General features: G+C 70.9%; 109 protein-coding genes and 3 tRNA genes. 56 read left to right on the top strand and 56 right to left on the bottom strand.

The window, feature by feature from the left end; all coding sequences use genetic code 11:
* Nucleotides 1-183 precede the first annotated feature (183 nt).
* From SALPAC2_RS0100575 to SALPAC2_RS0100560, 4 genes are all read right to left on the bottom strand, one after another.
* Nucleotides 184-906, bottom strand: coding sequence for an SAVMC3_10250 family protein (locus SALPAC2_RS0100575; RefSeq protein WP_018214690.1), 723 nt, complete (start codon nt 904-906; stop codon nt 184-186).
* 159 nt (nt 907-1,065) lie between these two features.
* Nucleotides 1,066-1,140: transfer RNA gene (locus SALPAC2_RS0100570), tRNA-Val, on the bottom strand.
* A gap of 12 nt (nt 1,141-1,152) precedes the next feature.
* A tRNA-Cys gene (locus SALPAC2_RS0100565) sits at nt 1,153-1,223 on the bottom strand.
* A 34-nt stretch (nt 1,224-1,257) separates the two neighbouring features.
* Nucleotides 1,258-1,330: transfer RNA gene (locus tag SALPAC2_RS0100560), tRNA-Gly, on the bottom strand.
* A gap of 274 nt (nt 1,331-1,604) precedes the next feature.
* On the opposite strand from SALPAC2_RS0100560, the gene SALPAC2_RS0100555 reads away from it, so the two are divergent.
* The 3 genes from SALPAC2_RS0100555 (at nt 1,605) to SALPAC2_RS0100545 (ending at nt 4,153) form a co-directional block, all read left to right on the top strand.
* The gene (locus tag SALPAC2_RS0100555) at nt 1,605-2,207 is read left to right on the top strand and encodes a TetR/AcrR family transcriptional regulator (RefSeq protein ID WP_025618881.1); all 603 of its coding nucleotides are present in this window, start codon (nt 1,605-1,607) and stop codon (nt 2,205-2,207) included.
* Nucleotides 2,208-2,313: 106 nt separating this feature from the next.
* Entirely contained in the window at nt 2,314-2,982 is a 669-nt protein-coding gene (locus SALPAC2_RS0100550) for a class I SAM-dependent methyltransferase (protein ID WP_018214688.1), read from the top strand.
* A 1-nt stretch (nt 2,983) separates the two neighbouring features.
* On the top strand, nt 2,984-4,153 hold the full coding sequence (locus SALPAC2_RS0100545) for a cytochrome P450 (RefSeq protein WP_018214687.1): 1,170 nt from the start codon (nt 2,984-2,986) through the stop codon (nt 4,151-4,153).
* Between the two features lie 9 nt (nt 4,154-4,162).
* Here SALPAC2_RS0100545 and bioD read toward each other — a convergent pair whose 3' ends face one another.
* On the bottom strand, nt 4,163-4,903 hold the full coding sequence (gene bioD, locus SALPAC2_RS0100540; protein WP_018214686.1) for a dethiobiotin synthase: 741 nt from the start codon (nt 4,901-4,903) through the stop codon (nt 4,163-4,165).
* Nucleotides 4,891-6,030, bottom strand: a complete 1,140-nt coding sequence (locus SALPAC2_RS0100535) for an 8-amino-7-oxononanoate synthase (RefSeq protein WP_018214685.1) — start codon at nt 6,028-6,030, stop codon at nt 4,891-4,893. Before SALPAC2_RS0100535 ends, bioD begins: the two co-directional genes overlap by 13 nt.
* A 183-nt stretch (nt 6,031-6,213) precedes the next feature.
* On the opposite strand from SALPAC2_RS0100535, the gene bioB reads away from it, so the two are divergent.
* From bioB to SALPAC2_RS0100520, 3 genes are all read left to right on the top strand, one after another.
* Complete coding sequence (gene bioB / locus SALPAC2_RS0100530; RefSeq protein WP_018214684.1) at nt 6,214-7,209, top strand: biotin synthase BioB; 996 nt, start codon at nt 6,214-6,216, stop codon at nt 7,207-7,209.
* An 11-nt stretch (nt 7,210-7,220) separates the two neighbouring features.
* Nucleotides 7,221-7,508: a biotin synthase auxiliary protein BsaP gene (gene bsaP / locus SALPAC2_RS0100525; RefSeq protein ID WP_397540864.1), complete on the top strand. Its 288-nt coding sequence runs from the start codon at nt 7,221-7,223 to the stop codon at nt 7,506-7,508.
* 336 nt (nt 7,509-7,844) lie between these two features.
* A complete protein-coding gene (locus tag SALPAC2_RS0100520; RefSeq protein ID WP_018214682.1) occupies nt 7,845-9,416 on the top strand; it encodes an aldehyde dehydrogenase family protein in 1,572 nt (523 codons plus the stop codon).
* A gap of 118 nt (nt 9,417-9,534) precedes the next feature.
* Here SALPAC2_RS0100520 and SALPAC2_RS0100515 read toward each other — a convergent pair whose 3' ends face one another.
* Entirely contained in the window at nt 9,535-9,705 is a 171-nt protein-coding gene (locus SALPAC2_RS0100515) for a hypothetical protein (protein ID WP_223874056.1), read from the bottom strand.
* A 938-nt stretch (nt 9,706-10,643) separates the two neighbouring features.
* Between SALPAC2_RS0100515 and SALPAC2_RS27650 the strand changes: the two genes are divergently transcribed.
* Entirely contained in the window at nt 10,644-10,904 is a 261-nt protein-coding gene (locus tag SALPAC2_RS27650; protein WP_018214680.1) for a hypothetical protein, read from the top strand.
* A 114-nt stretch (nt 10,905-11,018) separates the two neighbouring features.
* On the opposite strand, the gene SALPAC2_RS0100500 is transcribed toward SALPAC2_RS27650, so the two are convergent.
* Both SALPAC2_RS0100500 and SALPAC2_RS0100495 read right to left on the bottom strand, forming a co-directional pair.
* Nucleotides 11,019-11,288, bottom strand: coding sequence for a hypothetical protein (locus SALPAC2_RS0100500; protein ID WP_018214679.1), 270 nt, complete (start codon nt 11,286-11,288; stop codon nt 11,019-11,021).
* A gap of 181 nt (nt 11,289-11,469) precedes the next feature.
* Nucleotides 11,470-12,090, bottom strand: coding sequence for a GNAT family N-acetyltransferase (locus SALPAC2_RS0100495; protein ID WP_018214678.1), 621 nt, complete (start codon nt 12,088-12,090; stop codon nt 11,470-11,472).
* A 134-nt stretch (nt 12,091-12,224) separates the two neighbouring features.
* Here SALPAC2_RS0100495 and SALPAC2_RS0100490 point away from each other — a divergent pair, with 134 nt between their 5' ends.
* Both SALPAC2_RS0100490 and SALPAC2_RS0100485 read left to right on the top strand, forming a co-directional pair.
* The gene (locus tag SALPAC2_RS0100490; RefSeq protein WP_018214677.1) at nt 12,225-13,295 is read left to right on the top strand and encodes a phosphotransferase family protein; all 1,071 of its coding nucleotides are present in this window, start codon (nt 12,225-12,227) and stop codon (nt 13,293-13,295) included.
* The gene (locus SALPAC2_RS0100485; RefSeq protein ID WP_018214676.1) at nt 13,295-14,506 is read left to right on the top strand and encodes an acyl-CoA dehydrogenase family protein; all 1,212 of its coding nucleotides are present in this window, start codon (nt 13,295-13,297) and stop codon (nt 14,504-14,506) included. Before SALPAC2_RS0100490 ends, SALPAC2_RS0100485 begins: the two co-directional genes overlap by 1 nt.
* A gap of 51 nt (nt 14,507-14,557) precedes the next feature.
* Here SALPAC2_RS0100485 and SALPAC2_RS0100480 read toward each other — a convergent pair whose 3' ends face one another.
* The 6 genes from SALPAC2_RS0100480 to SALPAC2_RS0100455 form a co-directional block, all read right to left on the bottom strand.
* Entirely contained in the window at nt 14,558-15,604 is a 1,047-nt protein-coding gene (locus SALPAC2_RS0100480) for a LacI family DNA-binding transcriptional regulator (protein WP_018214675.1), read from the bottom strand.
* 75 nt (nt 15,605-15,679) lie between these two features.
* Nucleotides 15,680-17,113 (bottom strand): GH1 family beta-glucosidase, encoded by a 1,434-nt coding sequence (locus SALPAC2_RS0100475; RefSeq protein ID WP_018214674.1) that lies wholly within the window; start codon nt 17,111-17,113, stop codon nt 15,680-15,682.
* Nucleotides 17,110-17,952, bottom strand: coding sequence for a carbohydrate ABC transporter permease (locus tag SALPAC2_RS0100470; RefSeq protein WP_018214673.1), 843 nt, complete (start codon nt 17,950-17,952; stop codon nt 17,110-17,112). Before SALPAC2_RS0100470 ends, SALPAC2_RS0100475 begins: the two co-directional genes overlap by 4 nt.
* A 10-nt stretch (nt 17,953-17,962) precedes the next feature.
* Nucleotides 17,963-18,931 carry a carbohydrate ABC transporter permease gene (locus SALPAC2_RS0100465; RefSeq protein WP_026184258.1) on the bottom strand — a complete coding sequence of 323 codons (969 nt, stop codon included), beginning with the start codon at nt 18,929-18,931 and terminating at the stop codon, nt 17,963-17,965.
* A gap of 219 nt (nt 18,932-19,150) precedes the next feature.
* The gene (locus tag SALPAC2_RS0100460; protein ID WP_018214671.1) at nt 19,151-20,437 is read right to left on the bottom strand and encodes an ABC transporter substrate-binding protein; all 1,287 of its coding nucleotides are present in this window, start codon (nt 20,435-20,437) and stop codon (nt 19,151-19,153) included.
* 269 nt (nt 20,438-20,706) lie between these two features.
* A complete protein-coding gene (locus tag SALPAC2_RS0100455) occupies nt 20,707-21,252 on the bottom strand; it encodes a plasmid pRiA4b ORF-3 family protein (RefSeq protein WP_018214670.1) in 546 nt (181 codons plus the stop codon).
* Between the two features lie 150 nt (nt 21,253-21,402).
* Between SALPAC2_RS0100455 and SALPAC2_RS0100450 the strand changes: the two genes are divergently transcribed.
* Nucleotides 21,403-22,188 carry a pyrimidine reductase family protein gene (locus tag SALPAC2_RS0100450; RefSeq protein WP_018214669.1) on the top strand — a complete coding sequence of 262 codons (786 nt, stop codon included), beginning with the start codon at nt 21,403-21,405 and terminating at the stop codon, nt 22,186-22,188.
* Between the two features lie 118 nt (nt 22,189-22,306).
* Here SALPAC2_RS0100450 and SALPAC2_RS0100445 read toward each other — a convergent pair whose 3' ends face one another.
* The gene (locus SALPAC2_RS0100445) at nt 22,307-23,977 is read right to left on the bottom strand and encodes an alpha/beta fold hydrolase (RefSeq protein WP_018214668.1); all 1,671 of its coding nucleotides are present in this window, start codon (nt 23,975-23,977) and stop codon (nt 22,307-22,309) included.
* Between the two features lie 160 nt (nt 23,978-24,137).
* Between SALPAC2_RS0100445 and SALPAC2_RS0100440 the strand changes: the two genes are divergently transcribed.
* The 6 genes from SALPAC2_RS0100440 (at nt 24,138) to SALPAC2_RS0100415 (ending at nt 31,882) form a co-directional block, all read left to right on the top strand.
* Entirely contained in the window at nt 24,138-25,880 is a 1,743-nt protein-coding gene (locus SALPAC2_RS0100440; RefSeq protein ID WP_018214667.1) for an ATP-binding protein, read from the top strand.
* A gap of 13 nt (nt 25,881-25,893) precedes the next feature.
* On the top strand, nt 25,894-27,042 hold the full coding sequence (locus tag SALPAC2_RS0100435; protein WP_018214666.1) for an exonuclease SbcCD subunit D: 1,149 nt from the start codon (nt 25,894-25,896) through the stop codon (nt 27,040-27,042).
* Nucleotides 27,042-29,516 carry an AAA family ATPase gene (locus tag SALPAC2_RS0100430; RefSeq protein WP_018214665.1) on the top strand — a complete coding sequence of 825 codons (2,475 nt, stop codon included), beginning with the start codon at nt 27,042-27,044 and terminating at the stop codon, nt 29,514-29,516. Before SALPAC2_RS0100435 ends, SALPAC2_RS0100430 begins: the two co-directional genes overlap by 1 nt.
* 28 nt (nt 29,517-29,544) lie before the next feature.
* Complete coding sequence (locus SALPAC2_RS0100425; RefSeq protein WP_018214664.1) at nt 29,545-30,531, top strand: hypothetical protein; 987 nt, start codon at nt 29,545-29,547, stop codon at nt 30,529-30,531.
* A complete protein-coding gene (locus SALPAC2_RS0100420) occupies nt 30,531-31,388 on the top strand; it encodes a spermidine synthase (protein ID WP_018214663.1) in 858 nt (285 codons plus the stop codon). Before SALPAC2_RS0100425 ends, SALPAC2_RS0100420 begins: the two co-directional genes overlap by 1 nt.
* 104 nt (nt 31,389-31,492) lie before the next feature.
* Nucleotides 31,493-31,882 (top strand): VOC family protein, encoded by a 390-nt coding sequence (locus SALPAC2_RS0100415; RefSeq protein WP_018214662.1) that lies wholly within the window; start codon nt 31,493-31,495, stop codon nt 31,880-31,882.
* A gap of 195 nt (nt 31,883-32,077) precedes the next feature.
* On the opposite strand, the gene SALPAC2_RS27140 is transcribed toward SALPAC2_RS0100415, so the two are convergent.
* Nucleotides 32,078-32,446: a hypothetical protein gene (locus SALPAC2_RS27140; RefSeq protein ID WP_162561269.1), complete on the bottom strand. Its 369-nt coding sequence runs from the start codon at nt 32,444-32,446 to the stop codon at nt 32,078-32,080.
* Between the two features lie 634 nt (nt 32,447-33,080).
* Here SALPAC2_RS27140 and SALPAC2_RS0100410 point away from each other — a divergent pair.
* The 5 genes from SALPAC2_RS0100410 (at nt 33,081) to SALPAC2_RS0100390 (ending at nt 37,961) form a co-directional block, all read left to right on the top strand.
* Complete coding sequence (locus SALPAC2_RS0100410; protein ID WP_018214661.1) at nt 33,081-34,001, top strand: DNA-3-methyladenine glycosylase family protein; 921 nt, start codon at nt 33,081-33,083, stop codon at nt 33,999-34,001.
* A gap of 153 nt (nt 34,002-34,154) precedes the next feature.
* Complete coding sequence (locus SALPAC2_RS0100405; RefSeq protein WP_018214660.1) at nt 34,155-34,637, top strand: GNAT family N-acetyltransferase; 483 nt, start codon at nt 34,155-34,157, stop codon at nt 34,635-34,637.
* A 113-nt stretch (nt 34,638-34,750) separates the two neighbouring features.
* The gene (locus SALPAC2_RS0100400) at nt 34,751-35,860 is read left to right on the top strand and encodes an ATP-dependent DNA ligase (RefSeq protein ID WP_018214659.1); all 1,110 of its coding nucleotides are present in this window, start codon (nt 34,751-34,753) and stop codon (nt 35,858-35,860) included.
* A gap of 31 nt (nt 35,861-35,891) precedes the next feature.
* Complete coding sequence (locus SALPAC2_RS0100395; RefSeq protein ID WP_018214658.1) at nt 35,892-37,463, top strand: alpha/beta hydrolase; 1,572 nt, start codon at nt 35,892-35,894, stop codon at nt 37,461-37,463.
* Nucleotides 37,464-37,508: 45 nt separating this feature from the next.
* Nucleotides 37,509-37,961 (top strand): GNAT family N-acetyltransferase, encoded by a 453-nt coding sequence (locus SALPAC2_RS0100390; RefSeq protein WP_026184257.1) that lies wholly within the window; start codon nt 37,509-37,511, stop codon nt 37,959-37,961.
* A gap of 4 nt (nt 37,962-37,965) precedes the next feature.
* Here SALPAC2_RS0100390 and ligD read toward each other — a convergent pair whose 3' ends face one another.
* Complete coding sequence (gene ligD, locus SALPAC2_RS0100385; protein WP_018214656.1) at nt 37,966-38,991, bottom strand: non-homologous end-joining DNA ligase; 1,026 nt, start codon at nt 38,989-38,991, stop codon at nt 37,966-37,968.
* 47 nt (nt 38,992-39,038) lie between these two features.
* Between ligD and msrB the strand changes: the two genes are divergently transcribed.
* The 6 genes from msrB (at nt 39,039) to SALPAC2_RS0100355 (ending at nt 42,991) form a co-directional block, all read left to right on the top strand.
* Entirely contained in the window at nt 39,039-39,449 is a 411-nt protein-coding gene (gene msrB / locus SALPAC2_RS0100380; RefSeq protein ID WP_018214655.1) for a peptide-methionine (R)-S-oxide reductase MsrB, read from the top strand.
* A gap of 458 nt (nt 39,450-39,907) precedes the next feature.
* Nucleotides 39,908-40,468, top strand: coding sequence for a CGNR zinc finger domain-containing protein (locus SALPAC2_RS0100375; protein ID WP_018214654.1), 561 nt, complete (start codon nt 39,908-39,910; stop codon nt 40,466-40,468).
* A 149-nt stretch (nt 40,469-40,617) separates the two neighbouring features.
* On the top strand, nt 40,618-40,878 hold the full coding sequence (locus tag SALPAC2_RS0100370; protein ID WP_018214653.1) for a hypothetical protein: 261 nt from the start codon (nt 40,618-40,620) through the stop codon (nt 40,876-40,878).
* A 140-nt stretch (nt 40,879-41,018) separates the two neighbouring features.
* Nucleotides 41,019-41,600: a TlpA family protein disulfide reductase gene (locus SALPAC2_RS0100365; protein ID WP_018214652.1), complete on the top strand. Its 582-nt coding sequence runs from the start codon at nt 41,019-41,021 to the stop codon at nt 41,598-41,600.
* A 1-nt stretch (nt 41,601) separates the two neighbouring features.
* Nucleotides 41,602-42,555 carry a cytochrome c biogenesis CcdA family protein gene (locus tag SALPAC2_RS0100360; RefSeq protein ID WP_018214651.1) on the top strand — a complete coding sequence of 318 codons (954 nt, stop codon included), beginning with the start codon at nt 41,602-41,604 and terminating at the stop codon, nt 42,553-42,555.
* The gene (locus SALPAC2_RS0100355; protein WP_018214650.1) at nt 42,539-42,991 is read left to right on the top strand and encodes a GNAT family N-acetyltransferase; all 453 of its coding nucleotides are present in this window, start codon (nt 42,539-42,541) and stop codon (nt 42,989-42,991) included. The genes SALPAC2_RS0100360 and SALPAC2_RS0100355 overlap by 17 nt, the downstream gene beginning before the upstream one ends.
* 71 nt (nt 42,992-43,062) lie before the next feature.
* Here SALPAC2_RS0100355 and SALPAC2_RS0100350 read toward each other — a convergent pair whose 3' ends face one another.
* Nucleotides 43,063-43,947, bottom strand: a complete 885-nt coding sequence (locus SALPAC2_RS0100350; RefSeq protein WP_018214649.1) for a LysR family transcriptional regulator — start codon at nt 43,945-43,947, stop codon at nt 43,063-43,065.
* Nucleotides 43,948-44,096: 149 nt separating this feature from the next.
* Between SALPAC2_RS0100350 and SALPAC2_RS0100345 the strand changes: the two genes are divergently transcribed.
* Nucleotides 44,097-44,444, top strand: a complete 348-nt coding sequence (locus tag SALPAC2_RS0100345; RefSeq protein ID WP_026184256.1) for a YybH family protein — start codon at nt 44,097-44,099, stop codon at nt 44,442-44,444.
* A gap of 103 nt (nt 44,445-44,547) precedes the next feature.
* Here SALPAC2_RS0100345 and hemQ read toward each other — a convergent pair whose 3' ends face one another.
* The 3 genes from hemQ to hemE are packed head-to-tail and all read right to left on the bottom strand — an operon-like array spanning nt 44,548 to nt 47,758.
* Entirely contained in the window at nt 44,548-45,249 is a 702-nt protein-coding gene (hemQ, locus tag SALPAC2_RS0100340) for a hydrogen peroxide-dependent heme synthase (protein ID WP_018214647.1), read from the bottom strand.
* The gene (gene hemG, locus SALPAC2_RS0100335; protein ID WP_018214646.1) at nt 45,246-46,655 is read right to left on the bottom strand and encodes a protoporphyrinogen oxidase; all 1,410 of its coding nucleotides are present in this window, start codon (nt 46,653-46,655) and stop codon (nt 45,246-45,248) included. The genes hemQ and hemG overlap by 4 nt, the downstream gene beginning before the upstream one ends.
* A gap of 5 nt (nt 46,656-46,660) precedes the next feature.
* Complete coding sequence (gene hemE, locus SALPAC2_RS0100330) at nt 46,661-47,758, bottom strand: uroporphyrinogen decarboxylase (RefSeq protein WP_018214645.1); 1,098 nt, start codon at nt 47,756-47,758, stop codon at nt 46,661-46,663.
* 163 nt (nt 47,759-47,921) lie between these two features.
* Here hemE and SALPAC2_RS0100325 point away from each other — a divergent pair, with 163 nt between their 5' ends.
* Nucleotides 47,922-48,521, top strand: coding sequence for a DUF3000 domain-containing protein (locus SALPAC2_RS0100325; protein WP_018214644.1), 600 nt, complete (start codon nt 47,922-47,924; stop codon nt 48,519-48,521).
* A gap of 18 nt (nt 48,522-48,539) precedes the next feature.
* Here SALPAC2_RS0100325 and SALPAC2_RS0100320 read toward each other — a convergent pair whose 3' ends face one another.
* Complete coding sequence (locus tag SALPAC2_RS0100320) at nt 48,540-49,070, bottom strand: hypothetical protein (protein ID WP_026184255.1); 531 nt, start codon at nt 49,068-49,070, stop codon at nt 48,540-48,542.
* 270 nt (nt 49,071-49,340) lie between these two features.
* Nucleotides 49,341-50,474, bottom strand: a complete 1,134-nt coding sequence (locus SALPAC2_RS0100315) for a S1C family serine protease (RefSeq protein WP_080636837.1) — start codon at nt 50,472-50,474, stop codon at nt 49,341-49,343.
* A gap of 217 nt (nt 50,475-50,691) precedes the next feature.
* On the opposite strand from SALPAC2_RS0100315, the gene SALPAC2_RS0100310 reads away from it, so the two are divergent.
* The 4 genes from SALPAC2_RS0100310 to SALPAC2_RS0100295 all read left to right on the top strand — a co-directional run bounded on the left by SALPAC2_RS0100310 (nt 50,692) and on the right by SALPAC2_RS0100295 (nt 56,681).
* Nucleotides 50,692-52,047 (top strand): HRDC domain-containing protein, encoded by a 1,356-nt coding sequence (locus tag SALPAC2_RS0100310; RefSeq protein WP_026184254.1) that lies wholly within the window; start codon nt 50,692-50,694, stop codon nt 52,045-52,047.
* Nucleotides 52,048-52,151: 104 nt separating this feature from the next.
* Entirely contained in the window at nt 52,152-53,348 is a 1,197-nt protein-coding gene (locus SALPAC2_RS0100305; RefSeq protein ID WP_018214640.1) for a thiolase family protein, read from the top strand.
* Nucleotides 53,349-53,403: 55 nt separating this feature from the next.
* A complete protein-coding gene (locus SALPAC2_RS0100300) occupies nt 53,404-55,470 on the top strand; it encodes a 3-hydroxyacyl-CoA dehydrogenase NAD-binding domain-containing protein (protein WP_018214639.1) in 2,067 nt (688 codons plus the stop codon).
* Between the two features lie 386 nt (nt 55,471-55,856).
* Complete coding sequence (locus SALPAC2_RS0100295; protein WP_018214638.1) at nt 55,857-56,681, top strand: hypothetical protein; 825 nt, start codon at nt 55,857-55,859, stop codon at nt 56,679-56,681.
* A gap of 54 nt (nt 56,682-56,735) precedes the next feature.
* Here SALPAC2_RS0100295 and SALPAC2_RS0100290 read toward each other — a convergent pair whose 3' ends face one another.
* Nucleotides 56,736-58,547 carry an ABC transporter ATP-binding protein gene (locus SALPAC2_RS0100290; protein WP_018214637.1) on the bottom strand — a complete coding sequence of 604 codons (1,812 nt, stop codon included), beginning with the start codon at nt 58,545-58,547 and terminating at the stop codon, nt 56,736-56,738.
* A 209-nt stretch (nt 58,548-58,756) separates the two neighbouring features.
* Between SALPAC2_RS0100290 and SALPAC2_RS0100285 the strand changes: the two genes are divergently transcribed.
* Entirely contained in the window at nt 58,757-59,191 is a 435-nt protein-coding gene (locus tag SALPAC2_RS0100285) for a GNAT family N-acetyltransferase (RefSeq protein WP_018214636.1), read from the top strand.
* Nucleotides 59,192-59,212: 21 nt separating this feature from the next.
* Here SALPAC2_RS0100285 and SALPAC2_RS0100280 read toward each other — a convergent pair whose 3' ends face one another.
* Genes SALPAC2_RS0100280 through SALPAC2_RS0100270 form a run of 3 tightly spaced genes read right to left on the bottom strand, consistent with a single transcriptional unit; the run spans nt 59,213 to nt 61,867 of the window.
* The gene (locus tag SALPAC2_RS0100280) at nt 59,213-61,243 is read right to left on the bottom strand and encodes a hypothetical protein (protein WP_018214635.1); all 2,031 of its coding nucleotides are present in this window, start codon (nt 61,241-61,243) and stop codon (nt 59,213-59,215) included.
* Between the two features lie 43 nt (nt 61,244-61,286).
* A complete protein-coding gene (locus SALPAC2_RS0100275; protein ID WP_018214634.1) occupies nt 61,287-61,547 on the bottom strand; it encodes a hypothetical protein in 261 nt (86 codons plus the stop codon).
* A complete protein-coding gene (locus SALPAC2_RS0100270) occupies nt 61,544-61,867 on the bottom strand; it encodes a DivIVA domain-containing protein (protein WP_018214633.1) in 324 nt (107 codons plus the stop codon). The genes SALPAC2_RS0100275 and SALPAC2_RS0100270 overlap by 4 nt, the downstream gene beginning before the upstream one ends.
* Nucleotides 61,868-62,232: 365 nt before the next feature.
* On the opposite strand from SALPAC2_RS0100270, the gene SALPAC2_RS0100265 reads away from it, so the two are divergent.
* From SALPAC2_RS0100265 to SALPAC2_RS0100255, 3 genes are all read left to right on the top strand, one after another.
* Entirely contained in the window at nt 62,233-63,111 is an 879-nt protein-coding gene (locus SALPAC2_RS0100265) for a helix-turn-helix domain-containing protein (RefSeq protein WP_018214632.1), read from the top strand.
* Nucleotides 63,104-63,304: a DUF397 domain-containing protein gene (locus tag SALPAC2_RS0100260; protein ID WP_026184252.1), complete on the top strand. Its 201-nt coding sequence runs from the start codon at nt 63,104-63,106 to the stop codon at nt 63,302-63,304. The genes SALPAC2_RS0100265 and SALPAC2_RS0100260 overlap by 8 nt, the downstream gene beginning before the upstream one ends.
* A 68-nt stretch (nt 63,305-63,372) precedes the next feature.
* Complete coding sequence (locus SALPAC2_RS0100255) at nt 63,373-63,579, top strand: DUF397 domain-containing protein (RefSeq protein WP_026184251.1); 207 nt, start codon at nt 63,373-63,375, stop codon at nt 63,577-63,579.
* Nucleotides 63,580-63,745: 166 nt separating this feature from the next.
* On the opposite strand, the gene SALPAC2_RS0100250 is transcribed toward SALPAC2_RS0100255, so the two are convergent.
* Complete coding sequence (locus SALPAC2_RS0100250; protein WP_018214630.1) at nt 63,746-65,122, bottom strand: FAD-binding oxidoreductase; 1,377 nt, start codon at nt 65,120-65,122, stop codon at nt 63,746-63,748.
* A gap of 286 nt (nt 65,123-65,408) precedes the next feature.
* On the opposite strand from SALPAC2_RS0100250, the gene SALPAC2_RS0100245 reads away from it, so the two are divergent.
* Both SALPAC2_RS0100245 and SALPAC2_RS0100240 read left to right on the top strand, forming a co-directional pair.
* Complete coding sequence (locus SALPAC2_RS0100245; RefSeq protein WP_018214629.1) at nt 65,409-66,944, top strand: MFS transporter; 1,536 nt, start codon at nt 65,409-65,411, stop codon at nt 66,942-66,944.
* A gap of 58 nt (nt 66,945-67,002) precedes the next feature.
* Nucleotides 67,003-67,662, top strand: coding sequence for a TetR/AcrR family transcriptional regulator (locus tag SALPAC2_RS0100240; RefSeq protein WP_018214628.1), 660 nt, complete (start codon nt 67,003-67,005; stop codon nt 67,660-67,662).
* A gap of 134 nt (nt 67,663-67,796) precedes the next feature.
* Here SALPAC2_RS0100240 and SALPAC2_RS0100235 read toward each other — a convergent pair whose 3' ends face one another.
* On the bottom strand, nt 67,797-69,194 hold the full coding sequence (locus tag SALPAC2_RS0100235) for an MFS transporter (protein ID WP_018214627.1): 1,398 nt from the start codon (nt 69,192-69,194) through the stop codon (nt 67,797-67,799).
* Between the two features lie 235 nt (nt 69,195-69,429).
* On the opposite strand from SALPAC2_RS0100235, the gene SALPAC2_RS0100230 reads away from it, so the two are divergent.
* A complete protein-coding gene (locus tag SALPAC2_RS0100230) occupies nt 69,430-70,242 on the top strand; it encodes a class I SAM-dependent methyltransferase (RefSeq protein WP_018214626.1) in 813 nt (270 codons plus the stop codon).
* Here SALPAC2_RS0100230 and SALPAC2_RS0100225 read toward each other — a convergent pair.
* The 5 genes from SALPAC2_RS0100225 to SALPAC2_RS0100205 form a co-directional block, all read right to left on the bottom strand.
* On the bottom strand, nt 70,205-71,374 hold the full coding sequence (locus tag SALPAC2_RS0100225) for an acyltransferase family protein (protein WP_018214625.1): 1,170 nt from the start codon (nt 71,372-71,374) through the stop codon (nt 70,205-70,207). The genes SALPAC2_RS0100230 and SALPAC2_RS0100225 overlap by 38 nt on opposite strands.
* Complete coding sequence (locus SALPAC2_RS0100220; RefSeq protein ID WP_026184250.1) at nt 71,371-72,111, bottom strand: alpha/beta hydrolase; 741 nt, start codon at nt 72,109-72,111, stop codon at nt 71,371-71,373. The genes SALPAC2_RS0100225 and SALPAC2_RS0100220 overlap by 4 nt, the downstream gene beginning before the upstream one ends.
* Nucleotides 72,112-72,188: 77 nt before the next feature.
* The gene (locus tag SALPAC2_RS0100215) at nt 72,189-72,854 is read right to left on the bottom strand and encodes a response regulator (RefSeq protein WP_018214624.1); all 666 of its coding nucleotides are present in this window, start codon (nt 72,852-72,854) and stop codon (nt 72,189-72,191) included.
* A complete protein-coding gene (locus tag SALPAC2_RS0100210) occupies nt 72,851-74,089 on the bottom strand; it encodes a sensor histidine kinase (RefSeq protein ID WP_018214623.1) in 1,239 nt (412 codons plus the stop codon). Before SALPAC2_RS0100210 ends, SALPAC2_RS0100215 begins: the two co-directional genes overlap by 4 nt.
* Nucleotides 74,090-74,235: 146 nt before the next feature.
* Nucleotides 74,236-74,670 carry a VOC family protein gene (locus SALPAC2_RS0100205; RefSeq protein WP_018214622.1) on the bottom strand — a complete coding sequence of 145 codons (435 nt, stop codon included), beginning with the start codon at nt 74,668-74,670 and terminating at the stop codon, nt 74,236-74,238.
* A gap of 120 nt (nt 74,671-74,790) precedes the next feature.
* Here SALPAC2_RS0100205 and SALPAC2_RS27135 point away from each other — a divergent pair, with 120 nt between their 5' ends.
* The gene (locus SALPAC2_RS27135; protein ID WP_018214621.1) at nt 74,791-74,946 is read left to right on the top strand and encodes a hypothetical protein; all 156 of its coding nucleotides are present in this window, start codon (nt 74,791-74,793) and stop codon (nt 74,944-74,946) included.
* 114 nt (nt 74,947-75,060) lie between these two features.
* Here the strand turns inward: SALPAC2_RS27135 and SALPAC2_RS0100190 are convergent, their stop codons facing one another.
* From SALPAC2_RS0100190 to SALPAC2_RS0100175, 4 genes are all read right to left on the bottom strand, one after another.
* Nucleotides 75,061-75,435, bottom strand: coding sequence for a VOC family protein (locus SALPAC2_RS0100190; protein WP_018214619.1), 375 nt, complete (start codon nt 75,433-75,435; stop codon nt 75,061-75,063).
* Nucleotides 75,436-75,476: 41 nt separating this feature from the next.
* Nucleotides 75,477-76,910 (bottom strand): rifampin monooxygenase, encoded by a 1,434-nt coding sequence (rox, locus tag SALPAC2_RS0100185; RefSeq protein ID WP_018214618.1) that lies wholly within the window; start codon nt 76,908-76,910, stop codon nt 75,477-75,479.
* 282 nt (nt 76,911-77,192) lie between these two features.
* Entirely contained in the window at nt 77,193-78,362 is a 1,170-nt protein-coding gene (locus SALPAC2_RS0100180; protein ID WP_018214617.1) for a sensor histidine kinase, read from the bottom strand.
* Nucleotides 78,359-79,027: a response regulator transcription factor gene (locus SALPAC2_RS0100175; RefSeq protein WP_018214616.1), complete on the bottom strand. Its 669-nt coding sequence runs from the start codon at nt 79,025-79,027 to the stop codon at nt 78,359-78,361. The genes SALPAC2_RS0100180 and SALPAC2_RS0100175 overlap by 4 nt, the downstream gene beginning before the upstream one ends.
* A 202-nt stretch (nt 79,028-79,229) precedes the next feature.
* Between SALPAC2_RS0100175 and SALPAC2_RS0100170 the strand changes: the two genes are divergently transcribed.
* Entirely contained in the window at nt 79,230-81,095 is a 1,866-nt protein-coding gene (locus tag SALPAC2_RS0100170; protein WP_026184249.1) for a hypothetical protein, read from the top strand.
* On the opposite strand, the gene SALPAC2_RS27645 is transcribed toward SALPAC2_RS0100170, so the two are convergent.
* Both SALPAC2_RS27645 and SALPAC2_RS0100160 read right to left on the bottom strand, forming a co-directional pair.
* Nucleotides 81,092-81,928 (bottom strand): hypothetical protein, encoded by an 837-nt coding sequence (locus tag SALPAC2_RS27645; protein WP_223874057.1) that lies wholly within the window; start codon nt 81,926-81,928, stop codon nt 81,092-81,094. The two genes, SALPAC2_RS0100170 and SALPAC2_RS27645, sit on opposite strands and share 4 nt — an antisense overlap.
* 285 nt (nt 81,929-82,213) lie before the next feature.
* Nucleotides 82,214-84,130 carry a hypothetical protein gene (locus tag SALPAC2_RS0100160; protein ID WP_018214613.1) on the bottom strand — a complete coding sequence of 639 codons (1,917 nt, stop codon included), beginning with the start codon at nt 84,128-84,130 and terminating at the stop codon, nt 82,214-82,216.
* Between the two features lie 136 nt (nt 84,131-84,266).
* Between SALPAC2_RS0100160 and SALPAC2_RS0100155 the strand changes: the two genes are divergently transcribed.
* Nucleotides 84,267-85,463, top strand: coding sequence for a hypothetical protein (locus tag SALPAC2_RS0100155; protein ID WP_018214612.1), 1,197 nt, complete (start codon nt 84,267-84,269; stop codon nt 85,461-85,463).
* Nucleotides 85,464-85,570: 107 nt separating this feature from the next.
* Here the strand turns inward: SALPAC2_RS0100155 and dxs are convergent, their stop codons facing one another.
* The 3 genes from dxs to SALPAC2_RS0100140 all read right to left on the bottom strand — a co-directional run bounded on the left by dxs (nt 85,571) and on the right by SALPAC2_RS0100140 (nt 91,041).
* Nucleotides 85,571-87,553, bottom strand: coding sequence for a 1-deoxy-D-xylulose-5-phosphate synthase (gene dxs / locus SALPAC2_RS0100150; protein ID WP_026184247.1), 1,983 nt, complete (start codon nt 87,551-87,553; stop codon nt 85,571-85,573).
* Between the two features lie 156 nt (nt 87,554-87,709).
* A complete protein-coding gene (locus SALPAC2_RS0100145) occupies nt 87,710-88,963 on the bottom strand; it encodes a class I SAM-dependent RNA methyltransferase (protein WP_018214610.1) in 1,254 nt (417 codons plus the stop codon).
* Nucleotides 88,960-91,041: an APC family permease gene (locus SALPAC2_RS0100140; RefSeq protein ID WP_018214609.1), complete on the bottom strand. Its 2,082-nt coding sequence runs from the start codon at nt 91,039-91,041 to the stop codon at nt 88,960-88,962. Before SALPAC2_RS0100140 ends, SALPAC2_RS0100145 begins: the two co-directional genes overlap by 4 nt.
* Nucleotides 91,042-91,203: 162 nt before the next feature.
* Here SALPAC2_RS0100140 and SALPAC2_RS0100135 point away from each other — a divergent pair, with 162 nt between their 5' ends.
* Both SALPAC2_RS0100135 and SALPAC2_RS0100130 read left to right on the top strand, forming a co-directional pair.
* Nucleotides 91,204-91,869: a potassium channel family protein gene (locus SALPAC2_RS0100135; RefSeq protein WP_018214608.1), complete on the top strand. Its 666-nt coding sequence runs from the start codon at nt 91,204-91,206 to the stop codon at nt 91,867-91,869.
* A gap of 1 nt (nt 91,870) precedes the next feature.
* The gene (locus SALPAC2_RS0100130; protein ID WP_018214607.1) at nt 91,871-92,653 is read left to right on the top strand and encodes a potassium channel family protein; all 783 of its coding nucleotides are present in this window, start codon (nt 91,871-91,873) and stop codon (nt 92,651-92,653) included.
* Here SALPAC2_RS0100130 and SALPAC2_RS0100125 read toward each other — a convergent pair.
* From SALPAC2_RS0100125 to dut, 4 genes are all read right to left on the bottom strand, one after another.
* Nucleotides 92,577-93,266, bottom strand: a complete 690-nt coding sequence (locus SALPAC2_RS0100125) for a DUF3159 domain-containing protein (RefSeq protein ID WP_026184246.1) — start codon at nt 93,264-93,266, stop codon at nt 92,577-92,579. The two genes, SALPAC2_RS0100130 and SALPAC2_RS0100125, sit on opposite strands and share 77 nt — an antisense overlap.
* Nucleotides 93,263-93,643 carry an OB-fold nucleic acid binding domain-containing protein gene (locus SALPAC2_RS0100120; protein WP_018214605.1) on the bottom strand — a complete coding sequence of 127 codons (381 nt, stop codon included), beginning with the start codon at nt 93,641-93,643 and terminating at the stop codon, nt 93,263-93,265. Before SALPAC2_RS0100120 ends, SALPAC2_RS0100125 begins: the two co-directional genes overlap by 4 nt.
* Nucleotides 93,644-93,768: 125 nt before the next feature.
* Nucleotides 93,769-94,458 (bottom strand): DUF3710 domain-containing protein, encoded by a 690-nt coding sequence (locus SALPAC2_RS0100115; RefSeq protein ID WP_033661744.1) that lies wholly within the window; start codon nt 94,456-94,458, stop codon nt 93,769-93,771.
* 73 nt (nt 94,459-94,531) lie between these two features.
* Entirely contained in the window at nt 94,532-95,038 is a 507-nt protein-coding gene (gene dut, locus SALPAC2_RS0100110) for a dUTP diphosphatase (protein ID WP_026184245.1), read from the bottom strand.
* An 81-nt stretch (nt 95,039-95,119) separates the two neighbouring features.
* Between dut and SALPAC2_RS0100105 the strand changes: the two genes are divergently transcribed.
* Nucleotides 95,120-95,608 carry a DUF3093 domain-containing protein gene (locus SALPAC2_RS0100105; protein ID WP_018214602.1) on the top strand — a complete coding sequence of 163 codons (489 nt, stop codon included), beginning with the start codon at nt 95,120-95,122 and terminating at the stop codon, nt 95,606-95,608.
* A 12-nt stretch (nt 95,609-95,620) separates the two neighbouring features.
* Here the strand turns inward: SALPAC2_RS0100105 and SALPAC2_RS0100100 are convergent, their stop codons facing one another.
* Together SALPAC2_RS0100100 and SALPAC2_RS0100095 are read right to left on the bottom strand one after the other, a co-directional pair.
* Nucleotides 95,621-96,442: a hypothetical protein gene (locus SALPAC2_RS0100100; protein WP_018214601.1), complete on the bottom strand. Its 822-nt coding sequence runs from the start codon at nt 96,440-96,442 to the stop codon at nt 95,621-95,623.
* Between the two features lie 144 nt (nt 96,443-96,586).
* Nucleotides 96,587-96,883, bottom strand: coding sequence for a DUF4193 domain-containing protein (locus SALPAC2_RS0100095; protein WP_018214600.1), 297 nt, complete (start codon nt 96,881-96,883; stop codon nt 96,587-96,589).
* A 431-nt stretch (nt 96,884-97,314) separates the two neighbouring features.
* Between SALPAC2_RS0100095 and SALPAC2_RS0100090 the strand changes: the two genes are divergently transcribed.
* A complete protein-coding gene (locus SALPAC2_RS0100090; RefSeq protein WP_026184243.1) occupies nt 97,315-97,824 on the top strand; it encodes a LytR C-terminal domain-containing protein in 510 nt (169 codons plus the stop codon).
* 22 nt (nt 97,825-97,846) lie between these two features.
* On the opposite strand, the gene SALPAC2_RS0100085 is transcribed toward SALPAC2_RS0100090, so the two are convergent.
* Nucleotides 97,847-98,656: an inositol monophosphatase family protein gene (locus SALPAC2_RS0100085; RefSeq protein WP_018214598.1), complete on the bottom strand. Its 810-nt coding sequence runs from the start codon at nt 98,654-98,656 to the stop codon at nt 97,847-97,849.
* Nucleotides 98,657-98,938: 282 nt separating this feature from the next.
* Between SALPAC2_RS0100085 and SALPAC2_RS0100080 the strand changes: the two genes are divergently transcribed.
* Nucleotides 98,939-100,558, top strand: a complete 1,620-nt coding sequence (locus tag SALPAC2_RS0100080) for an RNA polymerase sigma factor (protein WP_018214597.1) — start codon at nt 98,939-98,941, stop codon at nt 100,556-100,558.
* A 278-nt stretch (nt 100,559-100,836) separates the two neighbouring features.
* Nucleotides 100,837-101,070, top strand: coding sequence for a DUF7455 domain-containing protein (locus SALPAC2_RS0100075; RefSeq protein WP_012181646.1), 234 nt, complete (start codon nt 100,837-100,839; stop codon nt 101,068-101,070).
* Nucleotides 101,071-101,267: 197 nt separating this feature from the next.
* Here SALPAC2_RS0100075 and SALPAC2_RS0100070 read toward each other — a convergent pair whose 3' ends face one another.
* Nucleotides 101,268-103,001, bottom strand: coding sequence for a DEAD/DEAH box helicase (locus SALPAC2_RS0100070; RefSeq protein ID WP_018214596.1), 1,734 nt, complete (start codon nt 102,999-103,001; stop codon nt 101,268-101,270).
* Nucleotides 103,002-103,254: 253 nt separating this feature from the next.
* Nucleotides 103,255-103,479, bottom strand: a complete 225-nt coding sequence (locus SALPAC2_RS0100065; RefSeq protein ID WP_018214595.1) for a DUF3039 domain-containing protein — start codon at nt 103,477-103,479, stop codon at nt 103,255-103,257.
* A 32-nt stretch (nt 103,480-103,511) separates the two neighbouring features.
* On the opposite strand from SALPAC2_RS0100065, the gene SALPAC2_RS0100060 reads away from it, so the two are divergent.
* Both SALPAC2_RS0100060 and SALPAC2_RS0100055 read left to right on the top strand, forming a co-directional pair.
* Nucleotides 103,512-104,486 (top strand): pseudouridine-5'-phosphate glycosidase, encoded by a 975-nt coding sequence (locus SALPAC2_RS0100060; protein WP_188115867.1) that lies wholly within the window; start codon nt 103,512-103,514, stop codon nt 104,484-104,486.
* A complete protein-coding gene (locus tag SALPAC2_RS0100055) occupies nt 104,483-105,379 on the top strand; it encodes a carbohydrate kinase family protein (protein WP_018214593.1) in 897 nt (298 codons plus the stop codon). Before SALPAC2_RS0100060 ends, SALPAC2_RS0100055 begins: the two co-directional genes overlap by 4 nt.
* A 7-nt stretch (nt 105,380-105,386) precedes the next feature.
* On the opposite strand, the gene SALPAC2_RS0100050 is transcribed toward SALPAC2_RS0100055, so the two are convergent.
* The 3 genes from SALPAC2_RS0100050 to SALPAC2_RS27130 form a co-directional block, all read right to left on the bottom strand.
* Nucleotides 105,387-105,749 carry a DUF3099 domain-containing protein gene (locus SALPAC2_RS0100050; protein WP_018214592.1) on the bottom strand — a complete coding sequence of 121 codons (363 nt, stop codon included), beginning with the start codon at nt 105,747-105,749 and terminating at the stop codon, nt 105,387-105,389.
* Between the two features lie 151 nt (nt 105,750-105,900).
* Nucleotides 105,901-106,245: a hypothetical protein gene (locus SALPAC2_RS25530; RefSeq protein WP_026184242.1), complete on the bottom strand. Its 345-nt coding sequence runs from the start codon at nt 106,243-106,245 to the stop codon at nt 105,901-105,903.
* Nucleotides 106,242-106,433 (bottom strand): hypothetical protein, encoded by a 192-nt coding sequence (locus tag SALPAC2_RS27130; RefSeq protein WP_080636836.1) that lies wholly within the window; start codon nt 106,431-106,433, stop codon nt 106,242-106,244. Before SALPAC2_RS27130 ends, SALPAC2_RS25530 begins: the two co-directional genes overlap by 4 nt.
* 190 nt (nt 106,434-106,623) lie before the next feature.
* Here SALPAC2_RS27130 and SALPAC2_RS0100040 point away from each other — a divergent pair, with 190 nt between their 5' ends.
* The 5 genes from SALPAC2_RS0100040 to SALPAC2_RS0100020 all read left to right on the top strand — a co-directional run.
* Nucleotides 106,624-107,388, top strand: coding sequence for a DUF5753 domain-containing protein (locus SALPAC2_RS0100040; RefSeq protein ID WP_018214590.1), 765 nt, complete (start codon nt 106,624-106,626; stop codon nt 107,386-107,388).
* A complete protein-coding gene (locus SALPAC2_RS0100035; protein ID WP_018214589.1) occupies nt 107,379-107,567 on the top strand; it encodes a DUF397 domain-containing protein in 189 nt (62 codons plus the stop codon). Before SALPAC2_RS0100040 ends, SALPAC2_RS0100035 begins: the two co-directional genes overlap by 10 nt.
* Nucleotides 107,568-107,749: 182 nt before the next feature.
* Nucleotides 107,750-109,234, top strand: coding sequence for a DUF7782 domain-containing protein (locus tag SALPAC2_RS0100030; RefSeq protein ID WP_026184241.1), 1,485 nt, complete (start codon nt 107,750-107,752; stop codon nt 109,232-109,234).
* Nucleotides 109,234-109,656, top strand: coding sequence for a D-aminoacyl-tRNA deacylase (dtd, locus tag SALPAC2_RS0100025; RefSeq protein WP_018214587.1), 423 nt, complete (start codon nt 109,234-109,236; stop codon nt 109,654-109,656). Before SALPAC2_RS0100030 ends, dtd begins: the two co-directional genes overlap by 1 nt.
* Nucleotides 109,657-109,769: 113 nt before the next feature.
* The coding region (locus SALPAC2_RS0100020; RefSeq protein WP_018214586.1) for a S8 family serine peptidase at nt 109,770-113,384 on the top strand (3,615 nt) is incomplete at its 3' end.

Below are 113,384 nucleotides of genomic sequence, written 5' to 3'. Positions count from 1 at the left end.
CCTTGACGCCCAGCGCCCAGCGCCCAGTTAGAAATTCGCTCGCACTGGGCCATAGAAGCTCTGCAAGATCACCGAGGCCCAGCAGAACACCGAAACTCCGGGTCAGGGCGGTACGACCCACCGGACCACTAGCGGCACGTCATCGACGTGTCGGTTCGGTCCTTCATGCTGGCCTCCAGCCAGCTATTTGACGTACTCCACGATTAGCGGGCTCGCTACCAGGCAACCGCCGTCACCGCCGGCCGCCGGTAGCAGCGCGCTAACCCGGGCCAGACCGTTCACCCGCGCGGCCGTGCTGACCGTGGGACGCTGCGAGTCAAGGGCCGCGAGCAAGTCCCGGATGCCGTTGCGGGACAGCGGCCCGCTCGTCGCCTCCGGCGCCAATGCACTGACGACGCGCCCAGCCTGGGTGACAAAGATAGTGCCAGCGCTGTGACCGCCCTCAAAGCCGGTCAGCGCCGGGCCCTCCACTTGAACCGGCGGACCGCCCCGCAGGTGCCGAGCCGAGCCGTGCAACAGCAGCCGCCGGAAACCAGGCCCGGAAGAATCCACTGAATCCACAAACAGCACCAGGTCCTGATACCTGCCAGGGAGCGTCACCCAGTCCAGGGCCGCTTCGAACCTGACCCAGCAGCCTGGGGCTAGACCGGGCTCGGTGTACCAAGGCGTGTCGCGCCCCATCCGCTTCTCCACCCGCGCGAGGTGCCGCCGCATTTCTCGGACACTGTCCGACACAGGGCTCGCCACGTCGACCCCGGCGAAGGAGCCGCCTGCGTGAAACTTCACGGCGGGCAGCGCGCGGCGCGGCTCTGGTACGAACTCATTGAGCTTGCCCGTCGACAGATACACAACCTCACGCACTGGCGCTCCCAGGTGCTTGGCTTCGGCACTGTTCAGCTCGGCCATCCTGCCATCGTTCACCAAACTGGCTGTCCCAGAGGTAGGGCCGGGGGCGGGGAGCCAGCGACACCCGCCTGCATACTCCCGATCACCAAGACGCCGAAGGGCTGGCCCTCGGCGGACCAGCCCCAACAAGCAAAAACATGGCTCGCGCACTGCCACGCGTGGTGGGCGATACTGGGTTTGAACCAGTGACCTCTTCCGTGTCAAGGAAGCGCGCTCCCACTGCGCCAATCGCCCTCGATGATGCTGAGGTGGGGACGGGATTTGAACCCGCGTACACGGCTTTGCAGGCCGTTGCCTCGCCTCTCGGCCACCCCACCGGGTTGCCCCCGGTCAAACGTGGCGGCATCTCCGAGCGGACGACGGGATTCGAACCCGCGACCCTCACCTTGGCAAGGTGATGCGCTACCAGCTGCGCTACGTCCGCACGTCCCGGCTTCCCGGTGACGGATGAGAACTTTAGCCGAGTCGGCGAACAGTTGCCAACTCGACCCCCTCGGCGCGTCCCGCCCCACCTCGACCAGGGCCAGGACCCGACCTGGACCGACCGAGCCGCACCACCGAAGCGCCCCGTGGTGTGGCGCCGAGGCGCCCGCGCGGAGCAGCACCCGAACGAAGTGTCCTACTTCCGACTACCGTGGGACGAATTCACCCTGGGTGGTAACAGCTCGTACCCGTTCGGGTGCACTACGGTAGCGGTCGTGACGAGACGTGCGGCCGAGGTCCGCCTGGATGCCCTGCTGCGCACCGCCTGCGACGTGATCGTGGAACGCGGGTTGGCGAACACCCGCACCGCGGACGTGGCCCAGGCGGCCGGGGTCAGTCAGGCACTGGTCTTCTACCACTTCGCCACCAAGGACCGGCTACTCGCCGAGGCGTTCGCGTACGCCGTCGAGCAGGATCTGGCCCGGCTGGACGCGGTGCTGCGCTCCAGCGCCCCGCCACTGGCCAAGCTCCGCCGGCTGGTGCGGCTCTATACCCCCGCCGGTCGCCCCACGTCATGGGCGATGTGGATCGACGGCTGGGCCGAGTCGCTGCGTACCCCGGAGTTGGAGAAGACCTCCCGCCGGCTAGACCTGCGCTGGCGACAGGACCTGGCGACGGTGATCGCGGCCGGGGTAGCCGACCACACCTTCGAGTGCGCTGACCCGGCGGGCGCCGCGTGGCGGATCAGTGCCGTCATGGACGGTCTCGCCGTCCAACTCGCGGTGCACGACCGGGTGATCTCCCGACGCCAATTCACCGAGTGGGTACGCCTGGTGACCGCCCGGGAGCTGGGGCTCGACCCGGCGCAGCTGGACTGAGCGCGGACAGACCGGGCCGACGTGGGACCCGAGTCGACGCAGCGGAGGATGAGCCGGACCAGACCGGGCCGCGACCCCGGCGGTCCGGCTGCGGGAGAATCACTCGGTGTCCGAACTCGCCAGCGCCTTCGTCCGACTGCACGCCCGTCTCGCGCCGGTCCCCTTCGTCCCCGAGGTGCGACTCCACCAGGCCGACGACGCGGTCGGGCTCTGGGAACTGACCGAGGGTGAGTTCCGCAGCGACCAACCACCCCCCTTCTGGGCCTTCGCCTGGGCCGGTGGGCAGGCAGTCGCCCGATACGTCACCGATCATCCGGAGCTGGTCGCCGGTCGGCGGGTACTCGACCTCGCCGCCGGTTCGGGACTGGTGGCCATCGCCGCGGCCCGGGCCGGCGCCACCGCCGTCCGCGCGGTCGAGGTCGACCCGCTGGCCGTCGCGGCCGTCGCCGTCAACGCCGAGGCCAACGGGGTACGCCTCGACGCCGAGCTGGCCGACATCCTCGACGGCGACGCGGGCGACGCCGAGGTCGTACTCGCCGGAGACGTGTTCTACAGCGCGGCGATGGCGCGACGGATGCTCCGCTTCCTGCTCACCGCCGCCCGCGCGGGGGCCACGGTGCTGGTCGGCGACCCGGAACGCGCGTTCCTGCCCCGCGACCGCTTCGACCCGCTGGCCAGCTACGAGGTGCCGGTGCCCGAGACGCTGGAGAGCGTACGCGTGAAGCGGGCCACGGTGTGGCGGCTGCGGGCCGGGCTGCCCGGAACGGCCCGCTAACGTGTCCGCCGTGCTGTTCCGGAGCTGGACGAAGACCGCCGGCACCCACTGGCCGGCCGTCACCCGGGTGGCCGACCGGCAGGGCACCGAACACCTGGTGGTGACCGAGCACGCGCTGGTCCGGCAGGTCCTCACCGACCAGGTGACCTACCGTCCGGACAATGCCCTGGACGCCGTCACCCCGATTCCGGTAACTGCCCTGCGGGTGCTCGCCGGACACCGCTTCCGCCTCCCCCCGACCCTGGCCAACAACGGCGGCGTGAACCACCCGGCGATCCGCGCTCTCGTCGCCGACGCGCTCCACCCGGCGAAGGTCGCCGCCCAACGGCCCTGGCTGACCGAGCTGGTGGCGGAGCGGGTGGCCGCGATCCGCGCCACCCTCGACGCTGGTGGCTCCGCCGATCTGCACGCCGAGCTCAGCGCCGACCTACCGCTGCTGGTCCTGGCCCGCCTGGTCGAACTCCCGGACGCCCCGGTCTCCGCGGTGAAGCAGTTCGCCCGTGCGGCGTTGGAGTTGTTCTGGGCCCCGCTGGACGCCGACCGCCAGCTGGCCCTGGCCGACGAGGTCGGCCGGTTCCACCAGGTGCTGCGGGAGTTCGCCGACACCGGCGGTGGGCTGGCCGCCGCCCTGCGCGCCACCGGGCACCCGCCGGATGTGCTCGTCGGAGCGCTGTTCTTCCTGCTGGTAGCGGGCCAGGAGACCACGTCACAGTTCCTCACCCTGCTCCTGCACCGGCTGGCCGGCGAGCCGACGGTTCGCGCCGCGCTGCAGGACGGCAGCGTCTCGGTTACGAGCGTGGTGGAGGAGGGGCTGCGGCTGGAGCCGCCGATCGTCACCTGGCGTCGGGTCGCCGCCGTGGACAGCACGCTGGGCGGGACCGCCGTGCCGGCGGGCACCAGCGTGCTGCTGTGGCTGGCCCGGGCCGGTCGGGACCCGGCCATCGTGCCGGCGCCGGACGAGTTCCGGCCCGGCCAACGGGGGTCGCGCCGGCATCTGGCCTTCGGGGCGGGCGCCCACCGTTGCCTCGGCGACCAGTTGGCCCGGATGGAGGCGGCCGTGGTGGTGGAGCAGGCGACCCCGCTACTGGACGGGGTGACCGTGGTGCGCGCTCCGTGGTATCCGGACAACCTCACCTTCCGGATGCCCGACGCCTTCGTGATCCGCCGCTGACCAGCCGGCTCAGCGGACCTCCTCGGCCCAGGCCCGCCAGTCGTCGAGCACCCCATACAGCGCCGGGGTGAGCCATCCCGGCGCGGACCGCCGGAAAACGCCCGGATCGATCGCCCCGGCCCCGGCCGGCAACGCCCCCACCAGGTACGGCACCAGCTCGGTCAGGTTCGCCCAGTGAACCAGCTCCGGCTCGGCCGGCCAGGCACCGAGCAGCACCCCCGCCGGCACCGCCCGGCGTTCGCACGCCTCCAGGGTGAGCGCGGTGTGGTTCAGGGTGCCCAGACCGGCCCGCGCCACCACCACGGCCGGGCAGCCCAGCGATACCGCGAGATCGGCCATCGTCCACGGCTCACCCGACGGACGCAGCCCCATCGGCACGAGCAGTCCGCCGGCCCCCTCGACCAGGACCAGGTCGTGCTTGTCGGCCTCCGCGCGGACGGCGTCAACCGCCGTGTACAGCTCCAGTGGCGGCAACTCGGCGACCCGGGCCGCGGCCAGCGGGGCCAGCGGGTCGGGGAAGTTCGCCAGCGTGCGCCCTGTCAGCGGGGCGGCGAGTCGGGTGACTTCGTCGATGTCGACCGGGTCGCCGGTGGCCGTACCGGTCTGGCCTGGCTTGACCACCGCGACCCGCAGCCCGGCGGCCTGCGCCGCCGCGGTGACCGCCGCGGTCGCCACCGTCTTGCCGACCCCGGTGTCGGTGCCGGTCACCAGTACCGGTCCCCGCCACGGCGTCGCACTCACGGTGCGCACTCCACGATGACCTCCAGGGCCCGCTCGAAGTCCGCCCGGGGGACCCCGACGTTGATGGTCAGCCGGAGCCGGGAGCGGCTGTCCGGGGTGGAGGGGGGACGGAAGCAGCCGACCGCGACGCCCCGGTCCCGGCAGTCGGTGGCCCAGGCGACGGCCGCCTCCGGTCCGGGGGCGGTCACCGACACGACGGCCCCCTTCGGCGCCGACCCGGTCAGCCCGGCGGCTCGCAACCGCCGGACCGCGTACGCAACCCGGTCACCGAGCTCCACCCGCAGCTGCTCGCCGCTCCAGGCGAGCTCCATGGCGGCCCGCACCCCGGCCGCCACCGCCGGCGGCGGGGCGGTGTCAAAGATGAACGTCCGCCCGGTGTCGACCAGGTGCCGGACAAACTCCGCCGGAGCGGCGACCACACCGCCGGCTCCGCCCAACGCTTTGGAGAGGGTCGCGGTGACGATCACGTCGGGCTCCCCGGCCAGACCGGCCGCGGCCGCTCCCCCGGCACCACCAGGCCCGACCACACCGAGCCCGTGGGCGTCGTCCACCAGCAGCAACGCGTTGTGTTCCCGGGCGACCGCGTGCAGCTCGGCGAGGGGAGCGAGGTCCCCGTCAACCGAGAACACCGACTCGGTCACCACCACCGCCGGGCGACCCGGCGCGGCGGCGAGCGCGGCCCGGACCGCGTCCACGTCGGCGTGCGGGGTCACCATGGTCTCCGCACCGGAAATCCGACACCCGTCGATCAGCGACGCGTGGTTGTGCGCATCGGAGACCAGGAGCGTCCGCGGCCGCACCAGGCCCCGGACCGCGCCGACGTTGGCCAGGTAGCCGGAGGAGAAGAGCAGTGCGCGTTCGGCGCCGAGCCAACCGGCGAGATCTTCTTCGAGGGCGTGATGCGGTGCGGTGGAGCCCCGCACCAGCCGGGACCCGGTGGCGCCCAGCCCGTACTCGTCGAGCGCCGCGGTGGCCGCCGCGGTCACCGCGGGGTGTCTCGACAGGCCGAGGTAGTCGTTTCCGGCCAGGTCAACGATGTCGTCGTCGGCGGCGGCCCGGGGGCGGAGGGTGCGGGTCAGCCCCGCCTTGGCGCGCAGCTCAGCTCGGCGGTCCAGGGCCGCAAGCCAGTCCGACACCGACGCTCCTTCCCCGGCTCCCGCTCGCCGGGCGCCTCCGCCGGGGCGAACGTACCACCTGGCCGGACCCCGCTTCGGCGTGCCGCGCGCCACCCCGGCGTGCCGCGCCCCGGTCCCGCTGGTGGTTGGCCCGCGCCGCACCGGCGGCTCCTCCCCGACGCGGAAGCCTTGTAGGGTACGGCCATGCCAGAGATCCTCGACCAGGCCCGCACCCAGGTACTGGAGAACGGCGTCGGCCTCGACGAGGCCGGTGTCCTCGCCGTGCTGAACCTCCCCGACGAGCACCTGCCCGCCGCTCTCCAGCTCGCGCACGAGGTACGCATGCGCTGGTGTGGGCCGGAGGTCGAGGTCGAGGGAATCGTCTCGCTGAAGACCGGCGGCTGCCCGGAAGACTGTCACTTCTGCTCGCAGTCCGGCCTGTTCACCTCGCCGGTCCGCGCGGTGTGGCTGGACATTCCGTCACTTGTGGAGGCCGCGAAGCAGACCGCGAAGACCGGCGCGACCGAGTTCTGCATCGTTGCCGCCGTGCGCGGCCCGGACGACCGGCTGATGCGGCAGCTACGGGAGGGCGTCGCCGCGATCCGGGCGGAGGTCGACATCCAGGTGGCGGCCTCGGTCGGCATGCTCACCCAGGAGCAGGTCGACGAGCTGGTCGAGATGGGTGTACACCGCTACAACCACAACCTGGAGACCTGCCGCTCGTACTTCCCGAACGTGGTGACCACCCACTCCTGGGAGGAGCGCTGGGAGACGCTGCGGATGGTCCGCGAATCCGGCATGGAGGTGTGCTGCGGTGGCATCCTCGGCCTCGGGGAGAGCGTTGAGCAGCGCGCCGAGTTCGCCGCCCAGCTCGCCGAGCTGGACCCGCACGAGGTTCCGCTGAACTTCCTCAACCCCCGGCCCGGCACTCCGCTCGGGGACCGCTCGGTGGTCGAGGGGAAGGACGCGCTGCGCGCCATCGCCGCGTTCCGGCTCGCCATGCCCCGCACGATCCTCCGGTACGCCGGTGGCCGCGAGCTCACGCTCGGCGATCTGGGTACCCGCAGCGGTCTGCTCGGCGGCATCAATGCGGTGATCGTCGGCAACTACCTGACCACGCTGGGTCGCCCGGCCACGACGGACCTGGAGCTGCTCCAGGACCTGAAGATGCCGATCAAGGCGCTCTCCGAGACGCTGTGAGCCCGGCCGGGATGAGCAGCGACACGACGGGTCCCGCCCCGCTTGGTACGTCGACACGGTTCGGCGGCCCGGCGGGGGCCGGCGACCCGACGCGGGTCGGCGAACCGACGCGGGTCGGTGCCTCCTGGTGCGACCGGTGCGGTACGCCGGCCGGCGAGGGGGAGCACACCGCCTGCCGGGCCGCCCGGCAGCTGGAGCCACCCCGCTACTGCGGGCACTGCCGGCGACGGATGAAGGTGCAGGTACTGCCGGTCGGTTGGGCGGCGGTCTGCGTCGAGCACGGCGAGACCCGGGCCTAGCAGCCACGTCGAGCACGGCAAGACCCGGGCCCAGCAGCCACGTCGAGCACGGCGGGACCCGGGCCCAGCAGCCACGTCGAGCACGGCGGGACCCGGGACCGACGGCGTCCGGAGATTCCTCACAGCATTCACAATCTTCGATCGAATCGGGTTGTTCGGCCAGGTCAGGACGGCGACAGGGCGACTCCCCCACCGCTGAACAAGCGGCCCCGGGGCAGCCCGCCGTCCTGACATACGAACGTACTGTTGCCGCCCCCACCCGCGGCGGGCGACAGTACGCCACACCAGCGGTGCCATCGACGCCGCCGCTCCCCGGACAACCCTGAGGAGATCGCGATGGCTCTACGACTCGCCGACGGGACCGCCTGGTCCGAGGTCCTCGACCGCGCGGTGGCCGCCGCCCCCGAAGCCTTTTCCGCCCCGACCGACGGCATCCGCACGCTGCACAACCTGATCGAGGGCGACTGGCGTGCGGTCGGCACCCCCGCCACCGTACGCACGCCGGTCGACAACACCACCCTGGTCCGACTCCCCCGACTGGACGCGACGGCCGCGCGCGCCGCGGTCGCCCACGCCGCCGCCGCGCACCGGGACTGGGCCGACACCCCCCTCGCCGACCGGAAGACACGGGTCGTCGAGGCCCTGGAGGCCCTGACCGCCCACCGCGACCTCCTCGCCCTCCTGCTCGTCTGGGAGATCGGCAAGCCGTGGCGGCTCGCCGCCGCCGACGTCGACCGGGCCCTGGACGGGGTCCGGTGGTACGTCGACGAGATCGACCGGATGCTCGCCGACGGTCGGGAACCACTTCCCGGTCCGGTGAGCAACATCGCCTCATGGAACTACCCGATGAGCGTCCTGGTCCACGCCGAATTGGTGCAGCTCCTCGCCGGGAACGCCGTGATCGCCAAGACGCCGTCGCAGGGGGGCGCGGTCTGCCTCACCGTCGCGCACGCGTTACTGCGCCGTGCCGGCCTACCCGCCACACTGATCTCCGGCAGCGGGGAGGAGCTCTCCGAGGTGCTGGTCCGCGCCCCGGAGGTCGGCGCGGTGGCCTTCGTCGGCGGGCGCTCCAACGGCGGCAAGGTCGCGGCGGCGCTGCTGGACACCGACAAGCGGCACTTCATCGAGCAGGAAGGGCTGAACGCTTGGGGGATCTGGGACTTCTCCCGATGGGATCAGCTCGCCGCGCACCTCAAGAAGGGCTTCGAGTACGGCAAGCAGCGCTGCACCGCCTACCCACGCTTCGTCGTACAACGGAACCTGGTGGACCAGTTCCTCGACATGTACCTGCCGGTGGTGCGATCCGTACGGTTCGGACACCCACTGGCGGTCGGCGACGGATGGTCCGCCGGCGACCCCCTCCCCGAACTGGACTTCGGACCCCTGATCAGCGCGGCGAAGGCCGACGAGCTGCGCCGTAAGGTCGACGAGGCGGTCCGGGGCGGGGCGGTCCCGCTGCACCGGGGCCGGCTCGATGGGGCGCCGTTCCTCGACGGGCAGGACACCTCCGCCTACGTGGCGCCGTCGGTGCTGCTCGCCCCACCCGGTCGATCTCGGCTGATGCACGCCGAGCCGTTCGGTCCGGTCGACACGATCGTGGTGGTGGACACCACCGACGAACTCCTCGCCGCGATGAACGCCTCCAACGGCGCGCTGGTCGCCTCCCTCGCCTGCGACGACGAGGACGAGGCGGCGAAGCTCGCCATGGACGTACAGGCGTTCAAGGTCGGCATCAACAAGCCCCGCTCCCGAGGCGACCGCCAGGAGCCGTTCGGTGGGCGGGGCGCCTCCTGGAAGGGCGCCTTCGTCGGCGGCGACCTGCTGGTCCAGGCGGTCACCGTCGGCGGGGACGACGATCGGCTCTACGGCAACTTCCCGGACCGGACGGCGCTACCGCCGAACGTCTGACGCCTCGCCCGGCTCCGTCGGCAGACGAGCCGGCTCTGTCGCCTCGACGTAGCCATGTCCTATGGACGGACGGTGGATGGCCCCAACAAGGTGCCATCCACCGCCCCCTGCGCGACCGTCACTGCTTCCATCGAGCGGCCAGCTGCTGGTAATGCGCGACCAACTCGTCCCGCGTCGCTCCTCCGCCATAGACCGAACTCCAGAGCCGGTCCCGGAGGCGGAGATAGTCGAGGTCCCGCGGGGTGAAACCCAACGCCGCGAACAACATCAACACGGCGTCCGGCAGCAACGACGGGTCATCCTCGCCGCTAGTAACGATTGCCGCGATGGCCTCCGTCGAAGGCGTCCGGCCTGCTTCCAGCGCCCAGCACACGGCCCTAAAGGTGCATAAAACGGATAAGTTTCGCAAAACATGGATAGTGCGACAAAATATCAGATACGAAGGGTAGGAAGTTATTTCGGAGTCAATCAACGAGGAGGGTCATGAATCGCCATCATCACCAGAGGCTGGGATCAGGCCTGCTGGCGGGTCGCAAACGGTGGGTGGCCATTGGCGTCATGACACCGCTCACCTTCGCGTTCGTCGGCCTGACCGCCCCCGCCTTCGGCCACGTCTGGGGCAGCGGCACGAGCACGAACATGGCGGCCTACCCGGACGAGGAACGGGGCTGGGACCAAGGCGACTGGGACCGCGGACACTGGGACCGGGGAGGCTGGGGGCAGGAAGACTGGGACCACGGTTACTGGGACGACAAGTGTGGACACACATGCCCCTCCGGACCACCGGGGCCTTCCGGACCGCCCGGACCAACAGGCCCGCCCGGACCCACCGGACCGCCCGGACCAACAGGCCCGCCCGGACCCACCGGACCGCCCGGACCAACAGGCCCGCCCGGACCCACCGGATCACCCGGACCGACAGGCCCNGGATCACCCGGACCGACAGGCCCACCCGGACCCACCGGACCGCCCGGACCCACCGGACCACCCGGACCAACAGGCCCGCCCGGACCCACCGGACCGCCCGGACCAACAGGCCCACCCGGACCCACCGGACCGCCCGGACCAACAGGCCCACCCGGACCCACCGGACCGCCCGGACCAACAGGCCCACCCGGACCCACCGGACCACCCGGACCAACAGGCCCACCCGGACCCACCGGACCACCCGGACCCTGCGCTGACATCGACAGTCTTGCCCCATCAAACTCCGAGGAGTTCAGTGCGGTGGTTTCGGACGGGGTCACCTATGCCGGTCGCAGAACTCTCAACCCAGCACCGCCGGGGCCCTACACCTGGACCGATCTCAGCGGAAACGCCAATTATCCGGGAGAATCCGTCTGCGGGGTCGCCATCTCCGCCGCCGGCAATGACGCCTGGGTAAAGGTGCTGACCACCGACGGCGAGGTGTGGGAAACCGAATGCGCCACGCAGGGGCAGAACTTCACCTGCAACAACCCCTGGTTGCAGCTGACAACGCCGTCCTGAACGGAACAAATTCCGGAAAGGAACGGTGAACCGCACCGGTGATGGTGGTGGGTGGCTTTCGGGTCACCCACCACCACTGACCCGCCACAGCAGGCAGCGGGACGAACGAGCGCCTCAGCCCTCGCCCTTGCTGGTACGCGACACCTCGTAGACCGGCTTCGCCCGCCGTCCCAGCAGCACACCGAGCCAGGGCCACCGGATCTCCAGGGCACGGGCGAGGGCATAGTAGACGGCAACGGCGACGGCAACCGTGCTGGCGGTCAACGCGGCGGAGGAGTCGGCGTCGAGGATGATTCCCGTTTTGGAGGCGAGCCAGGCCAGTACGGCACCGACAGCGACCGGGACAGCGGTGCGGATGATAGAGATCAGAAAGTCATTGAACATAGGAGTGCCCCCTCGGGGTGGGAGGTGGTGCTCCTTTAACAATACGAGGGAATGTGTTCGGGTGCGCTACACAAAATCATCGCCATTTGCGCGCGACGACACCCGGAACCCGGGCTGGTTGCCACCCAGCCCGAAAATGCTTTAGCGACCGAAGCTTGATAGCGACAGCAGCCCAAAACGATCACGGTGTTATGGCGGAGAGGTCCAGCGGCGCCCCGTCCGGGGAGACTGTCGCGGTCAACGGCACCGTCAGGGTCAACAGCGAGCCGTCCCGGTCCACCACCGATGGCCGCTCCAACCGGCGGACTGCCCGCAGCATCGGGGTGTTCTCCGCCTGGATGTGCAGACCCAGCGCAGCGTATCCACTCCGCTCCGCCTGCCACAAAAGCCGACGCAACAGCGCCGATCCGAGTCCGCGGCGCTGCCAGTCGTCGCGTACCAGCAACGCCACCTCGGCCAGGTCCCCCTCGCCGAGCAGATTGGCCATCGCCACCACCGGCGCGGTCGGCGCATGGAAAACGGTCGGCGTGGCCAGCAGGGTGACTCCCCGGGCCGGCTCCAACAGTTGGCGCAATCGTGCCGGGGCGGGTCGGGCCGACCCACCGTGGTAGCGGCGGTTGCGGCTGCGCGCCGAACACCGCTCGTGCAGGTCGACCACGCCGATCAGGTCGTCGCCGGCCGCTGGGCGTACGTCCACCTCGGCGCCGTCCGGCAGGCGCAGGGTGACCAGGTCGGCTAGTCCTCGAACCACCGGACCGGCCGGCCGGTCCGCCACCAGGGTCTGTTGTCCCCACCACGTCATGTCTACCCCTTTCCCCGGTACGACCCTCCCCCAGCGCTGTTGCAGAACCCGTAACCCAGGGTGACGGGTCGATTTCGACACCGAGAACTGGAGCCAGCCTTGACATCAGAAGTGAGCTGCCATCAACTGTTCGGATGACCGAGCCGGCCATCGACGATTCCGCACCGACCGGCTCCCCGCCGGGTCTGGACCTGAGCCGGCTCGCCGGCTACCTCGCCGCGCATCGGCCGGACCTGGGCGACGGGCCACTGAGCGCCCAGCTGATCGCCGGCGGCCGGTCCAACCTGACGTACCTGCTCGGTACGGGTGGGCAAGCGATCGTGCTGCGCCGGCCGCCGCTGGGCCACGTGCTGGCTACCGCACACGACATGGCGCGGGAGTTCCGGGTCATCTCGGCGCTCGCCCCGACCGAGGTGCCGGTGCCGGAGGCGCTGCTGCTCTGCACCGACCCGGAGGTGATCGGGGCGCCGTTCTATCTGATGGACCGCGTGCCCGGCACGGTGTTCCGCTCCCGGGCGCAGACCGACCCACTCCCCCGCGGGCAGCGGCGGGAGCTGGCGCTGGCGATGATGGACACCCTCGCCGCGCTGCACACCGTGGACCCGGCGGACGTTGGCTTAGCCGACTTCGGCCGCCCACAAGGTTTTCTCGCCCGCCAGGTCCGCCGCTGGTCCGGCCAGCTCGACAGCTCTCGGAGCCGGCCGCTGCCCGGCATCGACGAGCTGCGCGACCGACTGGCCGGCACCGCTCCGGAGAGTTCCGGCCCGGGGCGGATCGTGCACGGCGACTACCGGCTGGACAACCTCCTCGCCACCGTCAGCCCGGTCGCCGTCCAGGCGGTGCTCGACTGGGAGATGGCCACCCTCGGCGACCCCCTGGCGGACCTGGGCCTCCTGCTGACCTACTGGGATGCGATGGGCGGCGATGCGGTCCCGAGCAACCCCGTGGCCGACGGGCTGGGGCCCCGGGCCGGCTTCCCCGCCGGCGCCGAGCTGATCGAACGGTACGCCAGCCGCAGCGGGATCGATGTCGGCCCGCTGGACTGGCATGTGGCCCTGGGGTGCTTCAAGCTCGCGGTGATCTGCGAGGGCATCCACTACCGGCACCGCCAGGGACAAACCGTCGGCGCGGGCTTCGACCAGATCGGCGAGATGGTCGCTCCGCTGGTCGCGTACGGACTGACCGCCGTCTCGAGGAGGAGCTGATGGACTTCACCCACGACGCCCACACCGAACGGCTGCGTTCCGAGCTGACCGACTTCCTGGAGCAGCAGGTCTACCCGGCTGAGGCGGTCTACGCCGAGCAGGTCGCGGCCGCCGCAGACCAGTGGGCTCGGCCGCCGGTGCTGGCCGAGTTGCGGGCGGCGGCCCGCCGGCGGGGCCTGTGGAACCTCTTCCTCCCCGACCCCCACCACGGCGCCGGGCTGACCAACCTGCAGTACGCTCCGCTCGCCGAGCTGACCGGCCGCAGCCCGCACCTCGCCCCGGAGGCGCTCAACTGTGCGGCACCGGATACCGGCAACATGGAGCTGCTCGCCGAGTTCGGCACCGAGACCCAGCGCCAGCGGTGGCTGCGCCCGCTGCTGGCGGCGGAGATCCGCTCGGCGTTCTGCATGACCGAGCCGGAGGTCGCCTCCTCCGACGCCACCAACATCGCCACCCGGATCATCCGAGACGGCGACCACTACGTGATCAACGGCCGCAAGTGGTGGTCGTCCGGCGCCATGGATCCGGCCTGTCAGATCTTCGTGGTGATGGGCCGGACCGACCCGTCGGCCGCCCGGCACCGGCAGCAGAGCATGATCCTGGTACCGCGGGACACACCTGGGGTCACCGTCCGGCGCGGGCTACATGTCTTCGGCTACCACGACGGCCCACACGGTGGCCATGCCGAAATCGATTTCGCCGACGTCCGGGTGCCGGTGGAGAACCTGATCGGTGCGGAGGGGGCCGGCTTCGCCATCGCCCAGGCCCGGCTCGGTCCCGGCCGGATCCACCACTGCATGCGGTTGATCGGCATGGCGGAGCGAGCGCTGGAGCTGCTCTGCCGTCGTGCCCTCGACCGGGTGGCGTTCGGCCGACCGATCGCCGAGCAGGGGGTGGTGCGAGAGTGGATCGCCGAGGCGCGGGTCCGCATCGAGCAGTCCCGACTCCTGGTGCTGAAGACGGCCTGGCTGATGGACACGGTCGGCAACAAGGGCGCGCACACCGAGATCCAGGCCATCAAGATCGACACACCGTCGATGGCGGAATGGGTGATCGACAAGGCCATCCAGGCGTACGGGGGTGCCGGAGTCAGCCAGGACACCCCGCTGGCGGCGCTCTGGGCCCAGGCCCGCACCCTGCGCCTCGCCGACGGGCCGGACGAGGTCCACAAGGCCGCTCTGGCCCGCCGCGAACTCCGCCGCTACGCCTGAATCGCTGCCCCGGACACCACCTCCGCGGCGCCGGCCCGTCGGCGGTGGCGATCAGGTGCTGGCACGCTCGATCAACTCGGTGTCCAGAAGGATGTTCGTGGTGGCCCGTTGCTCGCCCCGGATCCGGGACACCAGCAACTGGGCCATCTGCCGTCCCATCTCCTCGATCGGCTGGAAGACCGTGGTCAGCGGCGGGTCCGACTGGCGGGCGATCGGTGCGTCGTCGAAGCCCACCACGGCCACGTCCTCGGGCACCCGCCGACCGGCCTCCCGCAACGCCCGGAGCGCACCGAACGCCATCAGGTCCGAGGCGACGAAGACCGCATCCAGGTCCGGGCACGCGGCCAGCAGCTGGCGCATCGCAGCCTCCCCACTGCCCTCGCTGAAGTCCCCGTACGCGATCAGGTCTGGCCTGCCCCCGCTCGGCGTCTTCGCGACCGCCTCCTGGTAGCCGGTCAGCCGCCCCAGGCCGGCGCCCATGTCCTGCGGGCCGGTGATGGTCGCGATCTGCCGCCGTCCCCGCCCGACGAGGTACTCCACCGCGCGCCGGGCCCCGCCGACGTTGTCCGCGTCCACGAGCCAGGCCGGCTCCGCGTCGGAGTGCAGCATCTGGGCTGGCCGGCCCCCGAGCACGGTGGGCAGGCCCCGCTCTGCCAGCAGCGTGGGCAGCGGGTCGGCGTCGTGCAGCGACAACAGTAGGACGCCGTCAACGTGCTGGTTGGTCAGGTGGTGCTCGACCCGCTCCCGCTCGCTCGGGGACTGGACCATCACGAGCCAGAGCTGGAACGGGGTCCCCAACAGGCCGGAGCTGACGCCCCGCACGATGCCGGCGAAGAACGGTTCGGCGAACACCCGGTCCCCGGATTCTGACACCACCAGGGCGATCGAGTCGGTCCGCTGGGTAACCAGGGCGCGAGCGGCCCGGTTCGGCACGTACCCCAGTTCCGCGATCGCCCGCTGCACCGCGGCGCGGGCCTCGGGACTGACCTGGGGTGAACCATTGACGACGCGGGAGACCGTGCCCCGGCCAACGCCGGCGCGTGCGGCGACCGCATCGAGAGTCGGGCGCCCGAGCGAGCGGGTGCGCTGCGTTGTCATCGTCTGCTCCTCCGACGGCGGAAGGCCCCGGTGCCCACCGGTGGCACCGGGACCACCCGGATAGCTGGTTCGAGCCTATTCTGCAGCCAAACCGTTGCGTCGGATTGTCTCGGCGTACCAGCGACCGCTGGATTTCAGGGTGCGGGTCTGACTGCGGTAGTCGATGTGGATCATGCCGAAGCGCTTCGTGTAGCCCCAGGCCCACTCGAAGTTGTCCAGCAACGACCAGGCGAAATAGCCTCGCAGCGGGACACCCGCGGCGATCGCCTGGTGTGCGGCGCGCAGGTGTGCGTCGAAGTAGGCGGTCCGTTCCGGGTCGTCCACCTGACCGTCCACGACCGCGTCCACGAAGGCCGAACCGTTCTCGGTGATGTACAGCGGCAGGTCGGTGTACTCCTCGTGCACCCGCCGCAACGTCTCGACCAGCCCGGGAGGGTCGATCTCCCAGTCCATGTCGGTGACCGGTATGCCCCGGGTGACGAAACGAACGCCTTCGCTGCCGGGCCAGCACGACGGCTTCCGCCAGTACGGCTCCGGCGGGCCCCCCGTCGGCGCGGCGACCACGTGCCGGCTGTAGTAGTTGATGCCGACCAGATCCAGCGGGGCGGCGATGGTGGTCAGGTCCTCCGCGCGCACGTGCCCGAAGTCGGTGACCGGGCTCAGGTCGGACAACAGATCCGCCGGGTACGAACCGCGCAGCAGTGGGTCGAGGAAGAACCGGTTCGCCAGCCCGTCGATCCGGCGTGCCGCGTCGGCGTCGCCGGGCGAGTCGGTGGCCGGGGTGACCGGGTACAGGTTGAGGGTCACCCCGACCTCAACGTCGGACTGGGCCGCTGCCCGCACTGCCGGCACGGCCAGCCCGTGGCCGAGCAGCAGGTGGTGACCGGCGCGCACCGCGTCGGCGGGGTCGGACCGACCCGGGGCGTGCGCCCCGGAGCCGTACCCGAGGAAGGCCGAGCACCACGGCTCGTTGAGTGTGGTCCAGTACCGCACCCGGTCGCCGAGCGCGCCGGCGACCAGGGCGGCGTAGTCGGCGAACCGGGCGGCGGTGTCCCGGGCCGGCCAGCCGCCCGCGTCCTCCAGTGGCTGCGGCAGGTCCCAGTGGTAGAGCGTCAGCCACGGTTCGATGCCGTTGGCCAGCAGCTGGTCCACCAGCCGCCGGTAGAAGTCGAGCCCCTCCTGGTTGATCGGGCCGGTGCCGCCGGGCTGCACCCGAGGCCAGGAGACCGAGAACCGGTACGACTTCAGCCCCAGCTCGGCCATGAGGGCGACATCCAGGTCGAGCCGGTGGTAGTGGTCGCACGCCACGTCACCGGTGTGCCCGGCCACCACCCGCCCGGGGGTGTGGCTAAAGGTGTCCCAGATCGACGGGGTCCGGCCGCCGAGGGCCGCCGCACCCTCGATCTGGTAGGCCGCGGTGGCGGCGCCCCAGAGGAAGCCGGGCGGGAAGGTCAGCGGCGGGCGTTCGGCGAGAACGCCGGCGGCGGGTGGGCTCGCAGGATTACTCACGACTTGACGGCACCTTCCATGATCCCGCCGATGATCTGGCGGCCGAACAGGAGGAAGACGATGACCAACGGCAGGGTGCCGACGGCGGTGGCGGCGAAGACCTGTGAGTAGTCGGTGTAGTACGCGTACGACAGGAAGGAGAGGGAGACCTGCAACGTCGGGTTCTCCGGGGTGAGCACCGCGTACGGCCAGAGGAAGGAGTTCCAGGTCTCCATGAAGGTCAGCAACCCCAAGACACCGGCGGCCGGGCGCAGCGCGGGCAGCACGATGTTCCAGTAGATCCGCAGGGTGCTGGCACCGTCGATCCGGCCGGCCTCGATCAGCTCGTCGGAGACCGCCTGGCTGGCGTACTGCCGCATCATGAAGACGCCGAAGGCGGTGACCAGGAACGGCACGGTGACCGCGTAGAGGGTGTCGTACCACCCCAGCGTCTGCATCATGCCCCAGAGCGGGATGATGCCCAGCTGGGTGGGGATCATCATCGTCACGACGATGGAGAGCAGCAGGATGTTGCGGCCCCGGAAGCGCAGCTTCGCGAAGGCGAAGCCGGCGAGCGAGCCGGTGAGGACCACCGACACGGTGACCACCGAGGCGACAATGATCGAGTTCATCATGCCGGTGAGGAAGTTGGCCGCGTCGTTGTCGAGCACCCGGCCGAAGTTGTCGCTGAAGGCACCGCCGGGAGTGACCGGCGGCGGGATGTCATTGATCGAGTCCAGGGTGCGGGTGCCGATCACCACCATGTAGTAGAAGGGGTAGATCGACAGCAGGGTCGCCAGGACGAGGGCGAGATAGGTCAACGGGCTGGTGCGCCAGAGACGCTTGGATGCGGAGATCATCGGGGGCTCCTCACTTGGCCGCGCGGCGGACGAGGACGAAGTTGAGCAGCGACATCAGGCCGATGATCATGAAGAGGGCCCAGGCGACCGCCGCCCCGTAACCGGCGCTGTTCAAATTCGTGATGCCCATCTCGTACATGTACATGGCCAGGGTCTGGAATTCGCGCTGGGTGCCGCCGATGATGTTGCCGTTGGCGAAGAGCAGTGGCTCGGTGAAGAGCTGCATGCCCCCGATCGTGGAGAGGATGACCACGAAGATGAACGTCGGCCGGAGCAGCGGCAGGGTGATTCGCCAGAACTGCCGCCACTGGCCGGCGCCGTCGATCTCCGCCGCCTCGTAGAGGTCCCGGGGGATCGCCTGCATGCCGGCGAGCAGGATCAGGGTGTTGTAACCCGTCCACCGCCAGTTGACCATGGACGCGATCGCCGTCCAGGAGCTCCAGGTCTGCCCATCCCAGTCGATCTGGTCGATCCCGACGAACCCGAGCAGCCAGTTGACCAGCCCGTACTCCCGCTGGTACAGCATGCCGAAGACGATCGCGACCGCGGCGACCGAGACGACGTTCGGGATGAAGATGGCCAACCGGAAGAAGGCCTTGGCCCGCAGCAGGGTGCGGTTGAGCAGGTTCGCCAGAAAGAGCGCCAGCAACAGCTGCGGGACGGTCGACAACGCGAAGATGCCGAACGTGTTGATCAGCGCGTTCCAGAAGTATTCGTCGGTGAGTAGCCGGGTGTAGTTGTCAAACCCGATGAAGGTGCGATCGCCGATCAGATCCCAGTCGTGCAGCGACATCCAGGCGGTACGCAGCATCGGGTAGAGCCCGAAGATGCCGAAGACCAGAAAGAACGGCGTGATGTAGAGGTACGGCGAGTACTTGATGTCCAGGCGGGCCAGGGAGAGCCGCCAGCGCTTGGGGGTGCCGCCGGGCGGGGGTGGTGCTGCCGGTGTCGGCGGGGCCGCGGTGGTCGAGTGGCTCATGTCAGCGCTCCGCTGCATTCCGTGCCGACCTGCGGTGCTGGCAGGTCAAGTCGACCAGCGGCCCGCTCAGGGTGGCTCATGGGGTTCCTTTCCTGGCAGGGTTGGTGCCCTCGCGCAGGGCGCGACGCACCACGCAGTACCAGCAGGTGGCCGCACCCCGGTCCGGGACCGACCGGTGGCGCCCGGAACGGTGTCCGAACGCCACCAGGTCGGATTCACTCAGAAGGCGCCCTGAATCTCGGCGTCCTTGACGAACTGCTGCCAGGCCTCGTCCTCACTGGCCTGTCCGTTCTCGTACGCCCGCAGCGCCAGCCCGAAGGCGTTCTCCTTCACCGCCTGGTGCTTCGGCCCCAGGTGGATCGGCTCGATCTTGCTCACGCTCTCGCCGAAGATCTTGCCGGTCGGGGCGCCGCTGAAGTACTCGTTGGTGTAGCTGAGGAACGCCTCGTCCTGCAGCGCCTCCAGGTGGGTGGGGAGCGGACCCTTGGCCTTGAAGGCCTCCACCTGGCTGGTGGCGTTGGTCAGGAACTCGGCGAGCTTCGCCGCCTCCTCGTGGTAGGCGCTCTGCTCCGGCACGGCCAGCCAGGAGCCGCCCCAGTTGCCGCCGCCGCCGGGCACCGCCGCCACGTCCCACTTGCCCTTGTTCGCCTCGCCGGAGTTCTCCGCGACGATGCCAAGCATCCAGGAGGGGCAGAAGGTGGCCGCGAAGCTGCCCTGCTTGAAGCCGGCGGACCACTCCTGTGACCAGGTGGCGGCCTTGGCGGAGATGTCGACCATCGAGATCGCGGTGTCCCAGGCCGCCTTCACCGCGGGGCTGGTCTCCGCGATGATGTTGTTCTCCTTGTCGTAGAAGAGGTCGTCGCCCTGCTGGAAGAGCGAAGCGTCGGAGACGGCGGTGATCGAGTCGATGAGGGCCTTGCCGCCACTGCCCTCCTTGTACGCCCGGCCGGTCTCCAGGAAGCTGTCCCAGTCCGGCCAGAGCGCCGACACCTCATCCCGCTCGGTGGGCAGGCCAGCCGCCTCGAAGAGATCCTTGCGGTAGCAGACGGCGAGGCTACCGACATCGGTCGGCAGACCCATCAGTCGGCCGTCCGGCGCCTTGCCCAGCTCCCACTTCCAGGGCAGGTAGTCCTCGGAGTGGTCGTCGGTCAGCGGGGCGAGATCCACCCAGTTACGCGGGTTGGACTTGAACTCGTTGAGGATGCCCTCCTCCAGCGCGATCACGTCACCCGCACCCTTGCCGGTGGCCAGGTAGCGCACCAGCTTGGGCCGGTACTCGCCCAACTGCGCCGTCTTGCGCAGCTCGATCTTGATGCCGGTGTCCTTCTCGTACTGTTTGATGAGTTCTTCGTAGCCGAACTCGCCGAACGTATCGACGATCAGCTTGCTGGGCTTCTCGCCCGCGGCCGGCTCGTCATCGTTGCCGCAGGCCGCGAGACCGCCGACGGCGGTGATCGCGGCAAGGGCGCTGGCCGCCAGGCGGGAACGCCGCGTGGTGAGGCTCATCCTGACCCCTCTTTTCGATGTGAGGCTGCGTCTGTCGTGATGGGCGATGCGGTACGGGGCGTCGGCCGACGATGATGGATTCGACGACGGTCCGGCGTGGACAAATGAGCCGTACCACATCACTGGGAACGCTCCCATGAGATTGCCGGGAGGTGTCAGACGTGTCAATAGGCCGATGGGGGTGAATCCCAGATCGTTACCGCGCGCTCATGATCCCCGCTGCGAAAAGGTGCTTTTCCCGGGTCAGCGCCCCGAAGTGGCGAAATAGGTCAGCAGAATCGACGAAGCAACGTGCCCACCCGACCGGAATCGAAGACGGCCGGATCAAAGCGGTCCCCTGCCCAGTCCCGCAACATGTGATGCTCGGGATGACCCGGATCAGCGAACGCGGCCAGCAGCTCCAGATAGCTGGCCGGACCGCCGACATCCTCCGGCGGGCACGCCCGTTCCCCATCCAGACAGTCGGGATAACGCTCCTCCGGATCGGCTAGGAGGACGTCCTCCACCACCAGATCGTGCTCCCACCAGTTGCCGAAGTCGTAGGTGTAGTGGAACCGGCTGCCCTTACCGACCACCGCGTCGAGCCGCACCTCCAGCTCGTCACGGAGCGACAGCTCGCCGTCCGGGTCGGGCTCCCCGAACTGCTCACCGTCGACCTCGAACGAGTGCAGGTGGCAGTCCCGCCAACCCATCGCGTGCTGCACCACCCGGTGCACCCGGTCCAGGGTGAAGCCGCCCGGGACCAGCACCCGACGCCAGACCAGCGGCCGGACCCCGGCCAGAGAAATCCGCAGCTGGAAGATCTGACGCGGCATGCTATCCCGTCCTCCCGCAGAATAAGCTGCGACCATGATCTGCCGAGCGTGCCGGGCGAGGCGGCACGACGACTGTCGCGGCCAAAACTGGTGTGACTGCCAGCACCGTACCCCTCCACCACCCCCTCCGGTCACGGGTCCGGCCAGCGAATGACCGTCGAAACGCCGATTACCGCTCTCTGGCCGGCACCGTCCAGCATGCCGCTCGACGACTCCGCGCTCACCGCCTGCTACGGCCGAACCGACCTCAACTCCGCGGAGGCCCCGCGCACCGGGGGTCCCGATCGATCACGCCTGCGCGTCAACTTCGTCACCAGCGTGGACGGCGCGGTCACCGTCGACGGCTATTCGGCCGGGCTCTCCGGCGAGCCGGACAAGCGGGTCTTCCGCCTGCTGCGGATGCTCTGCGACGCTCTCGTGGTCGCCGGCGGCACGATGCGCCACGAGCGGTACCGGCCACTCCGGCTGGACGAGCGACGCCGTGCCTGGCGCCGGGAACACGGCCTACCGGAGTGCCCGACCCTGGTCGTGGTCTCCGGCTCGGCCAACCTCGACCCGACCCATCCCGCCCTCGCCGACGCACCGGTACGCCCGATCGTGCTCACGCGCACCGCCGCCACCGCCCCGCCGGGCCTGGCCGACGTCGCCGACCTCGTCGAATGCGGCGACGACCGGGTGGACCTCGCCACCGGCCTGGCCGAGCTGCGTCGCCGCGGGCTCGACCAGCTGCTCTGCGAGGGCGGCCCGCACCTCTTCGGCGCGCTCACCGCCGCCGACCTGGTCGATGAGGTCTGCCTGACCGTCGCCCCGCTGTTGGCCGGCGCCGGGCCGGGCCGGATCACCGCCGGGGAGCCCAGCCCGGTGCGGCACCTGCCGCTGCGGCACGTGCTCGCCGCCGCCGACGGCGGGCTGCTGCTTCGCTACGCCCGCGACTGACCCCACCCGCCCGCGGCAGCACCCGCGAAGCTGTCCCGGCGGGGCGTCGCGCACCCGGCCTATCGCGGCGCGGGCGCCGCGCACCGGACCTATCGCGGCGTGGCATCGCGGGCCGGACCTATCGCGGCGCGGCGTCGCGGGCCTCGCAGATCCGGCCGGTGAAGGCGGGGTCCGCCTCCCGCCCCGCCGACCAGACCGGGTTGATTCCCAGGGCCAACGGCGGTGGCTGCCAGGCCGAGCCGATGCGCTGGAGCACCTCGTACTGCATCTCGGACCGCTGCACCGAATCGCCGGAGAGGAAGTCGAGCACCAGGTCCGCGACGTCGGCCCGGCCGACCAGCTCACCGTGGAACGCGGGCAGCTCGTACACCGGGATCCGGTGGTACTGGCCGGGCGGCGCCTCGATCGCGGTGACCGTCGGCAGGAAGGCCACCATCCGCACCCCCGCCACCGGGCAGAGCGTACGGTTTCGGTAGAACGGGGCATCGGCCAGCAACGAGCGGATGAAATCCTGGTCCGGCTCCTCCTCCGAGGTGTCGGTGAGGTTCCAGAGCGACTGCAGCGCGCGCAGTTCCCAACCGGCCACCACACCCCACCCCCGCCTGATCTCCGCGGGTGGGTAGTACACCCGGCCCGGCATCACCAGCGGGCTGAACAGCAGCACCGCCTCCACCTCCGTCATCGGCCACCGCTCCAGGTAGGTCCGGGCCACCATGGCCCCCTCACTGTGCCCGAGCAGGGCGATCGGCCGGTTGGTCCGCTCGTGCAGGACCTCGACCTGCTCCGCCAACAGGGCCGCGCTGTCGCCCAACGACCGGTGGGTGGCCACCGCCGTGTACGGCAACGGCCGGTTCTGTTCATCCAGTCCGAGGTAGGAGAACCGCTCCACCCGCGGATCCGCCGCCGGCTCACCGTCGTACTCGGAGTCGTGCCCACCGAGGGCGATCACCGCGTACGGGACCGAGTCCGGCAACGGCTCTGTCATGATCGGCGGTCGCCACCCGCCGCGCCCGCCCTGGACCCGCTCGGCCGCCAGCGGCATCGCCGGGAAGCTGAGCAGGATGAGCGCCACCAACAGCGGCACCACCGGTACGAGCCGGAGGCGAACCCGGCCGGGGGCCAGAGCGGCGGCGACGCTCTTCCGCCAGAGCAGGCCGTTGACCGCACCCCAGAACGCGGCCAACGGGACACCCCACCAGATGGGCACCGCCGACAGCACCGCACCGCCGATGGTGAGCACGATGAAGTTCAGCCACGCCCAGCCCACCACCTCGAGCCGCGGCAGACCCCGCCACCAGTGCGCGGCCACCCCGGCCCGCAGCAGGAACGGGGCGAGCAGCAGCAACGGCAGCAGCGAGGCGATCAGATACCAAGAGAGCCCGGTCGTGGCGAAGGCCATCGCCAGCGCCACCCAGGGCGAGAGGAGCACCGCGGTGAGGATGGCGATCCAGATGTTGCGCCGCAGCAGCCAGCGCCACGACGGACGGGGGATGTCGTCCGGCCAGGCCAGGTTCGCCAGGACGGTGGTGAGGACTCCCCGCAGCGCCGACATCCCCACCAACGTGATGAAGAACCCGGGGATGGTGCGGTGGTAGACGAACAGCCAGCGCAGCTCCTGGAAGGTGCCGTACGGCCAGACGGCGCTCACCTGCGGCGACAGCCCGCGCACAGCCTGGAACCCGAGCACCGCGATGATCGTCGCCTCCACCGCCGGTAGCACCGCCGCCAGTGCGACCAGCGCCTTGAACCGACCGCGGGGCGTCCGCAGCCACTCCTCCCGCAGCTTCATCCGTTACAGCATCGCCCAGCTCTCGCCCGGCTCGTGGCGAATCCGCCGACAGCAGGCACGGCGTGGTCTCCGCCGCGTCACGTGGCGGCTGGTCGTAGGTCTCGGGCAGGATGCAGGACGTGTCTGCCGACCTCGCCCCCCAGCCCCACGGAGTGACCCGATGACCGACGACGCCGCGGACAGCCCGGGCGAGCTGGTCGGCCGGGTGCTCGGCACCGCCGACGCCACCCCGCTGCAGTTCTGGACGGCGGTCTCCCCCACCAGCTACCTGCAGCTCGACGACGTGGTGGCCACCCGGCGCGAGCTGCCGGACCGGGAGCCGGTGACGATCGCCGGGGTGGTCACCCAGGTACGCGCTCGACACGAGGGCGCCCAGTTCGACTCCGACGTCTTCGCGATCGCCGACGGCATGCTCCCCGCCCAGGTACAGGAGGCCGCCGAGATCACCACCACCCGGGTCGACCCGGAGCTCTACGTTCCGCCGTCGCCGGGCGCCGTCGTGCACCGGGCCGAGGGGGACGCCCGGGCCCGGGCGCTGCACTTCGACCGGATGGAGCGGCGGATCCCGATGGGTACCGGCCGCGACGGGGTGCCGGTCTACCTCAACGCCGACTTCCTCGACGGCACCCGGGGCGCGCACGTCTCCATCTCCGGCATTTCCGGCGTCGCCACCAAGACGAGCTTCGCCACCTTCCTGCTCTACTCGGTCTTCCGCTCCGGCGTCCTGGGCGGGGACGCGGTCAACGCCAAAGCTCTGATCTTCAACGTCAAGGGCGAGGACCTGCTCTTCCTCGACCACCCCAACACCCGGCTGGACGAGTCCACCCGCACGGCGTACGCCCGGCTCGGTCTGGACGCCGCGGCCTTCGGAGACGTACGGGTCTACGCTCCGCCCCGGGCCGGTGACGCCACCGGCACGCCGGATGTGAGTAGTCGGCTCAGCGGGGTGGACAGCTTCTACTGGACGCTCGACGAGTTCTGCGCCGACCGCCTCCTGCCGTACGTCTTCGCCGACGCCGACGACGAGCGCCAGCAGTACACGATGGTGGTGCACTCGGTCACCGCCCACCTGGCCCGCTACGCGCAGCCCGCCGACGGTGGGGTGAGCATCGACGGGGTCCGCCTCGGCAGCTACGCCGACCTGGTCGATCACATCGTCGAGCAGCTCAACGATGACGAGACCCGGGGCGACTGGGCCGGCAGCGCGGTCGGCCTCGGCACCGTCAACGCCTTCGCCCGCCGGTTGATCGGCAGTAAGAAGGACCTGTCCCGGCTGATCCGCGGCGATCTGGCCACCCGGCGCCCGCACCGGATCAACACCGCGGAGTCGGCGCAGGTCACCGTGGTTGACCTGCACAACCTGCCGGACCGGGCGCAACGGTTCGTGGTCGGCGTGACGCTCAAGAGCGAGTTCGAGCGCAAGGAGAAGACCGGCACGGCCAAGCCGCTGCTCTTCGTCGTCCTCGACGAGCTCAACAAGTACGCCCCCCGCGAGGGCTCCTCCCCGATCAAGGAGGTGCTGCTGGACATCGCCGAGCGGGGCCGCTCCCTCGGGGTGATCCTGATCGGCGCGCAGCAGACCGCCAGCGAGGTGGAGCGGCGCATCGTCACGAACTCGGCGGTCCGGGTGGTGGGTCGACTCGACCCGGCCGAGGCGTCCCGCCCCGAGTACGGTTTCCTCCCGCCGGCGCAGCGGCAGCGGGCGCTGCTGGCGAAGCCGGGCACGATGTTCGTCAACCAGCCCGACATCCCGGTGCCCCTCTGCCTGGAGTTTCCGTTCCCCGCCTGGGCGACGCGGGTCGCGGAGGCGGGCGCGGTGCCCTCCCAGACCCTCCGGTCGATCACCCAGTCGGCCGACCCGTTCGCCGTGGTGGGCTCCGGTGACGACGACATCCCGTTCTGAGGTGATTTGAGCCGTGAAGATCCTGCACACCTCCGACTGGCACGTCGGCAAGGTTCTCAAGGGGCAGTCCCGGGCCGAGGAGCAGAAGGCCGTCCTCGCCGGGGTGATCGAGGTGGCCCGGCGGGAAGCGCCGGACCTGATCATCATCGCCGGCGACCTCTACGACACCGCCGCCCCCACCCCCGAGGCGACCCGGTTGGTCACCCGCGCGCTGACCGCGCTGCGCCGTACCGGCGCCGACGTCGTCGCGATCGGCGGCAACCACGACAACGGCGCGGCGCTGGACGCGCTGCGGCCATGGGCCGACGCCGCCGGCATCACCCTGCGGGGCAACGTCCGCGAAGACCCCAACGAGCACATCATCGACGGTACGACCGGCGGCGGCGAACGCTGGCAGCTCGCCGCGCTGCCGTTCCTGTCCCAGCGGTACGCGGTCCGGGCCGTGGAGATGTACGAGCTGACCGCCGCCGAGGCGAACCAGACGTACGCCGACCACCTGGGGCGGATCGTCACCCGGTTGACCGAGGGCTTCACCGAGCCGAACCGGGTGCACCTGGTCACCGCCCACCTGACCGTGGTCGGGGCGGCGACCGGCGGCGGCGAGCGGGACGCGCACACCGTTCTGGGCTACGCGGTGCCGGCGACGGTCTTCCCCGGCAGCGCACACTACGTCGCCCTCGGTCACCTGCACCGCGCCCAGCGGGTCGACGGCGGGTGCCCGATCCGCTACAGCGGCAGCCCGCTGGCGGTCGACTTCGGCGAGCAGGAGAACGTCCCGTCGGTGACCGTGGTCGAGGTGACCGCCACCACGGCGGCCCAGGTACGTGAGGTGCCCATCCCCGCCGCCGCCACCCTGCGGACCGTCCGGGGCACGCTCGCGCAGCTCGCCGAGGTCGAGGTGCCGGACGCCTGGCTGCGGGTCTTCGTCCGGGAGCAGCCCCGGGCCGGCCTCCGCGAGGAGGTGCAGGAGCTCCTCCCCCGCGCCCTGGAGATCAGGATCGATCCGGAGCTGGTGCCCGCGCCCGGCGGCGGGGCCCGCGTCGCCCAGCGCGCCGGCCGGTCACCGCGGGAACTCTTCGGCGACTACCTGGACGACCGGGGGCACGCCGACGACGACGTCCGGGGACTCTTCGACGAGCTCTTCGAGGAGGTCGAGCACTGATGCGACCGATGCGACTGGATCTCGACGGCTTCACCGTCTTCCGGGCGGCGACGACGATCGACTTCACCGACGCCGACTTCTTCGCGCTGGTCGGGCCGACCGGCTCCGGCAAGTCCACCGTGTTGGACGCCATCTGCTTCTCGCTCTACGGCACCGTACCCCGGTGGGGTGGCACCCGCGGGTTGGCGAACGCCCTCGCCCCGTCGGCGGCCGAGGCGCGGGTCCGGCTGGTCTTCGAGTCGGCCGGCGACCGCTACGTGGCCACCCGGGTGGTCCGGCGGGACAGCCGGGGCAACGTCAAAACCTCCGGCGCCGGCCTGCAGCTCATGCCGCCCGGCTTCGACCCGGCCAAGCTCGACACCGGGCTCAGCCCGGAGGACCTGGGCGAGGTGCTCGCCGGCACGGTCGCCGAGATGGAAGACGCGGTACTGACGGCGGTCGGGCTGCCGTATGAGCAGTTCACCAGCTGTGTGCTGCTGCCGCAGGGGCAGTTCGCCGACTTCCTGCACGCCCGACCGGCGAAACGGCAGGAGATCCTGGTCAACCTGCTCGGCCTCGGCGTCTACGAGCAGGTACGGGAGAAGGCGGGGACCCGGGCCAGCCAGGCCGAGGCGAAGTTCGAGGTCGTCAACCAGACCCTCACCGGCCTCACCGACATCGACGACGCCACCCTCGACGAGGTTTCGGCCCGCGTCGAGCAGATGCGGGAGCTGGCCACCGCCGTCACCGCCGCCGTTCCCGAACACGCGGCGGCGCACACCGCGGCCTCGGAGGCGGGCGCGGCGCTGACCGCCCTCGACACCGACCTGGCCGTGCTCGACGCCGTACGCGCCCCCGGCGGGGTGGCCGAGGTGGCCCGGGCGGTGGCGACCGCACAGACCGAGGCGGACCAGGCCACGACCGTGGTGGCGCTCGCCGAGGAGCGGGAGGAGAAGCTCCGCGGCGAGCTGGCCGCCGCCGGCGACGAGAGCGCGCTGCGCCTGCTGCTGCGGGCGTACGAGGACCGGGCGGAGCTGACCGGCGAGGCCGAGACGGTCCAGACGGCGGTGGCGGCGGCCCAGGCCGGGCACACGGCGGCGACGGCGGACCTGACCGCAGCGCAGGCGGCGGCCGAGCAGGCCGAGGCCGACCTGGCGGCGGCCTTCCAGGCGCATGAGCAGGCCCAGGCGACCGACCTGGCGATGGCGGTGCGGGAGCAGCTGCACGACGGGGCCACCTGCCCGGTCTGCGAGCAGACCGTCGCCCAGGTTCCGGCGGTCCCGGCCACCTCGGCGGTGTCGGCGGCGGTCGCGGCCGGTAAGGCGGCGCGGGCGGCCAGCGAGACGGCCAAGGCCACCGTGGCGCAGCGGGACGGCGCCGCCCGCGAACGGGAACGGGAGCTGGTGGCGGCGCGGGTCCGGCAGGAGCAGCTCGACGCACGGCTGGCCGCCCTGCACACCCAGCTGGCCGACGCCCCGGAGCCGGCGGCGCTGCACCAGGCGTTGGCCGAGCACGGGCGGCTGCGGCAGGAGCTGGAGGAGTCGGCGGCGGCGGTCCGCGCCGGCCGGGACGAGGTCCGCCGGGCCCGGGCCGCGGTGGACTCCGCGCAGGAGCGGCTCCGCAAGACCTGGCGGGCCTTCGACACGACCCGGGACGGGCTGGCCCGCTTCGGCCCGCCGGCCACCGACCGGGAGGACGTGGCGGCGGCGTGGACGACGCTGACCGACTGGGCCACCGCCGAAGTGGCGCGACGGCGCGCCGAGCGGCCCGACCGGGTGGCGGCGGTGAGCGCGGCCGAGGCGCAGGTGGCCGCGGTCCAGGCGCGGATCGGCGGGCTCCTCGCGGCGGCCGGGGTGCCGGCCACCGGCGACCCGGGCCGCGACACGGCGGTCGCCCTCGAACGGGCCGAGGCGCAGCTGCGGGAAGTGACCCGCCGCCGGGAGCAGGCCGGTGAGCTACGCGAGCAGCGCGCCACCTACGAACGTGAGGCGCAGGTGGCCCGCGCGCTCGCCGGGCATCTGCGGGCGAACAACTTCGAACGGTGGCTGCTCGCCGAGGCGCTCGACCTGCTGGTGGACGGGGCGTCGACAATCCTGCGCGAACTCTCCGGTGACCAGTACGACCTGGTCCACGACAAGGGAGAGTTCTTCGTCGTGGACCACCACGACGCCGGCCTGCGCCGGGGCGTACGCACCCTCTCCGGCGGGGAGACCTTCCAGGCGTCGCTGGCGCTCGCGCTGGCCCTGGCCGAACAGCTCGCCGGGATGTCGACCACCGCGGCCAGCCTGGAGTCCATCGTGCTGGACGAGGGGTTCGGCACCCTCGACACCGCCACCCTCGACACGGTGGCCGCCACGTTGGAGAACCTGGCCGCGCGGGGCGACCGGATGGTGGGCGTGGTCACCCACGTGCCGGCGTTGGCCGAGCGCATACCGGTCCGCTTCGAGGTCCGCAAGGACGCCCGGTCGGCCCGGATCGAACGGACCGGCCGGTGAACGCCGACGGCGGGCGGGGGCGACCCGGGTGACCCGCTTCTTCGTCGACGCGTGGGACCCGGCGTACGGGGCCTCGTTCGAGGCCGCCGCCGACGGCCCGGCCGCGCCCAGCAGCGCCCGGGTCGAGGCCGACCACGAGCTGCCCGCGGTCGACTGGCGGGCGGTCGGGCCCCGGCCCGGCGTGCACGCCCCGGCCGTGGTGCTCCTCGTTGACGGGGTACGCCGAAACGACGCCAGCCTGTGGCTGACCGAGCCCGACGGGGTCTCGTACCCGGGGCTGGCCGCCTCGTACGCGGCCGGGGTGGTCCGCTGCGACCTGGAGCGCGGCGCGGCCGAGCTGGCCGGTGCCCGGGTGGAGCGGGGGCTCTTCACCGCCAGCCCGTCCGCGGTGGACGTGCGCGCCGGCAACGTCCACTACCCGGTGCACCGGGTCGGCGGCAGCGGCGAGCTGGCCAAGCTGCCGGCGGCGGTGCAGGGGCCGCTGACCGCGCTGGAGGTGGCGGTCTCCAGCGCCGCCCGCAGCGACGATGATCTGCTGGTGGTGGATGGGCCGCTGCGCAACCGGCGGCTCCTGCCCCGCACCCTCGGCTACGTGAAAACCCAGCACAGTCAATACCTGGACGCCCGGCTCACCGCGGTGGTCACCGGGCTGACGGCCGGGCAGCGCTCCCCGGTGTTCCGGCTCGGCACCGCGTGGGGCGGCTGGTCCTGGTACCTGCGGCTGCCGGTCGCCGGTGGTGCTCCCTGGGCGGGCATCGTGCGGGTGGAGTGCTCCACCGAGCTGGACATCGCGGCGGCGGTCGCGTTGGCGGACCTGTCCGTGGTGACCCTGCCCCGCTTCGCCTCCACCCCGTACAAGGACCCTCGGGCGCCGCAGAATCTGATCCCCATCGCCGGCCTGGAACGCCGGCTGCGACGGATGATCGGCGACTCCCGGCTGCTGCACCGCGCCCTGGTCGCCGCCGCGCGCAGCGCCACGCCCGCCGCCGCGCAGCCACCCGGCGGTGCGGGCTGATGGGGCGCCGCCGCTCCACCGACCGGGCCGCCGTCGAGGTGAACACCGGGGTGGCCGAGCTGGTCCCCGACCCGGACCGGGCGGGCTCCTGGACGCTGCTGCTCGACGGCGCACCGCAGTCACATGTGGATCTCACCGACCCCACCCACCTGGAGTTCGAGTACGTGCGCCGGCTCGGCGCCGCGATCGACCTGCTCGCCCCGGCCGGCGCCCCGCTCCGCCTGCTGCACCTCGGCGGCGGCGCGCTGACCCTGCCCCGGTATGTCGCCGCCACCCGTCCCGGCTCGACCCAACGGGTCTGCGAGGTGGACGGCGCGCTGGTCGAGCTGGTCCGCCGGGAGCTGCCCTGGCCCCCCAACCCACGACTACGGGTACGCGTCGCCGACGCCCGGGAAGCCCTCACCGGCCTCCGGGACGCCAGCATCGACATCGTGGTCGCCGACGTCTTCGCCGGCGCCCGCACCCCCGCCCACCTGACCTCGGTGGAGTTCGCCGCCGAGGTGGCCCGCGTCCTCCGACCCACCGGCTGGTACCTGGCGAACATCGCCGACGGCCCGCCGCTGCGGCACGCCCGCCGACAGGTCGCCACCGTCCGATCGGTGCTACCGAAGGCGGCGCTGGTCGGCGACGCCGCGGTGCTGCGGGGCCGCCGCTTCGGCAACCTGGTGCTGCTCGCCGGCCGCAGCACCCCACCGGTGCCCGAGCTGACCCGGCGGGTCTCCGGCGACTGGTTCCCGGGCCGGGTACTCGCCGGCGAGGAGCTGATCCGGTTCACCGGGGGTGCCCCGGTCGTCCACGACACCGACGCCACCGACTCCGCACCACCCCCAGCGGGGATCTTCTCGGTCGACCGTTGAGAACGGCCTGAACCCTGGCCCCGGTAGTGCCGCGCCGCCGCCCACCCGGATACCGACCAGCCGGCCACTTTCGACTGATCCGCAGCGTCTATACGATGACGGGAATGCCGACGAAACAGCTGAAGGTTGGCCTGCGGGTACGCGATCTCGACCGGTCGTTCGATCTCTACCGACGGCTCGGCTTCCGGCACCTTCCACAGCCCGAGCAGACGAAGCTGCGCTACCTGACCTACGGTCACACCTGGCTCATCCTGTCGGATCTGCACCAGCACGGCTACCACCACGCCGAGCGCGAGCAGCAGACCAGGCAGGGCCCGGTCGGGCTCGGCTTCGTCCTCGTCGTACCGACCGTGGATCTCGACGCGACGTGGCGGCTCTGGCAGGAAGAGGGCCTGACCGTGACCCTCGACCCGGAAGACGTCGGATGGGCGCGCATCTTCTACGGCCTGGACCCGGACGGCTACGAGGTCATGTTCGAGCAGTTCCCCGGCTAGAACCAGGAGACCGCGACCAGTGCGACCTCGCGGCCCCGTAAAGGACATACGGCTGCACGAAGTCCCAGCACTGGCGGCTACGGCGAGTTAGCCAACAGAGTACCTTGCGAGAACCCTGGCAAAGACCCCGTCCGGCACCTACATCAACACCACGTCCTCAATCACGAACCACAGACCATGTATCGAGTATGGCCCTCAATCAAACGCATGTCGCTCGGCATCTTCCCTTGTCCGGTACAGCTCACCCCAGCCGATGACCTCAAGCTCATCACGCCCAATTGGAGTGCGAACAATATCGAATTCGGCGCGCGGTATTGAAATGAAGACAAAACAGGGGAACTCATTCACCGGATCCAAAGAAGCATCCTCATGCCGCGGGACCAAGATCACCGTCTGGATGTCGGAATTCCGATTAAAATCTTGCCCGACCACTGCTGGCGACAGCTGGGCAACTACCGCAGTCTTGCCAGTATCGAACACTAGGAAGCGTTCGAGCCGACACTCACGCACGCGTTCGAATCGAACACTGTCCAGTGAGCTCAGGTAGAGGGTGTCTATGGCCAAGATGCCCCACCTGCCCTGGAATCGCCTCCATAGACTCGATAGATCTTCTGTCCGACCGACGGTACAACGGGACGAGCGCCTGCGCTACTCCCGCCGCCGGCGCTGCCTCCACCGCCAGCAGCGGAGATCGCGCTGGATCGTGCACCGCTGGCTGCCGTTTGTACGGCAGCTTTGCCTCCCATTCCGGAGGGCGACCGCCACTGAGGATCCGAAGGCAGCTCGACCGATGAGGGCGATGCCTGCATCTAGCAGTCCTCCGATAGCGCCTTCAATGGCGCGTCATAGCGTAATCTCACCTGCGAGGCGCCCTCTCGAACCGAGTGATAAAAGCCTGAGAACTCCTATCCTTCCAGTTCAGAGGGCAATTTCTATATCCGGGGTCCTGCCGGGATCACCTTCATCGGTGGATCGAGGCTCAGAGGCTTGCCGGGTCCGGCCAGCTACTGCGACGCTGCCGCGTGCGCACGCCGATGCCCTGACAACCCGCACGGCGTCCTAACACCGGCCCAGTTCCCGTGAATTCGGCGCTGACCACCAGCACCACCGGTGGCCCGGTCGGGGCGGAAAGCAGACCGGACCACAGTCGGCGTACCCGCTGACAGCAGGTCGCGGTGCGTGGTGACAGCATGTCGGGGTGTCCGGGACCGAACCCACCGCCCGCCGGTTGCTGCACCCGCCGGCCGGGTACCGGCTGGCCGCGTCGGTCCGGCCCCTCACCTTCAGCCCGTATGACCCCTGCGCCCGAATCGTCGCCGGGGCGCTCTGGTGGGCCACCCGCACCCCGGACGGACCCGCCACCCTCGCCCTACGCCCCGACGCCGGCCACCTGGTCGCCGAGGGGTACGGCCCCGGCGCCGACTGGGTGGTGCAGCAGGCTGACGCCCTCGCCGGCCTCCGGGACGACCTGACCGGCTTCGCCGAGTTGGCCGCCGCGCACCCGGTGGTGGCCGACCTGGCCGCCCGGCACCGGGGGCTGCGGCTGCCGACCAGCGGCCAGGTCTTTCCCCGGGTGTTCCGGGCCATCCTCGAACAGCGGGTGACCGGCAAGGAGGCGTACCGGGCGTACGCCGCCACGGTCCGCCACTTCCGGGCGGTGGCCCCCGGGCCAATGCAGCCGCTGCTGTTGCCACCGGAGCCGGCGGCGGTGGCGGCCACCCCGTACTGGGCCTTCCACCCCCTCGGGATCGAACAGCGCCGCGCCGACACGTTGCGCCGGGCCGCCGCGGTGGCCGACCGGCTGGAACGGTGCGCCGACTCGGCCGAGGCCACCCGCCGACTCACCGCCGTCCCGGGGATCGGCCCGTGGACCGCGGCCGAGGTGGTCCGCGTCTCGTACGGCGATCCGGACGCGGTGTGCGTCGGTGACTACCACGTACCGAACACGGTGGCCTGGGCCCTCGCCGGCGAGGCGCGCGGCGACGACGCCCGGATGCTGGCCCTACTCGAACCGTTCCGGGGCCACCGGGGTCGGGTCTGCGTCCTGCTCGCGGCGGCCGGCATCACCGCTCCGAAGTTCGGCCCGCGGGCACCGCTGCGTTCGTTCGCGCGCTTCTAGCCCCCCCCGCCGACGTGCAGCGACGCGCCCGAGCCGGCACGACACCCACCCTTCGCGGAATCCAGAAGTAACGATATTTACCAGCTCCGGTAGCTGACTGTCGTCAAGGGACTCGGGCACCATGGGGCCGCGGCGCTGTGGTTGGCTGGGCCGGTGACCGCTCGCCCGCTGATCGCTCCCGCGACCCCGGCCGACGCCGGGGAGATCCTCACCGTCCAGCTCGCCGCGTACCTGGCCGAGGCGCAGCGCTACGCGGACCCGTTCCTGCCGCCGCTCACCGAGACCCTGGACGAGATTCGGGCCGTGCTCGCCGGCCCGCAGACGGTGCTCACCGCCCGGCTGGGCCATCGACTCGTCGGCTCGGTCCGGGTCCGCGTCGATGGCGTCATCGCCGCCATCGGCCGGCTGGCGGTCGCCCCCGACCAGCAGGGTCGGGGCATCGGTGGTCGCCTGTTACGCGCGGTCGAGACGGTGGCGGGCGCGCGGGTGTGTCGGTTCACCCTCTTCACCGGGGCGGAGAGCGTGCAGAGTCGGCGGCTCTACCAGCGCTCCGGCTACCGGTTGGTGGGCCACGACAAGGACCCGAACGGCGTGCCGCTGGCGCTGCTGGAGAAGACGGTGTCGTCCCGCTGCTGAATCCAGGGGCCCCGCGCCCACCCGGGACCAAGGCTGCTGGGCGCCTGGGAAGGGGCAGCCGTGGCTGGTGTTCCTCCCCACGGCTGTCGGCGCCGTCTGGTTGACTGGTCGCCGTGAAGCTGCCGATCAGCCCGCCGGTCGAGCCGATGCTCGCCAAGAGCGTCCCGCGGATCCCGACCGCGACCGGGATGACCTACGAGCCGAAGTGGGACGGCTTCCGGTGCATCGTGTTCCGCGACGGCGGGGAGGTCGAGCTGACTAGCCGGGGCGGCAAGCTGATGACCCGCTACTTCCCCGAGGTGGTCGAGCAGGCCCGCCGGCAGCTGCCCGAACGCTGCGTGGTCGACGGCGAGTTGATCGTGATCCAGCGCGATCGGCCGGGCGGCCAGCCCCGGCTCAACTTCGAGCTGCTGGCCCAGCGCATCCACCCGGCCGCCTCCCGGGTGAATCTGCTCGCCGAGACCACCCCCGCGGATTTCGTGGCGTTCGACCTGCTCGCCCTCGGCGACGAGTCCCTCCTGGCCCAGCCGTACCCACAGCGGCGGTCCCGGCTGGAGGCGGCGTTGGGCGGTGTCGCGCCACCGATGCACGTCACCCAGATCACCACTGACCCGGACACCGCGCGCCGCTGGTTCGACCGGTTCGAGGGGGCGGGGCTGGACGGCCTGATCGCCAAGCCCGCCGACCTGCCGTACGAGCCGGGCAAACGGCTGATGTTCAAGGTCAAGCACAAGCGCACCGTGGATGTCGTGGTGGCGGGCTTCCGCTGGCACAAGTCCGGCCCGGTGGTCGGCTCACTCCTACTCGGGCTCTACGACGACGCGGGCGTCCTGCATCATGTGGGGGTGAGCGCGTCTTTTCCGATGGCCCGCCGGAAGGCGCTGGTGGACGAGTTGGAGCCATACCGGGGAGCCGGCGACGACCATCCCTGGGTGCACGGCGATCACCAGCGCGGTCAGCGCATCCCGGGCGGGGTCAGCCGGTGGACCGGCGCCAAGAACCTGGAGTGGGAGCCGCTGCGACCGGAGCTGGTGGTCGAGGTGAGCTACGACGCGATGGAGGGCGACCGGTTCCGGCACACCGCCCAGTTCGTCCGGTGGCGCCCGGACCGCAAACCAAGTTCCTGCCGTTACGACCAGCTCGACCGTCCGGTCCGGTTCGACGTGGATCAGGTGCTCCGGGGCGACCCAGAGCACGGTGGCCCCACGTCCGGGCCGGCGTAGCCGGCTACCCCGACCCCGAAAGGTCCACCCCGTGGTTCGCAGCCCCGCCCGCCGGTTCGCCCCGGCCGTACTCCTCCTGGCCAGCACGTTTCTCGCCGCCGGCTGCACCCTGCCGGCGCTCGCGCCGCGCACCGAGGCGCAGCCCTCGGGGCCGTCCGGCGCCGGGCCGACCTGGCAGGCCTGTCCCGAGGTGGCCGAGGAGTTGGTGGGGCGTACCGCACCGAGCATGCGCTATGAGTGCACCCGGATCCAGGTTCCCCGGAACTGGGCCGACGGCGCCGCCGCCACCGCTGGCCCGGGCGCCGGGGAGACTTTCGAAATCGCCCTGCTGCGGGCCCGTTCCACGAACCAGCGGGACCGGATCGGCTCGCTGCTGATCAACCCGGGCGGGCCGGGCGGCTCCGGCGTGGACACCGCCGTCTACCTCTCCTTCCCGGCCGCGCTCGGCGGTCTACCCACCGCGGTCACCGACCGCTTCGACATCATCGGCTTCGACCCGCGTGGGGTCGCCCGTTCCAGTCCGGTGAAATGCATCTCGGACGCCAACCTCGACGCCAGTTTCGGCTACGACCCGGACCCGGAGAGCGAAGAGTCCTTCGACGGTCTCGTCGAGTTGAACCAACAGATCGGGCGCGAGTGCGGCGACCGCTACGGCGACCAGCTCGAGCTGTACGGCACGGAGCAGGCGGCCCACGACATCGACGCGATCCGGGCTGCCGTCGGCGACGAGAAGTTGACCTATCTCGGCTACTCGTACGGCACCCTGCTCGGCGCCACCTACGCCCAACTTTATCCAGAGCGGGTGCGGGCGCTGGTGCTGGACGGGGCCGTTGACCCTCGACTGGACCAGGTAGCCGGCTCGGAGAGCCAAGCCAAGGGCTTCGAGCGGGCTTTCGACAACTTCTCCCTGTGGTGCTCCACCAACCCCGACCGCTGCCCGATCGCTCCCGGTGCGCGGGAGGCGGTCACCTCGGCCATCGACAAGGCGCGGGTCTCCCCGGTTCAGGGCGGCGACGGGCGGGAGGCGACTCCGGGGTGGATCTTCTACGCGGTGGTCTCCTCGCTCTACACCGAGGCCGGCTGGGAGCAGCTGGCCCAGGCGATCGACGAGTTGGCGGGCGGGGACGCGACCGGGGTGTTCCAACTCGCCGACGGGTACGCGGGTCGGGAGCCCGACGGCACCTACTCGAACCTGTTCGACGCGAACCTCGCGGTGAACTGCGCCGACGAGGCGGAGAAGCCGAGCCGGGAGCAGATCCGGGAGCTCCAGTCGCAGTGGCGTGAGCAGTACCCGCTGTTCGGCCCGGCGCTCGCGGTCGGCCTGCTCACCTGCACCGAGTGGCCCGGCGGCCAGGACCCGTACCCGACCGGTGCCGCGGATGGGGCGCCGCCGATCCTGGTGGTGGGCACCACGGGGGATCCGGCGACCCCCTACGAGCAGACCCCGGCGCTGGCCGAGATGCTGGGCGTGGGTCGGGTGCTCACCTGGGAGGGCGAGGGGCACACCGCCTATCCGCAGACGGACTGCATCAGCGCGGCGGTTGACGCGTACCTGGTTGACCTGACCGTGCCAGCTGAGGGGAAGAGCTGCCCGCCCCAGTGACCTTGGTCGCGGCCGGGGCGCGCGCCGTTGTGGCACTCTCCCCGGATGAGCGATGTGATCTTCCGGGAGGCGACCCGGGCCGACCTGCCCACCGTGCTCGACCTGCTCGCCGACGACGTGCTGGGGCGCGGCCGGGAGGTGGGGCAGGTTGACGCCCGCTACGAGCAGGCGTTCGCGGCGATCACGGCCGACCCGCGCAACCAGCTCGTCGTCGCCGAGGCCGGCGGCGAGGTGCTGGGCTGCATGCAGCTCACCTACATTCCTGGGCTCAGCCGGCACGGCGCCGAGCGACAGCTGATCGAGTCGGTCCGGGTCCGCTCCGACCAGCGCGGACGAGGGCTGGGCCGGCAGCTGATGGCCTGGGCGGTCGACCAGGCGCGGGCGCGTGGGTGTGCGCTGGTCCAGCTGACGACCGACAAGTCCCGGCAGGAGGCACACCGCTTCTATCTGGGTCTCGGTTTCGTCGCCAGCCACGAGGGCATGAAGCTGCCGCTGTGACGGCTCAGCGGGGGCGGTCGCGGTCCTTGGACGGCTGCACCCGCTTCGGCTCGCCGGGCATCTTGGGGTGTTCCGGCGGGTAGGGCAGGTCGCCCTGACCGTTGGCGGCATCCCGCTCGACCCACTCCAGCAGGGGCGTGAGATCCCACGGGTTGTCGTCGATGCCGGCGTGCGGGTCCCCGCGCTCGGCCAGCCGGGCCGGCACGCTGCGCAGGTCGAAGTCGTCCGGTTCGGCGTCGGCCAGCTCGTCCCAGGCCAGCGGAGCGGAGGCGGTGGCGCGGGCGTTGGCCCGCAGCGAGTAGGCGCACGCGATCGTCCGGTCCCGGGCCATCTGGTTGTAGTCGACGAAGACCCGGGTGCCGCGCTCCTCCTTCCACCACGCGGTGGTGACCAGGTCGGAGCGGCGCCGCTCCAACTCCCGGGCTAGGGCGATGGTCGCCCGACGGACCTCGACGAAGGTCCAGCGCGGCTGGATCCGCAGATAGACGTGCACCCCCCGGCCGCCGGAGGTCTTCGGCCAACCCGGGACACCCAGCTCGGCCAGGATCCCGCGGAGCTCGACCGCCGCTTCCGCCGCGTCGGCGAAGTCGGTGCCGGGCTGCGGGTCGAGGTCGATCCGCAGCTCGTCGGGGTGGTCCGGGTTGCGGGCGCGCACCGGCCACGGGTGAAAGACCACGGTGCCCATCTGGGCTGCCCACGCCACGTGAGCCAGATCAGCCGGGCAGAGCTCGGCCGCCTTCCGGCCGCTGGGGAAGCTGATCTGCGCGGTGCGCAGCCAGGGGGGCACGCCGCGGGCCGGCACCCGCTTCTGGAAGAAGGTCTCCCCCTCGACCCCCTCCGGGAAGCGTTGCAGGGTGGTCGGGCGCTCGCCGAGCGCTCGCATGATGCCCGGGCCGACGGCGAGGTAGTAGTGGAAGACGTCGGCCTTGGTGAAGCCCCGTTGTGGAAAGACCACCCGCTCGGGGCTGCTCAACCGGACGTGATGCCCGGCGACCTCGATCTCTTCGGCTGCGGCCCTCGTGCCACCCATGGCGCGACCATATGCGATGGCTACGACCTTCGACGTACCGTTGGCGGGTGAGTCTTGACGACAGTGAACTGCCCCGCACCGAGGACGAGTGGCGGGTCCGGCTGAGCCCCGAGGAGTTCCGGGTGCTGCGGGAGCACGGCACCGAGGCCCCCGGGATCGGCGAGTACGTGAACACCAAGACCCCGGGGGTCTACCACTGCCGCGCCTGCGACCTGGACCTGTTCCCCAGCGATGCGAAGTTCGACTCGCACTGCGGCTGGCCGAGCTTCGACGACGCCATTCCCGGGCGGGTTCGGGAGATCGAGGACCGGAGTATGGGCATGGTCCGGACGGAGATCCGCTGCGCCCGCTGTGACAGTCACCTGGGGCACGTCTTCACCGGTGAGGGCTTCACCCCGAGGGACACCCGGCACTGTGTGAACTCGGTGTCCCTCCGGCTGAAGCCGCACGACTCCTGACGGCGCCAACCGGAGCGGCTGCTCGGCGTTCGAGAGGGCCGCGACCGGAACGGATACGGCTATCGACTCCAGCGTCGACCAAGGCTCTGGCCCGGGAGGTAGGTCGCTTTGGCCTGGTCGAGCAGGTCAAGCCACCGCAACGTCACGCTGGGCACCGATTGGAACAGGCGATTCCGCGCGGGGAGACGGTTCCTCCTCCGGGCTGGGCCGAGATCGCTTCCCCAAGCTTGACGAGCTGCCGCCCCAGTCGGAGGCGCCAGGCGCGCCGGCGGGCCGCTGTTGCAGGCAGCTGCGTTTTGCCTAGGAGCGCGGCGTGATGCTGCTCGGCGGTAGCGATGAGAAACAACGGATACATACCACCCCTCCGACACTAGTAAAATAGTTTTGCTGGTGTCGAACCGACCGTAGTACCATGCACGCAACCAGTCAAGCCGTTTCAGCGGTGTTGGGGAGAGTTGGTGGAGTACCCGCGCGACCTCGAGCTCGTCGTAGCGTTCGGCGACTCGGTAGACCCGGAGTCCGGGCGAGATGACCTCGGGTCGCCGGCGCGCCTCGGCCACTGGCTGACTGTCCACGGCTTCCCGCAGTCAACCGGCGACCCCAGCGCGGCAGAGCTTGATCTCGCGGTTCAACTCCGGACCGCCCTGCGGAACGAGTTACAGGCCCGCCACGACAGCGACGAGACCGGCATCAGGCGCGCCCGCGCCCAACTGGAAAGTCTTGCCGCGCGCATTCCCCTACGCGCCTCGTTTAGCGGCCATACGGCTCAACTCGTGTCCGTCCACGGTGGCGTGGCCGAAATGCTCGCGAACGTGCTCAGCGCAATAGTCCGCGCCGACCAGGACGGCACGTGGCGACGGATCAAGATCTGTCATGAGGAGACCTGCGGAGAGGTATTCCATGATCGCTCCAAGAACGCGTCGAAGACGTGGTGTTCAATGAGTGTCTGCGGCAACCGCAACAAGACCAGGTCGTACCGCGACCGTCGGCGCAAGGACACCCGCCCAGCCGTGGAGTGAACAGCCCCACCATCCGGACGAGCGTGACACCCGCCAGTCGCCCGCGTGCACCAAGGCCGACCGTCCGCACCTGGTTTACCGATTCCGGTTGCCGGCCCGGAGTGGATGGTTAACGCTTACCTCAGGAATCCGTACTTTGGGGGAATAGCATGGCGACCTGTGAGGTCTGCGAGAACGATTACTGGTTGACGTTTGAGGTTCGTACGATCAGCGGTGACGTGCACACCTTCGACAGCTTCGAGTGCGCCGCGCACAAGCTGGCTCCGATCTGCGAACAATGCCAGGTCAAGATCGTAGGCCACGGCGTCGAGGTCTCCGGCCGCTTCTTCTGCTGCGCGAACTGTGCCCGGGTCAAGGAGGGAACCGAGGGCGCCCAGGTCCGCGACTCGGTCGGAGCCCGACCCTCCTGAGCGGACGGGGCCAGCAGGGCAGGGCCGGATAGTCACTCCAGGTAGCGGTTTCGGGGCGGAACCAGCCGTGGGGGCGTTCGGGACGCCGATGTTAGCGAGCGGTAAGAAGACTCGGTGCCGCAGCGGGCTAACATCCGGACATGCGCACCATGACCCGGTCAATCCCGATCGCACTGACCATCGTTCTGGCGCTCTCCGCCTGCGGGAGCTCCGAGGACACCGCCGCGGGTGACGAGCCCACCCCCGCCCCGACGACCGCGTCTGCCAGTGCGCCCGCCGGCGCCGCGGCGAGCCCGACCGGCGAGCCGACAGCCGAGGTGCCGCAGACCCTCGACTTCACCGCCCGCACCATCGACGGCGACACGTTCACGGGGGCCAGCCTCGCCGGCAAGCCCACCGTTTTCTGGTTCTGGGCCGCCTGGTGCCCCACGTGCCGGGGTGAGGCCGGCTCAGTGGCGGCCGTACAGCAGGAGAACACCGACCGGGTGAACGTGGTCGGGGTGGCCGGGCTCGGCAGCGGTGACGACGCGATGCGCCGGTTCGCTCAGGACACCGGCATCGAGGGCTTCCCGCAGCTGGCCGACGACGCGGGCGAGGTGTGGCAGCGCTTCGAGGTGGTCTCGCAGCAGTACTACGTGCTGCTGGACTCCACCGGCAAGGTCGTCCACAAGGGTTCGCTCTCCGAGGCCGACCTACGCGAGCGGGTCGCGGAGCTGACCTGACATGGTTGACGCCCCCTACGGTCTCGCGCTCGGCGCCGGGCTGCTCGCCGCCGTCAACCCGTGCGGCTTCGCGTTACTGCCGGCGTACCTGTCGATGCTGGTACTGGGGGACGGCCCGGCGGACGGCCGCGGGCCACTCGCGCCGGTGGGTCGGGCGTTGGCCCTGACCGCCGCCATGACCCTCGGCTTCGTCGCCGTCTTCGGTGGGTTCGGGCTCCTCGCCGGGCCCGCCGCCGACGCCCTGGCCAGCCGCCTGCCCTGGGTGTCGGTCGCGATCGGGCTCGCCCTGGTCGCCACCGGCGGCTGGCTCGTCGCCGGCCGGGCGCTACCGACCTTCGCCCCCCGGATCGCCAACGGTCCCGAGGTCCGGCGCAGCTTCGGATCGATGATCCTCTTCGGTGCGGCCTACGCGATCGCCTCCCTCGGCTGCACCATCGGGCCGTTCCTGGCCGTGGTGGTCGCCGGGTTCCGGGCGGGCAGCCCGCTCGCCGGGGTCGGGCTCTTCGTCGCGTACGCGGTCGGGATGGGGCTGATGGTCGGCGCCGCCGCGCTCGCGGTCGCGCTGGCCCGGGAGTCTCTGGTCCGGCGGACCCGACGGGCCGGGCCGCTGCTCGGCCGCATCGCCGGCCTGCTCCTGGTGCTGACCGGTGGCTACGTCGCCTGGTACGGCTGGTACGAGATCCGGCTCTTCGCCGGCGGCGACGTTAACGACCCGGTGATCGACGCGGCCGGTCGGGTGCAGACCACGATCAGCGGGTGGGTGGACGGTCTGGGCCCGTGGACGATCGGGGCCGCGGTCGCCGCGCTGCTCGCGGCGGCGGTCGCCGGCACGCTGCTTCGCCGACGGCGCTCCGCCGCCCGGCAGCCGGCGTCGGCGTCGGCGTCGGCGTCGGCGTCGGCGTCGGCGTCGGCGTCGGCGGGCGACCTACCATCGCAGGATGCCGCCCACCACTGAACTCCGGACCGCCTCCTTCGCCGACCTGTCCGCCCGCACCTTCCACGACCTGCTCCGGCTACGCGTGGACGTGTTCGTGGTGGAGCAGGAGTGCCCGTACCCGGAGCTGGACGGCCGGGACGTGGAGCCGGGCACCCGCCATCTCTGGCTGGAGCAAGCCGGGACGCCGGTGGCGTACCTGCGGATCCTGGCCGGTCCGGGCGGGCGGCGACAGATCGGACGGGTGGTGGTGGCGAAGGAGGCGCGCGGCGCGGGGTACGCGGGCCGGCTGATGACCGCGGCCCTCGTGGAGGTCGGCGAACGCCCGTGCACCCTGGAAGCCCAGTCACAGCTGGTCGACTTCTACACCCGACACGGGTTCACGGTCACCGGGCCGGAGTACCTCGAGGACGGCATTCTGCACACGCCGATGCGCCGGGACACACCGGCGGCTTAGCACACCGGGGCGCAGGAGCACACCGGGGCGGTGTAGAACACCGCGGATCGCTACCGGGCCGGGGCCCGGGATCACGGCCCGGTAGCGAAGGTGTCGCGGCAGTGCCGGACCAGTCGATCGAGGGCTGGGCTCTTCGTACCGCCCCAGACCAGGGCCAGCAGGGCCGGCTCGGCGAGGTCGACGATCGGCAGCGCGATCAGGCGGCCGTGGTGGTCCCGCGTCATGGACTCGGCGAGGACGGCCACGCCCAGCCCACGGGCGGCGAGGTCGGCGATGGCGTCCGCGGCGCTGGCCTGGACGCTGATGGTCGGCCGGACGTGGTGCCGGGCGCAGGCCCGGTCCAGGACGGTACGGATGCCGGTGCCCTCGGGCATGCACACCAGTGGGTGGTCGGCGAGGTCGGCCACGGTCACTGCCGCTTTCCGGGCGAGGAGATGCCCGGGCGGGACGAGGGCGACGAGTGGTTCGCTGATGATCGTGAGGGAGTTCGAGCCGGCCGGCACGGGATCGGCGGTGCCGATGAGAGCGAGGTCGACAGCACCGGCCTGGACGTCCCGGAGGAGCCGGGCCGAGTGGTGCTCGAGCAGGGTGATCTCCACACCGGGGTGCGCGTGGTGAAACGCCGCCAGGGCGTCGAAGAACGGGGTGATCGTGCACCCGATGACCATGCCGACGGTGAGCCGACCGCGGATGAGTCCGACCACGTCGCCGACCGCCTGCTTCATCGCGTCAGAACAGGCGAGCGCGGCCCGGGCGTGTTCGAGCGCGGCCCGGCCGGCTTCGGTGAGGCTCGCCCTTCGGGTGGAGCGGTCGATGAGGGTGGCGCCGAGTTCGCGTTCGAGCTCGCGGATCTGGGCACTCACTCCGGGCTGGCTGATCCGTACCCGCTCGGCGGCCCGGGTGAAGCTGGCCTCCTCGGCGACGGCGACGAAGTATTCCAGCTGCCGCAATTCCATAACGAGAGATTCTAGCTCTCATAAAAATCATCTGTTGGACTTCTGATGTCACCGCGGGCAGGCTTGGTTCCGGAGGCAGGCGCCGGAAGAAACGCTTCGCTCCGCCGGAAACATCGAGAGGAACACCCATGTCGAACCGGACGAAAGCCATGCAGCCCGAGGACCTCACCCGGCTGTTCGTCGAACGCTCCAACGCCGGCGACGCCGCGGGCGTCGCCGCACTCTACGAACCGGACGCGGTCATGGCCTACCCACCCGGCCACCAGACCGTCGGGCGCGCGGCGATCCAGACCCGGTGGGAGCAGGTACTCGCCAACCGGCCACACTTCACCCCGGAAGCGCCGCTGCCCACGCTGGTCTGCGGCGACCTCGCCCTCACCTCGACGCCGCCGAGCGACGGCGCGGGCGCTCGGGCACAGGTCGTCCGCCGCCAACCCGACGGGTCCTGGCTACGGGTGCTCGACCAGCCGGAGTTCACCACACCGACCTCGGCATGACTCCCCCGAACGCCCTACCCACACCCAGCGATCAGCCGAGGCCCCTCGGCTGCCAGAGCGGCGGAGCCGGCCGGGCCACCGCCGGGTGGGGCGGGCGGCACGGTCAGGGCAGGCTGGCGATGATGTCGGCGATCGTGCGGCGCCGGCCGGTGTAGAACGGGATCTCCTCCCGGACGTGCCGGCGGGCGCGGGAGGCCCGCAGGTCCCGCATCAGGTCAACGATGCGGTGCAGCTCGTCGGCTTCGAAGGCGAGCAACCACTCGTAGTCGCCGAGGGCGAACGAGGAGACCGTGTTGGCCCGCACGTCGGGGTAGCCGCGGGCCATCCCGCCGTGCTCGGCCAGCAGCTCCCGCCGCTCCGCGTCCGGCAGCAGATACCACTCGTACGAGCGGACGAAGGGGTACACGCAGAGATAGTCCCGGGCCTGCTCACCAGCGAGGAACGCCGGGATGTGGCTCTTGTTGAACTCCGCCGGCCGGTGTAGCCCGAGCTGGGACCAGACCGGGGTCAGCGAACGCCCCAGCGTGGTACGCCGGAACCGCAGGTACGCGTCCTGGAGCGCGTCACTCGACGAGGAGTGCCACCAGATCATCAGATCGGCGTCGGCGCGCAGCCCGGCCACGTCGTACGTGCCCCGGATGGTCACGTCCTCGCCGGCCAGTTCGTCGAAGAAGGCGGTCGCCTCCGCGGTGACGTTCTCGCGTAGTGACGGCAGGGCGTGGTTCGCCCGATACACCGACCACATGGTGTATCGGATCGTCGCGTTCAGCTCGTTCAGCCGGGCCGCGTTGGTCTGCTCGGTCATGTCCCGGAACCCTTCAATGCAGTGATGATCTCGTCGGCCGCCGCCGTGCCGGAACGGATACAGACCGGAATCCCGACGCCGTCGTAGCCGGCTCCCGCCAGCGCGAGGGTTGGCCGCTGTGCCCGCAGCGTCGCCCGCGCCGACGCCACCCGCTCCAAGTGGCCCGGCGCGTACTGCGGCAGCGACCCACCCCAGCGCTGCACGTGGGTGGCGATGGGGGTGGGCAGCTCGGCACCGAGCACCGCCGACAGTTCCCGGTACACGGTGTCGACGAGCTCCCCGTCCGGGCGCTGCAGCTGCGCCTCGTCCCCGTACCGGCCGATCGAGGCGCGGACCAGGGTCAACCCGTCGGGCCGGCGCAGGTGCCCCCACTTCGTGGTGAAGAAGGTGGACGCCTTCATCAGCAGCCCCTCGCCGGCCGGGACCAGGAGGCCGGAGAGCCCGGGCAGCTCCGTCGCCGGCAACGCGAGGGTAACCAGGGCGATGCTGGCGTAGGCGAGGTCACCGACGTTCTCGGCGGCAGCCGGGGCGACATCGGCGAGCAGCCGCCCCGCCGGCCGGGCCGGCACGGCCAGCACCACGGCGTCGGCGTGGACCTGCTCCGCGTCACCGTTCGGGCCGACGGTCAGGTGCCAGCCGGCGCCGGCCGGGGTCAGCGCCCGGACCGTCGCGTTCCGCCGGATCGTGGCGCCGCTGGTCGACGCGGCGGCCTCGACCAGGGTACTGAGGCCACCGGCCAGGGTGCCGAAGAACGGCGTACCGGGTGACCGCGGCGCCGCCGCCTGCGCCGCGCGGACCGCGCCGACCAGGGTGTGTTCGATCCGGGCGGTTCGGGCCAGCGCGGGCATCGTGGCGGCCAGGGAGAGGTCGTTGGCGCGGCCGGCGTAGACGCCGCCGAGCATCGGCTCCACCAACCGGTCGACGACCTCGCCACCCAGTCGGGCCCGAACCAACTCGCCCACCGTGACGTCCGCGTCGGGGGGAAGTAACGGCCGACCGGTGTCCACATCGGCCTCCGCGGTCGGGTGGGCCACCGCCGCCACCGCCGCGAGATCACCGGGTACGCCGATCAGCGTGCCTCGGGGCAACGGATGCAGCTCACCGTCGACTAGGAGCGCCGCCTGCCCGACGGTGGGGTGCACGATGTCGTCGGCCAACCCCACCCGGCGGATCAGGGTCACCGCCGCCGATTCCCCGCCGGTGCCGTCGCGCATCAGGAACGCTTCCGCGCCGAACTCCACCGGAGCGCCGGCCAGTTCGCCGGTGCGCAGCTTGCCACCGAGGGAGTCGCTGCGCTCGTAGACCGTCACCTCGGTGTCGGCGGGAGCGTGGTCCCTCAGCTGGACGGCGGCGGCGAGGCCGGCGATGCCACCGCCGACCACCGCGATCCGCCATGGTGTCGCCATGCCACTCAGCTCCTTCCGCTTTCCCGAGCGGTCAACTCGTGGACCAGGGCCACCAGCCGGGTCAGGACGTCGGGGTCGGTCTCCGGTAGCACCCCGTGGCCGAGGTTGAAGATGTGTCCGGGGGCGGCACGCCCCTGCGCCAGCACCCGCCGGACCTCGGCCTCAAGCACCGGCCACGGGGCGAACAGCAGGCACGGATCCAGGTTTCCCTGCACCGCCCGCTGCGGGCCGACCCGACGGGTGGCGACATCCAGCGGCGTACGCCAGTCCACGCCGACCACGTCCGCGCCGGCCTCGCCCATCGCGGTTAGTAGCTCGCCGGTGCCCACCCCGAAGTGGATCCGGGGAACGCCCGCGTCGGCGAGGCCGGCGAGGACCGTCTGGGAGTGCGGCAGCACGTACTGGCGGTAGTCGGCCTCGGAGAGGGCGCCGGCCCAGGAGTCGAAGAGCTGCACGGCGGAGACGCCGGCGTCAATCTGCACCTTCAGGAACGCCAGCGCCACCTCGGCGAGCCGGCCGGCCAGGGCATGCCACAGGTCCGGGTCGCCGTACATCAGGGCCTTGGTCTTCGTGTGGTTACGCGACGGGCCCCCCTCGACGAGGTAGCTGGCGAGGGTGAACGGGGCGCCGGCGAAGCCGATCAGCGGGGTCGCACCCAGCTCACTAACCAGCATCCGGACCGCTTCGTCCACATACTGAACATCGTCGCGGGTGATCGGCCGGATCCGCTCCACATCCGCAGCAGCGGTGACGGGATCGGTCACCACCGGGCCGGTGCCCGGGACGATGTCCAACGCCACCCCGGCGGCGGCGACCGGCACCACGATGTCACTGAAGAGGATCGCCGCGTCAACCCCGTGCCGGCGCACCGGCTGGAGAGTGATCTCGGTAATCAGTTCTGGCCGGCGACAGGACTCCAACATCGCCACGTTCGCCCGGATCTTCCGGTACTCCGGCAGGGAGCGGCCCGCCTGCCGCATGAACCAGACCGGAGTGTGCGGGCCGGGCTCGCGCCGGCACGCACGAACGAAGGGGGAATCGGCCGGATCACCGGGGCGCGGCCCCTCGTCTCGGGCGGCGGCGCCCGTGGTCTCGGTGCTCATCGTGGCCCATCGTGCCACGCCGCCCGCCCCGTCCCGTCGTCACCGTCACATCGTGTGATCCGCGCCGGCAAAACGGCATTCGGGTCCGGACGCGGCCGCCCAGCCGTCCCGATTCCCGGCGTGCCGCCGAATCGGCTGGCCCGGGGACCCTTACGCTTCAGTAATGACCCCCCCGACCGCGTTCCCGGAGACGTTCGCCCGCGCGGTTGACGGGCTGCGATCGGCCGCCACCCGGACCGAGATCCAGCTGGAAGAGGTCGGCGCACCCCAACGGCTGGCCCCCTTCGCCTTCGCCCTCGCCGCGACCGTCCTCCGGGACGACGACGAGGTGGCGAACGGACGTCTGATCCTCCTCCACGACCCCGCCGGGCACGAGGCGTGGCAGGGCACGCTCCGACTGGTTACGTACGTCACTGCCGAGCTTGAGGTGGATCTGGCCGCCGACCCGCTCCTGCCAGAGGTGGGTTGGGCCTGGCTGACGGACGCCCTCAGGGTGCGAAACGCCCGGCACCGGGCGATCGGGGGGACGGTCACGCAGACCATGTCCACCCGGTTCGGTGGTCTGGCTGGGCCACCGGCGGCCGGCGACGTCGAGATCCGGGCATCCTGGACGCCGGTGGACGACGCGCTCGTGCCGCATCTGCACGCCTGGTGCACCCTGCTCGCCTCGACCGCCGGCCTCCCGCCGCCCGGAGTGACGGCGCTCCCCGAGCGCCGCCCCGCCGGCACGACCCTGAGCGCCGCACCGCCGGCACGACCCTGAGCGCCGGGGCGCGCCCGGTCAGAGATAGTCGTCGGCCTCTGCACACACCTCTTCCAGGCCCTCGTTGGCCTCCTCGAAGGCCTCCGCATCGCCGAACGCCGCCGCGGTGAGCGCGGTGTTGAGCTTGTCCAGGCAGCTGGCGATAACCTCCTTCTGCCGGGCCTGCTCGTCCCGGTCGTTCTGGGTACCGGTGAGATCCTGTTGGGTACGCGCCAGCGTCTCCTGAGCCCGTTGCAGGTCGACCTTGACCTGCTCCAACTCGACGCTGGTCGCCTCGATGGTCACGTCCTGCTCGCTGATCCGCTCTTCCGCCCGGTTCAGATCACCAGTGGTATTCACGAACAGACCGGTCATCACCCCACCAGTGAGGAACAGCAGTCCCGCCACCACGGCCAGAATCACCGTCGCCCGAGCCGGCCGCACACCGCCAGCAGCCGTACCAAACGGCGGGCCCGACATCGGCGGACCCGACGTCGGCGGCGGACCCGACATCATCGGCGGGGCCGCCATCGGCTGCTCGACCGGGGCGTCGACGGTCGGGAACGGCATGGTGCTGTCCATGGGCGCGGCCGACGGGGCCGGGGTGGCGGCAGGGTCGCCGGTTGGCTGCCCCGGCACAGCCGGCTGCGACGAAGCTGGAACCGGCTGCCCCGGCACTGCGGGCGCTGGAACCGGCTGCCCCGGCACGGTGGGCTCCGACGCAGCTCCAGTCGGCTCGATCGGGGGATAGGACATGACTCCTCCTGTGGAGCAGTTCGGGCAGTTCACCCGCCGGTTAGGGCAGAGCGAACTGATCTGGAACAAGGCACCGGAACGGGGTTAGCAGATCTCGAAACCGTCGCAGGCGGTGGCGATCGGCACAGCGAGGCTGATCCCCTCGGCATCCCACGCCTTGGCGGTGGCGATCCCGACCACCTGCTGTTCGTCGTTGATGACGGGGCCGCCCGAGTTACCCGGGTTAATCGGCGCATCGAACTGAATAAACGGCGGATCACCCCCCTTGGCCTCACGAAACGCGCTCACCACACCGGTGGTGACGCTGTCCTCGAGGCCGAGGGGTGCGCCCACAACGACGATCGGCTGACCGGACTTGACCGCGGTCGGGGCGGCGACCAGCCCGGTAAAGGTGCTGGTCGTCCGAAGCTGGGCCAGGTCGTTGGCCTCGTCAACCTCGACGATGGTGGCCGGGAAGCGCTGGTCGGTGCGCTCCAGGAAGACCTGCCGGTCCCCGTCCTCCCAGACCTCTTCGACCACGTGGAAGTTGGTGAAGAGATTGGTGCCGCCATCGGCGGCCGGTTCACCGACGGCGAACGCGCTGCCGGTGTACTGCCCGGCGCGGATCCGAAACACGCTGGGCAACACGGCAGCGGCGATCCCCTCCGGGTCGAACGCAGCACCGATCGCCGACTCCAGCTCCCGCGCCCGCGCCTCCAACTCGTCGAGCCGGGCCTGGCTCTCCTGCTGCCCGGCGCCCAGCCGCCGATCGGTGTCGGCGAGTTGGCCGGTGAGCTGATGGATCTGGTACGCCTGAACACCGGTCACTGCGAGCAACGCCGCGACGACCAGCAGCACGGCCACCCGTCCGAACAGGGCAAGCCGCCGAGACGCCGGGGCGGGAGCCGGCTGGGCACTGGGCCAGCGCCCGGTTGGACCGCCAGGAGGGGGCACGAACGGTGGTGGAACGCCCGGCCCGAAAGCCGACGGTTGGGTGGGACCAGACGCGACCGAGCCGCCGTACGGTGAGACCGCCGGAGGCGGAACCGGAGGAGCCGCGGCAGGAACCGGGGCCGCCGGAGGAACCGCGGCAACCGGGACCGCCGGAGGAACCGGGGCCGCCGGAGGAACCGGGGCCCCGAATGCCGCGCTGGACCGGCCGGGCTGGAGCGGCGGGGACCAGGTGGTTCCAGGCGTGGACTCGCCTCCCACCTCGGATAATCCCTCACCCATATTCATGATTGCCGTGCCCTCCCCGCGCCGATACCGTTGCCGCCCGGTGGCAACCGCCGGCCTTGACCGCTAACTGTTCGACCGCTACGAATGTTGTGGTCTACGACCGTATCCGGCACGCACATCCTTTGTCTGCTCGGATTACTCAACCGAAACGGCTGACTCCCGACACGCACTGGACCGGCTGTCCCCGCCCGATCGGGTAGCGCAATAGGGTTGTCGGGTGACCGACGAACCACCCCTACCCCGTCGGGCCGCCGCAAACCGCACGGGAGACACACCGCACCCGCCGTTGACCCGGCCGGGAGACACGGACGTTGACCCGACCGCTGGTGGCCCAGCTACCACCCGGCGCGACGCCGAGGGCGGCCCCACCCCGCTGACCGCGCCCGGCGAGGGCACCCCTCAGCCGGTGACCACCCCGGCGGAGTTGGCCGAGGTCGTGGCCCGCTTCGCCCAGGGCACCGGCCCGGTGGCGCTGGACGCCGAACGCGCCTCCGGTTACCGGTACAGCCAGCGGGCGTACCTGGTGCAGCTGCGCCGCGCCGGCGCCGGCACCGCCCTGATCGACCCGCTGCCACTGCCGGAGCTGACCAGTCTGGACGAGGCCATCGGCGAGGCCGAGTGGGTACTCCACGCGGCCAGTCAGGATCTGCCCTGCCTGGCCGAGTTGGGTCTGCGGCCACGACGGCTCTTCGACACCGAACTGGCCGCCCGACTCGCCGGCTTCGAGCGGGTCGGGCTCGCCGCGCTGACCGAGAACCTGCTCGGGTTCAGCCTGGAGAAGCACCACTCGGCGGCGGACTGGTCGAGCCGGCCGCTGCCGGAGTCCTGGCTGACCTACGCCGCCCTGGACGTGGAGCTACTGGTCGAGCTCCGGGACGCGCTCGACGCCGAGTTGACCCGGCAGGGCAAGGCCGAGTGGGCGGCCGAGGAGTTCGCCGCGCTGGTCCGCAATGGTGCCCGCCCGCCCCGGGTCCGCGCCGACCCCTGGCGCCGCACCTCGGGCATCCATCGGGTCCGCGGGGCGCGGGCGCAGGCCCGGGTGCGGTCCCTGTGGTATGCCCGGGACCAGATCGCGGCGCGGCGCGACGCGGCGCCGGGACGGGTGCTGCCGGACTCGGCGATCGTCGCCGCCGCCGAGCTGGATCCGCGGGACGAGAAGACGCTACTGACCCTGCCGGGCTTCGGCGGTCGCTCGGTGCGCCGGCTGGCTCGTACCTGGTTGGCGGCGTTGGACGATGCCCGGGAGCTGCCAGCGGAGTCGCTGCCGGTCGCGCCGACGGTCGAGGGCCCGCCGCCGCCGCACCGGTGGGCCGAGCGGGACCCGGTCGCGGCGGCCCGGCTGACCCGGTGCCGGGAGGTGGTGGTCGGGACCGCCGGCGCGCACACCCTGCCACCGGAGAACCTGATCGCCCCGGACTCGATCCGCCGCCTCGCCTGGGTTCCGCCCGAGGAGATCACCGAGGGCACCGTGGCGGAGACCCTGCGGGGCCTGGGTGCGCGCGAGTGGCAGATCGCGCTGCTGCAGCCGGACCTGACCCGGGCCCTGGTCGGCCCACCGCCGACCGAAACCTGAGTCATCGATGTGGGGTGGGCCACACAGGGGGTGGTACTCCAGTTGGTTACTGACAAGTAGCATCCGAGAAAACGCCAGTCCGGCTATCCGGCTAGGAGGCTCAAGTGCCCCGTGAAGTTCGGGATGTCGTCTTCGTTGACGGCGTCCGCACCCCGTTCGGCAAAGCGGGGGGCATGTACGCCAACACCCGCGCCGACGACCTGGTGATCCGCTGCATCCGCGAACTGCTGCGCCGTAACCCGCAGCTGCCGCCGGAGCGGGTCGAGGAGGTCGCCGTCGCCGCCACCACCCAGATCGGCGACCAGGGCCTGACAATCGGCCGGACCGCCGCGCTCCTGGCCGGCCTCCCCAAGACCGTGCCCGGCTTCGCCATCGACCGGATGTGCGCGGGCGCGATGACCGCGGTGACCACGGTAGCCGGCGGCATCGCCATGGGCGCGTACGACGTCGCCATCGCCGGTGGGGTCGAGCACATGGGCCGCCACCCGATGGGCGAGGGGGTCGACCCCAACCCGCGGATCGTCGCGGAGCGACTGGTTGACCAGTCCGCCCTGGTCATGGGAGCCACCGCGGAGAACCTGCACGACCGGGTACCGCACATCACCAAGGAGCGCACCGACGCGTTCGCGCTCGCCTCCCAGCAGAAGACCGCCAAGGCGTACGCCAACGGCAAACTCCAGGACGACCTGGTGCCGGTGGCGGTCCGGGACCCGGAGGCCGGCTGGGGTCTGGCCACCGTGGACGAGGCGCCGCGGGACACCTCGATGGAGAAGCTCGCCACCCTCAAGACGCCGTTCCGCCCGCACGGCAAGGTCACCGCCGGCAACGCGGCGGGGCTGAACGACGGCGCCACGGCGAGCCTGCTCGTCGCCGAGGAGACCGCACGGGAGCTGGGTCTGCCGGTCGCGATGCGGCTGGTCTCCTACGGCTTCGTCGGCGTCGAGCCCGAGGTGATGGGGATCGGCCCGATCCCGTCGACCGAGAAGGCGCTGCGCATCGCCGGCCTGACCATCGACGACATCGGCCTGTTCGAGCTGAACGAGGCCTTCGCGGTCCAGGTACTCGCCTTCCTCGACCACTTCGGCATCGCCGACGACGACCCGCGGGTCAACCCGTGGGGCGGCGCGATCGCCATCGGCCACCCGCTTGCCTCCTCCGGCGTCCGGCTGATGACCCAGCTCGCCCGGCACTTCGCCGAGCACCCGGAGGTCCGCTACGGCCTCACCGCCATGTGCATCGGCATCGGCATGGGCGGCACCGTGATCTGGGAGAACCCGCACTGGGAGGGTGGAGCCAAGTGAGCGCGAGCAACGGGTCGAGCCAGTGCGTCCCGCAGTCCCGAACGGAGGAGGCACAGTGAGCATCGCGGCACCGAACGAGGTCGTCACCAAGGCCTTGCTGCGCCTGGTGGACGTACCGGGCCTGGACCGCCCCGCCGCCCTGATCACGCTGGACAACGGCTTCGACCACAAGAAGCCGAACACCCTCGGGCCCGGTGGCCTGACCAGCCTGGACGAGGCGATCACGGCGGCCCACGCGGCGAAGCCGGCGTTCGTCGCGGTGACCGGTAAGCCCTACATCTTCTGCGTCGGAGCGGACCTCACCGGCCTGCCGCTGCTCACCGACCGGGCGCAGGCGCTGGAGATCGGGCAGCTCGGCCACCGGGTCTTCGCCCGGCTCAAGGACAGCGACGTTCCGACGTTCGCCTTCGTCAACGGCGCGGCCATGGGCGGCGGCCTGGAGCTGGCCCTGCACTGCCACTACCGGACGCTGTCCGCGGGCGCGACGGCCCTCGCCCTGCCCGAGGTCTCGCTCGGTATCATCCCGGGCTGGGGCGGCACCCAGCTGCTGCCGAACCTGGTCGGCATCCCGGCGGCGACCCAGGTGATCATCCAGAACCCGTTGATGCAGAACAAGATGCTCAAGCCGAAGCAGGCGGCGGAGATGGGCCTCGCGGACATCCTGCTGGAGCCGGCGGACTTCCTCGAGCGGTCCCTGGAGTGGGCCGCCGGTGTGGTCCGCGGCGAGCACACCGTGACCCGGCCCGAGGTCGACCGGGAGATGTGGGACGGCGTCCTCTTCTTCGCCAAGCAGACCCTGGATGCCCGCCTGCACGGCGCCGTCCCCTCCGCCAACCGGGCCCTCGAACTGCTCGGCCTAGCCAAGGAGGCGGACTTCGCCGCCGGCACCGCCGCCGAGGACGAGGCCCTGGCCGACCTGGTCTTCTCGCCGGAGCTGCGCAGCGGCCTCTACGCGTTCGACCTGGTGCAGCGGCGGGCCAAGCGTCCGGCCGGGGCGCCCGACCGGGACCTGGCCCGGCCGGTGACCAAGGTTGGCATCGTCGGCGCCGGCCTGATGGCCAGCCAGCTCGCGCTCCTGTTCGCCCGCCGTCTCCAGGTGCCGGTCGTCCTGACCGACCTGGACCAGGCCCGGGTCGACAAGGGCGTGGCTTACGTGCACGAGCAGATCGAGAAGTCGGTCAGCAAGGGCCGGATGGACAAGGGCACCGCCGCCAAGCTGTACGGCCTGGTGAGCGGATCGGTCGACAAGTCCGTCTTCGCCGACGCGGACTTCGTCATCGAGGCCGTCTTCGAGGACCTCAACGTCAAGAAGCAGGTCTGGGCCGAGCTGGAGAAGATCGTCAAGCCCGAGGCGGTGCTGGCCACCAACACGTCGTCGCTGTCGGTGACGGCGATGGCCGCGGACCTCGAGCACCCGGAGCGGGTGGTCGGCTTCCACTTCTTCAACCCGGTCGCCGTGCTCCCGCTACTGGAGATCGTCCGCGGTGAGCGGACCGACGACGCCACCCTGGCCACCGCGTTCGCGGTCGGCAAGCAGCTGAAGAAGTCGAGCGTGCTGGTGAAGGACGCCCCCGCCTTCGTGGTTAACCGGCTGCTGACCCGCTTCCTGGGCACGGTGTTCGCCGCGGTGGACGCCGGCACCCCGCTGGAGGTGGCGAACAACGCGCTCGATCCGCTGGGCCTGCCGATGCGCCCACTGGCGCTGCTGCAGCTGGTCGGGCCGGCGGTGGCGCACCACGTCGGTGGCATCCTGCACGCGGCCTTCCCGGACCGCTTCGATGTCAGCGAGAACCTCAAGCGGATCGCCGAGGCCGGCAAGCCGATCGTCATCGACGACGAGATCAACGCCGAGGTGGCCAACCTGCTGGTGGTCGGCGACCAGCCGCTCACCGCCGAGCAGGTCCGGCAGAACGCACTCGACGCGCTGGCGCAGGAGATCCAGCTGATGCTCGACGAGGGCGTGGTCGCCGAGGCGCAGGACATCGACCTGTGCCTGATCCTGGGCGCCGGCTGGCCGTTCCACCTGGGCGGCGTCACGCCGTACCTGGACCGCACCGGCACCACCGAACGGGTCACCGGCAAGCGCTTCCTGCCGGCCGGTGTCGCCAGCCTCCCGGCCTGACCTGCCCCTTCCCCGCAATCGTGGTGGCCGCCCTCGGGTGGCCACCACGATTCGTTTCTGGCCGGCGGGGGTCGGTCCCGTGGACCGGGTCCCCGACCGGCTAGCATCAGCCGCCAGCACCCTCGCCTGGAGGCGTTGTCATGTCCTCACCGGTCGATCCCTGGTCCGGCCCGCCGGAGCACGGTGCCCAGCCCAGCTATCCGCCGCCGGCCTCGCGGCCGCGGGCAGCCCGGCACGCGCGTCCGGAGCCCCCCGAACCGCGACCGGACGGCTGGCGGCCCCCACCCCCGCTGGACCCCACCCCGCCCCCGCCGCTCCCCTGGGCGGCCCCGGCATCCACACCGGCCCCTCCCGCCACGCCGACCCCGCCCAGCTGGGCAGCCACAATGGATGCGCCGACCCAGGCGCACCGCACTATCCCGCCGATCCCTCCGGACGAGCCCGACCTAGCGGACCAGGATCGGCGACCAGCGGAGACGGGTGGCACCGCCACCCCATCCGATTCCGCCACCCCATCCGATTCCGCGGCCCCGGCGTCCCACCGGCCAGCACGGTCCACCCTGCTGCTCTCGCTCGGCCTGGCCGGCCTGCTCGTGCTCGCGCTGGGTGGCCTCGCCTACCTCACCCGTTCCGGCGGAGACAGCTCGGCGCCGCCCCCGGCCGCCGCCCCGCCCTCGGCGGAAACGCCGCAAGCCGCCGACAGCACGGAACCAACCCCGTCGACCGAGCCCAGCCCCGAGCCCAGTCCTGAACCACAGATCCGCCTCGTCGCACCGAAGACACTCGACGGTCGGGCCAGGAGCACCGACTCGGAGCTGAAGGCGCTCGCCGACGAGCTGGTGAAGGAGCTGGAGGCCAAGGTCAGCAGCGGGAACAGCACGGTCGGGGCCTTCTACGGCAGCTTCGAGGATGAGGACATCATCATGATCGCTGGTGCCTCCGGTTTCGTCCTCAACCCGCAACAGGAGCTGGACGCCACCGTCGAGCAGCTCGCCTCGGACCTGAACGTCCGCAAGATGTCCACAGTCTCCACCGACCCGCTCGGCGGTGTTGCGAAATGTGGGGACGGGAAAGCCTCGGACATCCCGCTCGGAGTCTGCGCCTGGGCCGACAAGGGCAGCGTCGGCATGATCGTGATGTTCTCCGCGTCGGCCAGCACAGCCCGCTCCAACTTCGCCGACATCCGAGCCGAGATCGAGCAACGCTCCTGAGGCCCGCCCCACCCTCCCGGACGGCGGGGCGGGCCGCCAGTCACCCGCGCCCGGCTACCGCCCGAGGAAGCCACCAGCCTGTCTCGCCCACAAGGCGGCGTAGCGGCCGTTGCGGCTGAGCAGTTCGGCGTGCGTACCGTCCTCGACGACTCGCCCCTGGTCGAGTACGACGATCCGGTCCATCCGGGCGATGGTGGAGAGTCGGTGTGCGACGGCGATCACCGTACGGCCAGCCATGACCTTGTCCATGGTTTCCTGGATCACCGCTTCGATCTCGGAGTCGAGGGCGCTGGTCGCCTCGTCCAGGATGAGGATCGGCGCGTCCTTGTGGATGGCACGAGCGAGGGCGATGCGCTGACGCTGGCCGCCGGAGAGCTTGACGCCCCGTTCGCCGACATGCGCGTGGTAGCCGGTACGGCCATCCTGGTCAGACAGCGTGCTGATGAAGTCGTGTGCCGCCGCCTGTCGCGCCGCCGCGACGATGCTCTCCTCCCCGGCTGTGGCCAGGCCGATGTTGTCCCGGACGGACCGGTGCAGCAACGTGGCCTCCTGGGTCACCATGGCGATCTGCCGCCGCAGACTCCGCTGGGTCACCGCGGCGATGTCCTGACCATCGATCTCGATGGTGCCCACCTCCGGGTCGAAGAACCGCAGAATCAGATTGACGAGTGTGGACTTTCCGGAGCCGGAACGCCCGACGACGCCGACTTTCTCGCCCGCGGCGATCTCGAGGCTGAGGCCGTCCAGCCCACCGCTGCCCGTACCGTAGTGGTGACTGACGTTGGTGATCCGGATGGCACCGCTCCGCACGGCCAGGGTGCCCGCGTCGGGGCGATCGGTGACCGCTGGTGGCTGGGCGATCGTGCGCAGCGCGCGGCGCAGGGTGCCGAGATGCCCGAAGAGCGCCGAGACACCGTCGAGCAGCCACTCCGCCATCGCGGTCATCCGAAAGGTCAGCGCCAGGGTGGCGGCGACCAGGCCGATGGGGGCGGCACCGGCCTGCCAGAGCAGAATGCCGTACCCGATCAGCCCCACCATCAGGATCCCGCTGAGGCACATCATCCCGACGTTCATGGTGACTTCGAGCCGTTCCACCCGCAGCCGGGCCTCGCGCTCGGCGGCGAAGACGGCCCGGTCGGCCGCGGCCGGAACATCGAGCAGCGCAAGCGTGTCGACGTTGGCGTACGAGTCGACCAGCAGACCGGTAACCGCCGAGTCCGCGTCCTGATGGTGTTCGGCGGCGGCCCGGTAGCGCGGCACGACGTACGCCATCAGCCCGGCGTAGAGCAGGATCCACACCGCCAGCGGCAGGGTGAGGCGTGGGTCGACGGAGCCCAGCAACCAGATCGACCCGAGGATGTAGACGAAGACGAAGGCGAGCGTGTGCACGACGTTGTACGTCGCCATGGCCGCGGCCGCCGAGCCTTCCCGCACCCGGGTGGCGATGCGACCGGAGAGGTCTTCGCGGAACCAGCCGACCGGCTGCCGGGAGACCCGCCGATGTGCACGCCAGAGCGCGCGGGTGCGCGCGTTGGGCCGGAAGGCGATGTCGTCCAGGCCCTCGTTGAACAGGTGCAGGAGCGGGCGGGCGAAGAGGATCAGCGCTCCGACCAGGCAAAGCTCCACGCCGTGGGTCTGCCACAGCGTCGTCGGGTCGGCCCCGGCGAGCGTGTCAACCAGGCGGCCGGCGTACGCGATGAGCCAGAGCTCGACGCCGGCGCTGATGACGGTGGCGAGCAGGCTGGCGGTGAGGACAAACCGCAGCGGCCGGAACTCGGAGATCAGGTAGGGCAGGACCCGCTGTGGTGCGTCAGCGGGCTCATCGGCACCGAAGGGATCGGCGGCGTTCTCGAAGAGGCGAAACACGAAGACTCCAGGCAGGAAGGAAAGAGGGAAGCCAAAGATCGCCTGGTGTTGTCATTGGGTCTCTCCTCCGGTAGCCCGCCTGATGTCGATGCGCGCCGAGGCTAGCGGGCGCCAGCCGGTGCACCGCAACCGTTTTTCGGTCGATCCGGCGGACCAGGACGGAGAAAATGACTGCTGGAGCGGGGTGAGCGGCGGCTAGCATCGGGCCGATGATCACTCTGACCCGAGACGACGGCTACCTGCTCAGCACCGCGCCCGAGCGGCTCGACCTTGACCTGGTCTACCACTGGCTCTCCACCGACGCGTACTGGGCCCAGGGGCGGGACCGGGCGACCGTGGAGCGCGCCTTCGCGGGCTCGATCGGCTTCGGCGTTTTCCGGCCGGAGGACGGGCGCCAGGTAGCGGTGGCCCGGGCGGTGACCGACCGGGCCACCTTCGCCTGGCTCTGCGATGTCTACATCGAGCCCGCCGCGCGTGGACGGGGGCTGGGCACCTGGCTCACCGGCGCGGTCCGCGACCATCTCGCGGAGTTCGGCGTACGCCGCATCCTGCTGGCCACGAGGGACGCGCACGGCGTGTACGCCAAGCTCGGCTTCGATCCGCTCGCACAGCCGGACCGGTGGATGCAGCTCGACAACCGGTGAACTCCTCGTCGGCTCATTGCACTACTCCCGACCGGTGAGCCGCAGGGCGGAGACCGCGTCGTCGAGGGTGGTGGCTCGGGCAAGCGGCTGGACGTGGTCCCCCTCGGCCAGCCAGAGCCGGCAGCCCGCCCGGTCGAACGACACCAGCACCGGCTGCCCGGCGTAGTGCCGCCCGACCCGCCGCAGCAGCACGGTCGGGTCCGCCACCGGGGGCGACGGTGCCGCCTGCGGCGCGGGCACCGGCCGCTCCGGCTCCCGGGGAACGGCGGCGAGCAGGTGGCTGTCGAGGTACTCGACGCACCGGGCCACGGCCAGTTCGACGCTGGCGCAGAACGGAGATTCCGCCCCGAGCGGCGCGTCCCGGGCCGTGAGGCGGAGGTCCCACCGTTCCCCCTGGACCTTGGTCGGGTCGCCCGAGTCGAGGCGGTGATCACAGTAGGTCAGCACGGCGGCAAGGTCGAGCGCGTGGGCGAGCCGCAACAGGTCGGTCAGCGGCGGCGCGTCGGGCGCGGCGGCCAGCACGAACAGCCGGGCTCCGGGCAGCCCGGCGCCGACCCGCTCGACGTGCTGGCGGGCCGGCTCGACGACGGGGTCGTGGACCGTCACCGTGCCGTGGAGCAGGTCCTGGTCGACCGGCTGCTCCTCATCGAGGCGGCTGAGGTCGGCCGGGCGTACCCCGAAGATGGGGGCGTGGCGGGCCAGCCGCCAGTGCGGGCGTAGCTGGTGCACGGGGGTGCCGTTGGGCTGGTAGCCGACCACCGGGGCCGACTCCCCCGCGACGGGACGCCACGTCTCGTGGCGCACTCGGCGCAGGTCGGTCACGGTCACCGTCAGCGCCGCCGGGATCCGACCGCCGTCGCGGCAGGTGAAGCAGGCCAGACCCGACGGGGCGAAGCCGGCCCCGGAGCAGCGCGAGCACTGCGGGTCGGGGCCGGGCGCACCGATTCGGCAGTGGCAGCGGCGCAGCCGGGTGCCGGGCCGGCAGTCCGGGCAGGGGCGGTGCGCGACCGGCTCGCCCCACCAGGCCGGGTCGGGCGGCTCCACGGCTCTACGTACCAGCTGCCGCACGTACCTCACGATCTGGCCGGTGTCGCGTTCGTGCAGCTTCTCGACGGTGCCGGCGGGCCGCAACGGGGTGTGCCACCAGCGCCCGTCGCGCCAGACCGCCTGGGCGCCGGGCGCGTCGTCGGCCAGGTTCGCGAGGACGGCCCGGTCGAGCCGGTCAAGGTCCACCCTCGGTGGTACGCCGGCAGCTCGCACCGGACGTACGGTGTAGGCGGGCGCCGCACGCCCCCGCTCGTCGAGCCCGCGCAGCGCCTCCCGGAACGTCGTCGCGGCGACCGCCGAGGGCAGGTCCCGGGCGTGGGCCCGCGGGTCGAGCGGCACCGGCCCGCCGGGCAGCTCGTAGCGGATCGCCCAGGCCGCCGTGTCGTGCTGACGGCGAGCCTCCACCACCAGATCGAGGTGGAGCAGGTCGGCCAGTTCGCAGAGCCGGGCCAGCTCGCGGCCGGGTTCCGGGGGCGGCGGCGCCTCGGTGCCCCGTCCGACGTAGACCCGCCACGGCGCGTACTCCTGCTGGGCGAGGGCTTCGGCCTCCAGGGCCAGGCGTTCCCGCGTCGGCAGGTCGGCCCGCCACTGCCGGGGCAGCCAGTACACCGGGTCGTCCAGGGCGCACTGCCCCCAGCTCGGGCGTAGCCCTCTTACGCCGACGGTGGCGGCCAGCGCGGTGACGATGTCCCGCGCCCGCGTGATGCTGTCGGGCCCGGCTGGCGGGTCGAGGCGGCCGGGCAGCAGCCGCCGCGACGCCGCCGCCCCGGTGTCCAGGTTGACCACGGTGACCACGAGCTGCGCCCGCCGCCGCCCCGCACGCCCACACCGGCCGCAGGGCGCGACCACGCTGCCGTCACCGCCGCAGACCCGACAGTCGGCGTACGCCTGGTCGGCGCAGCGGTCCCCGTCAACGATGAGCTGGTCACCGCCCTGGACGCAGACGCAGCGCCGAACGCGGAAGCCCAGCCCGTCGCACTCGTCGCAGTCGATCACTCCGAGCATCGTTCGGTCCTCTCGCCTACTCGAGCGCGGCCTCTTCGCGCGGTCACGACCGCCGACCGCCGAGCCGGCGGGAGCAGGCACCGTCGTGGCCGTCCCGCAGCAGACAGCGCCGGCCACCGGGCAGCGGCAGGTCGCAGAAGACCCGATGGCGTACGTCCTGCTCGTCCTCGGCCGACACGGTGGTCTCCCCCGGGTCGGTCCGCGGCAGCACCAGCGCCCAGCGGGCCAGCACCCGGGCCAGCCGCTGCGCGGCGGGCAGGTCGCGGGCCACCACCGGCAGGTGGACGACGTAGCGGCCGGTCACCGCCGGGGCTCCGAATCCGTGCCTGCCCACTGGACACGGGCCTGCTCGGACTGCCAGCGGCGCAGCGCGTCCTTGACCCGGTCGGTTTCCCGCCGGCTGCGGGCCAGCGCGTCGTAGACAGCGGCCAGGTCCCCGGCGACCCGGTCGAGGAACTCCCCCACCTCCTGCGGGTCCAGCCCGCGCCGACCCAGCCGCGTGGACCGGAACCGCCGCTGCCGCACCTGCCATGGCCACAGCGGGTCGTAGGCCGCCGAGCGGTAGCAGGTCGGCCCGAGGACCGATCGCCGACGACGCCCGGCACGCCGGAAGAAGACGCGCATGACAGCACCTGCCTCTCACCGTCGAAATTGAGCTGTGGAAGGGGTAGGCCCACCGGCCCGCCCCGCACCGGCGGACCCACCCCGGCACCTGCCACCGCAGCCCCGATCGGCAGTACGGCAGCAGGGCAGACACCGCCATTGAGCTGCAGAGACTCCTCAATGACTGCGGGGCAAGTGAAGCACTGCACTGAATGCAATGCAACGTCTAAGAGAGAGCGCCCGATAAAGATCAGAAACTCTTAGGAAGCTCAGAGTGATTTGTCTATTGTTTCTGAGACAACAAAGGCGTTTAATTGGATGGGCAAGCGTCCACCATGACCTGACCATCGGAGGGGCCGGTGTCACACGCTGTAACGGGCTCAACCATGCTTCGCCGACAGCTCGGCAGGAAGCTCGAAGCACTCCGCAAGGCCGCCGGGCTGACGACGGAGCAAGCAGCGGAGAAGCTGGATCGGGCCAGGGCGACCCTCTACCGGATCGAGAGCGGCGCGGAGAACGTCCGCTTCCGGGCCTCCGATGTCAAAGAGATGTTGCGGCTCTACGGCGCGTCGGAGGAGGACATAGAACTGGTCCTCGCCATGGCAGCAGCCACCCGCGAGAACAAGAACTGGTGGCACGACTACATCGGCTCCGGCCTACCGCGCTGGTTTCAGCTCCACATCGGGCTCGAAGCAGCCGCTACGAGGATTCGCAAGTACCAACCCGAACTAGTTCCTGGCCTACTCCAGACTCGGGAATACGCCGAGCAGGTCTTTCGGATGCCCGGTGGGTCGGTTGACGCGACCGACAACGAGGAACAAGAAAGGGCTATCCAGCTTCGGATCGAACGACAGGCGCTACTCACCAGGTTCGCCGCTCCGCAACTGAGCGTGATACTCAACGAGGCGGTGTTGCGTCGACCGGTCGGAAACGCAAGGATCATGGCCGACCAACTGCACCAGATCGTCAAGGCTTCGGAACTACCGAATGTGACCGTGCAGGTGCTGAGATTTTCTGCTGGACTACACGCCGGAGCGATGTCGGGAGCCTTCTCGATCATGGAGTTCCCCGAAGATGACAGTGGCAAGGAGGTGGAGCCCCCGGTGGCGTATTTGGAAGCAGCGACGGGCGCAATCTACCTCGACAAGTCCCACGAGACCGTCGCCTACAACAGCATCTGGGCCGATATGGCCGACCGCGCACTGAACGAGTCCCGCTCCATCCACCTGATCCAGCAAGTCGCAGAGGAGTACTCCCGTGCCTGACCTGACCGGTGCCGCCTGGCGCAAGTCCACCCGCAGCAACAACGGCGGTGACTGCGTCGAGGTCGCCGACAACCTTTCCGGCGTTGTCGGGCTACGCGACAGCAAGGACCCCGCTGGCCCGGCGTTAAGATTCGCCCCCGATGCCTGGGCTGCTTTCGTTGCGGGAGTTAAGAACGGTTCGCCAACCTCCTGACAGCGCAGCATGCGCGGGTAGCCTCTAAGCCAGGAGGCGACCAACGAGCGGTGAGCGGATGGTGCGTGGTGAACGAGATGGACATGACCAGCGTGACCTGGCGAAAGAGCACTCGCAGCAACGGCTCCGGCGACTGCATCGAGGTCGCGGCTGACCTGGCGGGGAAAGTCGGGCTACGCGACAGCAAGGACCCTGCCGGCCCGATCCTGGCCTTCTCCCCGACAGCCTGGGCCACCTTCATCCGAGCCACCAAGGCCGAAGGTTCGCGCCACTGACGCGGTAGCGCCACCTCCACAAGGCTGTGCGCCCTCTTCCGGACAGGCACTCGTGCTCTTGCCGTCCACGTTAGTCGCCTTCGTAGGGGGAACCTGGGCTCGCGGTAGCGGCCCAACGGCGGTGCAGTCGGCGGCGGGATCGCCAGTACGGGCAAGCCGCGCTGGCCTACCAGGGCGGGATGTTGTGGTTGAGGCGGAAGAGGTTGCGCGGGTCGTAGGTGGTCTTCAGCTGCACGAGCCGCCGGTAGTCGGCCTCCGGGTAGCCGCGCCGGACATCCTCGGGATGGGTCTCGTGATTGAACATGAGGCCGGGCAGTTGGCTGCCGGTGTCCCAGGGGTGCAGGCTCGCCAGCACCTTTTCCTGAGTCCGATGCACCATGTCCAGGCTGTTCGAGGCGATCGGTGCGGGCATGCTCATAAAGAGGTGGAACTGAGCCTCCCGGGCGCCGACCGCGCTGGGCCGGGCCGGCTTGCGGCTTAACGCGCCACCGAGGTGGCGCAGCTCGATGCCACCGAACGGGAGCTCGTGCTCAGGCCCGGCGACGGCGATCAAGTCATCGACGGCCTTATCATCCAGGTCGTGCAGAAGCGCCGTGCGCACCCGAGCAGGGGTGGGCCGGAACGGGTCCCGATAGATCTCGCTGATCTCGGTGTATGGCATGTCGCGTACGTGGTCCTGCTCCGGCCGGAGCGCGCGCAGCGGCGCGACAAGCCGCTCGCCGTCCGCCGGGGCTCCGACGTAGGCGATCCGGACGTTGACCAGGAACCGGCCACGGACATCATCGGCCATCTGGGGAATGTCCGGGAAGCGGACCAGGATGATCGAGGAGGTCATCTCCTCCGGCTGCTGGTGCGCCCAGTCGACGTAGGTCCGTAGCACCTGTTCGGCGTGTTGACCGTCGAAGGAGAAGTGGCCTCCGTACAGCCGGAGGATGGGCAGCAGGTCGATCTCCGCGGCGACCACCACGCCGAAGTTGCTGCGAGCCCCGCGCACCGCCCAGTACAGGTCGGCTTCCGAGGATGGCGAGACTGTGCGCAGCTGGCCGTCGGCCGTGACGAGGTCGAGCGACCGCACCGTCTCGGCGGCGAAGCCGAAGGTCCGGCCGAGCACCGGGAGCCCACCTCCGGTGAGGTAGCCCATCACACCGACGTGTGCTGACGAGCCGCACAGTGGCGCCAAGCCGTGCTCCGCAGCGGCCTGCACGACTTGGCCCCAGCGCAATCCGGCACCGATGCGAGCGGTCCTGGACCTCGCGTCAATCATGAGCTCGTTGAGGCCACCTGGGTTGATGTACACCGCGCCGTCGGCGGGCACCGAGGCGCCGTGACCGGTGGCCTCGACCGCGATGGGCAGGTCGGCTTCGACCGCGAAGAGCACGGCGGCCACCACGTCGGCCGGCTCCTCCGCAGCCACGACGACTGCTGGGTGATGCTCGACGCTGAGGTTCCAGCCGGTACGGGCGGAGTCGTAGTCGTCGTCACCCGGCAGCACTGCCCTGCCACTGAGTTGTGCGCTCAGCTCGAGCACCTGGTTGCGGTTCACTGTGGAGCTCCCCTCTCCTGCGCAGCGATGTCCTGCTCATGCCATGAGGGCCGCCCTCGTAGCCGATGCTAGGACGATCCCCCGATAAAAAGCAACGGGTGTCTACTTTTAACCCTGACCTGGCGTCGGCCGGCCAGGCCGGACCAGCCGCCGACGGGACCCAGGGCTTCGGTGTGGACGTTCGCCGGGAAACTACCTTCCCAGAGAAAGAAACGCTTGTACACTTTCCAACGCTTGTACACTTCCGTCTCGGCGAATCCGCCTCGAACTCACTCGGAGTGCGACTATGTCGGCAGGTGAACGGTCCGCGATCGACTCACGGGCCCCGCACGTCGCCACCGCAGGCCAACGGCACCAAGGCATCGCGCTGGCCGTGATCGCGGCCGCCCAGTTCATGCTCGTCCTGGACGGGACGATCATGAATATTGCGCTACCGAGCGTTCAGCGCGCGCTCGACATCTCGGCGTCTGGCCTCGCCTGGGTCGTGACGGCGTACGCCCTGACGTTCGGCGGGTTGCTCCTCCTCGGGGGGAGGGCGGGTGACCTCTTCGGCCGGCGCCGGGTCTTCCGGCTCGGCCTCGTGGTGTTTACCGTCGCCTCGCTGATCGGCGGCCTAGCGGTCAACGACGTGATGCTGATCGCCGCCCGAGCGACCCAAGGCGTCGGCGCGGCCATCGCCGCGCCCACCGCGCTGTCGCTGATCTCGACGACCTTCCCCCCGGCCGCCCGCGGCAAGGCGATGGGGGTCTACGGAGCGATGTCCGGCCTCGGCTCCACGGCGGGGCTGCTGCTCGGCGGAGTGCTCACCGAGTACGTCAGCTGGCGTTGGGTGCTGTTCGTCAACGTCCCCCTCGCCATCGCCGTCCTCTTCGGCACCCCGCACCTCATCGAAGGTGGGCGCCGGACCGGCCGGCTCGACATCCCCGGCGCGATCACCGGCACCCTGGGCGCCACCTCGCTGGTCTACGCCATCGTCAACGCCGGCGAGGACGGTTGGACCGACCGCACCACGGTCCTCTGCTTCGTCGCCGCGGCGGTGCTGATCGTCGTCTTCCTGGTGATCCAGTCCCGTGCGGCCAACCCGATGCTCCCGCTCGGTGTGCTCAAGGACCGCAACCGGGCAGGGGCGAATATCACCATGCTGCTGATCGGTGCCGGCATGTTCGCCACCTACTACTTCCTCACGCTGTACATGCAGCAGGTGCTGGGCTACACGGCGATGCAGACCGGTCTGGCCTACCTGCCCTTCGCGGCCGGGATCCTGATCTCCTCCGGAGTGCTGGCACCGCGCCTGCTGACCGTGGCGCCGGTCCGCGTGATCACCGGCGTTGGACTCGCCATCGCGGCCCTCGGAATGCTCTGGCTGCACACTCTTACCCCCGATTCGACCTACGTCACGCGGCTCATGCCGGCGATGTTCGTGACCGCGATCGGCCTCGGCTCGACGTTCGTGCCGATGACGATCACCGCGGTTGGCGGTGTCCCAGACGACGAGGCCGGCATCGCGGCCGGTGTCATGAACACCGCCCAACAGGTTGGCGGAGCGATCGGTCTCGCCGTGCTGACCGGAGTGGCCGCCTCCGCTGCCAACGGTCGGCTCGCCTCCGCCAGCGCCTCGTTCTTTCAGGCGATCACCACGCAGGACGCCGGGCTTCTCGCCCGGGCCCGCGAGGCCCTCACGCACGGTTACACGACTGCTTTCGTCGGGGTGGTCGTGCTGTACCTGGCCGCCCTGGCGGCCGCCGTGATCGCAGTCAACGCGGGTCGGATGGCCCCGCCACCGCGCCCGGAGGAGACCGACGAGTCGGTCCCAGCCCGCTAAACCGTTAGCGACTGCCTTGGCAGATAGCATCGCCGTGCAGGCTACGGAAGGACGATGGGTGACCGTGACCCAGAGCAGCGACACGAGACGACAGCCGGAACCGCCGACCTTCCCGGACACCAAGGGGGAGCGCACCCGACGGCGAATCCTGCACGCCGCCCGTAAGACCTTCGCCCAGGTTGGCTACGAGCGGGCGACGATCCGCATGATCGCGGCGGAAGCCGAGGCCGACAAGTCTTCCGTGATCAAGTATTTCGGGAGCAAGCGTGACTTGTTCCGCGAGACCGTGCACTTCGATATCCCGATCGACGATCTCACCACCGGCAACGCCAGCACGAGCACCGAGAACTACCTTCGAGGCATGCTGGGCAGTTGGGCCCAGGAGATCGACTCCCCGATGTCGGTGCTGCTGCGGGCGAGCATGACCAGCGAGGAAGCCGCCGACATGCTCCGCGACCACATCACCCACAATTCGGTCAACGTCATCGCCCGGCACATGAGCGACCTCCCGGACGCCCGGCTGAGAGCCGGGCTCTTCGCCGCAATCATGATGGGAATTGCCAGCGGTAGATACCTTCTCCGGATCCCCGACCTGGCCGACGCGGACCTGGAGGAGGTGCTGCGGGTGGCGGCACCGGTGATCCGTAGCCTCATCGCCCCGGACGCCGCCGGCGAGGCGGGTGGTGAACGACCGAGCCCCGGCCCGACTCAGGACTGAGTAGACCGGTCAGTTCCGCCAGCTGCCGTAGCTGCGTCCAGGTAGCCAATGACCTGGTGGGCAAAGGTCGGGTTTCCGGGACATGGCGCAAGTCCAGCCGCAGCAAGGCGGTCCTCCGGCCGTCTCGTACCGGGTCACGGTCGGCGGCGAGCTACCAGGAGGAGAAGCCCGGAGGCCACGATGCTTCCGGCCGCAGTCCACCGCATGATGTCTTCGATGGCCTCCGTGAGCCCCATACTTCTCGACTGGATGTCGATCAGCGTCGCCGCGGCCGCTACCGCGAGGCCGGAGACCCCGATAACGATCGCGAGGGTGACACCGGATGCTTCGCCCACCAGCTCCCGGGCGACAACCGACTGCGTGCCGATGTTGGACATCGCGTACCCCACGCCGTAGCTGAATCCGAACAACGCGAGGCCGGGCAGGTAGGTTTCGAAACCACCGCCGAGGGAGACCACGAACAGGCCAATCCCACCGGTCACCGCAGTGGCACCCATCACTACCGGAATATTCAGGTGTTCGCCGAGGTGCCCTGAGATCGGACCGGAGATTCCGGTGGCCACCGAGGCGGCGAGAAGAATCAGACCCGCGGCGAGAGGCGAGCGTCCCTCCGCTTGTTGGAGATAGACCGTGCTACCGAACACTCCGATGACGAGAGCGAGGTTGGCGACCGTCCCCATCAGGGTCACCACGACGTAGGGACGGTTGCGAAACAGTTCAAGGTTGACCAAGGGATACTTCGCCAACCGCTCGCGCTGCACGAACGCCACCAGCACCAGCAGCCCGACCACGGCGATCCCGGCCGTGGCGAGGGGCTGCCAATTGCTCGCCAGGTCTACCGCGAGCGTGACCAGGGCGATCCCAGCCGCCACCAGGGCCAGGCCGGGCAGGTCGATCGACCGCGGCACCGTAGGGTCGCGTGATTCACGCACGCCAGCGGCGACGATCGCGATGGCGATAATGCTCAACGGTACGTTCACGAGCAGCACGACCCGCCAGACAACCAGCTCTGTTATCCCACCGCCGAAGGGAGGGCCGAGCGCCATCGACACGGCGCCGATGCCGTAGGCGTAGCCGATCGCCCGTTTCACCCGCTCCGCGGGAAAAGCATTCGTGACGACGGCGATGGCGAGCGGGAAAATGATGGCGGAGCCGACTCCCTGGACCGTCCGGAAGGCGATGACGGTCCCTGCGTTGGGGGCTAGGGCGGCACCCAGGGAACTCAGACCGAAAATCACGAGTCCGACCATGAGAATGCGTCGGCGGCCAAGGATGTCGCCGAGGCGTCCGCCCGGAATCAGGAACGCCGCCAGGGAGAGCATGTAGGCGCTGATCACCCACTGCAGGTTGGTTGGAGACGTGCGCAGCTCCGAAGCCATCTTCGGCAGCGCGAGGTTGAGCGCGAAGAAGTCGAGCTGAACCAGGAAGATGCAGAAGGACGCCGCTACCAGCGTCAGCTTGGCCTGCGCTGCGGCTCCGTGAGGTGAGGCGCTCCCGGGCCGGTGACGAAAGTGGTGCAGGCGAAGTAGCACGGGTTTTCCTCACGTTGTGAAGTGGTCGGATGCCCGAGGTGCACGTAGGCACGTCTCGCACTGTCACACACCAGCCCCGGCTGGTCCGGGTGATTCACGGTAATCGCCGAGCCGCGCTGTTCGTCGGCGTGTAGCTGCATGAACCTTTTCAAGATCATGAGTTTGGGATGAACACAGGTACCGACCGCGGAAACTTGGTTGCCCGCCGACGGTCAGCCGTAACACGATCTGCTGTGTGCTGAAGCCCGAAATCCTGGAGTTCTACCAGCGGGGCGGCGAGCGGGACCGGCTCGCCGCCGGCCCGGGCCGGTTGGAGTTCCTGCGCACGTGGGATGTCCTGTCCCGGGTGCTCCCGGGTGCACCAGCGGCCTTGCTGGACGTGGGCGGCGCGACCGGGGTCTACGCCGCTCCGCTGGCGCAGGCCGGCTACCACGTCCGGGTTGTCGACCCGGTGCCCGAGCATGTGGCTGAGGCGGCAGCCTGCCCCGGGGTGACCGCCGTCCTCGGGGATGCCCGGGCCTTACCCGCCCCCGATCGCAGCGTGGACGCGGTCTTGCTGCTCGGGCCGCTGTATCACCTGCCGGAGCGGACGAATCGCGTTGCTGTCTGGCGGGAAGCGGCTCGTGTCGTACGTGCTGGCGGCGTGGTCGTGGGCGCCACCATCAGCCGGTTCGCGTCGCTGTTCGACGGTTTCGTGAAGGGCTACTTTACTGACGCACAGTTCCGACCCATGGTGGAGCGCACGTTGGCCGAAGGAGTGCACCGCAATATCGGCGACACGCAGCGGTGGTTTACCAGCGCCTACTTCCACCATCCGGACGAGTTGGCCGGTGAAGCGACGGAGGCGGGCCTCGTCGTACGGCGGCGGGTTTCGGTCGAGGGCCCGCTGGGGATGACCGGGGCGCGACTGGCCGAGATCCTGGCCAGCCCCGACCTGACCGGCCTGCTGCTGGAAATGATGCGCTCGGTGGAAGATGAGCCGAGTTTGCTCGGCGCCAGCGGCCACGTCCTCACGATCGCCGTCCGAAGCAGCGCAGAAGCGGAGTAGACCACCGTGCCGAAGCCTGGGGTGGGAGCGAACGGCCCTTTCGGGGACGCCGTCCCGCGCCGATCCGGGCGCCCAGCCACAGCCCGCCCAGCAGAACAGCTGCGAAGACGGGCAGCCAGCGGAGGCGGGCGAGGATCCACCACCACGTGTCGGGCGCGGTGTGCAGTCCGGGCAGTGGGGCGGAGCCCAGGGCGAAGAGGGTCACCGCCACCAGCGCGGTCTGGTGCCACAAGAAGATCCGCATGGCGGACAGGTTCGTCACGCCCACGACAGCCCAGACCAACGGGCGGCAGGCGAGCCGGGTCAGCGGGCCACGTAGCAGCAAGGCCATCCCCACCTGGGCCAGCCCGAAGCTCACCGCGACGAGGGTGGGCGGGTTGAGGTTGGACCGGCCCTGGCCGGGCACACCGACCAGACTGGCGGGGTAGTCGAACCAGTGCACCAGCGCGGCGGTGGCCACGATCCCGCCGAGGAGCAGCCCGACCGCCGGCAGCCGGGCCCCGCGGGCGCAGGCAACCCCGAGACAGAAGGGTACGAGCCAGGCGGTCGCCACGTTCACCCAACCGAGCCACGACGGGCCGCCGAGCCCGAGCCGCGCCACGTCGACCACGGCGACCGCCGCCACGAGCGGCACGACGGCTCGGCCGGGCCGGCTCCACACGAGCGGGGTCACGGCGATGAGCCCGGCGTACACCACGACAAACCACAGCGGGCTCAGCACGATGACCCGGACGGTGCGCACGGACTCCGGGTCAGCGGCCGGCATCCAGACCAGGGCCGCCACCGCCCAGCAGGCGAGAAAAGCCAGCACCGGACGGAAGAGCCGATTCATCCGCGCCAGCAGCCACCCCCGGTAGCTGCTCGCCCTCGGCAGTCCACCCGCCGCGGCGAACCCGCCGACGAAGAAGAAGACCGCGAGGGTCTGCAACAGCCAGGAGACCGGGGTGAGGCCGGGCAGGTACGCCAGCGGGCTGGCCACCCGCAGCCCCGACCCGGTGAGCACGAACGCGGTCACCAGCCAGTGGCCGAGCACCACGCCGGCGATGGCCAGGGCACGCAGCACGTCGATGGAGCGGTCCCGGCCGGCCGGGGTGGCCGCCGCAAGGCGGGCGGGAAGCGATCCCGCGGTCATGCTGTCCCCAACGCCACGGCGGCGAGACTCTCCAGTGCGGTGGTGCCGGGCAGGAAGTACCCGTCGTGACCTTCGGCGCCCGTGACATCCAGGGTCCGCGCGCCGAACGAGGGCCGGCTCGGGTCCGCGCCGTGACCGAGGCCAAGGACCCGCACCTCGGGGATCCGCCGGGTCCAGTCACCCTCGGCGCTGCCCACCCAGAGCCGTGCCTCGGTATTCAACTGTTCGGCCGCACCGACATCAAGGCCGGGGCTTCCCAGCACCACCAGGTCGGCGACCTGAACGGGCAGCCGGGCCGCCGCGTAGGCGAGGACCAGAGAGCCGTAGCTGTGCCCGATCACCGTGATCGTCGCGTCCGGCCGGGCCGTGGCGAGCTGCCGGACGTAGCCGGTCAGGGCCGTCGCTCCGGCCATCGCGCGCTCCGAGCGGACCGCGGCGAGGTCGATGCCGCCGGGCGGCGCGTAGCCGAGCCAGGCCACCACCGCTACCTGCCCGCCGCACGCGGCGTGCAGCTGCCGGGCCTGCCAGTACGGCGAGCGCCGCAGGACGCCCCCGTGCCCCCGGTCAAAGTTCTCCGGTGTGGTGGCCGCACCGGGCACCAGCACGACAATCCGATCGGCCCCATCCGGATCACCCACGGTCCGCACCACCGGCGCGCCGATCGCCGCCGGGCTCGGGGCCGGGCAGGCGGCGGCCAGCAGCACCGCGACGAGCAGCCGCAACAACCATCGCTTCATGGCAGCGACGCTAGGTACGGACCGTCCCCGGAAGCGTCACCCGCGAGCGCCAACCCGGACCGGTACCCCGGTACTACTTACTCACCCGGGTTGATCATGCCGCTCTCGTAGGCGTAGACCACTGCCTGCGCCCGGTCTCGCAGGTTGAGTTTCATCAGTACGCGGCCGACGTGAGTCTTGACGGTCTGCTCGGCGAGGACCAGCTCCGCCGCGATCTCCTGGTTCGACAACCCGCGCGCGATCAGCCGCAGCACCTCCGCCTCGCGCCGGGTGAGGGCGTTGATCGAATCCGGGTCAACTCGTCGCGGCCGCGCGCGGCTCGCGTAGTCCGCGATGAGCCGCCGGGTCACCGAGGGAGCGAGCAGCGCCTCGCCGGCGGCCACCACGCGTACCGCGTGCATGAGTTCGGCGGCGGGCGCATCCTTCAACAGGAATCCGCTCGCGCCGGCCCGCAGCGCCTCGAACACGTAGTCGTCCAGGTCGAAGGTGGTCAGCACGAGCACCCGCGGGCGACGCCCACCGGGTGGCACCTCCAGGATCTGACGAGTTGCGGTCAACCCATCCATGGTCGGCATCCGGATGTCCATCAGGATGACGTCGGGGTCGTACCGGCGCGCGGCGGCGACCGCCTGCTCCCCGTCGGCGGCGTCCGCCACCACCACCATGTCCTCCTGGGCGGTGAGTAACGCCCCGAACCCCTCCCGGACCATCGCCTGGTCGTCAACGAGCAACACCTTGATCATGCTTGGCTCTCCAGGGGCAACGTCGCCCGTACCTCGAATCCACCGTCGTCGGTCTCGGCTGCTTGCAGGCTGCCGTGGAGCATGGCCACCCGTTCGCGCATTCCGAGCAGGCCGTGGCCGCCACCCGTGCCGGCTGGCGCGGAACCCGGAGGAGGCACCGGCCGGCCGGCGGAGCCCACCCGGACCGCGTTGCGGACGCGGATGGTCAACTCGTGCCGGCTGCGGTGCAGGGTGACGTCAGTGCGGGCACCCGGTGCGTGCCGAGCCACATTGGACAGCGCCTCCTGCACGATCCGGTAGGCGGAGGAACCCACCGCATCCGGCAGGTCGATGACCGCCCCCTCCACCGTCAGCGTGACCGGGGTCCCGGCTGCCTGGGCGTCCGCCACGAGCGCCTCCAGCTCTGCGAGATTCGGCTGCGGGGCGGTCAACGGCTGCTCCTGCGGGGCACGTAGGACGCCCAGTAGCCGCCGCATCTCCGTGAGCGCCTCCCGGGATGCCTCGGATATCTCCCCGAACTCCGCGCGCGCCGCCGGCGGAAGCTCGTCCAGCCGGTAGCCGGCGGTCTCCGACCGCACCGCGATGAGGGACATGTGGTGGGCGACGACGTCGTGCAGCTCACGGGCGATGCGCGCGCGCTCGGTCAGCATCGCACCCCGTTCCTGCTCGGCGACGAGGCCGGCGCGCGCCTGCGCCCACCGGCCCCACAGGTGGCCTATTCCCAGCACGCCACTGACCAGCAACATGCTGCCGTAGCCGACGCCCGGGTCGAGAAACGCCAGCGACATCGCGATGCTGAACACCCAGACCCAGAACAGCACCCCCAGCGGATGGCGGTAGCCGACCACCACGAGGACGACGAGGTAGACCAGGATCAGCACCGGATTGCCGGGCCAGGGAGCACCGCCTTCATGTAGCCCGTTAACGCCACTGACCAGGGTGGCTACCGCGGCCACCCGCCACGCCAGCAGCGCACGGCCGGGAAGCAGGGCCACCGGCGCCGCGGTCAGGGCGGCGAGGAGGACCGTCTCGAACCGACCAACCTGGTACGGCTCGAGGCCCGCCATCGCGAGGAGCCACAGCAGGAACGCGACCAGCGGCGCCAACACCCGCAGCTTCGGGCGCAGCCGCGCCAACCGACGGGCTCGACCCGACGCGGCAGCATCCCCCGGCTTCGGGTCGTGGCCGGTGGCGACCACCCGCACCAGATCACGCAGCGCTGCGGCAATCGGCATGCGATCAGGGTACTGTCACGCTTCGGCTCGGTGGGGACATGGCCAATTTGAAGCCCAGGCCACGCCCCACCGGCACGGGCCCTGGCTACCAGCCCTAACCCCGGGGCGATTCCAACCGGGTCCCGCACGCTGACCCGGCGGGGGCGTCAGTCGAGGCAGAACTCGTTGCCCTCGACGTCCTGCATCACCAGACACGACTCGCTGTAGCCGTCGGCGGGCAGGAGTCGCACCCGCACCGCGCCGAGCGCGACCAGCCGGGCGCACTCGGCCTCGAGGACGGCCAGCCGCTCGGCACCGACGAGCCCGGTTACGACCCGCACGTCGAGGTGCAGCCGATTCTTCACCGCCTTCCCCTCCGGAACGCGCTGGAAGAACAGCCGCGGCCCCACACCAGCGGGATCGACGCAGGCGAACGCCGAACCCTGCCGTTCCGGTGGGAACGTACGTTCGAAGTCGCCCCAGGTGGCGAAGCCCGCAGGGGGCGGCGGCACGACGTATCCCAGCGCCTCGCACCAGAACCGTGCCACCCGCTCCGGCTGCGCGCAATCGAAAGTTACCTGGACCTGCTTGACCGATGGCATCGGCTCACCGTAGGCATCTGGCGGCGACGTTGCAACGCAAATCCACGGCGGCGCCGGACCAATCCGGGCAGCCACTACCGGCCCTTGACGGTGTGAACGCGATTCGATAGAAAGCCCGGCATGCGCTGGGCCTGGGTCCGCACCGCGACCGTGATCGTCGTGGCGCTCGTGCTGCTACCGCTGCTGACGCTGTACGCCTACCTGCTCCTCTGGTTCCTACCGGATCTGACGTCCAACGTCCGGTCGGCGCTGTGGCTCGTGACCTTTCGTTTCTAGAGTTGATGACCACGTCGCTGCCATCGACCTGCCTGGCCCCCGACGCCAAGCGTGCCGCCATCCCGGTGGACCTGGCGCTCACCCACCGGGAATGACGACCTTCCCAACCTCTCCTCAGCCGGCCCGCTCGGCGTCGCTGCGTAGGACGCAGAACTCGTTGCCCTCCGGGTCGGCCAACACCACCCATCCGGTGCCGTCCGGGTTCCGATGGTCGCTGACGAACCTCGCGCCCAACGCCATGACCCGTTCGACCTCCTCGTCCCGCGTGAGCTCGGGAGTGAGGCAGACATGGACCCGGTTCTTGCCGACCTTACTCTCCGGTACCCGCAGGAAATGCAGGCACGACCCGCCAACCGTATCGAGGTACGCCTCTTCCACGCCCGGCGCGCACTCGGCGGCGATCGGCTGGTCCATGACCTGGCTCCAGAAGGTGGCCAGCTGGTACGGGTCAGCGGCGTCGAAACAGACGTTACGCAAAGATGTCGACATAGGAGGGTTGCTACCCGTTCCCACTCAGTCGATCAACCGAATTACGCCGACGGCTCACCGAACCATCGCCGCAGCTGGATACGCAGCGCCTCCTGGTCGTCGCCGACCCACGCCACGTGGCCGTCCGGCCGCAGCAGCAGCGCGGGCACGTCCAGTTCCGGGCTGACGTCCACCACGTGGTCGACCCGGTCGGCCCAGCCAGCGGCCGATAGCCGGCCGGTCTGGTCGAGCACCATTCCCTTGCCGCGGTGCATCAGGCCGTAGAGGCGCCCCTGCTTCAGCTCCACGTCGCGCAACCGCCGGCCGAGTAGATGGTGCCCCGCGCCGAAGTCGTACCGCACCGAGATCGCGGTGACCTTCTCGATCAGGTAGCGGTTCACCTCCTCGAAGTCCATCAGCTCCGCCACCACCCCGCGTACGGCCTGGGGGCCCGGCTCGAGGGTGATCAGCTCCGTCTGCGCGCGGGTGTTCTCCAGTACGTCGGCGGCCACCGGGTGCCGCTCCGCGTGGTAGCTGTCTAGCAGCCCGATGGGCGCCCAGCCGCCGATCTCCGCGGCGAGTTTCCAGCCGAGGTTGAAGGCATCCTGGATACCGAGGTTGAGTCCCTGTCCACCGAGCGGCGGGTGGATGTGCGCCGCGTCGCCGGCCAGCAGCACCCGGCCGACCCGGTAGCGCTCGGCGAGCCGGGTGGCGTCACCGAACCGGGACAGCCAGCGCGGTGAGTGCACCCCGAAGTCGGTGCCGGCGGTCACCCGCAGTTGCTGCTGGAATTCCTCGAAGGTCGGCGGGGTCGTCCGGTCCTCGGCCACCCCGGCGGCGGGCACGACGACGCGGTACAGCCCGTCCCCGTCGCCGACCGGGCCGGCACCGAACCGGAGCTGCGTTTTGCGGACCTCGGTCATCACCGCGGTGACCTCCTCCGGCGCCGCGGTCAGCTCCATGACGCCCAGCAGCGTCTCGAACCGGGTGGGCTCGCCGGGGAAGTCCACGCCGAGCAGCTTGCGGACCGTACTGCGGCCGCCGTCGCAGCCGACAAGGTAGCGGGAGCGGAGCTGGGTGCCGTCGGCGAGTTCCGCGGTCACCGCTTCCTCGTCCTGGCGCAGGCTGACGAGTTCGGTGCCGCGCAGGATGTCCGCGCCAGCCGCCGCGGCGTGCTCGGCGAGGATTCGTTCGGTGCTGGTCTGCGGGATACCGAGGATGTACCCGTGCGCGGTGTCCATGTTGTCGGGCCACGGCTTGGTGATGCCGGCGAAGTAGCCACCGACCCGGTACTGCTGGCCGTTCGCGAGGAAGCGCTCCAGCAGGCCGCGCTGGTCCAGCACCTCGATGCTGCGCACGTGCAGCCCGAGCGAGCGGACAATCACCGGCGGCTCGGTGTCCCGCTCCAGCACCACCACGTGTACTCCGTGCAGCCGTAGCTCACCGGCCAACATCATGCCGGTCGGCCCGCCCCCAACAATGATCACGTCGAACATGAAACTGCCCCCTTTTCGTCGACACTTACCTCGGCCAGCCCTCCGCCGAATTGATGGCGCGAACCCGCGCACACGTGTGTGTCGCGAATCCCTGATTCCACAGGTACTGGCTTCGGCCGACGATTCTGCGGCAATAACGGGGTCTTGCCGCAAGACCCCCCATGTGCTATATGTTAAGAGTGGCAGGGAGAAGTGCACTCCCCCAGAGGTCGAAGCGCACTTCCAAATGAAGCGCCCTCCTAAATTTGCAGCGCACTCCCAGAGTCGAAGTGCGCTGCCACCTCACCGAGTGACGGCGGGACTCGGCCCATCTGCCGCCGGCAGCGTCACCGTCACCTCTAGGCCACCGCCCGGCTGCGCGATCGCCTTCACCACGCCCCCGTGCGCGTCGCAGACGGCCCGGACGATGGAGAGCCCCAGACCGGAGCCGCGGGCACCGGTCCGTTCCCGGCCGCCCCGCCGGAACGGCTCGAACAGCCCCGGCACATCGGCCTGCTCCACCTCGAAACCGGTGTTGCCCACCACCAGCCAGGACCGCCGGCCATCCGAACCGGTCCGCACCCAGAGCCGGCCATGCAGATGGTTGTAACGCACCGCGTTCTCGACCAGGTTCCCGGCGAGCCGGTCGAGCAGCCCGGGGTCGCCGACCACCGGCGCCGGCTCCAGTGAGGTCTCCACCCGCAGACCAATCCGCTCCACCTCCCGGCGTACCGCCGTCAACGCGTTGGCGGTGCCGGCGGCCAGATCGCACTCCGTCCGCCGGGCGAGGCGATGGCCGGCCTGGGCCTCGCTGCGGGCCAGCACCAACAGCGCGTCCACTAGGCCGTTGGCCCGCTCCGAGGCATCCCGCACCACAGTGGACATGCGGCGGTACTCGGCGGTGTCCGCCTCGTCGTCGCTGAGCGTCACGTCAATTTCGGTACGCATCACGGCGAGCGGGGTACGCAGCTCATGTGAGGCGTTGGCGACGAAACGCTTCTGCGCGTCGAAGGCGACCGCGATCCGGTCCAGCATCGCGTCGAAGGTCTGCGCCAGCTCGGCCACCTCATCGTCCGCACCCGAGTAGCCGATCCGCTGATCGAGGGTGGTCTCGCCGAGCCGCCGGGCGGTGGCGGTGACCTGGTAGAGCGGGCGCAGTGCCCGGCCCGCGACCAGGTAGCCACCGGCCACCCCGACCACACTGATCGCCAACAGCGCCGCCAGCCCCTTGGCCAACAGTTCCCGGCTCGCCGTATCGCCCAGCTGCCGTTGCCACTCGGCGGCGTCCAAGGAACGCCCGTCAGCCAGCACCACCGTCGTCCCGGGAAGCAGCTCGTCGGTGGGACGCAGCGCATCGCGTACCAGCAGCCAGGCCAGCAGCACCAGGATCACCCCGGCCCCCAATAGCAGTAACCCGTTGAGCAGGGTCAACCGCAGGCGCAGGGTGGGCCGCATGCCCCGGCCGGCGCTCACGCCGGCGCCCCCGTCACCCGGTAGCCGGCGCCGACCACGGTCTCGATCAGCGGTGGTTCGCCGAGCTTCCGGCGCAGCGTGCGCACGGTGACCCGGACGATGGTCGTGAACGGGTCGGTGTTGGCGTCCCAGACCCGTTCCAGCAACTCCTCGCTGGAGACCACCGCGCCGCCGGCCTTGACCAGTTCGTGCAGCACGCCGAACTCCTTGTTGGTCAGATCCACCGGCAGGTCGGCCCGGGTGGCCGTCCGCCGAGCCGGGTCGAGCACCAGGTCGGCCACCGCCAGCACCGGCGGAGCGGCCGGGGTGGCGCGGCGGCCCAACGCCTGCACCCGGGCGACCAACTCGTCGAAGGCGAACGGCTTCGGCAGGTAGTCGTCCGCGCCCAGTTGCAGCCCCTCGACCCGGTCAGCGACCGTCCCGCTGGCGGTCAACATCAGCACCCGGGTCAGGGTGCCGGAGGCGGCCAACTCGGCACAGATCTGATCACCGGGTACGCCGGGCAGGTCCCGGTCGAGCACCACCACGTCGTACCGGGTGACAAAGGCCATCTCGTGCCCGCTGTCACCGTCGTACGCGACATCCACCGCCATGCCGCGCTTGCGCAACCCCCGCGTGATCGCATCGGCGAGGTGGCGTTCGTCCTCGACAACCAGTACCCGCATCCCAGCCTCCTCGCGCCTGACTCCCCGACAACCTAGTGCTTCACCGCCAGCGACGACCCGGTGCGCGACCGGTGGCGAAGCAGCCCGGCACCCGGCTCAGGCCAGGCCACGGCCGCGGACGGGACAGCGGGCAACCGAGAGTGACCGGGGCCGGCAGCTCCAGCCGCGGCCGCCTGTACGATGGCGCGTCGTGCCCGCGCCGATGGTTGACTCCGTGCCACAGACCAGCACCCCCGCATCCGCTGCGGCGGAAGTGCCGACCCGGCGCTCCCGCTGGCGTCCCGCCCGCGCCGACGTCCTGGCCCTCGGCGTCTACCTGGCCCTCGGCGTACTGGTCTGCCTCAACCACTGGGGCGACATACCCAACCGGGTCTCCGCCCACCTGCCGACCGACCACAGCTGGTTCGAGTGGCTCTTCGCACACGGGGCGTACTCGGTGTTCCACCTGGAGAACCCGCTCTTCACCACCCGGCAGAACGCCCCGACCGGGGTGAACATGATGGCGAACACCTCACTGCTCGGGGTGACCCTGCCGCTGGCGCCGTTGACCGCGCTGGTCGGCCCCCAGGTGATGTACGTGCTCTACCTCGGCGGCGCGCTGGCCGCCACCGCCGGCACCTCCTACTGGGTGCTCTCCCGGCACCTGGTGCGCTCCCGGGCCGCCGCGTTCGTCGGCGGCGCGTTCCTGGGCTTCGCACCCGGCGTCGTGCACCACGCCAACGGCCAGCCCAACTTCGTCTCCAACTTCCTGCTCCCGCTGATCGTGCTCCGCGTGCTGCGGCTCGGCGAGCCCGGCCGGTGGCGGCGCAACGGCATCCTGCTCGGCCTGCTGGTGGCGTACCAGATCTTCATCAACGAGGAGATGCTGCTGCTCACGGCGCTGGCCTGCCTCGTCGTCGTCGCCACGTACGCGGTGCTGCGGCCGAGGGCCGCCTGGCGACAGGCCGGCACCTTCGCCGCCGCCCTCGGCACCGGCGGTGGCCTGGCGCTGCTGCTCACCGCGTACCCGATCTGGTTCCAGTTCAACGGTCCGCAGTCCTACCGCGGCCTGCAGGGCGGCATCTTCCACAGCTGGGGCGAGGACCTGAAGGCCTATGTCACCTTCCCCCGGGACACCCTGGCCGGGGACCCGGCGGTGGAGCAGACGCTCGGCTTGACCGAGCAGAACAGCTGGTTCGGCTGGCCGCTGGTGATCCTGGCGGTGCTGGCCCTCCTGCTACTGGTCCGCCGCAGCCTGACGGCGCGCATCCTGGCGGTGCTGACGGTGGTGTTCACGGTGGCCTCCCTCGGCCCGACGATCCGCTTCGACGGCGCCGAGACCGACACCGACGGCCCATGGTCGTACGTTTCGGAGGAGCTGCCGCTGGTCGAGATGATGATGCCGACCCGGCTGAGTCTGGTCGTGGCAGCCGCGATCGGGGTCCTGCTCGCCGTCGCATGGGACGCCGTCTCCCGGACCGGCCGGCCACCGGTACCCGCGCAGCGCTCCGGCCAGCCACCGGCGCCCATGCGGCGCTCCGGCCGCCCGCTGCGATTCCTGCTGCGGTGGCGACGCCCGGTCGGCTACGCGGCCATCACGCTGGCGCTGTTGCCGCTGATCCCCCGACCGCTGCCGGTGGAGTCGGTGGCGCCCCCACCGCACTTCATCACCGCCGAGGGCTGGCGGCCGTACGTGCCCGAGGGGCGCACCCTGGTCCCGGTGCCGATCCCGAGCAACGTGCACGGCCTCTCCACGCTGCGCTGGAGTGCGCTGGCCCAGCACGCCTTCCCCGTTCCCGGCGGGTACTTCATCGGTCCCAACGAGGAGGGGGAGGGGATCTTCGGGGCGGCGAACCGGCCGACGACCCGACTCATCTACTCCACGATGGGCAAGAACGCCGCGCCCGACATCACCGACGTCGAGCGGCGGCAGGCGGTCGAGGACCTGCGGTACTGGCAGGCCTCGGTGGTGGTGCTCGGCGCCCATCCCCAGGAGGCGGTGCTGCGCGACCTGATGACGTCGCTGCTCGGCACACCGCAGCGGGTGGACGACGTCTGGCTCTGGGACGTCCGTCCCCTGGTCGGCTAAGGCCCTAAACCATCGAAGCGCTTGGTGAGACGCACACCAGCGTCCTCGGCCGCGCGTTCGGCTGCACCGATCACCCGATCAACCTCCCACGGGTACATTCCCAGGTCCTCCACCACCTGCACAAAGGTAGCAATCTTCGCATGCACCACAAGGCCGTCCGGCGCATCGATGACGCCGTCTGCTCGAGCCACAAGAACGTCCCGAATCACTTCTTCCGCAAGCAGCTTGTCGAGTCGAATGTCCTGGGAAATTCTTGCCACCCGATCGGCCAACCCGCTAAGACGCTCTGGTGACGGAGGTTGCGGGAAGCGTTCCTCAAGCAAGGCCACCACCACACGATCGACAACTTCGACCACCGCGCTATCTGACTCTTCGTCCGGCAGCGCTTCCAGTAGCTCTCGCGAACCAGCCGAGTGCGCCTTGAGCTTCTGCCCCATAAGCGACCGGAGCCCCGTCGTAGGCACGAGACCTACTCGACGAGGGCGCAGCGGCCACCGGCGACGAGCTCGCCTGTCGGTCCGGATTTCGGCTGCGCGCACCAGCTCCATACACTGCGCATCACTTGAAAATTCCTTTTGCACCAAATCATAAAGAACATCCACAAGGTGCAACTGTGCAGCCCAGCTTGCCCGGCGAGAACCTTCGAATGCCAGCGTGACAAGCTCCTCAATCTGCGAATTGGGCACTGACTTCCTCGTGCGCTCAGTGACGGCTTTCAGGTACTCGAACACTCGCCGTCCGCTCTCGTCTCTGGCAAAGGAACGACGCATCGCCAGCACCCAGGAATGGAATATCAACTTCGAAGCAGAGTAGAGGTGGAGCAGCACTGGCACCGCGTGCCTCCGCTCACCGGACCTCAAGATCCGCGATACCGCGAGCCCAGCACCGGTGACCGGCGCGGGGGGATCACCAGCCAGCTGATCATCCATCCCATCGTCCCCTGGAATCCGGACCGGGACTGCGCTCTTCCGAAAATCACCTTAGCAACCAACCCACCCTCCGCAATGAGACGATCTCAAAGGGAGAGTGGGCGTTGATCGAGGTAAACACACGTAACGCCGATAACAGGCGGGGCCGGAACCGCGATCGCCCCAGCGATTCACGGACCTAACAGAGCTCTAGTGCTCGACGGCCGGCGCCGGGTCCGTCAGGGCGCGGACGTCCCACATCCACACGTCCAGTTCACGCGTGCCCGGGCCGACCAGTTGCTCGACGGTCAACCGCAGCGGCTCCGCGTGGTGCTGGTCGACCGGTAGGACCAGGATCGCGGCCCGCCAGTGCCGCAGGTCGTCCAGGGCCCGCCGCTGCTGCCGGTCGTCGAGTTGCAGCGTACGTCCGGTGCTGACGACCTCGCTGAGTAGCTCCCCGAGCCCGCTGGGGCGGCCACCGAACCGACCTGGGTCGCCGGTGTTGGCGTTGCGCGGCGCCAGGAAGTAGCCACCGGGAATCTTGAAGTCGAGGTTGGCGGCGGCGGCCCAACGCATGCCGTGGGTGTTACCCATGCTCGGCACCGGAATGGGCACCAGCGTCTGGTCCGCCGCGACGTAGCCGCGCCACCGGTCGGCGGTGATGAACTCTGGCACCGGCGGTCGGGAGGTCACCGCCAGCGGCATGGGCGCGATCGGCAACAACGCCAGCGCCAGCCCGGCGGCGGTGCGCAGCCGCAGGGTACGGCGGGGCAGCGGCAGCTTCCGGGACCGGTCCACCGCGAGCGTCAGCAACAGCCCGACGGTGACAGTGGTAATCAGCCCGAACCGGGTCGGCACCACCGCGTCCAGCAGCGGCAGCCGGACCAGCCACTCCCACGGCCCGACCCCGATCTCCTGGTCCCACCACGAGATCCGCTCGCCGAGGGAGAGCACCGCGAAGAAGATCCCGGTCGCCGCGAGGGCCCGCACGACCACCTCGTGGCGCAGCCACAGGACGATGCCGACGGCGATCAGGGACAGGCTCCAGCCGAAGAAGGCGTTCTCCTCCGAGTAGTTCGGGGCGAGGCCGGTGTTGGCCGCGTCATCCCCACCCAGGGTGGGAGAGCCCGGGGCGACGAACGCGGCGATGTCGTTGCCGTAGTCCCGGACCGCGTCACTCAGCCCGTGGTACGCCATCGGCCCGGCGAACTGCACGTAGAGCGGGTACGCCAGCAGCGCGCCCGCCACCGCCGTACAGGTGGCGAGGGCCTTCGCCAGGGGCCGCCACGCCGCCCACCACAGCCGGGGCCGCTGCACCAGCACGGCGGCGAGAAAGACCCCGCACGCCATCGCGGTGAAGAGCAGGATCTCCTCGTTGATGAACGCCTGCACGGTCACCAGCAGGGCGAGCAGCAGGCCGTCGCGGTACGGACGCTGGGACCGGGTGATGGCGAGCACCCGCCACACGATGAACGGCAGCAGGAACTGACTGATGATGTTGGGGTGCCAGTTGGCGTGCGACAGCATCGCCGGGGAGAACCCGCAGAACCATCCGCCGACGGCCGCCGCCAGTCGACTGCGAACGAGGTGCCGGCGGAGCACCACGTACCAGGCGGTCGCGGTGCCGGCGAGCCCGAGGGTGACCAACAGCACAAAGGTCACCGCCGGGCCGAAGAGGAGCGTCACCGGCACCATCGGGATGCCCAGCGCGAGGATGGCCGTGTTGGCCATCAGGTTGACCCCGTCGGGGTAGTTGAACTGTTCGGTGAAGAACGGGAACTCCCCGTGGAGCACCACCCGCACCGAGTGCGCCAGGAAAAACTGCACCTGCGCCGGGTCACTGCTGTAGAGCGCGGCCACCCGGCCGGCCGGGTTGATCCAGAGTTGGCTGGTCACCCAGAACGCCGCGAGCAGAAACCCGCCGACCACCACCAGATGCTGCCGTCGAGCCGTCAACGACGGCAGCCGAAGCCGACGACGACCCGGGGCCGCAGCCGGTGGGTCGGGCTTCGGCTTCCGGCCCCCCGCCGCGGCACCGTTCAGGGGGAACACACCCGCGCTGTTGAGATCGACCGGCTCCGACGGAGTCACGGCGGCGGGGTCGGCGCGGGTGTCAGCAGACGTCACAGTCGGCGGAGTCTACCCGAACGGAATTTACCGGAAAGCCAGCACACGATCCCTTGTGGGCGGTTCCGGACGGCACCATGCCATCTCGTACCATAGCGGTTCGCACGACCGGCTGGGGTAAACGGAGGAGCTAAAGGTGCTTGCAGCCCGCCGGACCGGCAGGACGACCGCCGCCGCGCTGGCCCTGATGGCGTCCCTGGCCGGCTGCGGGGTCGTCACCGACCGGGCACCGGCTGACCTGGCGGTGGGGCATGACAGCCAGGACGGCTCGCTCATCGTCTGGCCGGCCCGCGGTTCCCTCGCCACCGAGGCCGCGACGACGACGGCGGTGACCGAGGCGGTCCGCGCCTGGCGGTCACCGCTCGACGACCGGGCGCACCTACCCACCTCCGGCATTCTCTGGGTTGGTGAGGTCGACGGCGCGCCGCTCGCCCTGGTCGCCGCGGATGTTCCCGGTACGGGTTCCTCCTGGCTACTCCAGGTCGCCGGGGAGGCCGGGCGCCACACCGTCACCCACGCCGTCGAGCACACCGACCCCGGCTACCTCATCTACTCCGATGTCCTCCCGGTGCACACCGACGCGGGTCGCCGCTACCTGGTCTCCGCCCGGGTCACCGACCTGACCGGCCCGGATGGCGAGGCGGTGACCATCGAGGGGGGCCTGAGCACCCCCGTGGCGGTGCCGGCCTGCTCCGCGGTCCCGGTCACCGCCACGCTGCGCGCCACCGAATCGCTGCCGCAGGGGCGCGCCACCGATCGTTTCCTCGACCTCGGCACCGGCCTGGACGCGCCGCGCGACCCGCTGGTACGCGACGAGTCCGGCTCCGGGCAGCAGGCCCTGGCCGGGTTGGACACCTGCGCGCTCGCCGGCGACGAGGGACCGTTCGGCAGCATCCAACGCCAATTCGGGAGCCAAAAGTCGGCGAATTCGGTGCCGGCCTCCTGGCCGATGTCGGGGCTGAGCATCCGGACGGTCGGCGAGGGCACGCTCGGTGCCGGCCCGCCCGGTGAGGTGCAGCAGCTCACCTGGGAGGCGGCCGGCGACGAGATGACGGCGATGCTGTACCGGCCGGCCACCGGCGGCGCAGCGCTGATGTCGGCCGCCGACCCGGCCGCGCCGCTGCAGGCGTACGTCCTGCCGGTGGCTGGGCAGCGGCTCGGCGTGTTGAGCTGGCAGCCGATGCCGGAGGACTCGCTGTCGGTCCCGGCCGGCACGTCCCGCCTCGTTGACCGCCCGGGCCTGACCGTCCTGCCCCTAGCGGACGAGAAGGTCACGGTGAGTCTGGCGACCACCGAGGAGACCCACTACCGCTCCCTGCCCGCTCCGCAGTAACGCTTCGGCGGCAACGTCCTTGGGGTAACGCCGGCGGCGGCGGTAGCCGCGATGCCGCGGTGGCGAGTGGGTGACGGCGGACAACCCGCCGTCACCCACCCGCACCCTCACTTCGGAGCGGGGGCCTCCCGCGGCGTGACGACCGGCTCCACCTGGTCGGTGACCAACTCCTTCTCGTTGCCGACGACGCCATTGTCGAGCCGGGAGATCCAGCCGGTGACGTCGCGGGCCACGTCCTGGGCGGTCAGGCCGAGGTCGGTGAGAATCTGGGCCCGGGTGCCGTGCGGGTGCCAGTCGACCGGTACACCCAGGTCCTTCACCGGCACCTCGACGTCGGCGTCCCGCATCGCCTGGGCGATGGCGTCGCCGACGCCGCCGGCCCGAACCCCGTCCTCCACGACGACCACGAGCCGATGCCCGGCGGCCAGCTCCACCAGTTCGGCCGGGACCGGCCGGACCCAGCGCGGGTCAACCACGGTCACGCCGTAACCCTGCTCGCCGACCCGGGCGGCGACCTCCATGCCGAGGCCGGCGAAGGAACCGACCGCGACCAGCAGCACGTCGGCGCGGGCCGACTCGGCGAGCACGTCCACCGGCCCGACCCGGCGCAGCGCCGGCAGGTCGGCGGCGACGGAACCGGTCGGAAAGCGGACGATGGTGGGAGCGTCGTCCACGGCGACCGCCTCGCGCAGCTCCTCGCGGAGGGTGGCGGCGTCCCGGGGGGCGGCGATCCGCAGGCCCGGCACCACCCCGAAGATGGACATGTCCCACATGCCGTAGTGGCTGGGCCCGTCGGGGCCGGTGATCCCGGCCCGGTCCAGCACGAAGGTCACCGGCAGCTTGTGCATCGCCACGTCCAGCAGGACCTGGTCGAATGCCCGGTTGAGGAAGGTCGCGTAGATCGCGACCACCGGGTGCATACCGCCCAGCGCCAGCCCCGCCGCCGAGGTGGCGGCGTGCTGCTCGGCGATGCCCACGTCGTAGGTGCGCTCCGGGTACTTCCGGGCCAGCTTGGCGATGCCGGTCGGCTCGGCCATCGCCGCGGTGACTCCCACCACGTCCGGCCGCTCATCGGCGATCGCCACCAGCTCCTCGGCGAAGACATGCGTCCACTTCACCGACGGCACCGCGGTGGCCTTGCCGGTCTCGGTGTCGAAGGCACCGGGGCTGTGGAAACAGTCCGCCTCGTCGTCCTCGGCCGGGCGGTAGCCGTAGCCCTTGCGGGTGACCGCGTGCACGATCACCGGGCCGCCGAAGGACTTCGCCGCGCGCAGCGCCCCCTCGACCGCTGCGATGTCGTGCCCGTCAACCGGGCCGACGTACTTGATGCCGAGATCCTCGAACATCGCCTGCGGCGCGACCGCGTCCTTGATGCCCCGCTTGACCGCGTGCAGCACCTCGTACATGGGCCGGCCGACCAGCGGGGTCGAGCCGAGCGCCTCCCGGACCGTGTCCAGCACCCGCTCGTAGCCGGGGTTCAGGCGCAGCGTCGAGAGGTGGTCGGCGAGCCCGCCGATCGTCGGCGAGTAGGAGCGGCCGTTGTCGTTGACCACGATCACCAGCGGGTTGCCGGCGGTCGCGATGTTGTTCAACGCCTCCCAGCACATCCCGCCGGTCAGCGCGCCGTCGCCGACCACGGCCGCCACCGCCCGCGGCTCGCCCCGCAGCGCGTACGCCTTAGCCAGCCCGTCGGCGTAGGAGAGGGCGGTGGAGGCGTGCGAGTTCTCGATCAGGTCGTGCTCGCTCTCGGCCTGACTCGGATAGCCGGCGAGCCCGCCGCGCTGGCGCAGCTTGTCGAAGCCACCCTGACGGCCGGTGAGAATCTTGTGTACGTAGGCCTGGTGGCCGACGTCGAACAGGATCGGGTCCCGGGGGGAGTCGAAGACCCGGTGCAACCCGAGGGTCAGCTCCACCACCCCCAGGTTGGGGCCGATGTGCCCGCCGGTCCGGGAGACCTTGGCCACCAGAAAGTCACGGATTTCGGCGGCGAGGATGTCCAGCTGCTCGGTGGACATCCGCTTGATGTCCTGCGGACCGCTGACGGCGGCCAGCAGCCCGGATTGGTTTGCCGGGTCCCGTTCAACACTCATGACCGGAGAGTCTATCGGCCGGGTGACAGCTTGCAGTCCGGTCGGGAGCACCCGGAGCGGTCCGCCGGACGCCGACAACGCTGAGCCGGTGGTCAGGGTTCGCTCCGCCACCGGTGCGGCCGGATCAGGGTTCGCTCCGCCGCTGGTGCCGCAGGGTCAGGCGTCGCTCGGCCGCTGGCGCGGCGAGGCGGGCGGCAGCAGCAGCCCCACCAGCTCCACGTGCTGGGTCATCGGAAAGAGGTCGAAGCCGCGCAGCGCGGCCAGCCGCCAACCCAACTCGGTGAAGCCGCGGACATCCCGGGCAAAGGCGGCCGGGTCGCAGGCCACGTACGCCACCGCGCGCGCTCCGGCGGCAGCCACCGCCCGCACCGCCCGGGCCCCGGCCCCGGAGCGGGGCGGATCGAGCACCACCAGGTCCACCGGCGCTACGCGGCGCCCCCGCTCCAACACCGGGGCGACCCGGCCCGAGACGATGCCGACCTGCGGCAGGTCCCGCAGGTTCTGCCGGGCGGCGGCGACGCCGGCCCCGGCGGCCTCGACGAGGGTGACCCGACCGGTGACACCGACCCGCTCCGCCAGCGCGGCCGCGAAGAGGCCGGCCCCGCCGTACAGGTCCCAGGCCGTCTCCCCCGGCTGCGGGTCGAGCTGCGCCAACACGGCGTTGACCAGGGTGTCCGCCGCCGCCGGGTGGACCTGCCAGAACGCCGACGGGGGCAGCGCCCACCGGCGGCCGACGGCCTCCTCGTGAACCCGTTCCGGCCCGCTCACCGGCCGCACCGTCCCGTCGGCGACCGCGGTCACGGTCACGTCCCCACCGGTCGAGGCGACCGACTCCACGGCGTCCGCGTCCGGCCACCGTACGGGTCCGAGCAGCGGCAGTTGTTGAATCGCCGGGTGGGCGATCCGGCACCGGTCGATCGGCACCACCTCGTACGAGCGGTGCTTGAGCAGGCCGGCCCGGCCGGCGCCGTCGACGGTGTAGCGCACCCGGGAACGCCAGCCCAGCGACCCACCGGGCAGCGCCTCGACCTGGATGCCCAGCGCGTCCAGCTCCCCGTCGGTCAGCCCGCCCAGTCGGGTGAGTTGCTCGCGGATCACCCCCGCCTTCCAGGTCAGCTGCGCCTCGGGGGACACGTGCTGCAGGTCGCAGCCGCCGCAACGGCCGGGCTTCGCGTACGGGCAGGGGGGCTCGACCCGCTCCGGCGCGGCCGTCAGCACCGTCACCGCGTCGGCCCGGACGAACCCGCGGTGCACCTCGGTGATTTCGGCCACCACCCGCTCGCCGGGCAGCGCGTGCCGGACGAAGACCACCTGGCCGGCGACCCGGGCGACGCAGTGCCCGCCCGGGGCCACCGCCCCGACGGTCAACTCGACCCGCTCGGCCTCGGCCAGCCCCTCGTCGCCGGTCACCGGCCACCTCCATCGGCCGGGTCCGGGCCACTCCCGGGCGGCGGAGCGGGGACCGTTGACGGGCCGGCTCCCGGCTCCGGGCCGCCCGGCGTCACCCGGGGACCGCGGGCCGGTCCGCGGCTGAGCGTCTCGTCCAGCCGGTCCAGATCTTTGCCCTCGGTCGAGGCGAGCTGCCACGGCACGCTGGTGACCATCACTCCCGGTTCGAAGAGCAGCCGACCCTTGAGCCGCAGCGCGCTCTGGTTGTGCAAGAGGTTCTCCCACCAGTGGCCGACCACGTACTCGGGGATGAAGACGGTGACCACGTCGCGGGGCGAGGACCGACGGACGCCGGCCACATAGTCGAGGATCGGTCGGGTGATCTCCCGATACGGCGAGTCGATCACGGTCAGTGCGACCGGCACGTCCCGCCGTTCCCACTCGGCCTGCAACCGGCGGGTGTCCTTGTCGTCGACGTTCACCGTCACCGCGGTCAGGCTGTCCGGCCGGGTGACCTGCGCGTAGGCGATCGCCCGCAGGGTCGGCTGGTGGACCTTGCTGACCAGTACGACCGCGTGGTTGCGGGCCGGTTTCACCGGCCGCCCCTCGTCGGGGATGAGTTCGACGGCGACCCGGTCGTAGTGCCGCCGGATCCCCAGCATCACCAGGTAGATCATGACCATCGCGGCGATGGCGATCCACGCGCCGAGCAGGAACTTCGTGACGACCACGATCACCAGTACGGTGGCGGTCATCGCCATCCCGAAGCTGTTGATCGCCCGCGAGCGGATCATCTGCCGGCGTACCTGCTGGTCGCGTTCGACCCGGAGGTAGCGGTTCCAGTGCCGGATCATGCCGGCCTGGGACAGGGTGAACGAGACGAAGACGCCGACGATGTAGAGCTGGATCAGCTTGGTCACCTCGGCCTGGAAACCGATGATCAGCACGATCGCGAAGCCGGCCAGGAAGAGGATGCCGTTGGAGAACGCGAGCCGGTCCCCCCGGGTGTGTAGCTGCCGGGGCAGGTAGCGGTCCTGGGCGAGGATCGACCCGAGCACCGGGAAGCCGGTGAACGCGGTGTTCGCGGCCAGGAAGAGGATCAGGGCGGTGACGCCGACGACCACGAACAGCAGCAGCGAGCCGGAGCCGAAGATGGTCTCGCCGAGCTGCGCGGTGACGGTCTTCTGCACGTACCCGTCGGGGCCGCCGACGATCTGCCGGGCCGGGTCCTCCACGAACTGTAGGCCGGTCAGCCGGGCCAGCCAGACGATGCCGACCAGCATGGTCACCGCCACCGCGCCGAGCATGAGCAGGGTGGTGGCCGCGTTGCGGCTCTTCGGCGCCCGGAAGGCGGGCACCCCGTTGGAGATCGTCTCGACGCCGGTGAGCGCAGCGCAGCCGGAGGAGAAGCTCCGGAGCAGCAGGAACGCCATCGCCCACCCGGTCGTTTCGCTCCACTCGGTGGCGATGACCAGATCCGCGCTGGGAGCACGCAGGTCGTGGCCGAGCAGCACCACCCGGACCAGCCCGGTCAGGATCATGCCGACGATAACGATCATGAAGCCGTACGTGGGGATGGCGAAGGTGGTGCCGGACTCCTTGATCCCCCGCAGGTTGACGGCGGCGAGCAGCACCACCGCGACGACGGCCACCGCCACCTTGTGGGTGGCCACGAAAGGGATCACCGCGCCCAGATTCGCCACCCCGGACGCGACCGAAACCGCGACGGTCAACACATAGTCGACCAGGAGGGCGCTGGCCACGCCGACACCGGCGCGGCACCCCAGGTTGACCGTGGCCACCTCGTAGTCGCCGCCGCCGGACGGGTAGGCGTACACGTTCTGCCGGTAGCTCGCCACGACGGCGAGCATCACCACGACCACCCCCAGGGCGATCCACGGCGAGAAGACGAACGCCGAGGCGCCGGCGAACGAGAGCATCAGCAGGATCTCGTCGGGGGCGTACGCCACGCTGGAGAGCGCGTCGGAGGCGAAAACGGGCAGGGCGATGCGCTTGGGCAGCAGGGTGTGCTGGAGTCGGTCGGACCGGAACGGTCGACCGACGAGCAGTCGCTTCACCAGCGAGGCGGGTCGGGCCACAACCGCCAAGCGTACGACCCTCGCCCACACCCACGCCCGGGTGGCCGGAGACCAGGGGGTGTTGGCACGGAGTACCGTCGGTCCGCGCCCGCCCCCGGGGACGTGACAGGCTCGTCCTACAGCCGCAACGGCTGGTGCGGGCGGATGTTGAGGAGGGGCACGGTGCATGTGGTGATCATGGGCTGTGGGCGGGTCGGAGCGACCCTCGCGCACGGTCTGGAGGCCCGCGGACACTCGGTGGCGGTCGTCGACCAGGATGCCGACGCCTTCCGCCGACTCGGCCCGGACTTCGCCGGCATCACGGTGACCGGCGCCGGCTTCGACGGGGAGGTACTCCGGCAGGCCGGCATCCACCGGGCGGACGCGTTCGCGGCCGTCTCCAGCGGCGACAACTCCAACATCATCTCCGCCCGGCTGGCGCGGGAGACCTTCGGGGTCACCCGCGTCGCGGCGCGCATCTACGACCCGCGACGGGCCCAGGTCTACGAGCGCCTCGGCATCCCGACGGTGGCCACCGTCCGGTGGACCGCCGACCGGATGCTGCGGCACCTGGTGCCGGACGGCAACGAGGCGTTGTTCCGGGACCCGACGAGCACCGTCTCGATCGTGGAGGTGCCGGTGCACAAGGACTGGGTCGGCCGGTCGGTGCTGGCGCTGGAGAAGACGACCGGCGCCCGGGTGGCGTACCTCACCCGGTTCGGGATCGGCACGTTGCCGACGCCGAGCACCGTCGTGCAGGAGGGGGACCAGATCTTCATGCTGGTCACCGACGACATCGTCAACGCGGTCACGTCAGCGGCGGCGCAGCCGCTGGAAGGGGGGCAGTGACATGCGGGTCGCCATCGCCGGCGCCGGGAACGTGGGCCGCTCCATCGCCCAGGAGCTGATCGAGAACGGCCACCAGGTGACGCTGATCGAGCGGCAGCCCACGATGCTCCGACCCGAACGGGTGCCGGACGCGGAGTGGGTGCTGGCCGACGCCTGTGAGCTGACCAACCTGGAGGAGGCCGAGCTGGCCAACCGCGACGTGGTGGTCGCCGCCACCGGGGACGACAAGGTCAACCTGGTGGTCTCACTGCTGGCCAAGACCGAGTTCGCGGTACCCCGGGTGGTCGCCCGGATCAACCGGGCCGAGAACGAGTGGCTCTTCACCGAGCAGTGGGGGGTGGACGTGGCGGTCAGCAAGCCGCGGGTGATGGCCGCTCTGGTGGAGGAGGCGGTGACCGTCGGCGACCTGGTCCGGCTGATGACCTTCCGGCAGGGGGAGGCGAACCTGGTCGAGATCACGCTGCCGACGAGCGCCCCGTACGTCGGTCATCCGCTGCGGGAGGTGCCACTCCCCCGCGACGCGGCGCTGGTGGCGATCCTGCGTGGCAAGCGGGTGCTGGTGCCCAGCCCGGACGACCCGATCGAGGCCGGCGACGAGCTGATCTTCGTCTGCACGGCGGAGGTGGAGGACTCCGTCCGGACGGTGGTGCTCGGCCCGGACAGCGTCGAACGGACCCGCAAGGCCTGCGGAGACCCGGGGCCGGCCGTTACTCGACCGGGGCCGGAGGCGTCTGGGGGGCGTACGGATGGTCCCGGGTTACCCGGCGCACCGTCCAGACCGTGATCAGCAGGAGCAGCACGTACGGCGGGTAGCCGAGCACGAGCCGGGCGATGCCGAGCGCGGTGTTCTGGTGGGCGAGGAAGAGCCCGCCCTGCACCCCCACCTTCGCCAGCCAGACCACCCCCCAGAGCACGGTCAGCCGGGTGAAGGTCCGCACCAGGATCGGGTCCTGACGCCAGTCGGAGGCGCCCTTAGCCACCAGGATCGACCAAATCCAGCCGACCAGGGGCTGCCGGATCGCCGCCGAGACCAGCAGCGCCACGCCGTAACCGATGCCGTAGAGGATGCCGGGCAGGTAGAAGTCCCGCTCGTCGCCGCTGCGCCAGGCGATCGCCGCGCCGATCGCGATCCCGAACAGCCCGTTCACCGCGTGCCGCACCGGCCGCCGCTGGGCCAGCCGCAGCACCGCGATCAACACCGCGACCGCCACCGCGGCGATCACCGCCGGGCGCAGCTCACCGATGATGTTGGCGACCACGAAGACGACCACCGGAATGCTGGACTCCAGCATTCCGCGCCAGCCCCCCAGCTGGTCGGCCATCTGCTCGGCGAGCGTCGGGAGCGGCTCCTCCCCTCCCGTGCCCGGCTGCGCCGTCGGGCGCTGTCCCGTCGTCACTTCGGCGGCTCCAACTCGTAGTACGGGTTGTAGATGACCTTACGGTCGCCTCGGACGGCGACCCGGCCCCGTGCGGTCAGGTGCCGGCCCGGTTCGATGCCGGCGATGTGCCGCCGGCCCAGCCACACCAGGGTCACCACGTCGCTGCCGTCGTACAGGTCCGCCTCCAACGTCGGCTGGTTGGTCCGCGGCGTGTAGACCACGGTGCGGAGCCGGCCGGAGACCGCGACCAGCTGGCCCCGGCAGCACTGGCGGGCCGGCATGCCGCCGTGTTCGGCGCTCTCCCGGAGCAGCTCCTGCGCCTCGATCTCCGCCTCGCTGGCGGTGAGCCGACGCAACACGCGCCGCAGCGAACCCCGTCGCTCGTCGGTCGACATGACCTCCGCGTCACCCTTTCCGGGCTGGGCCGACCGGGGCCGGCGGTGGGGCGGCCCACCGCACGCCGGGACCGCCCCGCCAGCGTACGCCGACGGAAGGGGTCCCAGCGGTCGGTGGAGCGCCGTCAGACCTGCGGGGTCGGCTTCGGCTCGGCGGCAGAGCCCGTGGCCGCCTGTTCCCCGGCCGTCTGTTCCGCGGCCTCTCGGGGCAGGCGCAGGGGCAGCGGCTCCCGCACCGGCCGGGCCTCCTGCCCCCGGTCAACGACGAGGCCCTCCAGACAGGCGGTCAGCGGGCCGGCCGCATCCGGCTCGGTCGCCGCCGCGCCCTGGTAGACGGCCCGGACCATCCAGCGCGGCCCGTCGATGCCGACGAACCGCAGGTCGGTACGGCCATCCTGGGTAGGGACCTGCGCCCGTAGCTCGACGCCGTACCCACCCGTGACCTCCTCGGTGGTGGCGCCGTCGTTGGACAGGGACCGGTGGATCTCCTCGCGCACCTCGTCCCAGATGCCCGCGCTACGCGGGGCGGCGAAGACCCCGAGCTGAAGCGCACTCTGCCCGTGCACGAGCACCACCTGCTGAACGGCGCCCTGCTGGTCAGCCTGCACCCGCACCTCGACCCCGCCGACCGCCGGAATCTGCAGGCTCCCCAGGTCGAGCCGCTGCACCCCGGAGGGCGCCTCGGTCACGTCGTAGGGGCCGGGGGCCGGCGCTGCCGAATTCGTCGCTTCGTGCGCGTCCTGGGCCTCGGGCCGCTCGTCGCGCGGGTGCCGTTCGGCACCGGCCCGCTTTCGGGAGAAGATCACTGCGTACACCCTCCGCTGTTCACGCTCTTCACGCCCACCCTGTCACTTTCCTTCGCTACCGGCGATGCGTCCGCTCCGGGTGTCACGACACCTCCGGCACCGGCTGCCGGCCGTCGGTCGGCACCGGGGCCGAACCCAGGCCGGCGTGGCCGCCGGTGGAGCCGTGCCCGCCAGCGCCCCGCTGGGACGCGGGCAGCTCCGCCGCCGGTTGGAACCGCGCCCGGGCCACCCGCTGCACGACCAGCTGTGCGATGCGGTCACCGCGCGCGATCCGAGCCACCGCCTCCCGATCATGGTTGATCAGGTTGACCAGGATCTCACCCCGGTAGCCGGCGTCGACCGTACCGGGCGCGTTGAGCACGGTCACGCCGAGCCGGGCCGCCAGACCCGAACGGGGGTGGACCAGGCCCACGTACCCCTCGGGCAACGCGATGGCTACCCCGGTCGGCACCAGGGCCCGGCCACCGGGGGGCAGCTCCACATCCGCGGCGGCCACCAGGTCCGCCCCCGCGTCGCCGGGATGGGCGTACGAGGGGAGCGGCAACCCCGGGTCGAGCTGCCGCACAGGCACGGGTACGACATCGGTCACGGTTCCCTCTTCCTCCGGTTCCTGAGTGACCTGCCCATCCTGCCCGGTACTCCCCGCGGCGCGCGCCGTACCCTTCATCTCGTGCGCGTCTCCTCGTCCCCGGCTGCCCGTTACGCCGAACGGCTCGATCTGCCGTGGTGGCTCTGGCTGGGCGGATTCGCCGCGGCCGGGCTACTCGCCACGGAAATCTGGATGGGCGCGTCGGGCATCCGGTCGTGGCTGCCGTTCGCGCTGCTGCTGCCGGCGTGCCTGGCGAGCCTGCTCTGGCTGGGCCGGATCCGGGTGGCGGTTGACGACGGCGAGTTGCGGGTGGACGACGCGCGGCTGCCGGCCCGGTTCGTCGCCGATGTCATCCCGTTGGATGCGGCCGGGCGACGCGAGGTGCTCGGTGTCGGCGCGGACCCGCTGGCGTTCGTGATCCAACGGCCGTGGATCCCCAGCGCCGTGCAGGTGGTGCTCGACGACCCAGCTGACCCGACCCCGTTCTGGGTGATCAGCACCCGGCGGCCGGTGCAGCTGGCGGAGGCGATCCTCGCCGCCCGAGACCCGGCCGACACCGGTCGGGACTGAGTCGACCCGCGCTCACGGCGGGTCAGGGGGTGCCCCAGCCCGGCGTCGGAGATCAGCGCGGAGGAGATCGGACATCGCGCGGGTGGCCCGTCGGTTGAGGTAGCTCGCGACAGCCGCGCCGGTGAGGAACGGGCCCAGCGTCGTGAGGTTGCGGCCGAAGCGTCTGACCAGCCGGTCCCGCAGCTCCCGGCGGGCCGCGGCGCTCAGCACCGCGCTCACTCCCACGCCGGGCCGCATCGGGTTGATCCCGCGCCGCCCGGACCAGGAGACGACGAGCGCCACCGCCCGCTGGGCGCCACCGGCGGGCAGCGGCACCCCGTACACCTCGTGTAGCTCCCCGACTAGCTTCAACTCAATCGCGACCACCGCGACCGTCTCGGCGGCCAGCAGCACCGGTGCCGTGAGCAGGCTCGGGGGCACCGTCCACTCGACAGCGGCGACGCCACCGCCGGCAGCGCCCACCCCGGCGCTCGCCCGGGCGGCGTTCCGGACCAGCCGATCGGCCAGCGCCTCACCGTCGAGGTCAGGGAAGTGCCGGCGGAGGGTGGCCCGGTCCCGGACCGGCACGTGCGGGGCGATCTCAGCGATGGTGTCGACCATCCAGCCGAGCGCCGCCCTCGGCCGGAGCAGGTCGCCGAGCCCGCGGGTCCGGGCCTGCCCAACCAGGTGACCGAGGAGTTGTCCCCGCCGAGCCGGCGGGACATCGTCGGCGGTCAGCTCCGCGACGGTGGCGCCGAGGCCGTCGCCGTCACCGACCGGTTCGCCAACAGTGCTGGCCCGCTCGGTGGGGTCCGGCTCGATGCTGTCCCGCTCGGTGGGGTCCCGCTCGGTCATGGCACCGGACCTCCCGCTGGGCTGGGCCGCGCTGACGGCTGGCCGGGACGGGTGTAGCGGTTGCCGCCGGGCCGCCGCACGACGACCGGGGGGTGCGGCGGCCCCAGCACAGAGCCGCCGCCCGTAGTGCGATTCGCGTCCTGGTCAGACGCACTCGCGGCAGATGAGGTCGCCGTTGCGCTGGGCCGCCAACTGGCTGCGGTGGTGCACCAGGAAGCAGCGCCCGCAACGGAACTCGTCCTGCTGCATCGGCAGCACCTTGACCGTCAACTCCTCATCGGCCAGGTCGGCGCCGGGCAGCTCGAAGCTCTCCGCCACCTCGGCCTCGTCCACGTCCACGGCGCCCGACTGTGAGTCGACGCGCCGGGCCTTCAGCTCTTCCAGGCTGTCCTCGCCGAGGTCGACCTCGTCGCGACGCGGGGCGTCGTAGTCGGTGGCCATCGGTTCACTCTCCCATATCGATGTTGTCGCTTCCGGTTGTAACGCCGGACGACGTTGTTTCGGTTCCGCTGGGCGGCCACCACTTGTGTCGTTCACCCGACCCGGCATGAGTCGGGTCGACGCCGCCAGGAAACTCCCCAGCGAGCGCGGTACCTTACCTCCACCGCAGGCGTGGCATGTATACCGCCCTCGTGGAAGAGATGTACGCCTCTGCACAGGAAGTTGTTCCCAATGTGACTCAGGCGACATGAAGATAGGGGTAGTACTACCCCGTTCCATGCCGGCGCGCCGGCATGTCCGGCTGTTTCCACGCCGCCGCCGGACAACCGTTAACCTCAGCGGCGTACCGGACGGCCGTTCGGGCGCTTCGCCCCCTGCTGACGACCGTCACCTTCCTCCGTCCCGGGAGCACCTTGATGAGCTTTGCGCGAGTGCGGGCACTCGTAGTCGTCGCCCTGTTGGCGATCCTGGCGCTGATCTTCAGCGTTGTCGCCCTCGTCCGGGACACGCAGAGCAACGCGGGGCTCGGCGCCGGCTGCCAGGAGGGCTGGCCGGCGGCGGACGTCACCCTCCGCGAACCGGCCGAGGTAAAGATCAAGGTACTCAACGGGACCGACCAGGTGGGCCTCGCCAGCAAGATCTCCGACGACTTCCGGAATCGGAAGTTCCAGGTCGAGGAGACCGGCGACGCGGCGAAGAGTGACGACATCGCGGTCCTGCGGTACGGCCCGAAGGGCGTTGGTTCGGCGCACCTGCTGCGGGCCTACTTCCTGAACAACGCCGCGACCGAGTACGACCCGGAGCGCGCCGACGCCACCGTGGACATCATCCTGGGCAGCGCCTTCCAGCAGCTTGCCACCACCACCGAGGTCAACCAGTCCCTCGGTGACCTCGGGGCACCGGTGGCGCCGCCCGACACCTGCCCGGTCCAGGAGGAGTGACCGGAACGGCCCCCAGGGCGGCTCAGGGGCCGCCGGCGGCGTCGAGGTCAGCTAGCCGGTCGTGCAGCGGCGCGAAGAGCCCCGGGGGCGCGGCGATCACCAGATCTGGCCCGGCAGCCGCCCCAGCCAGCCCGCCGACGCGCAGTCCGGCCTCGGCGGCCACCAGGCCACCCGCGGCGAGGTCCCAGGCGGCCAGCCCCTTCTCGTAGTAGGCGTCCACCCGCCCCTCGGCGGCGAGACAGAGGTCGAGGGCCGCCGCGCCGAGCCGACGGATGTCGCGGAGGTGCGGAATCAACTCGGCCAGCACGCGGGCTTGGTGCTGCCGGCGGCGCGGGTCGTAGCCGAAGCCGGTGGCCACCAGTGCCTGGCCCAGATCCGGCTCGGTGGAGCAGCGCAACCGTTGACCGTCCCGCCAGGCGCCGTTTCCGATGGTCGCGGTCCACTCCTCGCCGGTGACGACATTGCGTACCACCCCGGCGACCACCACCCCGTCGACCTCGGCGGCGAGCGAGACCGCGCTGTGCGGGATGCGGTACAGGTAGTTGACGGTGCCGTCGATGGGATCCACGATCCACCGGACGGCGGCACCGGCGCCCACTTCCCCGTACTCCTCACCCAACACGGCGTCCCCCGGCCGGAGCCGGCGCAGCGCGTCGTGCACCTGCTGCTCCACCGCCCGGTCGGCCGCGGTCACCACGTCGGTGACGGTGGTCTTGGTCGCGGCCACCGAAACGCCCTCGCTGCGCATCCGGTACGCCGTCGCGGCCGCCTCCCGCGCCACCTCGACCGCGATCTCCAGCAGCTCCCGCGGCTCCGGTACCGAGCGGACCATTCTCGTCCCCTTCCCGCACGACCGGGGTGGTCGCGACCATATGCGGGTATCATCCTTTCAAAGTCCACATCCGCGCCAATTCGGCGGTCCGAGCGGTGGTCCGGCGTGCGCCGCCGAATGATCGCCGTGGACAGCGTTACAATTCACCCTGCCCACGCGCCACGGACCGCCTCAACCGGCTGGCCCGCGACTCGGGGGTCCTCAACGACTCGCCCGGCACCGCGCTCCGCCCCACGCCGGACGACCCTGCCGTGCTCGCTCTTCGCCACCGGAAGGTCATTCGTGACAGAACCCCGCCAGACCGGCGCCGACGTTCGCTCGCTCACCGACACCTTGATCGCCCATGCGCAGAGCGCCGGCGGTCAGCTCACGTCGGCACAGCTCGCGCGCACTGTCGAGTCAGCCGAGGTGACTCCGGCCCAGGCCAAGAAAATCCTCCGGGCGCTCTCGGAGGCGGGGGTGACCGTCGTGGTAGACGGTTCGGCCAGCACCGCCCCGCGCCGCCGGGTGGCCGCCGCCCGGTCAACCACCCCAGCATCCCGGGCCACCACCGCCAAGACCACCAAGAAGGCCGCCACGGCCACTTCGAAGGCGGCACCGACCGGGGCCGAGGCACCGGCACCGGCGCCGCGAAAGGCCACCGCCCGCAAGGCGGCTGGCGCTGCCGCCGACGGTGCCAAGGCCGCGCCGGCGAAGAAGGCCACCCGGGCCACCAAGGCGACTGTGGCCGCGGCGACCGGCCCGGCGAAGGCCACGACGAAGACCGCGAAGGCCACGAAGGCCACGAAGGGCGAAGCTGCCGGCGAGGTCAACGCGGAGGAGCTGGCCGCTGAGATCGAAGACGTGGTGGTCGACGAGCCGGCGGAGCTGACCCAGGCCGCCGAGACCGACGCGGCGAACTCCGCCACCGACACCGACTTCGAGTGGGACGACGAGGAGTCCGAGGCCCTCAAGCAGGCCCGCCGAGACGCGGAGCTGACCGCCTCCGCCGACTCCGTCCGGGCGTACCTGAAGCAGATCGGCAAGGTCCCGCTCCTCAACGCCGAGCAGGAGGTCGAGCTCGCCAAGCGGATCGAGGCCGGCCTCTACGCCACCGAGCAGCTGCGCGCGGCGGATGAGGGCGACGAGAAGTTCAACCGCGACATGCAGCGCGACATGATGTGGATCTCGCGGGACGGGGAACGGGCAAAGAACCACCTCTTGGAGGCGAACCTCCGCCTGGTGGTATCGCTCGCCAAGCGCTACACCGGCCGCGGGATGGCCTTCCTCGACCTGATCCAGGAGGGCAACCTCGGCCTGATCCGCGCCGTCGAGAAGTTCGACTACACCAAGGGCTACAAGTTCTCCACCTACGCCACCTGGTGGATCCGCCAGGCCATCACCCGCGCCATGGCCGACCAGGCCCGCACCATCCGCATCCCGGTACACATGGTCGAGGTGATCAACAAGCTCGGCCGGATCCAGCGCGAGCTACTCCAGGACCTGGGCCGCGAGCCCACCCCGGAGGAGCTCGCGAAAGAGATGGATATCACACCGGAGAAGGTGCTGGAGATCCAGCAGTACGCCCGGGAGCCGATCTCGCTCGACCAGACCATCGGCGACGAGGGCGACAGCCAGCTCGGTGACTTCATTGAGGACTCGGAGGCCGTGGTCGCCGTCGACGCGGTGTCGTTCTCGCTCCTCCAGGATCAGCTCCAGCAGGTGCTGCAGACGCTGTCCGAGCGCGAGGCCGGGGTGGTCCGCCTCCGGTTCGGTCTGACCGATGGTCAGCCGCGTACGCTGGACGAAATCGGCCAGGTTTACGGGGTGACCCGAGAGCGCATCCGGCAGATCGAGTCCAAGACGATGTCCAAACTGCGCCACCCGTCCCGGTCGCAGGTGCTCCGGGATTATCTGGACTAAGGGCCTGCTCGGGGCCGAGTCCGCGCCAGACTCCACGACAGGTACCAACCAAGCGTGTCAGTTTGAGCACTCTCCGCGCAACCCCCTTCGTTGGTCGGATGGTTGCCCGATTGTGATCGTTGACGTGGCACCCTTGGTGCAGGGACGCTGTCGGAGTCAGGTGTGACCTCGGTCCCCCGCGGGCAGACAGGGAACGCGCGCCCTGATCAGGGTGTTGCACGATAGGTGAGCAACGACCGAAGAGAGTGTTCATCGGTGACGACCAGAGGAGGAAGGCGATGACCCCGACCCTCACGCCGCCGCCCGAGACGGTGAGCCCCCCGGCCGCCGATGAACGGTGCGACCGCTGCAATGCCGCCGGCAAGCTCCGCATTACCCTTGCTGGCGGCGGGGAACTGGTATTTTGCGGACATCACGCGAACAAGTACGCGGAGGATCTCGTCAAGATCACTGTGCGGTACGCAGCAGACCCGGAGTTCAGCTGGCGTGGCGCCGATCTGATGACCAACTGAGGATCCGCAACTGAACATGCAAAGCCGGCCGGGCCCGCTGGGCCCGGCCGGCTTTGTCGTCTCCGGCGCCGACTGTCCTCTTCCCCGCGCCGACCGCCCTCTTGTCCACGGCTACCGTTTCTTGCCCGGTGACTACCGTCCTCGTGTCCGTTAGCCGCCGTTCCCGGTCCCGGTGCCCCGGTCGGCTGCGGGGCGGGTCAGAGCGTCTGCACGGTGGCGATCCGCTCCTCCAACTGCTCAATCGTCGCCTGGGCGCTGGGCGGACCACCACAGCGACGGCGAAGCTCCGCATGGATCTTGCCGTGCGGCTGGCCGGTGTGGTGATGCCGGGCAGCCACCAGGGCGTTCAACTGTCGGCGCAGCGCCACCCGGCGCTGCGCCGCACCCATCGGCGCCGGCGGGGCGGCAGCGGTCGCCACGGCCGGCTCAGCCGGCCGTACGGTGCCCCGGCGTCGCGACGCGGCGAGCTGCTCGGCCTGCCGCTTGGACAGCAGCATGGCCACCTGATCGGCGGTGAGTAGACCGGGCAGCCCGAGGTACTCCTCCTCCTCCGGCGTACCGGCCTGCGCGGCAGTGCCAAAGGACGCGCCGTCAAAGATCACCTGATCCAGTTCGGCGGTCGCTGAGAGCGCGGCGAACCGCTTCTCCAACTCACCGCTGGCCTGGTCGTCCCGCTGGGCGCGCTCCAGCAGGTCGTCGTCGAAGCCATCCTGGTCCTTCGGCTTGCCCAGCACATGATCCCGCTCCGCTTCCATCTCGCTGGCGAGGCCGAGCAGGTGCGGGACGCTGGGCAGGAAGACCGATGCCGTCTCCCCCGGCCGGCGGGCCCGGACGAACCGCCCGATGGCCTGGGCGAAGTAGAGCGGGGTGCTGGCGCTGGTGGCGTAGACGCCGACGGCGAGCCGCGGGATATCCACCCCTTCGGAGACCATCCGGACCGCCACCAGCCAACGCTGCTCAGCCGTCGTGAACGTCGCGATCCGGTCCGAGGCGCCCGCGTCGTCGGAGAGCACCACGGCGGCCTTCTCCCCGGTCACCTGCTCGATGAGCTTCGCGTACGACCGGGCGGCCTGCTGGTCGCTGGCGATCACCAGCCCGGCGGCGTCGGGCATCCCGGCGTTACGCAGCACGGTCAGCCGGGCGTCCGCCGCCCGCAGCACCTGCGGCATCCAGTCGCCGGCCGGGTCGAGCGCGGTTCGCCACGCCTGCGCGATCAGGTCCTGGGTCATCGGCTCCCCGAGCCGGGCGGCCAGCTCCTCACCGGCGTTCGTCCGCCACCGGGTCTCCCCCGAGTAGGCCAGGAAGAGCACCGGGCGTACCACGCCGTCGTGCAGCGCGTCGGCGTAGCCGTAGACGGAATCGGCGCGGGACCGCAGGAGGCCGTCTCCGCCCCGCTCGTAGCTGACGAACGGGATCGGGTTGTCGTCGGAGCGGAACGGGGTGCCGGTGAGCATGAGCCGGCGCTCCGCGCCCTCGAAGGCCGCCTGCACCCCGTCCCCCCAGGTCCGGGAATCGCCGGCGTGGTGGATCTCGTCGAGGATGACCAGGGTGCGCCGGGTCAGGGTGCGCCGCCGGTGCACCTGCGGCGCCATCCCCACCTGGGCGTAGGTGACCACCGCACCGTGAAAGTCGGCCGACGAGTGCAGATCCGCGTTCCGGAACGCCGCGTCGAGCTGGATGCCGACCCGGGCGGCAGCCTGCGCCCACTGGGTCTTGAGGTGCTCGGTCGGGGCTACCACGGTGATCGCATCGATGCTGCCATCGGCGAGCAGCTCGGCGGCGACCCGAAGGGCGAACGTGGTTTTACCGGCCCCCGGCGTGGCCACCGCGGTGAAGTCCGGCTCCCGCCGACGTAGGTACTCCACCAGCGCCCGGCGCTGCCAGGCGCGCAGGGCTGGGAACGTCTCGAGCGTTGGCGTCCGGGCTGCCACGCGAAGCTCCTCTCACCGCCGGCGGGACGGCCCCGACCGAGGATCGCGGGTTACGAACGCACGCCCTGAGCCGTACCGGCATCGGCGCCGCCGCCGCCCATGAAAACGCCCCCGCGCGCAGTGCCGCGAGGGCCGGCGCCCAGCATAACCAGCGAGCGCCGTACGCCCCACTCGACGCCACGGTCAACGCAGGGGGACGCAGCGGTGGGTACCGCCACAGCTCACGCGGGCGGCGGACCAGCCAGCGGTCGACTCACTCCCGCATTGACTCGTAGATCTCCTTGCACTTGGGGCAGACCGGTGAGCCCGGTTTCGCCGACTTGGTGACCGGGAAGGTCTCGCCGCAGAGCGCCACGACGTGGGTGCCCATCACGGCACTCTCGGCGATCTTCTCTTTGCGCACGTAATGGAACATCTCGGGACCGGTGTCGGCGTCCTTCACCTCGGGACGCTCGAGAACCTGTGTGCTCACTTCCATACCTCCACCCGCCAAGTCTGGCAGGTCACCCTTTGCCCGGTCTACTTCGAGCCCGACTGACCGACGCCGTACGGTTGGGCACTGTGACCACCTTTCACCTCCGACACGGCGCCGAAGTCGCCGACGCGCTACGCGTCGGCCGTCCCGTGGTAGCGCTCGAGAGCACGATCGTCTCGCACGGCCTGCCCCGGCCGGACAACCTTCGGGTGGCCCGCGAGATCGAACAGACCGTCCGGGACGCCGGCGCGGTACCGGCCACCATCGGCATGGTCGCCGGCCAGCTCGTGGTCGGCCTCGACGACGCGGAGCTGACCCGCCTCGCCACCGTCGACGATGTGGCGAAGCTCTCCGTACGCGATCTCGCCGTGGCTGCCGCGACCGGCGCGGACGGCGCCACGACCGTGGCCGCTACCAGCGCGGTGGCCGCGGCGGCGGGGATCCGAGTGTTCGCCACCGGCGGTCTCGGCGGCGTGCACCGCGAGGCGGCCCAGAGCTTCGACGAGTCCGCCGACCTGACGACCCTCGCCCGTACGCCGATCGCCGTGGTCTGCGCCGGGGTGAAGTCGATTCTCGACTCGGGCGCCACGTTGGAACGCCTGGAGACACTCGGGGTCGGGGTGGTCGGCTACCGCACCCGCCGTTTCCCCGGCTTCTACCTCACCGACGGCGGCTTCGACCTGGACTGGTCGGTCGACTCGCCGGAGCAGGTGGCGGCGGCACTCGCCGCCCAGGAGCAGCACAGGCTGCACTCCGGCGGCCTGGTCGTGGCCAACCCGCTGCCCACCGACGAGCAGCTCGACCCGGCACTACACGATCGCACCCTGACCGAAGGGCTGACACTGTTGCGGCGGGAGGGGATCACCGGTAAGGCGGTGACCCCGTTCCTGCTGGCACACTTCCACTCCGCGACCGAGGGCGCCAGCCTCGCGGTGAACATCCGGATCATCCTGCGCAACGCCGACCTCGCCGCCCGGATCGCGGTCGCGTCGGCTGCCCGGCAGGCATGACGCCACCCCGGGTGGTCGTCGTCGGCGACCTGATCACCGACGTGGTGGCGGTGCTGGCCGGGCCGCTTACGACCGGTTCGGACACGCCGGCCGAGATCCGGTTCACCGGAGGCGGCCAGGCGGCGAACACCGCGGCCTGGCTGGGCGCGTTGGGCATGCCGGTGACGTTGGTCGGGGCGGTGGGCGACGACGGTCCCGGCCGGGACCGGGTCGCCGAGTTGGAGCGCGGCGGGGTCGACTGCGCGGTCACCCGGGTACCCGAGGTCCCCACCGGCACGGTCCTGGTGCTGGCCACCAGCGACGAACGCACGATGGTCACCGAACGGGGGGCGAACCTGTGGCTTTCCCCGACGGCGGTGGACGCCGCTCTTGACGCCACCCCGGACGCCGGCCATCTGCACCTGTCCGGTTACACCCTGCTGGATGCCGGGTCCCGGCCGGCCGGGCTCCGCGCACTGGCGGCGGCCCGCGAACGGGGGCTGTCGATCAGCGTGGACGCGGCCAGTGCGGCACCGCTGCAGCGGGTCGGCGCGGCGGCCTTCCTGAGCTGGGTACGCGGCATCGACCTGCTCCTGGTCAACGCCGCGGAGGCCCGGGTGCTGGCGGGCGGGCTTGACCCGGCGGCGCAGGGGCGGGTGCTCTCCGCCTCGGCCCGGCGGGTGGTGGTCAAACGGGGAGCGGCCGGCGCGGTCTGGGTGGACCGGGACGCCATGCTCGCGGTGACCCCGACCCGTCGGATGACGGTGGTCGATCCCACCGGCGCTGGCGACGCGTTCGCCGCCGGCCTGCTCTCCACCTGGCTGACCGGAGCCGCCCCGGAGGCGGTGCTGCAGCGGGCCGGTGACCTAGGCGCGTCGGCAGTCGGCCAGGTGGGGGCCCGACCACCGGCCTGACCCCCGGCTACTGCTCGGCGTCGATGACCGTGCGCGGCTGTTCCTCGGCCGTGAGACTCATCGGCGCCGGGTCCGCCAGGGACCGGGATCGGGACCGGAACCGGCCACCGAGGCGGTGCTTCTCCTTCGGCGGCCGGTCGTTGGCCAGCAGCACGGCCAGCCACGGAATCAGGATCATGCCCACGCCGGCCAGGGGCAGCCAGAGCCAGAGCATGGGGGCCTCCACGCCGACCAGGATCGCGCCGACAATCAGGCACACCACCCGGACGCCCATCATCAGCACGTACCGCTTCTGGCGGCTGGTGAGCTGATCGTCCTGGCTGCGCGGGGCGTCGGTGATCAGGATCGGCTGGTACGCCGGACGCTTCACCACGGACCTCCTCGGGGATCCCCCTCATCCTGTCACCTCGCCCTCCGGCCGTGGGAGGTCGCCGTCAACCTCGCCCTCCGGCGCCGCGAGAGGGCGCCGTCACCTCGCCCTCCGGCATTGCGAGAGGAGCACGATTCCTGCACGCGAGGTCCTACTCCCCGGGCTGCCCGACGGATCGCCGGTAGGGGCCCCAGGCCACGAAACGGTCGAAGAGCTCACGCGGGCCCGGCCCGTCGTGCGGGTTCAAGTGATACAGGTCGTGCATCGCCTCGTAGAACAGCCCGGCGAGGTAGATCGACAAACTGGGTGGGCGCGTCGCAAACTCGGCTTTCAACAGCAGCCGGGCCTCCGCGCAGGGCCACGGCTGGCCACATGCCCGGCACGCCCACATCGGCCGCAGCGGCGTGTGCGGCGGCCGGTTCCCGGCGCGGTGCCGGGGGTATTCGGGATGGGGGCCGAGTCTCGGCTGCGGCAACGGGTGCGGGTGCGGATTCACCACCGCCCCCCGTTCGCCCGCCAGGACTGGGCGGGGGTCAGCCAACCGACCCGACCGGGCTGGAGAAACGCCGCGGTCGGTGCCGTCATCCAGGCCGGCGGTGGAGCTACCGCGGCCGGATTCCGCCGCGGTAGCTCCACCGGGGTGTCTTCCCGACGACGCCGACAACGGAATAGACGTACTGACATGGCTACCTCCTCGGTGAGTTGGAAGGGCCGCCCCGCCTCCCCCGGTGGGGCGGCCCGACAGTGCCGCCGGCGGGTCCGCTCCGCTACCGACCGCACCGTCCTGCCCTCACCCTCCAGCCCGGAGCTGGACAGTCACACAGCGTTGCATTTAGTTTTTTGGACAGTCTCTTTGTTCTGGATTGGAGCAGGCATGAACCACGCGTTTGTCGCAGCGCTCGCCGAGGCGGGGCATACCGCCGAAAGCCTCGCGGGTCAGGTCGGCGTCCATCCGAAGACCGCCGCGCGGTGGGCCAACCCCGGCCACATCCCACAGGCCCGGCACCGGGCCACCGTCGCGGAGCTGCTGGGCCGAGACATCGACACCCTCTGGCCGGACGTGAGCCGCCGCCGGGAGCCGGTCTGGTTCCGCCCCTGGGTCAACGTCGAACGCGAGGCGATCGCGTTACGGGCCTTCCAACTCGCCTGGGTGCCGGGGCTGCTCCAGACCGAGGCGTACGCGGAGGCGACCCTCGCCGGTGGCATTCTCACCACCGACACCGACGATCTCGTCGAGGCTCGGCTAAACCGCCAGGCGATCCTCCAGCGCGAGCAGGGGCCGCTGCTGATCGCCGTGCTGGACGCCGGGGTCCTGCGCCGGCGGGTCGGCGACAGCCGGGCCCTCATGGCCGAGCAGCTCGCCCACCTCCTGGCCTGCGCCGAGTCGCCGAAGGTGCAACTGCACGTCGTCCCGTTCGACGCCCCCAGCTACCCGGGGCTGGACGGGCCCTTCACCATCGCCGACATGCCGGACGGGTCACGGGCGGCCCACGTGGACAGCCCCGCGCGGGCGCAGCTACTGGAGAAGACATCGGACATTGTTACGCTGGAGCGACGGTGGGAACTCATTCGTGGGGAGGCCCTCCCCCGTGGGCGCTCCCTGGATCTCCTGAGAGAAGCGGCAGCAGCATGGACCTGACCGGTGCCCGGTGGCGCAAGAGCACGAAGAGTGGCGGTAACGGCGGTGACTGTGTAGAGGTCGCCGACAACCTCCCTGGCGTCGTCGGTGTCCGCGACAGCAAGGACCCGCACGGGCCCGCGCTGGCGTTCGGGCCGGCGGCGTGGCAGGCATTCGTCGGCTTCGCCCGGCGACCCTGACCTCCACGCGGGGCGGCCCCGGCCTCACCTGGGCTGGGGCCGCCCCCCGGCCTCGCCGTGGGCCAGGGCAGCCCGGCCTCGCCGTGGGGCGGGCCGCCACCCCGACGCTCCCGGTTGACACCGGTGGCCGAAGTCCGGCGGGTGCCGCCCACGACGATGTCGATGGCGGGCAGGATAGCGACGTGGACCCAGATGACATGCTCTTCTCCCCCGCCGGCGTCGCGGCGCTGCGCAACGCCCTGACCCGGGCGAACTTCACCTCGAACGGGATCGCCGGCCGGCTGGGGTCGCAGGCGACCGGCGGGATGGCCCACAACGACTTCCGGGCCGCGCTACGCGCCACCGAGGACCGCGATCCCCTCGCCACCCTGATCCGGCTCTTCGTCTGCGAACAGACCGAGCCGTACGAGGCGGTCGCCACCGCGCTCGCGCCGCTGCCGATCAAGGAGGCGCTCGCCGGTGGCCTGGTCGAGCGGCACGGCGACGGCCTGCGGATGGGCCTCGACCTGGAGCCGTACGGGGACGACTGGTGGGTGCTCGCCGACGCGCCCGCCAGCACCCACCCCGGCCGGGCGTTGCAGGCCGAGCATGTACTCGGCATCGGCGGCGCCACCCAGACCCTGATCGGGGCGACCGTCCGACAACCGGTCGAGACCGCACTCGATCTGGGCACCGGCTCCGGCGTCCAGGCCCTGCACCTCTCCACCCACGCCCGGCGGGTCACCGCCACCGACCTCTCCGAGCGGGCGTTGCGCTTCGCCGCGACCACCGCCGCCCTGAACGGGCAGGACTGGGAGCTCCTTCGCGGCGACCTGACCGCTCCGGTCGCCGGGCGTCGCTTCGATCTGGTGGTCAGCAACCCACCCTTCGTTGTTGGGCCGGGCACCACCACGCACGTCTATCGCGACTCCGGGCGGGTGGGCGACGCGATCGGCGCCGAGTTGGCCGCCGCCGCCCCGAGCCTGCTCACCGAGGGCGGCACCATGCAGTACCTCGCGAATTGGGTGCACGTCACTGGCGAGGACTGGGCCGAGCGGGTCGCCGGCTGGTTCGCCGGCAGTGGGCTGGATGCCTGGGTGATCCAGCGCGAGGTCGCCGACCCGATGGCGTACGTCAATCTGTGGCTCTCCGACGTCGGCGAAACGGCCAGCCCGGAACGGATGGCCGAGTGGTTGGACTGGTTCGACGCGCACAAGGTCGAGGCGATCGGCTTCGGCATCGTTTCGCTGCGCCGCTCCGGTCACGACGACCCGGTCGTCCGGGTAGAGGAGCTGCGCCAGCTGGTCGAGGCGCCGCTCGGCGACCGGGTCACCGAATGGTTCGACCGCCAGGAGTGGCTCCGGGTCCGCGACACCGACGGGCTGCTCGCGGCGCGCTACCGGGCCGCCGATGACCTCCAGCTGCGGCAGGAGGCCACCATGAGTGACGAGGGGTGGTCGGTGAACCGGCAGATCCTCGCCATGCCGAACGGCCTGCGCTGGACCGAGGAGATCGATCCGATCGTCCTGGCCCTGGTCGGCGGAGCGGACGGGCGGTTGCCGCTGCGCGATCAGCTCGCCCTGCTCGCCTCCGCGCACGACGTGGCCCCGGGCGAGCTGGCGGAGGCGGCCGGCCCGATCGTGGCCCACCTGGTCGAGCGCGGTTTCGTCGAGCCGGTGATGGACTGATGCGGGCGGTGGTGCAGACGGTCGGCCGGGCCCAGGTCACGGTTGACGATGTGGTGGTGGGGGCGATCAACGACGGCCTGCTGGTGCTGCTCGGGGTGACCCACTCCGACACGACGCAGACCGCCCGGACCCTCGCCCGCAAGGTGCACGAGCTGCGGATCCTCGACGAGGAACGGTCGGCCGCCGACCTCGGTGCCCCGATCCTGGTGGTCAGCCAGTTCACCCTCTACGGGGACGCCCGCAAGGGCCGCCGCCCGAGTTGGACCGCCGCCGCCCCGGCGGAGGTGGCCGAGCCTCTGGTCATCGCGGTCGTCGAGGAGCTACGCGCCCGTGGGGCCAAGGTGGAGACTGGACGCTTCCGGGCCCAGATGCTGGTGGAGAGCGTGAACGTCGGCCCGCGCACCATCCTGCTCGACCTCTGATCGCGGCGCCGACCGCTCGGCACGGGCTCGTCCACTCTGACAAACCCGCCGCTAGGTAGTCAAGAACTCACGGAGTGTTTACCTTTCCGGGCGCGGTGGGTAGAACCATGTCTATGTCTTCCCATTCAAGCCCGTTCGCTGCTGGCGGCTCACGGCGGCGGCTGATCGCCGCCGCCGTGGCCGTCGGGATGATCGCGACCTCCGTCGCCGCGCTCGATCCGGCTGCCGCGAACGCCGGCCTGTCCCCGACAACCAATCCCCTCGCCACTGCCGGCACCGCGCCGGAGGCGCACACCGTCACCCTGGTCACCGGCGACATCGTCACCGTCCGCGCCCTCGCCGACGGCAAGACCCTGACCGAGGTCGAGCAGCCCGACGACGCCACCGGCGGCTTCAGCGTCCAACAACACGGCGACGACCTCTACGTCGTCCCCGACGAAGCCATACCCCTGCTCGCCGACGATCGGCTCGACCAGCGACTGTTCAACGTCACCGACCTCATCGACATGGGCTACGACGACGCCCACACCACCGACATACCGCTGATCGCCACCTACCCGGAAGCAGCAACCCGCACCACCGCCGCACCGGCCGGTGCCACGCTCACCCACGACCTACCCGCCATCAACGGCCACGCCCTCACCACCGACAAAGAAGACACCCGCACCCTCTGGACCACCCTCACCGCCGGCTCCAGTCAGACCCGGGCTGAAAGCACCGGCGCCAAACTCTGGCTCGACGGCCAGGTCCAGGCCACCCTCGCCGACAGCGTCCCCCAGGTCGGCGCCCCCGAGGCGTGGGAGGCCGGCTACGACGGCGACGGCGCCACCGTCGCCGTCCTCGACACCGGCATCGACCCCACCCACCCCGACCTCGTGGATCAAATCCAGGACATGGTGAGCTTCGTCCCCGACCAGGACGCCACCGACCCACAGGGGCACGGCACCCACGTCGCCTCGATCATCGCCGGCACCGGCGCCGCCTCCGACGGCGACAACACCGGCGTCGCACCCGCAGCCGACCTGATCATCGGCAAAGTCCTCAACAACGGAGGCGTCGGCCAGGACTCCTGGATCATCGCCGGCATGCAGTGGGCCGCCGAATCCGGCGCCGATGTGGTCAACATGAGCCTCGGCAACGCGGCGCGTACCGATGTCCTCGACCCGATGACCCTCGCCGTGGACAACCTCTCCGCACAGCATGGCACCCTCTTCGTCATCGCCGCCGGCAACAACGGAACGACCATCGGCACCCCCGGCAACGCCGAAAGCGCGCTCACGGTCGGTGCCGTCGACAAGCAGGACCAGCTCGCCAGCTTCTCCAGCGTCGGACCACTGGCCGGGAGCGGAGGGCTCAAGCCCGACCTCACCGCCCCCGGCGTCGCAATCAACGCCGCCCGCTCCCAACACAGCACCGGCGACGGGACGTACACCGTCAAGACCGGCACCTCAATGGCGGCCCCACACGTCGCCGGAGCGGCCGCCGTCCTCGCCCAACAACACCCCGACTGGACCGGTCAACAGCTCAAAGACGCCCTGATGAGCAGCGCCGAGACGCTGAGTGACAGCTACACCGCGTTCCAGGTCGGCACCGGCCGACTGGATGTGGCCGCGGCCGTGGACAGCACTGTACGCGCCGCCGGCTCGGCGTTCATCGGCTACTTCGAGTGGCCGCACCAGCCCACCGACACCCCCGTAACCGAACCGGTCACCTTCACCAACAGCGGCACCACCCCGGTCACCCTCGACCTGACCACCACCGGCAGCGACGCGTTCACGCTCAACGACTCCAAGGTGACCGTGCCAGCGGGCGGCCAGGTGGACGTCCCGGTGACCGCCGACCCCAATGGAATCGCCATCGGCTCACACACCGGCTACCTCGTCGGCACCGACCGCACCACCGGCGAAACCCTCACCCGCACCGCCCTCGGCCTCCTCAAAGAGGACGAACGCTACGGCCTGACCATCAAACTCCGCGACCGCAACGGCGACCCCACCCAGGAGTTCGTCGTGGTACGGGCAGCCGGCGAATGGTTCCCCCGGTACATTCCGGTCGATGGTGAACGGACGCTGCGCCTGCCACCAGGGACCTACACGCTGGAAACGAGGGCGGAGGTCCCGGGTGAACGAGCGGACTCCCTCGGCCTCGCCCTGCTGGCCGCCCCGGAAGTCGTACTAGACAAACCAACCGAGGTGAACCTGGACGCCAGCGCGGCACGACTACTCGACATCGCCACCCCCCAACGCAGCGAAGACCGGCAGCGGCTGCTCCAGTACATCATCGACTACGGCACCGGCGCCGGCCCGCTCTACTATGTCCACTCCATCTCGCCGGTCTATGACGACCTATATGTCCTACCGACCGAGAAGACCACCGAGAGCACTTTCGCTATGGCAGCTAAGTGGCGCAAGGGAGCACCGGTCCTGAGCCTGCGCGCCCTCGGCATACTCCCCATCGACGCCGTCGTCCAACCCGGCAGCACCATCACCACCGGCAAACAATGGCTGCGCCCCGTCTACGCCGGCACCGGCATCCCCGAGGACTACGCCACCCTCGACGCCGACGGCAAAATCGCCGTCGTCAAACGCAGCGACGAGGTCAACGCAGCCGACCGGGCCGCCGCCGCGGCCGCCGCCGGAGCCGCACTCCTCCTGGTCGTCAACGACAACCCCGGAATCCTGCACGAAGATGTCGGCGAATCACCCATCCCCGTCGCCAGTGTCCACCGCGACATCGGAAACATCCTGATCACCCTCGCCGAACACGGCATACCCCCACTGCAGGTCGACCAGGAGCAGTACCCCGACACCGTCTACGACCTGGTCCGGATCTGGCGAGACCAGGTGCCCGACCAGCCCCTCACCTACCACCCCAGCCACCACGACCTGGCCCGAATCGACGCGCGCTACCACGCCGTCCAGGACACCGAAGGCGCCGGCTACCGTGCCGACACGGCCATCGGCCTCCCCCTCGGAGTCCTCGAGCCGGAGTGGCATCCCAGCACCCGCACCGAATGGGTCACCCCGGGAATCCCCTGGGTTGAGGGCCACATACAGCGTGACTTCTACGTCGCGGCGGACGCGCACACCTACGCCGAGGGCACGACCACGCGGCTGGACTGGTTCGCCCCCGCCATCCGGCCAGCCTTCAACCAGTCGTCCTATCTCCGGAACAGTCGATACCAGGACCAGATGACTCTCAACCCGCATTCCTGGAGCCCGTCGGGCGCCGTGCTCGACCACAGCGGGGCGATGAGGTATCCCGCGGCACAGGAACACATCAAGCTTTATCAGGGCGACACCCTGCTACACGAAGACCAGAATTTTGCCCATTTGATCAAGAAGGAGGTGCCGGCCGGGACGCTGCCGTACCGGCTGGTGCTGGACGCGTCACGCTCGGCCGACGAGTGGGGGTTGTCGACCCGTACCCACACCGAGTGGGACTTCATCTCCAGCACCAACGACGCCGACCCCAACACGCCCGAACCGCTCACCCTGCTGCAGCTCGACTACGAACTGGAAACCGACCTACGAGGCGACGCTGAAGCCGGCACCCACCAAGACATCAGCATCACCCCCAGACCACAGCCCGGCGGCTCCGGTACCGGCACCATCACCGCAGTAGAACTCGAGATCTCCTACGACGACGGCACCACCTGGCAACCCATCACCCTCACCCCGGGCGACAACAACCGCCACACCGCAACCCTGAAACTGCCCGACCAACCC

It is taken from the genome of Salinispora vitiensis, assembly GCF_000378825.1.
GTDB classification, from domain to species: Bacteria; Actinomycetota; Actinomycetes; order Mycobacteriales; family Micromonosporaceae; genus Micromonospora; species Micromonospora vitiensis.
Note: the sequence above shows the minus strand (reverse complement) of the source record. Positions and strands in the feature narration are given on the sequence as shown.

Bases quoted from the DNA above. Each gene is read 5' to 3' on its own strand.
- SALPAC2_RS0100575 (WP_018214690.1), bottom strand. From the start codon at position 906: ATGGCCGAGCTGAACAGTGCCGAAGCCAAGCACCTGGGAGCGCCAGTG.
- bioB (WP_018214684.1), top strand. From the start codon at position 6,214: ATGCCAGAGATCCTCGACCAGGCCCGCACCCAGGTACTGGAGAACGGC.
- bsaP (WP_397540864.1), top strand. From the start codon at position 7,221: ATGAGCAGCGACACGACGGGTCCCGCCCCGCTTGGTACGTCGACACGG.
- SALPAC2_RS0100520 (WP_018214682.1), top strand. From the start codon at position 7,845: ATGGCTCTACGACTCGCCGACGGGACCGCCTGGTCCGAGGTCCTCGAC.
- SALPAC2_RS0100500 (WP_018214679.1), bottom strand. From the start codon at position 11,288: ATGTTCAATGACTTTCTGATCTCTATCATCCGCACCGCTGTCCCGGTC.
- SALPAC2_RS0100495 (WP_018214678.1), bottom strand. From the start codon at position 12,090: ATGACGTGGTGGGGACAACAGACCCTGGTGGCGGACCGGCCGGCCGGT.
- SALPAC2_RS0100490 (WP_018214677.1), top strand. From the start codon at position 12,225: ATGACCGAGCCGGCCATCGACGATTCCGCACCGACCGGCTCCCCGCCG.
- SALPAC2_RS0100485 (WP_018214676.1), top strand. From the start codon at position 13,295: ATGGACTTCACCCACGACGCCCACACCGAACGGCTGCGTTCCGAGCTG.
- SALPAC2_RS0100480 (WP_018214675.1), bottom strand. From the start codon at position 15,604: ATGACAACGCAGCGCACCCGCTCGCTCGGGCGCCCGACTCTCGATGCG.
- SALPAC2_RS0100470 (WP_018214673.1), bottom strand. From the start codon at position 17,952: ATGATCTCCGCATCCAAGCGTCTCTGGCGCACCAGCCCGTTGACCTAT.
- SALPAC2_RS0100465 (WP_026184258.1), bottom strand. From the start codon at position 18,931: ATGAGCCACTCGACCACCGCGGCCCCGCCGACACCGGCAGCACCACCC.
- SALPAC2_RS0100460 (WP_018214671.1), bottom strand. From the start codon at position 20,437: ATGAGCCTCACCACGCGGCGTTCCCGCCTGGCGGCCAGCGCCCTTGCC.
- SALPAC2_RS0100455 (WP_018214670.1), bottom strand. From the start codon at position 21,252: ATGCCGCGTCAGATCTTCCAGCTGCGGATTTCTCTGGCCGGGGTCCGG.
- SALPAC2_RS0100450 (WP_018214669.1), top strand. From the start codon at position 21,403: ATGACCGTCGAAACGCCGATTACCGCTCTCTGGCCGGCACCGTCCAGC.
- SALPAC2_RS0100445 (WP_018214668.1), bottom strand. From the start codon at position 23,977: ATGAAGCTGCGGGAGGAGTGGCTGCGGACGCCCCGCGGTCGGTTCAAG.
- SALPAC2_RS0100440 (WP_018214667.1), top strand. From the start codon at position 24,138: ATGACCGACGACGCCGCGGACAGCCCGGGCGAGCTGGTCGGCCGGGTG.
- SALPAC2_RS0100430 (WP_018214665.1), top strand. From the start codon at position 27,042: ATGCGACCGATGCGACTGGATCTCGACGGCTTCACCGTCTTCCGGGCG.
- SALPAC2_RS0100420 (WP_018214663.1), top strand. From the start codon at position 30,531: ATGGGGCGCCGCCGCTCCACCGACCGGGCCGCCGTCGAGGTGAACACC.
- SALPAC2_RS0100415 (WP_018214662.1), top strand. From the start codon at position 31,493: ATGCCGACGAAACAGCTGAAGGTTGGCCTGCGGGTACGCGATCTCGAC.
- SALPAC2_RS0100390 (WP_026184257.1), top strand. From the start codon at position 37,509: ATGAGCGATGTGATCTTCCGGGAGGCGACCCGGGCCGACCTGCCCACC.
- ligD (WP_018214656.1), bottom strand. From the start codon at position 38,991: ATGGGTGGCACGAGGGCCGCAGCCGAAGAGATCGAGGTCGCCGGGCAT.
- SALPAC2_RS0100370 (WP_018214653.1), top strand. From the start codon at position 40,618: ATGGCGACCTGTGAGGTCTGCGAGAACGATTACTGGTTGACGTTTGAG.
- SALPAC2_RS0100365 (WP_018214652.1), top strand. From the start codon at position 41,019: ATGCGCACCATGACCCGGTCAATCCCGATCGCACTGACCATCGTTCTG.
- SALPAC2_RS0100360 (WP_018214651.1), top strand. From the start codon at position 41,602: ATGGTTGACGCCCCCTACGGTCTCGCGCTCGGCGCCGGGCTGCTCGCC.
- SALPAC2_RS0100355 (WP_018214650.1), top strand. From the start codon at position 42,539: ATGCCGCCCACCACTGAACTCCGGACCGCCTCCTTCGCCGACCTGTCC.
- SALPAC2_RS0100350 (WP_018214649.1), bottom strand. From the start codon at position 43,947: ATGGAATTGCGGCAGCTGGAATACTTCGTCGCCGTCGCCGAGGAGGCC.
- SALPAC2_RS0100345 (WP_026184256.1), top strand. From the start codon at position 44,097: ATGCAGCCCGAGGACCTCACCCGGCTGTTCGTCGAACGCTCCAACGCC.
- hemQ (WP_018214647.1), bottom strand. From the start codon at position 45,249: ATGACCGAGCAGACCAACGCGGCCCGGCTGAACGAGCTGAACGCGACG.
- hemG (WP_018214646.1), bottom strand. From the start codon at position 46,655: ATGGCGACACCATGGCGGATCGCGGTGGTCGGCGGTGGCATCGCCGGC.
- hemE (WP_018214645.1), bottom strand. From the start codon at position 47,758: ATGAGCACCGAGACCACGGGCGCCGCCGCCCGAGACGAGGGGCCGCGC.
- SALPAC2_RS0100325 (WP_018214644.1), top strand. From the start codon at position 47,922: ATGACCCCCCCGACCGCGTTCCCGGAGACGTTCGCCCGCGCGGTTGAC.
- SALPAC2_RS0100320 (WP_026184255.1), bottom strand. From the start codon at position 49,070: ATGCCGTTCCCGACCGTCGACGCCCCGGTCGAGCAGCCGATGGCGGCC.
- SALPAC2_RS0100315 (WP_080636837.1), bottom strand. From the start codon at position 50,474: ATGAATATGGGTGAGGGATTATCCGAGGTGGGAGGCGAGTCCACGCCT.
- SALPAC2_RS0100295 (WP_018214638.1), top strand. From the start codon at position 55,857: ATGGATGCGCCGACCCAGGCGCACCGCACTATCCCGCCGATCCCTCCG.
- SALPAC2_RS0100285 (WP_018214636.1), top strand. From the start codon at position 58,757: ATGATCACTCTGACCCGAGACGACGGCTACCTGCTCAGCACCGCGCCC.
- SALPAC2_RS0100280 (WP_018214635.1), bottom strand. From the start codon at position 61,243: ATGCTCGGAGTGATCGACTGCGACGAGTGCGACGGGCTGGGCTTCCGC.
- SALPAC2_RS0100270 (WP_018214633.1), bottom strand. From the start codon at position 61,867: ATGCGCGTCTTCTTCCGGCGTGCCGGGCGTCGTCGGCGATCGGTCCTC.
- SALPAC2_RS0100265 (WP_018214632.1), top strand. From the start codon at position 62,233: ATGCTTCGCCGACAGCTCGGCAGGAAGCTCGAAGCACTCCGCAAGGCC.
- SALPAC2_RS0100245 (WP_018214629.1), top strand. From the start codon at position 65,409: ATGTCGGCAGGTGAACGGTCCGCGATCGACTCACGGGCCCCGCACGTC.
- SALPAC2_RS0100225 (WP_018214625.1), bottom strand. From the start codon at position 71,374: ATGACCGCGGGATCGCTTCCCGCCCGCCTTGCGGCGGCCACCCCGGCC.
- SALPAC2_RS0100220 (WP_026184250.1), bottom strand. From the start codon at position 72,111: ATGAAGCGATGGTTGTTGCGGCTGCTCGTCGCGGTGCTGCTGGCCGCC.
- SALPAC2_RS0100215 (WP_018214624.1), bottom strand. From the start codon at position 72,854: ATGATCAAGGTGTTGCTCGTTGACGACCAGGCGATGGTCCGGGAGGGG.
- SALPAC2_RS0100210 (WP_018214623.1), bottom strand. From the start codon at position 74,089: ATGCCGATTGCCGCAGCGCTGCGTGATCTGGTGCGGGTGGTCGCCACC.
- SALPAC2_RS0100205 (WP_018214622.1), bottom strand. From the start codon at position 74,670: ATGCCATCGGTCAAGCAGGTCCAGGTAACTTTCGATTGCGCGCAGCCG.
- SALPAC2_RS27135 (WP_018214621.1), top strand. From the start codon at position 74,791: ATGCGCTGGGCCTGGGTCCGCACCGCGACCGTGATCGTCGTGGCGCTC.
- SALPAC2_RS0100190 (WP_018214619.1), bottom strand. From the start codon at position 75,435: ATGTCGACATCTTTGCGTAACGTCTGTTTCGACGCCGCTGACCCGTAC.
- rox (WP_018214618.1), bottom strand. From the start codon at position 76,910: ATGTTCGACGTGATCATTGTTGGGGGCGGGCCGACCGGCATGATGTTG.
- SALPAC2_RS0100175 (WP_018214616.1), bottom strand. From the start codon at position 79,027: ATGCGGGTACTGGTTGTCGAGGACGAACGCCACCTCGCCGATGCGATC.
- SALPAC2_RS0100170 (WP_026184249.1), top strand. From the start codon at position 79,230: ATGGTTGACTCCGTGCCACAGACCAGCACCCCCGCATCCGCTGCGGCG.
- dxs (WP_026184247.1), bottom strand. From the start codon at position 87,553: ATGAGTGTTGAACGGGACCCGGCAAACCAATCCGGGCTGCTGGCCGCC.
- SALPAC2_RS0100130 (WP_018214607.1), top strand. From the start codon at position 91,871: ATGCGGGTCGCCATCGCCGGCGCCGGGAACGTGGGCCGCTCCATCGCC.
- SALPAC2_RS0100120 (WP_018214605.1), bottom strand. From the start codon at position 93,643: ATGTCGACCGACGAGCGACGGGGTTCGCTGCGGCGCGTGTTGCGTCGG.
- SALPAC2_RS0100100 (WP_018214601.1), bottom strand. From the start codon at position 96,442: ATGACCGAGCGGGACCCCACCGAGCGGGACAGCATCGAGCCGGACCCC.
- SALPAC2_RS0100095 (WP_018214600.1), bottom strand. From the start codon at position 96,883: ATGGCCACCGACTACGACGCCCCGCGTCGCGACGAGGTCGACCTCGGC.
- SALPAC2_RS0100085 (WP_018214598.1), bottom strand. From the start codon at position 98,656: ATGGTCCGCTCGGTACCGGAGCCGCGGGAGCTGCTGGAGATCGCGGTC.
- SALPAC2_RS0100075 (WP_012181646.1), top strand. From the start codon at position 100,837: ATGACCCCGACCCTCACGCCGCCGCCCGAGACGGTGAGCCCCCCGGCC.
- SALPAC2_RS0100065 (WP_018214595.1), bottom strand. From the start codon at position 103,479: ATGGAAGTGAGCACACAGGTTCTCGAGCGTCCCGAGGTGAAGGACGCC.
- SALPAC2_RS0100055 (WP_018214593.1), top strand. From the start codon at position 104,483: ATGACGCCACCCCGGGTGGTCGTCGTCGGCGACCTGATCACCGACGTG.
- SALPAC2_RS27130 (WP_080636836.1), bottom strand. From the start codon at position 106,433: ATGTCAGTACGTCTATTCCGTTGTCGGCGTCGTCGGGAAGACACCCCG.
- SALPAC2_RS0100040 (WP_018214590.1), top strand. From the start codon at position 106,624: ATGAACCACGCGTTTGTCGCAGCGCTCGCCGAGGCGGGGCATACCGCC.
- SALPAC2_RS0100035 (WP_018214589.1), top strand. From the start codon at position 107,379: ATGGACCTGACCGGTGCCCGGTGGCGCAAGAGCACGAAGAGTGGCGGT.
- dtd (WP_018214587.1), top strand. From the start codon at position 109,234: ATGCGGGCGGTGGTGCAGACGGTCGGCCGGGCCCAGGTCACGGTTGAC.